This window comes from Streptomyces sp. NPDC015171, from assembly GCF_043079545.1.
Classification (GTDB): domain Bacteria; phylum Actinomycetota; class Actinomycetes; order Streptomycetales; family Streptomycetaceae; genus Streptomyces.
In genome coordinates, this window is record NZ_JBIBUO010000012.1 from 115,343 (window position 1) to 227,623 (window position 112,281).

Here is a 112,281-nt window from a genome sequence, read left to right on the forward strand (position 1 = left end):
CTATGAGCGGCGGGTTTCGGGGACCGGCTCCCCGCCGCTCAGCCGTGCTACGGCTCGCGCACACCCGTTCCGGCCGGCTGTGAGGTCGCGGGCGCGCGGTCGCGCACCGGCCAGACCCGCAGCCGTGCCGGGGCGCCGTCCGGGGTGGTGGGCTCGTCGAGGCAGCGTCCGTCACGCAGGTCGAAGACCTGCTTGTACATCGGCGACGCCACCGTCGGGGCGGCGCCCCGGCTGCCGAGGATGCCCCGCGCCATCACGTACGCGCCGCTGAAGGGGTCACGGTTGTCGACCGCGTACAGCGCGCCGGCGCGGTCCCGGAAGACCGCCACCTGCTCGCCGCCGGCGCAGAGGACGGCCACGCCCCGACCGGGGAGCAGGTCCTCGTGGGCGCAGGCACGGGACCATGCGGCGCCGTCGAAGATCTCCACGTCCCTGTTCACGCGGTACGCACCTCCAGGCGGGGGCCGGCCACCAGGGCCGGGGAGAGGATCGTCCCGTGCTCGTCCGGCCGGGCGGGGCGGACCTGGCCGCGTTCCGGTACGAAGGTCACGGCGGGGTCGGGTGTGCCGGGAGCGTTGACGAAGGAGACGAAACGACGCAGCAGCTCGGGGTCGGCCAGCACGGCGGCCCACTCGTCCTGGTAGCCGTCGACATGGCGCTCCATCAGGGCGTCCAGTTCCGCGCACAACCCCAGCGCGTCGTCCATGACGACCGCTCGCACGTGGTCGAGGCCGCCTTCGATCCGGTCGAGCCAGACGGAGGTCCGCTCCAGCCGGTCCGCGGTCCGGATGTAGAACATCAGGAACCGGTCGATGGTCCGGATCAGCGTGTCGCGGTCCAGGTCGGCGGCGAGCAGGTCGGCGTGGCGGGGTGTCATCCCGCCGTTGCCGCCGATGTACAGGTTCCAGCCGGTGGAGGTGGCGATGACGCCGAAGTCCTTGCCCTGCGCCTCCGCGCACTCGCGCGCGCATCCGGAGACGGCGGACTTGAGCTTGTGCGGCGAGCGCAGTCCGCGGTAGCGCAGCTCCAGCTCGATCGCGAGGCGGACCGAGTCCTGCACGCCGTATCGGCACCAGGTCTCGCCCACACAGGACTTCACGGTGCGCAGGGACTTGCCGTAGGCGTGCCCGGACTCGAATCCGGCGTCCACCAGCCGCCGCCAGATCACGGGGAGTTGGTCGACGCGGGCGCCGAACAGGTCGATCCGCTGGCCGCCGGTGATCTTCGTGTAGAGGCCGAAGTCGCGGGCGATCTCGCCGATGGTGATCAGGCCGTCCGGGGTGATCTCGCCGCCCGGGATCCGTGGCACGACGGAGTAGGAGCCGTTGCGCTGCAGATTGGCCAGGAAGTGGTCGTTGGTGTCCTGCAGGGCCGCCCGCTCGCCGTCAAGGACGTGGCCGCTGTCCAGGCCGGCCAGGATCGAGGCGACGGCCGGCTTGCAGATGTCGCACCCTTCGCCGCTGCCGTGCCGGTCGACCAGGGCGGAGAACGTGGTGATGCCGGTGATCCGGACGATCTCGTACAGTTCCGTGCGGGTGTGCGTGAAGTGCTCGCACAGGCTCTTGTCGACGGTGACACCGCTCGCCCGCAGTTCCTCGGTCACGAGGGTGCCGAGGAGTTTGACGCAACTGCCGCAGCCGGTGCCCGCCTTGGTGCATTTCTTGACGTCGGGGACGGTGGCGCAGCCCTGGTCGCGGACCGCGGCGCGGATCTGTCCCTTGCTCACATTGTGGCAGGAGCAGACGACGGCGTCGTCCTGGAGGGTGACCGGTCCGGCGGGGCCGAGTCCGGCGGGCAGCACCAGCTGTTCGGGGGCTGTGCGCAGCGGCTCGCCGCCGATCGCCAGGGGCCGCAGCAGTCCGTAGGAGTCGGTGTCGCCGACCAGGACGCCGCCGAGCAGTTCTCCTTCGCGGCCGATGACGAGCTTCCGGTAGACGCCGTTGCGGCTGTCGCTGTAGAGGACGTCGAGTGCCCCCTCCGTCGCGCCGTGCGCGTCGCCGAAGCTGGCGACGTCGACGCCGAGGAGCTTGAGCTGGGTCGAGGTGTCCGCGCCGGTGAACGCGTCCTCGGCGCGGTGTGCGCCGGCGACCGACCGGGCCGCGGTCTCCGCCATGGCGTATCCGGGGGCGACCAGGCCGTAGACCCTGCCGTCGGCGGCCAGCGCGCACTCCCCGATGGCGTGGACGTGCGGGTCGGCGGTGCGGCACCGCTCGTCCACGACGATGCCGCCGCGCTCTCCGACGGCGAGGCCGCTCTCCCTGGCCAGCTGGTCGCGCGGTCGCACGCCGGCCGAGAAGACGACCAGGTCGGCCGGCAGCCGGCGGCCGTCGGAGAGTTCCATGCCGCACACGCGGCCGTTCGAGCCGGTGACGACGGCCTGGGTGCCCGCTCCCGTGTGGACGGTGACGCCCAGTTCCTCGATCTTGCGTCGCAGCAGCCGTCCGCCTCCGTCGTCGATCTGGAGGGCCATGAGGCGGGGCGCGAACTCGACGACGTGGGTCTCGAGGCCCAGCGCGGTGAGCGCGCCCGCCGCCTCGAGGCCGAGCAGGCCACCGCCGACGACCACCCCTGTCGTCGCCTGCCCGGCGTCGGCGCGGATCGCCTCCAGGTCCTCGATGGTCCGGTAGACGTGGCAGCCCTCGGCGTCGTGGCCCGGTACGGGCGGCACGAAGGGGTAGGACCCGGTGGCCAGCACCAGATCGTCGTAGTGCAGTACCTGGCCGGAGGCGGTGGTGACGGTCCGCGCGGCCCGGTCGATCGCGACGGCCGGTTCGGCCAGGCGCAGGTCGATGCCGTGGTCGGCGAGGAAGCCCGGCGGGGTCAGGGACAGTCCCTCGGCGTCGGTGCCGGAGAACCAGGAGGTCAGGTGGACCCGGTCGTAGGCGGGGCGCGGCTCCTCGGCGAGTACGGTGATCCGCCGGCCCGCCGCTCCGGGCAGCCCGGTCAGCGCCTCCAGGAAACGTTGACCGACCATGCCGTGGCCGACGAGGACGAGATCCTTGAGCGGGCCGGACGACGGGGAACTCTGGCGATGGGTCATGGCGAGACTCCGTACGAGGTGAGCAGGTGCAGGGGTCGGTCGGGAATCGGCGCGTCGCGCTCGAAGGCGCGGGTGAGTTCGCCCACGGTGGCCACGTCGCCGAGCAGGATCGCGCCGACCAGCCGCTCGCCGCGCAGCACGAGCTTCTTGTAGCTGCCGCGCGTCGCGTCCGTCAGCCGCAGCACGCTCAACTCGGGATCGGCGGCCAGGTCCTCGGCGTCGAGGCGGGCTTCGCCGCAGACCGCGTACTCCAGGGGTCCCGCGCTGAGCCGGGCCAGCGGGCGTGAGCCGTGGTAGAGCGCGGCGGGGTCCGCGCCCGAGAGGCGTGCCGCGAGGACGTCGGCCTGCTCCCAGGCCGGGCCGGCCAGTCCGTACACCGTGCCGCGGTGCTGAGCGCAGTCACCGATGGCGTGTACGTGCGGCGCGGACGCGGCCAGGGTGTCGTCGACGAGGACGCCGGTGTCGACGGCCAGCCCGGCGGCGTGGGCGAGCGCGGTGCGCGGCCGGACGCCGCAGGCGAGGACGATCAGGTCGGTGCCGAGGCGGTAGCCGTTGGCCAGCTCGACGGCGCTCCGGCCGGCGCCGCTTGCGTCGGTCACCGCGCGGGCGCGGTTGTTCGGGTACACCTGCACGCCCAGTCGCCCGAGTCCGGCGCGCAGCGCGGCGGCCGCCTCGGCGTCGAGCTGGCGCTCGATCAGGTGCGGTCCCTGGTGGACGATCTCGACGTCCAGTCCGAGGGCGCCCAGCGCCCTGGCGACGCTGACGCCGAGCACTCCGCCCCCGATGATCACGGCGCGGCGTGCCCTGCCGACGTCCTCGGCCAGCCGGGCGCAGTCGGTGAGGGTGCGCAGGCAGTGAACGCCGTCGCGCAGCCCGGCGCCGTCGGGGCGGCGCAGGCCCCGGATCGGGGGGAGTACCGGGTTGGCTCCGGTCGCGAGGACGAGTTCGTCCCAGGGTTCGCCGCGGCCGCCGGCCGGCGTCAGCGTGCGCGCGGCGAGGTCGAGGGCCACGGCCTCGCTGGCGGTGCGCAGTTCGGCGGCACCGGTCGGCAGCGTCACCGCCTCCGCCGCGTAGCGTCCGGTCAGCACGTCGGCCAGCAGGACCCGGTTGTAGGGGGCGCGGGCCTCCGCCCCGTAGAGCGTGACCCGGGCCGTACCGCCGAGAGCGTCGTAGCGCTCCGCGAAGCGTGCCGCGGCCATGCCGGCTCCGACGACCGCGATGTGCGGGCCGCTCATGCGTGCGGCCCCTCGGCCGGAGTCGGTGCCGTGGCCCGTGCCGCTTCGACCCGCACCGCGCAGAGCTTGAACTCGGGCATCTTCGAGGTCGGATCCAGCGCGGGATTGGTGAGTGTGTTGGCCCGGCCCGCACCCGGCCAGTGGAACGGCATGAAGAGCGTGTCCGGCCGTATCGTGTCGGTGATCCGGGCCGGCGCGACCGCCCGGCCGCGCCGGGAGGTGACCACGAGCAACTCCCCCTCCTCGATGTCCAGTTGCCGTGCCAGCTGTGGATGAAGCTCCACGAACGGCCCGGGTGCGGCGGCGTTCAGTACGCCGACGCGCCGGGTCTGGGCCCCGCTCTGGTACTGCGAGAGCACCCGTCCCGTGGTCAGGTGGAGCGGGTACGCGGCATCGGGCTCCTCCGCTGCCGGCCGGTGGGTGACCGGGGCGAACCGGGCACGGCCGTCCGGCGTCGCGAAGGAGTCCAGGAAGAGCCTCGGTGTACCGGGGTGGTCCTCGGCCGGGCACGGCCAGAAGACGCCGTCCTCGGCGCGGATCCGGTCGTAGCTGATGCCCGCGTAGTCCGCCTGGCCGCCTGCCGAGGCACGCCGTAGTTCCTCGAAGACCGTCTCCGGGTCGTCGTCGAAGCCCTGCCCGGCCCCGAGGCGTCCGGCGAGCTCGCGCAGCAGCCAGAGGTCGCCCCGCACCCCCTCGGGCGCGTCGACCGCCCGCTGGCGCAGGATCACCCGGCCCTCCAGGTTGGTCATCGTGCCGGTCTCCTCCGCCCACTGGGCACTGGGCAGAACGACGTCGGCGAGCTGTGCCGTCTCGGAGAGCACGAGGTCACTGACGACCAGCAGGTCCAGGGAGCGCAGCCGCTCCGTCACATGGGCGGCGTGCGGGGCGGAGACCACGGGGTTCGATCCCATGAGGAACAGCCCGCGCAGGCCGTGCGGTGCCGGACCACCGAGGCTGTCCAGAAGTTCGTAGGCGGAGCGGCCGGTTCGCGGCAGGGTGGCCGGGTCGACACCCCAGACGCGGGCGACGTGCTCGCGCGCGGACGGGTCCTCGATCGAGCGGTAGCCGGGGAGCTGGTCCGCCTTCTGGCCGTGCTCGCGGCCGCCCTGCCCGTTGCCCTGACCGGTGAGGCAGCCATAGCCGGAGTACGGTCGGCCCGCCTTGCCCGACGCGAGGCAGACGTTGATCCAGGCACTCACCGTGTCGGTGCCCTTGCTCTGCTGCTCCGGCCCGCGCGCGGTCAGCACCATGCCGCTCGCGGCCTCGCCGAAGTGGTGTGCCACCTCGCGCAGTCGGGCGACGGCGACGCCGGTGAGCCGCTCGACGCGCTCCGGCCAGTGCGCCATCGCGGCCGCACGCGCCGGTCCGAACCCGACGGTGCGGGCGTCGACGAACTCCTGGTCGACCAGCCCGTCGGCGATCAGAAGGTGCAGCAGGCCCAGCGCGAGCGCCAGGTCGCTGCCGGGCAGCGGCTGCAGGTGGATGTCGGCCTGCTCGGCGGTCCTGGTGCGCCGCGGATCGACGACGATCAACCTGCCGCCGTTCTCCCGGAGTTCGCGGAAGTACCGCAGGGCGGGCGGCATCGTCTCCGCCGGGTTGCCGCCGACCAGGATCAGGCACTCGGTACGCGGGATGTCCTCCAGCGGGAAGGGCAGACCGCGGTCGAGGCCGAATGCGATACGGTTCGCCGCCGCGGCCGACGACATGCAGAAGCGCCCGTTGTAGTCGATGTTGGCGGTGCCGAGCGCCACCCGGGCGAACTTGCCCAACTGGTAGGCCTTCTCGTTGGTCAGTCCGCCGCCGCCGAAGACTCCGACGGCGTCGGCACCGTGCTCGGACCGGATCGCCGAGAGGCCCCGCGCGACCCGGTCCAGCGCGTCGTCCCAGCTCGCGGCCCGCAAGGCACCGCGCTCACGCACCAGCGGCGTGGTCAGACGGCTCGCCCTGCCGAGCAGCGCGGCGGCGGACTGTCCCTTCCCGCACAGCGCGCCCCGGTTGACGGGGAACTCCGGCCGCTCGACGACCGTCGTCCCGGCGCTCCCTGCCGTCGCCAGGCGCATGCCGCACTGCAGCGAGCAGTACGGGCAGTGGGTGTCGGTCGTGGTCGTCATGCCGTAGACAGTGACCACAGCCCGTTACGCCGGCTGGTCGGCCGTGTTGCGCCCGCGGTACACGTCGCTCACACCACGGGCCGGACGGGGTGCGCCGCAGGACATGTGCCGTAACACCGTGAAGCATTTCGCTAACCGGCGCGTGACGGCGGGGCAACCTGGCGGAAACCGCGTGCCCGGAGCCTGCGTCCATGGGCACCAACGTCAATCCCGCCCCGGCCGAGCCGGCGGGTCCGCTGACCGGGTTCACCGTCGGGGTGACCGCCGCGCGCCGTCGCGACGAACTGGTCGCGCTGCTGACCCGGCGCGGCGCACGCGTGGTCGAGGCTCCGGCCCTGCGCATCCTCCCGCTGGAGGACGACATCGCACTGCGCCGGGCCACCGAGTCGTGCCTCACCGCACCACTGGACTACGTCGTGGCGACCACGGGCGTCGGCTGGCGCGGCTGGATGAGCGCCGCCGACGGCTGGGGGCGGGGTGCCGAGCTGTCGGCCGTCTGCCGGGACGCGGTCGTCCTGACACGGGGGCCCAAGGCGACCGGCGCCGTCCGCGCCAGCGGGCTGGACGAGGCCTACTCCCCCGCGAGCGAGGCGACGGACGAACTCCTGACCTGGCTGCTGGCACAACCGCTGGCCGGCCGCCGCATCGCGGTGCAGGAACACGGCCTGCCGCTGGCCGCCTTCAGCGCGGCTCTCCGGGAGCGGGGTGCCGAGGTCGTCACGGTCCCGGTCTACCGCTGGGCTCCGCCGGAGGACCCGGGGCCGGTCCGGCGGCTGGTCGAGTCGACCGTACGCCGCGAGGTCCACGCCCTGGCCTTCACCAGCGCGCCCGCGATCACCGCCTTCCTGCAGACAGCGACCGCCGACGGCCTGCACGAGCGGGTTCTGGAGGCCATGTCCCGTGATGTCCTGCCGGTCTGCGTGGGCCCGGTGTGCGCACGGCCGCTGCTGGACGCCGGGCTGCCCGTGGTCTGGCCGGAACGCGGGCGTCTCGGCGCGCTCGTGCGGACGCTCACCGAGACGCTGCCCGCACGCGGCCGCCAGGAACTGCGTCTCGCCGGCCGTACGTTGGTGCTGCAAGGCAGTGCGCTCCTGGTCGACGAGGAGCGCTACTGGCTCTCGCCCAAAGGCGCGACGCTGCTGCGCGCACTGGCGGAACGGCCGGGCTGGGTCATCAGCCGCGCCGAACTCCTGCGCCGCGCCTGGGCGGAGTCCGACGCCGACGAGCACGCCGTGGAAGCCGCCGTCGCCCGGCTGCGCGCCGCGCTCGGCCCGCACAGCGACCTGGTCAGGACCGTGCCCAAGCGCGGCTACCGCCTGGCGGCGGGATGACCAGGACCGCTCCTCGGGCAGTCCCCGGCCGCCCGTTCCCGCCGACTCTTCTCGCCGTGGCCCACGGCACCCGGGACGCCGAGGGCGTCGCGGTCACCGACGCGCTGGTCGACCGCGTACGTGCCCTGCGGCCCGACCTGCGCGTGGAACGCTGCTTCCTCGATCTCGTCGCGCCCTCCCTGACCGAGGCCCTCGCCCGACTGCGCGGTGAGGTGGTCCTCGTGCCCCTGCTGCTCGGAGCCGGCTACCACGTCCGCGTCGACATCCCCGAGGCCCTCGCCTCGGCACCGCACCTGCGTGCCCGGGTGGCCGACGTCCTCGGCCCCCACCCCCTGCTGGCCGACGCCCTCGACGACCGTCTGGCCGAGGCCGGTTGGGGCTCGGGAGACGGGCCCGTCGTACTCGCCGCGGCCGGTTCCACCGATCCCCGCGCCAACGCCGGCGCCGCGGCCATGGCCGCACTGCTGCGCGTGCGGCTGCGGGGACGCCAGGACGTCGTCCCCGCCTACCTCTGCGCGGCCGGTCCCTCCCCCGCCGAGGCCGTCGCCGCCCTCCGCGCCGAGGGGCACTCCCGTATCGCCGTCGCCCCGTACCTGGTGAGCCCCGGCTTCTTCGCACGCCGCGCCGCCCGATCAGGCGCCCGCCTCACCTCGGCGCCGCTGGGCACGCACGCGTCACTGGCCCGCCTGGTCGCGCTCCGCTACGACCAGGCGCTCGGACGCCTGCCCCTCGGGGAGGAGGGGCGGCCGGGGGGGGCAGGGCACGGCTCGACAGGGAGGAGGGGCGGGCCGGGGCAGGGCGCGGCTTGACGCGTGACGGCTGACGTTCCGCAGCGGCCGGGACCGCCGGTCCCCCGAGGCGACGGTCCCCCGAAGCGACGGTCCGGGGAATTCGGCCGTCGGTGCGGCGGCTCTCAGCCGCCGCGGCGCATCTGGGCCGCTTTTCGGGCCTCGGCGAGCTTGCGGGCCTCGCCGGCCTTCCGCGACTTGCCGCCGGTGCCGCGGGAGGCGTCCTTGCTGGTGCCCAGGCCACGGAAGGGGGCGTTGTGGTTCTTGGGCCGAGGTGCGGCGGGGCCGCCGTCGAGCGGGGTGCCGGAGGGGGCTTTGGCGCCGGTGATCCGGCTCAGCTCCGCCTCGCCCGAGCGCACCTTGGTGATCTTCGGCTCGACTCCGGCCTCGGCCATCAGCCGGCTCAGCTCACGGCGCTGGCCCGACAGCACCAGCGTGACGACGCTGCCGGGCTCCCCCGCCCGGGCGGTGCGGCCCGCGCGGTGCACATAGTCCTTGGGGTCGGTGGGCGGGTCGACGTTGACCACGAGATCAAGGTCGTCGACGTGCAGGCCGCGCGCCGCGACGTTGGTCGCCACCAGAACGGTGACCTGGCCGTTCTTGAACTGCGCGAGGGTGCGGGTGCGCTGCGGCTGGGACTTGCCGCTGTGCAGGGCCGCCGCGTGCACCCCGCTGGCCCGCAGATGCCGGGTGAGCTGGTCGACGGCGTGCTTGGTGTCCAGGAACAGCAGCACACGACCGTCGCGGGCGGCGATCTCCGTGGTGACGGCGTACCGGTCGGGGCCGTGGACGACCAGAACGTGATGGTTCATCGTCGTGACCGCGCCCGCCGACGGATCGACCGAGTGGACGACGGGGTCGTGGAGGTATCCGCGGACCAGCTGGTCGACGTCGCGGTCCAGGGTGGCCGAGAACAGCATCCGCTGCCCGTCGGGACGCACCTGGTCGAGCACCTCGGTGACCTGCGGCAGGAAGCCCATGTCGCACATCTGGTCGGCCTCGTCGAGGACGGTGATCCGCACCCGTCCCAGACGGCAGTCCTTGCGCTCGATGAGGTCCTGCAGACGGCCCGGGGTGGCCACGACGACCTCGGCTCCGGCGCGCAGCGCGGCGGACTGCCGGCCGATCGACATACCGCCGACGACGGCGGCCATCCGCAGCCGCAGCGCCTCGGCGAACGGCGCGAGCGCGTCGGTGACCTGCTGGGCCAGCTCCCGGGTGGGCACCAGGATCAGCGCCAGGGGCTGCTTCGGTTCCGCGCGCCGCCCTGCTGTCCGTGCGAGCAGCGGAAGGCCGAAGGCGAGCGTCTTGCCCGATCCGGTGCGCCCGCGCCCCAGGACGTCACGTCCCGCGAGGGCACTGGGCACCGTGGCCGCCTGGATCGGGAAGGGCTCGCGCACACCGAGTTCGGTCAGCTTCCGCAGCACCTCGGCCGGCAGTCCCAGGTCGGCGAAGGAAGCGGCCGGCGACTCCGCGGGGGCAGCGGTCACCGGCTCGGTGAGGCCGTCGTGCGAGGTGCCGGGGCGATCGGGGTGATTCACGAAGAGCCTTCCGCAGAGGAACGTACCGAGGAAGGCCCGGCAGGAACGAGCGACCGACGAGACAAGGGCCACCGAGAGGGCAGAACCGTCAGCCGCCATGAGTGCGCAAAGAGTGGAGAGTAACACGGAGCGCCGACCGCCGCCGCAGCCCCCTTCTCCCTTGATGGCCAAAATGTGACATATACGGCATGTGTGAGAAAATGGCAAACGCAGGATCATGCGCAGGTGGGTTCGCCGGAACCCTCGACTGGAGGGGCTCAGACAGGCGAGAGGAGCGCACCATGATCGCCAAGCTGCTCGGCAAACTGTCCTTCGCCCGCCGCTACGGCGCGTACGGGGCCCACGAATGGGACGCGTACGCCGGCGAGGACTGAGTCTGACGACAATCCCTGCGGGCGCCCCCGGGCGCCCGCAGGAGTGCGGCCGCGCCGCCGACGGAATCAACCCGGACAGGCGGACGTAATCGACCCGAACAGGCGGACAAGCCGACAGGCCGACAGGTACGGATGTCGGGGGACGATCTCATGGACCGGATGAACGAGCCGCCCCGGTTGTCCGGGGGCGGCTTCGCAGCCTGGAGCCGTGACCGGCTGGCGATGGCACGCCGCGGCGCCGACGAGTGCGGGGACGTCTGGCAGCTGGAGCCGGGTGTCTACGTGGCCGCCACGGCCGGACCGTGTGGAGCGGTGCTGCACCGCGCGCAGGACTTCCCCAAGGCGCCCTCGCCCCTCTTCCCGCCGTTGAAAGGGTCGAACGGAGCACCGACGGCGGCGGAGCGTACGCACGCTCACGCCGCCCGTATGCGCGGACTGCGCGCGCAGGCGGTCGCGGCCCGGATCGGTGAGATCGCAACCGGAGCCGCGCTCTTCGCCGAGCGGTGGCCCACGGACCGGGACGTCGACGTCCTGTCCGCCGCCCGGCACACCCTGGCGGAGATCGGCGTCCGCTACCTCTTCTCCGAGGACGCTGCGACCCTGCTGCCCTTCGCCGCACAGCTCTTCCTCGCCCGGGAAGTGCTCGTACGCCCCTCGCGCTGGGAGTGGCCGCGGTGGGTCCCCACACCGGCACGGCGGTTCCGCACCCGGCAGCAGACCGCTTTCACCGACGCGTTGCGGCCCATCGTCCGCCGGCGCCTTTCATCGGGCCGGCTCGGCGACGACGTGCTCGGGCAGATGCTCCTGCCCTCCGCCCGCTACGGCCCGCTGCCGGAAGAGGCGGTTCTCGACACCCTCCCCGGCATCACCGTCGCCACCTTCGAGGCGCCTACCCGGGCGGCCGGATGGATCCTGCTCCACCTGGCCCGGCACCCCCAGGCAGCGGACCGGGTCGCTGCCGAGGCCGCCTCGCTGCCCGCGGACCCGGCAGCGACGACCAGCGCCCACGTCGACGGCCTGCGGTACACCCGGGCACTGGTACGCGAGGTGCTCCGGCTGTACCCGCCGAGCTGGCTGCTGACCCGGCGGGCCACACGGCAGACTCAGCTCGCCGACTACACCATCGACGCCGGGTCCACCGTTCTCGTCTGCCCCTACACCGCACACCGGGACGCCCGCGAACACGCCGACCCGGACCGGTTCCGGCCCGAGCGCTGGCTCACCGCCGCGGGCTCGCCGGAGGACGCCGGGGCCTTCCTCTCCTTCGGCACCGGGCCGCACGGCTGCGAGGGAACCGCGCTGGCCATGGCGATGCTGACGCTCCTGACCGCGCACACGGCCCGCTGCCACCGCTTGAGCGAGCCGCCCGGCCCGGAACCCGGCTACCAAGTCACGACCTTCGAGGGCCTCGCGACCGCCGGCTTGCGCCTGCGTGCCACCGCGCGCGGCCCGGACCGGCCCCGCTCCCCGTGACCGACTCCCGTGTTCCGCCCCTCACGGTTCGCTCACCGTGTGCTGCTGGTCGAACTCGTCGGCGAGCAGGCCCATCATGATGAGGTCATGGTGCCGGCCGGCGAAGAAGACGTGTTCCCGAAGGCGCCCCTCCTCGGTGAAGCCGAGCCGACGTGTGAGTGCCAGCGACGCCTCGTTGTGGGCGAAGATCACCGCCAGGCACTTGTGATAGCGCCGCTCGGCGAACATGAAGCGCAGCAGCAGCGCAAGGGCCTCTGTCGCGTAGCCCCTGCCCCGGTGCTCGGCGCCGATCGTGACATCGAATTCGAACCAGCCCGAGCGAGGACCGGTGCGATGCGATCCGATCGTGCCGACCAGTTCCTTCCCGGCCCGCGTCTCGACTGCCAGCCGGAAGCGGTCGGCAACGCACTCGGCGAGGGCTTGCTCCTTCGCCCAGGCACGGTGGCTCTCGGCGGAGCGAGGCAGCTCCAGCCGGCTCCCCGGCCGCGCGTCGTCGTCGGCGAGGCGTGCGAATACTGTCCAGTCGTCGGGCTCGATAGCTCGCAGGCGTACCCGTTCACCGGTCCAGGACGATGCCATGCCCGATTGGAACACGCCGCGGTGCGCGCGAGGCCGAGAGGCACGCCGGGGCGGATGCGGCCCGCTGCCCTTGCCCCGCATCCGTCAGCCGGACGGATTCTCCCCCTGGGCCACCTCTACACCGCGGTGCAGCAGGACAGCGCCCGAGAAGGCGGACGCCGCGGCGAGCGAGCACGTCAGCGCCATGGCCAGCAGTACGGGAGCGACGCGCCGCACCGGCGCCTGGAAGAGAAGGGCTTTGACCCGCGCCGGAACAGGACCGGTCACCGCGCCGGCGGCGACCACGGGCAACTGGCCCGGTCCCGGCCCTCGGGTGGCGGCCAGCGCCGCTCGGCCGACGGCCCGCGCGGTGAGCTTCCGGTCACCGGTGGCGCGCGCCGCAACCTCGTCCGCGGCTCGTTCCGCCGCGAAGGACACCTGGGGTACCACGGCGGCCAGCGCCGGATGGCACCAGCCGGCAAGCTGCACCACGGCGAGGAAGAGGTGGTGCCGCCCCGCGAGGTGCGCGCGTTCGTGGGCCAGGAGGGTCTCCCGCTCGCGCGCGTCCAGAGCGCGGAGCATGCCGGTGGTGACCACGATGCGCGCCTGGCCGCGCAGACCGCCGGGCAGCGCGAAGGCGTCAGGGCGGGGATCGTCGACGACGCACAACCCGCCGGCGTGCGGAAGGTGGGCGACGCCGCCGCGGACGGCGCCCAGCCGCCGCGACTCCGACCAGACGCGCCGGGCGACGGTGACGCACGTGATCATGAGGGTGCCGGCGGCCATCACGGACACCCCCAGCACCAGCACTCGTGGACCGGCCCGGAGCGGTTCGACGAGGTGCGCGACGGCGGCGAGCGCGGGCACGGCGAGGGCCACGGGCAGGAGCAGGGCGCCCAGGCACGCCACGACTCCGATGGCCAGGGCGGCAGCGGAGACGGTGATCGCCCACAACGCGACCTCGGGGTGCACTCGGGCGACCGCGCGCCGGGCGAGCAGCGGCAGGAACCATGGCAGCGCGAGAGGGAGGAGCAGCAGGGCGATCATCGGCCGTTCTCCTCCAGCAAGCGCCTCAGCTCTGCTTCGTCCGTCACGCTGAGCCCTTCGACGAAGCGGGCGAGGACCGTACTGCGGTCGGCGTCCTGATCGAGTTCCCGGTGCATGCGCCGAGCCGTCAGCCCGTGCGAGTCCTCCACCGGGAAGTAGAGGAAACCGCGTCCGCCGGGCCGGCGTCCGACCACGCCCTTCTCGTACAGGCGGATGAGCAGGGTCGCCACGGTCGTACGGGCCAGCGGCTGCGGCAACGCCGCCCTGACCTGGGCAGCCGACTGCGGCTGACCGGCCGCCCACAGCGCCGTCAGAACGCTGGACTCCAGCTCGCCCGCGGGCCGACGCTCACTCGCGCTGTCCGTCATGGAACCCATCCTCCCCAACGAGATCGTCTACAACGAGGTAGACCTATCTTCTCCCGTGGACACAGCCTAGGCACACAGCACCGGGTGAGGGTGCCGCCCGTCGCCGAGGACCACGGTCCACTGCGGCGAGCCCCCAGGTCCAGGCGCTCCGGTCCCTCTCAGTGGTAGAGGACGACGAGGGACGCGAGCAGAAGCGCGGCTGAAGCCGTGATCCCCGGGATCCGGTAGCGGCTCCATGCGGCCAGCGCGAGGGAGCACGACCATGCTCCGCCCGCGACGGCGGCAGTCCACCAGCCGGCAGTCGCTTGAGCGGCGAGGAGAGGGAACGGCGCCAGAAGGATCGTCGGCGGGATGACTGCGAGCCGTGGCCTGATGTCGAGTTGCTTGTAGACGGTGATCAGGACGATCAGGGCGGTCGAAAAGGTGAGGGGGATGACTGCCCAGTCCCACCAGGTCCAGCAGAGGCCGTCCGTCCCCTCGCATGCCTGGTCGCTGTGCTGCTTGACCCAGGAGAAGAAGGACACGGCACCGCCGGCCAGGACCGCGCCGGTGACAGCCGCTCCGGACAGTTGCGGTATGACGCGACGTGGTTCCGTGCGGGAGGTGTTCATGCCCGCAGCCTTCCCTGATCGAGAGCCTGGGGCCTGAGTAGGAATACTCAGGCCCCGCATCAGTCGCGACGTGGTGCGTGCTTCTGCCACAAGGACCTGAGCCGCGGAAACGCTCCTGATGGAGACCGCCTGAACCTCACAAGAGGTGATCTACGACCTGCTCAGCGTCCTCACCGCGGTCGCGCGGGGGTCCGCGGCTTGCGGCTGCACCTCCGCCCGTGTTCTCGGAGTCAGAGCGTCCGCCGGCCGGCAGCCGACCGTTCAACACCTGCCGGATTCCGCGTAGGTGTCAGGACTCCGGTGCGGTGGCGGCGTCGTAGGCGGCGCGAGCGGCGGTGATGTCGGTCCGGTGCCGTTCCGCCCAGCCGACGAGCCCGGTGAGCGTCGCGTGGAGTTCGCGGGCCATGGGCGTGAGGCTGTATTCCACCCTGGGCGGCACGGTGGGGTAGACGGTCCGGATCAGCAGGCCGTCGCGTTCCAGCTTGCGCAGGTTCAGGGTGAGCATGCGCCGGCTGATGCCCGTGATGGTGCGTTCCAACTCGGTGAACCGGACCGGCCCGTGTGCGGCGGCGACGAGGATTCCGATGCTCCACTTGCCCGCTACGTGGTCGAGCACCTCGGTGATCGGGCACGCCTCGTTGCTGACCTGGTCGGACACATCGGTGTGACTGCGTGACATGAAAGTGCCTCCTTCCGCCGCACGCCATGGTTACAGATGATGACCGCTGTAACAAATCGTGCACCATTGGAAGGGGTTCCCCGTGCGGAGCACCAACTCATCAGCACAGACATCGCGTTGGGCGGCACTTGCCGTGCTCTGCGCCGGGCAGTTGATGGTCGTCCTCGACGGGACCATCGTGAACGTGGCCCTGCCGTCCATCCAGCACAGCCTCGGCTTCTCCTCGTCCAGCCTGGCCTGGGTGGTCAACGCCTACCTGGTCCCCTTCGGCGGCCTGCTGCTGCTTGCCGGACGGCTCGGCGACCTCATCGGGCGCAAGCGCGTGTTCATGGCCGGCCTGGGCCTCTTCACGGCCGCCTCGCTGCTGTGCGGTGTGTCCGAGGACCCGGCGATGCTGCTCGCCTCCCGGTTCGTCCAGGGTCTCGGCGGCGCGGTGACCTCCGCCGTCACTCTCGGCATGGTCGTGACCCTCTTCCCGCGGCCGAAGGAGCGGGCCAAGGCCATCGGCCTCTACAGCTTCGTCCAGTCCGCCGGCGGCTCGCTGGGCCTCCTCGCCGGCGGCGCCCTGACGCAGACCATCAGCTGGCACTGGGTCTTCTTCGTCAACGTCCCGATCGGCATCGCAGCCGTGCTGGCGGCCTGGCGCGTACTCACGCCCGAGCAAGGTGGCGGCCTCGGCAAGGGGACCGACGTGGCGGGGGCGCTCATGGTCACCTCCGCGCTGATGCTCGGCGTCTACACGATCGTCGAGACCACCGATCACGGCTGGACGTCCGCGCACACCCTGGGCTTCGGCACCGCGGCACTCGCCCTGCTCCTGGCATTCGTCGCCCGCCAGGCGAAGGCGGCCCACCCGCTCCTGCCGCTGCGCGTGTTCCGCTCGCGCAACGTCGTGGGAGCCATGGGGATCCAGGCGCTCATGGTGGCCGGGATGTTCAGCTTCCAGTTCCTGTGCGTGCTCTATCTGCAGAAGGTGCTCGGCTTCGACGAGATACACACCGGCCTCGGCGTCTTCCCGGTGTCGGTCGCGATCGGCGCGCTGTCCCTCGGCCTCTCGCCCAAGCTGATCACTCGGTTCGGCCCCCGCGCCGTGCTCCTTCCGGGGCTCTCGCTGATCGCGGCAGGTCTCGCCGCACTCGGCCGCGTCCCGGCGGGCGGCAGCTATGCCGTGGACGTCCTGCCCGCGCTGCTGCCGCTCGGCATCGGCTTCGGCCTCGCGATGCCAGCACTGGCCACGCTCGCGATGTCGGCGGCCACACCCCGGGACTCGGGAATCGCCTCGGGCATGTTCAACACCATGCAGCAGATCGGCGCCGCCTTCGGCCTCGCCGTCCTCAGCACGCTCGCCACCACGCACACGGACACCCTGCTGGCCGACGGGGCGAGCACCCTCTCAGCACTCACCGCCGGCTACCGACTGGCCTTCCGCATCGGCGCCTGCCTCGTCACCCTCTCCCTCCTCCTCGCCGCCGCCCTCCTGCGATCCGCCGCCCCGGCGCAGCGCCCGGCGACAGCGGACGTGCCGGTCGCCGAGAACGCCGCCGGCTGACCGGCCGGCAACGCCCTCCGGGCGAGGGAGTCCCGCGCCTACGGGAGGACGGGGACTGCTGTGCCGCATTTGATCAGCGCCCTCCGCATGGTGTCCGGGAAGGGGTACGAACGAGTGCCGGACATGACATGCTCGGCGCCCACCCCGCGCCGGCGCCGTGGGGCGGCCTCGGCCTGGAACGGCTCGGCGCCGACGCCTGCCGAAGCAAGGCCCTGAGTGCGCCGGGAATCGCCGAGGTAGTCCCAACGCGGGAGGCCCCCATGGCGGAGTCGCTCATCCGGCTGGCCGGCCTCCCGCCGCATGATCGAGGTGACGGCGGCGCTGCTGTCCAGGCTCATCGAGTGAGCAGGCGTCCCCTGCGGGGACATGGTTCGGTTTTCTGGGAGCGATAGTGGAACAGCACGACCAGCGGTGGATCGACGAACTGGCGGGGCTCGGCTATTCGGCCGTCGAACCCCTCGCCGGGGGGATGGAGGGTGCTGTCTACCGCCTCGGGGGAGGGACGGTCGCCAAGGTATGGGGCCGCCGGGACGAGCGGGACCTCATCGGGATCAAGGAGTTCTACGACGAACTGGCGGACAAGGGACTGAGTTTCGCCACCCCCCGCATCCTGCGCATCCACGGGTCCGAGCTGGGACACTGCACCATCGAGGAGGAGCTGCCGGGCACACCCCTCGACCAGACGGCGCCTTGCGTCGACGGGGATCCCGGACCGCGGGCACGCGACCACGTGCTCGATGTGCTGGCCGAGCTGGGCGCCGTGTCCCCTTCCGGTGGGCTCGGCCGCCTGCCCGTCATGGACGAATCCGTTCCGTTCCGGGACAGCCGGTCGGACTGGGCAGGCTCCCTCACCGCCCTCATCCACCGCCGTCTGAGCCGCTTCGGCCCGCAACTCGACTCCGCCGTCACGGACCTCCCCGGGAAGGCGGAGCGGGTGAAGCGCCTTGTGCGCGCCTGGGGCCACGGTCGCGACGGGCTGGTGCACGGCGACCTGATCACGGCGAACATCCTGGTCGACGAGTCGTTGCGACCGACCGCGGTACTGGATTTCGGGTTCCTGACCACACCCGGCGATCCCGCGTTCGACGTCGCCGTCACGGCGAGCATCATCGATATGTACGGGCCGCAGCACCGGCGTATCGAGGCGGCGTTCGACGAGGCCGCGATCAAGCGCTTCGGATACCCCCGCGAGCTGCTCCTCCTCTACCGCGCGGTGTACGCACTGATCACGAGCAATGCCTACGACCCCAAGGGTGCGGACGGCCACTTCCGGTGGTGTGTGGACATGCTCGAGCGTGACGACGTGGTCGAGGTTCTGAACTCCTGACAGGGAGGTCGACCATGACAGACGCAGTGGCCTTGACGTTCTCCTGGTCGCTCGCCAAGCCGGCAGCGCCTTACCGTGCACCGGCCCCGAGGACTCCCCCCGGGTCGAACACGCACAGCATTACACCGCGGCGTCTGAGTCTGCTCGATCTGGCACCGCGGCACGATCACGCTGAGACCCGCGACTACATCGCCGAGACGACTGCGGACGGCGCCGAAGTTTGTCTGTCCTCTCTGCCCGGCCCCCGCATGGTGATCATCGACGGTCGGCCTCTGTTCATCGATAACTACGTGGTCCCGGGCATCAAGGGCAACAGCGGCTGGCACGTCTTCGACAGAGCAGCCGTCTCTGGGCCCGGGCCATCTTCCGGAACAACGCCTCACGCTGGAACGGCGCGTGCCGCACGGTCGGTGCCGGCCCGCTCAGCGAGCGTCAGTGGCGCATCCTCCGTGAGCTGGATGCCGCCCACCCCGCCCAAAAGGCCGGCCCCCGCATCGTCCTGGACACGCGGAGGGTCGATAACGAACTGGCCGCCATCCGAGAGGCACCCGGCTTAGACACGATGTACCAGGTCTCCCCCCTCCGAGGTCCACGCCTGCTACATGGACCGCAACGGGCCTCCTAGAGGCGTACGAGGGCACCGCGCTAGTGGCGTGAGCGCCGTCCAGTGGCAAGTACACCGCCCTAGACGAGGTGGCGACCCGCTCATCGTTCGCGCCGGCCACGTCGATGGTGCGGACGAAGATTACGACTTCCCCCCAGCGCCAGCCTTGTATTAGCAGCGCTTCATGCCGACCAGCTCGATGATCGAGTCGATGATGTTCCGCTTCAGGGTGCGCTCGGTCCTACCGACCATGAGGAGCGCGCCGCACAGCCCGGTGCGCACATCGTGATGGTCCGGGCCTTGTCCGTGGCAGTCCCCCTGGGCATGACGAAGGCCCGCAGAGCAGCAGGCTTCCCAGGATGCAAACAGTTCACGTCACGATTCGTTCGCGGTGGCCTTCTCCAGGGCTTTCACCAGCTGCACGCGACGGTCGTCGTCCGTGAGTTTCTGGTCCCGGGCAGTCCAGGCAAGGGCGAAGCGGCTGACCTGCCGCCAGTCGCCGGTCGTCTTCATCCCCTCGACCCAGTGCGCGGCGACGGACGGTGTCTTGAACTCGTAGATCGACACCGTGTCCGTGGTGATGAGCTGGGTGCAGTCGTTGGCGTTCGGTTCCTTACCAGCGGCTTTCTGCGAGCAGGCCGAGGTGTTGTCGGTCAGGCTGCCGAGGGTGGTGACGCCGGTGGCGTCGGCAAGCTCGGCGGCGGCCTGCTTGGCGGTGAGGTCGGCGGGCTCACCCTGGAGCTTGCTGGCGGAGGTCTTCGGGCTCGGCGCGCTCTTGGTGTTGGAGTCGCTGCTGGACGAGCAGGCAGTGAGCGTGAGGGCGGCGGCCGCGAGGAGCGCGGCTGCGGTCGTGCGGGTGTTCATGGTCCCCCCATGGACGGGCTGTAGCTGGGGGGTCATCATGCCCTGCGTGAAGGCGGGGCGAAGACACTGGGGCGGACTGGCGCGGCAAGGCGGGCGTCCGTGACGGGTAGGACGAGCTAGGCGAGACGGGGTGCATGGGGCCTGTGCAGAGAGGCGACGTCTCAACCTGGGTGGCGTCGGGGTTCGCGGGCGCGGCGGCAGAGTTCGCGTACCAGACGATCAGAGGTCAGCAACAGCAGATCGGCGAACAGCAGCAGTTCATCACCGGGCAATCGCATTTCATGACCGAGCAGACACGATTCATGGGAGTGCAGCAGCAGAACCTGGAGCTGGAGCGGGCACCCAACCCACGGAACCCACTGACCTGGGCGAGTAACTCTCCATCCCCGTTCACCTGCTAGGTGCTCGCACGACTGTCCTGTCCGCCTCACAGCGTTGGGAAAGAGCTACTGCTCACAGCAGCCGGCCTACCCTGTTCTTCACGGACGACGCTGGGCAGCGCTGGTCACTCGACTCATACGGGAAGCTGGAACCCGCGAGGGCACCAGCGTCGCGTTGTGAAGCCTCCCAGCCGATTCCTATCGTTCGATCTTAAAATAGTCGAAATTCTCTTGATTGTGCAGGAGTCCACCTGGGTGCCCTTCTATGCTTATCCCTGCTTCGCCTGCTCTTCCTCCAGTTCTCCGTCGATCTCTTCGCCGGGACCGGCGGGCGCCTTGGTGGTCAAGGTGGCAGGAGGAGAAGGAGGAGCAGTGGTGAGTTCTGACATGGGCAAACCGCGTAGGCAGTGGAGTGGCCCTGAGAAATGGTCAGTGGGGCTGGCTGCGGTCGGCGTGCTCGTGGCGATCATCGCCACCGTGGGGCAGTTCGTTCATTAGGGACGTCCACACACGACAGACGGTCGCGGCCAGGGCTGCACACGCAGCGAGCCCGGTCTCGAACAACGCGACCGGGCTCGTGAACTGCGGCGCGCGGGGGGCTCGCTCGGCCAGGAGCGGGCCCTCCGTCCTCGCACGAAAGCGATGATCAACCTTCGTGTAGCTACAAATCTACCCGCTCAAACTAATATGTGAAGCGGTTTGCGCACCAAATGCTAGGAACTAAATGTCTCCCCAATGCTGGGGCTGGCATTTGGATCTTGATCGACACCACGTGCGACAGTCGAGGTTTGGGGCGGTGAGAGCGAGCCAGCCCGGTGCACGACGTCGCGGGCGGGGCGGGGCGGCGTCATCGTCCTCGTTGCTCCGACGGCGCTGGTAACAGCGACGGCTCATCATGGCCGTCATGACGGTCCGCGCGTACCAACGATTCACGCCATTCTCGGTGTCGTCCGGCACCGGCCAGCGGCTACGGGCGAGGTCGGCGCGAATGGTCCCGGCCTTGATGCCGATGCTCGCGTCCTCCAGCTGCCGTACGCGGCACTGATGCCGGCCTCGGCGCGGGCTTGGTGGACGGTGTGCCGCCAGAAACCGACCGGACTGCGCCCGCCCAGGCGAAGGGCGGCGAGGAGTGCGACGAGTATGCGCCAGGTGACCAACGCGTCCCACAGTCGTCCCCACAGGCGAGGCGGGCGCTTCTCCTCGGCGGGAGGCGAGGACGACCTGCTGGACGTGATGGACAACGAGATAGGGACCAGAGGCGGCGCGGGCGCGCGCGGCGGAACCGTTGCGAGGGGGCGGAGGCGGGGTGCGCCACGGCGGGACCGCGCCGGACGGCGGGCCCGGGGGCAGCGTTGCGCCGGCCGGAAGGGCCCGGGTGGGCGTGATGGGCCGGTTGCTGCGCCGACTTCGGCAAGGCGTTGACGACATTGGCCATTTTGTGAACCCAGCACCTTTGGTGCCGGGCTTCGGGGAAGACTCCCGCCAGGGTCTCCAGAAGCCGAGCGCGCCGTCGCCGACAGTCAGGACCGGGGCACGCATCCCGCGCCGGGTGACTTCGCGGTAGCCGTCGGCCATCGCGATCAATCACGGTCACCGACCTGAGCTGGTGGTAGCCGTTGCGCACCACCAAACAGCGCTCGTTATCCTCACGATGATCAGCCAGCTCGGCTATATAGGACCCGTGCAAATGGAACGCTGGATCACAGCAGAGGAACACCACGAGGCGCAGCGCGCGGCCGAGGATCGGAAGCGTCGGACTGCGGACCGTCTCATCCGGCACGGCCTGAGCCGGGCGAACGTCGACTCGGTCCACGTCGGCGACTGCTGGACCGCGAGGAAGAGCGGTCGGTGCCGTCCGGCGAGCCGAGAACACGCGATGGACGCACTCCGGCAGCAGGTGCCGGCTGCCGCACTGCCGCCCGGACACCGAGCTAAGCCTTGTCCCGTAAATGATCGACGTCGTACTAGGCTGACCTGCTGACCTGCTGACCTGCTCGCCTTCTCGGCTACCCGGCTACCCGGCGAGAGCGAGGTTGTGCGGGCGGGCAATGCCGAGCATGGCATGGTGCACGCCATCGCCTTTCGAACGGCAGTCGCGGGGGATCTTCCAGGTCTTCATGCGGGCGAAGACGTGCTCGATGCGGGCGCGGACCTTGCGGTAGGAGGCCTCATGTTCCTCTTTCCAAACCCGGGAGCTCGGCCTGGCCGCGCTCGCGGCGGTGCGGGAGGACCGGGCCGGTGCCCCGGTAGCCGCCGTCCGCGATGACCGTGGCTTTGCCGACGGCGGCCTTGGCGCCAGACAGCTCCCCTACCTTGCAGTCGTTGCGGTTGCCGGGCAGCGGTCGGCCGACGGCGACGACGAGCCGGGTATCGACGTCGATGACGACTTGATGGTTGGTCGAGTACCTGTACTTCTTCGACTGCTCGGCGATCGTGTGGTCACGCACGGGCACCAGGGTCCCGTCCACGATCAGTAAGGTGTCCCTGCGCAACCGCTTGTGGGGCTGCAGCGCGAGCAATGGCGCCAGGTGGTCGACGATGCGGTCGGCGGCCGCCTTCGAGATGCCCAACAGGGGCGCGAGCTGTCGCTACGTCAGGTTCGTGCGCCACTACGCGGCCACCAGAAGAACCCGGTCCTCCAGAGGCAGGAGCCACGGTCGGCCCCTGCGGATCGGGGCCGCGCCATCGCCCCGTAGCGCGGCAATCAGCTTGCCGAACTGCCGAGGGCTCAGCCCGGTGAACGAGCCTATCCAGGACGGCTCAGACGCCGTGATCACACCAGCCACATCAAGATCAACGCAACCGTCGGCTTGCACACGCAGGCTTCCCCACGGACCTTGGTCTCCATAGATCAACAGCATGGGACGATGACTGGCATGTCGGGCCAGGTCTGGGTGTCACTCATATCGTTGGGCGGCGTTGTCCTCGGTGGCACGCTGTCCTACCTCGTCCAGCACAGGACTCGGTAGTCAGCGGAACGTGCCGAACAGCAACGCCAGCAGATCACGTTGTCGGAGACCCGCCGAGCGGAACGGCTGGCGCTGCTGGAGCGGTTCATCGAGGTAGGGGCCGAGGCTGAGCGCGCCGCCTTCAGCCGACCGGCAGAGTTCGACGACACCCACCCCTGGTACCGCACGACCCAGGACGTCATGAACAGGCTATGGGTCGCGGAGCGACTCCTTCGCATCCAATTCCCCCTGCCCGTACATGACGCAGCACGCGCCTACTTCCTCGACCTGAACCGGACCGTGTGGGAAGGCCTGCCCGACGGCGAGAGCGTGCGGGACTACCTGGAGGACAACCGGCTGGCGTTTCTCGACGCGGCCCGAGCCGTCATGGGATAGCCCACCCGCGACCCGCGAAGATCTATTGCGGGGCGGCCCTTGGGTATCGATGCAGCGTGACCGCTCGGCTGGCCTCCCGGGATGAGTACGCAAGAAGGCCCCGCAGATGATGAGCCTTGGGACGAGTTACTCGGATGTACAGCGCAAGGTCTCAAAGACTTCATCGCGATGAAAGGCTCGACAGCGTGCCCCATCAGGCAGCGCGGGGGCACACTATCACCGGTTCAGTTATTGTCCGGCAGTGGTCTGCCGAGGCGGATTGCCGTCTGGCAGGGAAGCTTCTGCTTGTACTCCCTGCCCTGCTGGTTGTACAGGAAGGAGCACCCGCCGAGGTCTCCGTGGACTGGGCCCGTCACGGTGATCTTCGCGGCGAAGTAGTAGTCACTTTCTTGCCTTCCCTTGAGATGTATCGAATTACCGGCGTAGTTGGTCAGCTTCTCGGGATCCTTCGTGCCGTACTTCCCCCCGGAGTAGGCGAGGAGATATATCCCTCCAACTTCTTCGGTGTCGAAGACTCGGTATTCACCTACCTTCAACCCCTCGGGGATTTCAGTGAAACGAGCTTTCTCGATTTCAACGGAATCGCCGGAGGTATTGTTCGGGAGGGGGAGGGCGGCCCAGAAAACCTCACCGACCTGCGCGTGCTCGGTACCGACCCTCCCTGTGGACTGCATGCCTCCGCTCAGTGCATGCCCTTGGGCCACACTCCCTGAGGAGTGGGCTGTGCAGGCAGCGGTGACCACGCCGACGAGGACGACCGTAGCCAGACCGCGCCAGGTTCTCGGAGGAGAGGACGTTGTCGGGCCTGCCGTTGAGGCTGTCATTCTTTCCCCATATGTCGTGTTCCTGGTTTCCCGCAGTGCCCCTTTGAGCATGCCGACGGTCGAGCTGGCCGGCCTCGACGTCGCCGAGATCCAACCACGTCGCCGCACGCTGCAATTGGATTGCAACCCTCCTGTTGTGAAGCAGAATCACACCCCTCTTCCCGTCTATGTCCGTTTGACGGGGGGCTGACTGTTCGCCTACTGGACCGTTTCGCAACCGAGATACCCGAATCTCGGGCCCTGACCTGGGCTTTTACGGGACCTGATCGGTGCGTGGGGTCAGGGCTCCTAGCGACGCCGCGGCCGGTCAAGTCGCGGATCGGGACATACTCTCCAGCGGTCTCCGTCGTCGGCAGCCCGCCTACTCCCGAAGGCGGGTCACCTGGCCGCATGAAGGCAGTGGCGTGCCGCTGCTCGGGCCATCCCGCCCGTCCGTGGTCGCGTCGGAAGGCCGCGACGCAGGCCGGACTCGCTGTTCTCCGATCGCGGCCACGACCACGACGCCCACCGTGACCAGGTCCGCGAGCGAGGCATCGTGCCGACGATCGCCAGCCATGGTACTCGGCACGCCACCGGGCTGGGCACCTACCGCTGCGTGGTCGAGAGGACGTTTGCCTGGTTGCCCGACTTCGAGCGCCTGCATGTCCGTTGGGAACGCAGGGCCGACATACACGAAGCATTCCTCAAACTCGCCTGCTGCCTCATCACCCACCGCCAACACCTCGTTGGTCAGCCGCTGGAGGTGTAGGCGAGCAGGCTGGAGTCGCCCAGGACGATGCCCGCCGATTCGTCGACGAGGAGCGGCGCGACCCGCGGGCCTGGCAGGTCCTTGCCCGTGCGGGCATCGAGGGCGACCGCTCCGTTGTCGGTAGTGCCGTAGACACGGCCGTGCCAGGCCGTGGTGATCTTGGGAGCGATACGGTCGGCTTGCCTGTCCGGAAGCCGCCACGCCACCTTGCCGGTGGAAGGTTTTAGGCCGTAGACGACGTAGGAGGCGGCGCCCATGCCGTAGCAGATGAGCATGCTCCGGTCGTCGTAGGTGCAGGTGGAGCCGGCGAGGTCGGCCGGGAGGGTTTGCAGAGTACGACCGGTGCGGGGGTCGGCGAGTCGGTCGTAGTGTCCGTTTTCGTAGTCCTTGCCGTGGACGCGGAGTTGTCGTGGGCCGGCCGAGTCTGCACTCGCGGAATCGCCGAGAGGGCCCTGCCAGAGTCGTTTGCCGGTGGCGAGGTCGAATCCGGCGGGTCGCTGATCAATGCCGATGTCGTCTTCCAGCAGCGCTCCCGCCACGGTTTGATCGGTGACTGCGCTCGCCTGGAACTTGTCAGCGCCCCATGCCTGGCGCGGACCGTCCAGGTCGATGCCATAGGCGGCAGCGTGGTCGTGGTGGAAGGTGGAGACACGGATGACGGCGATGCCGTTGTCCGCGCCGATGACTGAGGCCTCGGGGTCATCCTCCGTGGCCCATTCAGGCAGCCGCAGCGTGAGGTGCCAGATGGCTTTGCCGGTATCCGCGCTGGTACCAATGACCTCTACCACCGTGTTGCTTGCCTGTGTCCCGGTGCCGGTCCGCTTCACAACAAAGGGAGCGATGACAGTCGGAGTACCGTGGCCGGTGACGAGCAACGGGGCATCGGCGTGGTTGGTGTCGTTCCATCCGTTGCCTGTTTCGACGGGCGTGAGTTCAGGCGTGACCGTAGCGGTTATCCGACCTGTTGCGGTGTCCATGGCTTGCATCTGGGTTGTGGTCGCAACGAAGGCGGTTGACTTGTAGAGGGTCACCGGCAAGGGAGCGTTCAGAGTCCCTCCCGCAGTCAGCCTCCCAGCGATGGCCTGTTCCGGCAGCGAGACCGGGTGACCGGTGGCGAACGTCGCCGGCGGATCGTGGACCGGTCGCGAAGGTGCGCTCGGCTTGGCCGACTCCGATTGCATGGATTTCGGGTGCGTCCCGTGGCTGTCATTGCTGCCGCATCCTGCCAGTGCGCTGAGAACGACAAGTGCTGCGCTTGCCCAATACGCGGATGCGCGCGTCAGCCGCATGCTGCTCACCCTTCCCCGGGGTTCGAACGAATCAGACGTACCGCCGCTGATCACTCTAGAGACAGCTTCTGACAGGCGCCGACGCCCAGTTGCCTAATCAGGCCACCCAGAGGCGGCCATCACCAGGCCACCGGGCGCCGCCCCACGACTACAGTTCCAAGGCACTCGAAGCTGCGGCTGAACCGAGCGCCGAGCTGTCGAACCGTCCAGCAGGACCAGGCCAGGTGCTGAGGCCTCACTGAGTTCGGAGCCTGTGAACGGCTGCCGGACCGATCCATCTCATTGTGTTAGCCGCTGTAAGAGATGTCCGAATTCAACGGAGCGTAGTCAGCACCACATCAGCACGGGATTCAGCACCGCACCGTCTAGTCACCTCGAACCATGCGTCCCGGACAGCATTCGTTTCGCCCCCGTCGAGCCCCTGGGCCGTCCTTCCGTGGCCCAGCATGGGGGCTGCACGCATACCCGACCCCCAAACTATGGTGCCCCACCACATGTGACCCTGACCTGCAACTTCCTACCGTGTGCCGACACCCACCCGTCCCCACCGCACACGAGGAAGTGGCACCCATGGCAGCCGAAGGAACCACCGCTCCCCCACCCCCCGCCAGCCTCCCCAGAATCGTCGCCGCCAGCCTCATCGGCACCACCATCGAGTGGTACGACTTCTTCCTCTACGGTTCCGCCGCCGCGCTGGTGTTCAACAAGCTGTTCTTCCCGGACTCCGATCCGCTGGTCGGCACGCTGCTGTCGTTCCTGACGTACGCCGTCGGGTTCGCGGCACGCCCGCTGGGGGCGCTCGTGTTCGGGCACTACGGCGACCGGCTGGGGCGGAAGAAGCTGCTGGTGTTGAGCCTGGTGCTGATGGGCGGCGCGACGTTCGCCATCGGGCTGCTGCCCACGCACGCCACCGTCGGCAGCGCCGCGCCCGTGCTGCTCACCGTGCTGCGGCTGGTGCAGGGCTTCGCGCTGGGCGGGGAATGGGGCGGCGCCGTCCTGCTGGTGTCGGAGCACGGGGACGCGCGGCGGCGCGGCTTCTGGGCCTCGTGGCCGCAGACCGGCGCCCCGGCCGGCCAGCTGCTCGCGACCGGTGTGCTCTCGCTGCTCACCGCCGTACTCTCCGACGACGCCTTCGGCACCTGGGGCTGGCGGATCCCCTTCCTGCTCTCCGGCGTGCTCGTGCTCGTCGGGCTGTGGATCCGGCTGTCCGTCGACGAATCCCCCGTCTTCCAGCAGGCGTTGGAGCAGGCCGAGGCCCGGCGGGACGAGGGGCCCGAGAAGCCGCCGCTCGTCTCCGTGCTGCGACACCACTGGCGGGACGTGCTCGTGGCGATGGGCGCCCGGATGGCGGAGAACATCAGCTACTACGTGATCACGGCGTTCATCCTCGTCTACGCCACCACCTCGGCCGGCGTCTCCAAGCAGACCGCGCTCAACGCCGTACTCATCGGCTCCGCCGTGCACTTCGCCGTCATCCCGGCCTGGGGCGCGCTGTCCGACCGGATCGGGCGGCGGCCGGTGTATCTGCTGGGCGCGGCCGGTATCGGTCTGTGGATGTTCCCCTTCTTCGCACTCGTGGACACCGGGTCCTTCGGGTATCTCATCCTGGCCGTGACCGTCGGGCTCGTCCTGCACGGCGCCATGTACGCGCCCCAGGCCGCGTTCTTCGCGGAGATGTTCGCCACCCGGATGCGGTACTCGGGCGCGTCGATCGGCGCCCAGTTCGCCTCCGTGGCGGCCGGTGCGCCCGCCCCGCTCATCGCGACCGCGCTGCTCGCCGACTACGACAGCTCCACGCCGATCTCCCTCTACGTGATCGCCGCCGCCGTACTGACCCTGATCGCGGTCGCCCTGTCGCGGGAGACCCGGGACCGGGACCTCGCGCGGATCGAGGACGAGGGCAGAACGGCCTCCGAGGCGGCGCCGGCCACCCCGGCGCGGACGGTCTGACCCGCGCCGCCGACCGCGTCCCGGCACTGACCGGCCTGCGTGCGAGGCCGGTCAGTGCCGTACCGGCGCCGCCAACCGGTGCAGCCGCAGGGCCAGCTGTATCTCCAGGGCGCGGGCCGGCGTCTGCCAGTCCGCGCCGAGCAGACGGCCCACCCGCTCCAGCCGCTGCGCCACCGTGTTCACATGGACGTGCAGCGCGTCCTTGGTGCGCGCCGGGCTCATCCCGCCCTCGAAGTACGCGTCCATGGTGCGCAGCAGCTCCGTGCCGCGCCGCTCGTCGTACGTCACCACCGGACCGATGGTCCGCTCGACGAAACCGGCGATGTCCCGCTCGCCCGCGAGGAGCAGCCCGAGGAAGCCGAAGTCCTCGGCCGCCGCGCCGTCCCCGGACCGGCCCAGCAGGTGCAGCGCGTCCAGACAGCGGCGGCCCTCGGCGTAGGCGGCGGCGACCCGCTCGGGGTGCGCGGCGAGGTCGGTGACGGGGGCGGAGGCGCCGACCGTGACCGGCTGGTGGACGGCCGTGCCCAGGTGGCGGGCGGTGCGGCGGGCCGTCTCCGTGGCACTGTCGCCCGCGGCCAGCGGCAGCAGCAGGACGGTGCCGCCGTCGCGGGCCGCGGCCAGACCCTGCCGGGTGGCCGCGAGATGGGAGGCGGCCGACCCCAGCCGGCGGCGGGCCGCGGCCTCCTCGTCGGCGTCGGCCGCCGGGCCGTCGAGGCGGGCGGCGAGGACGACGTGGGTGGCGGCCAGGTCCGCGTCGAGGCGGCTGGCACGTTCGCGCAGCAGCCGCGGATCCCGGTCACGCGCGTCCAGCAGGTCGTCCAGCAGCTCACCGCGCACGCGCTGTTCGGCCTCGGCGGCGGAGCGGCGGGCGAGCAGCAGCAGTGACGTGACCATCGCCGCTCGCTCCAGGGTGCGCTGGTCGACAGGGTCCAGGCCGGGGTGGCCGCGCAGCACCAGCGCGCCGAGGAGTTCGCCGCCGGCGGCCACCGCGGCGATCCAGTCCCTGCCGTACGGCACGGCGTGCCCCTCGGCGCGGGACGCCTCCAGCGCCGCCGCGGGTGCCGCGGCGGCCTCGGCGAACTCGACGGTGCCGTCCAGGACTTGGGAGACGGCGGCGGCGACGTCGTGGACTCCGCCGCCGCGCAGCACGAGTTCGGCGAGGCGGTCGTGGACCTCGGACGCCCGCTCGATGACACCGCTGCGGTCGCGGATGATCTCGTTGGCGCGCTCCAGGCCGGCCAGCGCGGAACGGGTCTCGGTGAGCAGGTTGGCGGTGTCGATGGCCGCCGCCGCGAGCGCGGCGAAGGAGCCGAGCAGGGCGATCTGCTCGCGCTCGAAGACCCTCGCCCGCCGGTCCGCCGCGAAGAGCACGCCGATCACGTGCGGGCCGAGCGTCAGGGGGACGCCGAGGATGGCGACCAGGCCCTCGTCCTGCACGCCGGCGTCGATGGTGTGCGTGTGCTGGAAGCGGCCGTCCTCGAAGTAGTCGTCGGTGACGTACGGCCGCGCGGTCTGGGCGACGAGCCCGCCGAGCCCTTCGCCCATGCCGAGGCGCAGCTGCTGGAAGCGGGCGGCGACGGAGCCCTCGGTGACCCGCATGTAGGTGTCGCCGCGTGCCGGGTCGTTGAGGCTGAGGTAGGCGACGTCCGTGCCGAGCAGGGAGCGGGCGCGCTGCACGATCGCCTGCAGCACGGCGTCCAGATCGCGGAGGCCGGCGAGGTCGTGCGCGGTCTCGAAGAGGGCCGAGAGCTCCGCCTCGCGCCGTCGCCGGCCCTCCAGCTCGGCGCGCACGCGCAGGGCGAGCAGCCTGGCCTCTTCCAGCGCGGCTATCCGGCCGGCCGGCTCACCCTCGGCTCGGGCGAGCAGCACGGGCTGCTCGTAGGCCTCGACGGAGGCATCGCGGGCCAGCAGGTCGAGGTACGGGGCCTCGGCGCTGCCGCTGGGTGCCGGCTGAAGGTGATCGCGGGACATGGTCACAGGATTCCGTATCGGCCGCCCGGCCCGGCAGGCCTGTGGAAAACTCCCGGAGCCGGAGCCGGAGCCGGAGCCGGAGCCGGACCCGGAGCCGTCCGGCCGGTCAGTGGGCTGTCCATCCGCCGTCCAGGACGAGCGAGGTGCCGGTGACGAAGGACGCCTGGGGGCTGCACAGATAGGCCACGGCCTCGGCGACCTCCTCGGGTTCGATGAGCCGGCGCAGCGCGCTGTCCTTCAGCAGGACGTCGGACAGCACCCGCTCCTCGGGAATGCCGTGCGCCTGCGCCTGGTCGGCGATCTGCTTCTCGACCAGGGGGGTGCGCACATAGGCCGGGTTCACACAGTTGGAGGTCACTCCGTGGGCGGCGCCCTCCAGTGCCGCCGTCTTGGACAGACCTTCGAGGCCATGTTTGGCCGCCACATAGGCCGATTTGAAGGCCGAGGCGCGCAGTCCATGGACGGAGGAGACATTCACGATCCGGCCCCAGCCTTGCGCGTACATGTGCGGGAGCGCGCCGCGGATGAGGCGGAACGGTGCCTCCAGCATCACGGTGAGCACGGTGTGGAACACCTCGGGCGGGAACTCCTCGATGGGCCGCACGAGTTGCAGCCCCGCGTTGTTGACCAGCACATCCGTACCGGCGGCCGCGCGCTCGGCGGCGTCCAGGTCGGTGAGGTCCACGACCCGCGGTACGACGGTGCCCGCGAGGTCGCGGTCCCGCTCCGCCTGCTGGGCCAGCTCGGCCAGACCGGCCGCGTCGCGGTCGACGGCGCGCACCTCGGCACCGGCGGCGGCCAGCCGCAGCGCGCAGGCGCGGCCGATGCCGCCGGCGGCACCGGTGACGAGCGCGGTGCGCCCGCCGAGGTCGAGGGCGAGGGGCTGGACGCCGGGGCCGGGCAGGGGGGTGGGCGAGGTCATGTGCCGACCCTAAGTGGAACCCCCTGGTCACCACATGTGGTGATCGCCCACACTTCAGCCGAGAGTCATAGGGTCAAACCATGTGGGTGCATCAGACAGGGCCTGCTTGATCCGGAAGCGGCCGAACTCGTTCAGATCGGGCAGCGCGTCCACACTGAACCAGCCGACTTCCAGCGACTCGTCGTCGTTGACCCGGGCCTCGCCGCCCACGGCCCGGCAGCGGATGGTGATGTCCATGTACTGGCAGACGTCACCGTTGGGGTACGTGACCGGCTCAAGGCCCTGGACCAGCACGACACGCTCGGCGACGCAGTGCACCGCCGTCTCCTCGAAGACCTCCCGCATCGCACAGGCCGCGGGCTGCTCGCCCGGCTCGGGGATGCCGCCGATCACCGACCACTTGCCCGTGTCGGACCGACGGCCGAGCAGCACTCTGCCCTCGTCGTCGAAGACGATCGCGGTGACTCCGGGGAGCCACAGCAGCTGCCGGCCCGCGGAGGTCCTGAGCGTGCGGAGGAAATCGGGAATAGCCATGGTCCGACCCTAACGGGGCCGCGGCCCGGCCTCCGGCCCGGTTCCGGGGTCGTACGGCAGACGTACGGCGCCCGTACGGCTACGCGTCACCGGCACGCCGGGCGCGCAGCCCGGAGCCGATCGCCCAGCCGATCCCGCCCGCCGCGACCAGCACCAGGGCGATCTCCGGGAGGATGCCCAGGTCGGTGGCGGGGGTGCTGGAGGTGCGCAGCGGCACCTTCTGGACGAGATAGGCGGGCACGAACATGCCGGTCTTCTGGGTGATCCGCCCGTCCGGCATGATGACCGCGCTGACACCGCTGGTCACCGGCACGGTCACGGTTCGGCTGTGCTCGACGGCACGGACCCGGGACATGGCCAGCTGCTGGTACGTCATCTCGCTGCGGTCGAAGGTGGCGTTGTTGCTCGGCACGGAGATCATCTCCGCGCCGTGCGTCACCGTGTCCCGCACGGCCCAGTCGAAGGCTGCCTCGTAGCAGGTGGCCAGGCCCACCTTGGTGCCGTCGAGGTCGAACACGCCCGGCTTGCCGCCCCGGCTGAAGTCCTGGCGGACCATGTTGGTCCAGTCCTTGTTGATCGCGCCGACGAGCGAACGCAGCGGAAGGTACTCGCCGAACGGCTGGATCTGCCGCTTGTCGTAGGTCTGCGTCGGGCCCTTGACCGGGTCCCACAGGATCTGCTCGTTGAGCAGCTCGCCGCCCCTCTCCACGACACCGCCGACGGAGACGGGCACACCGATGTCCTTGGCCGCCCGCTCGATCACCTCGGCGGCGTCGGGATAGGCGAAGGGGTCGATGTCGGAGGAGTTCTCCGGCCACAGGACGAAGTCCGGCTTGGCGACCTTGCCCGCCCGGACGTCGACGGCGAGCTTGTGCGTCTCCCGCGCGTGGTAGTCGAGCACGGCCCGCCGCTGGGCGTTGAACTCCAGCCCCGAGCGCGGCACGTTGCCCTGGATGAGCGCCACGGTCGCCGTACCGCCCTCCGCCGAGTCGCTCACCAGCCCGCGGGCCGCGACAGCACCGGCGACCGGTACGGCGACGCTCAGCAGCGCGACGGCCGCGGCGGCCCGCCGCACGGCCCGGGTCCGGCGCCGCTCCGCGATCAGCCGGCCGGTCTCGTACAGGCCGAAGCCGCACAGGACGACCGCGAAGCCGAGCACCGGGGTGCCGCCCACCGCGGCGAGCGGCAGGAAGACGCCGTCGGCCTGACCGAAGGCGATCTTGCCCCAGGGGAAGCCCCCGAAGGGCATGCGCGCGCGGACCGCCTCGCCCGCTGTCCACAGGGCGGCGGCCCACACCGGCCAGGCCGGCAGCGTGGAGACGGCGGCGACGCCCACGCCGACCAGGGCGACGAAGAGCGCCTCGATGGCGGCCAGCACCAGCCAGGGCCCCGGACCGACCTCCACGCCGGTCCACACCAGCAGCGGCAGCAGGAATCCGAGACCGAAGAGGTAGCCGAGGCCGAGGGCGGCCTTCCAGCTCCGGCCGCGCAGCACCCAGGCGAAACCGGCGAAGGCGGGCAGCGCCAGCCACCACAGGGTGCGCGGCGGGAAGCTGACGTAGAGCAGTACGCCGCAGAGTACGGAGGCGGCGGCCGGGACCAGACGCAGCGAACGGGCTCGGAGCCGGCCGGCGGCGCGGCGCGGCTTCAGCTCGTCCGGCTGGTCCACGGGAGGTGCGGTGACGGTCACCCGGGGAGTGTACGGCGGTTGCCGTCGCGGCCGACAGCGCGGTCCGCCGCCGCGGCACGGTCGATCGGCGCTGGTGGGCGCGTGTTCCCGGCGTCGGCGGCCGGACGCCCGGCCCGGCACCGCCCCCTGGGGAGCCGCCCCGGCTCCCGGCCGACGGCCCGGCGGACAGGCCGCCGGTACCCGGCGGAATCGTCATGTTCTCCCGCGCCTCGTCCCCAAACCGGTCATGAGCCGTTACGGTGTGCCCAGCCTCGACAGCGCGGCCGGACCCGGCCCGCGGTCGTGGCCTGCCACTGGTCGGGGGACCGGGTACGAGGGGCGATGGGTGGGGTCGACGGGGACGGGATCCGCCGCCGGTACATACGGCGCGGACGCCTTCAGTACAAGAAGAAACGTTTCTGACGGGACGGGCATGATCCTGTTGGGGGCCTGCGCGGGATGGTCGCTGATCACCGCGGCGGCCCATGACGGGCGGCCCGAGGGCATGCTGCTCGCGGTCCTCGCGGTGGCCGCCGGCTATGCCACGGGCCGGGTCTCGGGCGCGCTGCTGCCGGTCGTCGCGCCCTGTGCCGGGGCCGCGGCGGGCATCGCCCTGGCCGCGGTGCTGCCCGGCCTCTCCCCCGGCCCCTGGTACGACGCTCCGCTCGGACACTCCGGTGCCACGGCCGCTCTGCTGGCGCTGGCCACCGGGGCCGCGTGCTGTGCCGCCTGGGCGACGACCGTACCGGCACTGCGCCTCGGGCTGAGGGCGCTGGCCTGCGCCGCCGTGCCGGCCGGGGTCCTGCTGGACTCGCCGGCCGGGTGCGCGACCGGCGCGGCCGTCCTGCTGTGCTCGCTCGCCGCGGGCTCGGCGCGCGGCCGGGGCGGGTGGCTGATGGGCCTGGCCGGGGCGGCGGCCCTGGTGACGGGCACGGTCTGGGCGATCGCGGCGGACGCGCTGCCCGGCGGCCTCGCCCGGACGCTTGAGGGCCGGCTCACCGCGCACCGGGTACTGCTGTGGCAGGACACCCTGCGGCTCGCGGGCCAAAGCGGCGGTCTGGGAGCAGGACCCGGCCGGTTCGCCGAGCTGAGCCGGTCCCCGCAGCCCCCGCTGTCCGACGGCACACCCCACTCGGCCCCGCTCCAGCAGGCCGCCGAGCAGGGCCCCGTCGGGGTGTTCCTGCTGGTCGCGGTCTTCTGCTGGGTCCTGTACGCGCTGTGGCGCACCGCCCGTCCCACGCCGGTCGCCCTCACCGCGGGCGCGGCCCTGACGGCGCTGGCCGTGATCGCCGCGGTGAGCAACGCCCTGAGCTTCACGACGGTGACGGCGGGCGCGGGGCTCCTGGCCGGCTGGGCCACGGCCCGGCCGTGGACCGGCGAGACCGCGGCGGGCGGCACCTGAGCGAGCACACCGCCGACGGCGGCGAGACGGAGAAAAGGAGAAGGAAGGGCGGGCAGGAGGCGGGCTCGGGCCGTGTCAGCCGGCCGTGCCCGGTCTGATCGTCCGCAGCCGGTCCCTGATGACCCGCACCGCGGACTCGGCGTTGTCCACGGTGATCGTGAACGTATGGCCGTCCCACAGGCGCAGCACGATGCCCTCGCCGCGGCGTACGACGACCGCGGTGCCCTTCTCGGGACGCCAGCGGTAGCCCCAGCCGCCCCAGTGCCGGGGCGTGACGAGGGCGGTGAAGTCGGCGCCGGCCACATGGGAGAGCGGGATACGGCGGCGCGGCAGCCCGATGTGCCCGCAGCGCACCTCCAGGGACTCCCGGTCGAGCTTGAGGTCGACGTGCACGAAGGCGAGCGTCCCGAACAGGACCAGCAGGCCGGCCGCGATGCAGCCCACGACGGACATCACCAGCGGGGCGACGCCGGTGGTCCAGGCCGATTCCACGGCCAGCTGGATGCCGAGCGCCATGCAGGCGGCGCCGACCAGCGCGAGCAGCCACTGGACCCGGTTGGTGGCGCGTCCCGTCCACACGTCCGGGTTCCGCTTGTCTTCGACGCGGGAGTGGTCCCTCATGTTTACGAGGTTACTCAGGTTTCGCCGCGCGGGTAGCCGCCGAAAGAGAGCGAGTACTCCGTGCCGGTACGGGCACGGGCCCGGACCGGCACGGACGGCCACCGCACGCGGAACGCCTCAGGCGCGGTCGGCGACCGGGCCGACGGCCGGCAGCAGCAGACCCTCGGCGTAGTGCAGGGCGGGCGCGGGCAGCTCGCCGGTCCGACCGCTCAGCAGTACCGTGAGCACGCCGTTCGCCGGTGCCCCGGGGGCGGGCTGCTCGCCGATCCTGCGCAGGGCCTGGGCGGCCACCGCTCCGGCGGATCCGTGCAGCACGAGCGGGGCGGCGCCGGGGCGCTGGACCGCCGCGCGGATACGGTCGGCGACCAGCTCGTAATGGGTGCAGCCCAGGACGACGGTCGTTACATCGGCGGGCGTCAGTTCGGCCGCGGCGGCGACGGCCGCCTCGATGGCCGCCTCGTCCGCGTGTTCGACCGCCTCGGCGAGCCCCCAGCACGGCACCTCGGTCACCCGCACCCCGTCGGCGAAGTCCTCGATCAGTCCGCGCTGGTAGGCGCTGCCCGTCGTGGCGGGGGTCGCCCAGATGGCGACGGGTCCGCCGCCGGCCGCGGCCGGCTTGATCGCCGGGACCGTGCCGATGACCGGGATCGCGGGCTCCAGGCGCGCGCGCAGGGCGGGCAGCGCGTGCACGGTGGCCGTGTTGCAGCCGACGACCAGCACGTCGGGCCGGTGGGCCGCGGCGGCCTCGGCGACGTCCAGCGCGCGCCGGGTGAGGTCCTCGGGGGTACGCGGGCCCCAGGGCATGCCGTCCGGGTCGAGGGAGAGCACGAGATCCGCGTCGGGCCGCAGGCGCCGTACCGCGGCGGTGGCCGCCAGCAGGCCGATTCCGGAATCCATGAGCGCGATCTTCACCCGGCCACGATAGACGATCCGCCCTTGCGAGCCGTCCGGGTGGGGCAGACTGCGGCCGTGAGCGCCTTCCTGTGGATCACCGCCGTGTCCCTGGCCGCCTGGTGCTGGCTGCTGCTGGGCCAGGGCTTCTTCTGGCGCACGGACGTCCGGCTGCCGCGGCGCCGGGAGCCGGACGCGTGGCCCTCCGTCTGCGTGGTCGTGCCGGCCCGTGACGAGGCCGCCGTGCTGCCGGCCAGTCTGCCGTCGCTGCTGGCGCAGGACTATCCGGGGCGGGCCGAGGTCGTCCTGGTGGACGACGGGAGCACGGACGGCACCGGAGAGCTGGCCCGCGCGCTGTCCCGGCGGCACGGCGGGCTGCCGCTCACGGTGGCCTCGCCCGGTGAGCCGCCGGCGGGCTGGACGGGCAAGCTGTGGGCGGTGCGCTGCGGCGTCGGGCTGGCACGCGCGCGTGATCCCGAGTATCTGCTGCTGACGGACGCGGACATCGCGCACGCGCCGGACAGCCTGCGCGAGCTGGTGGCGGCGGCCCGCACCGGGGGCTTCGACGTGGTGTCGCAGATGGCGCGGCTGCGGGTGGCGAGCGCGTGGGAGCGGCTCGTGGTCCCGGCGTTCGTGTACTTCTTCGCGCAGCTCTATCCGTTCCGGTGGATCGGCCGGAGGGGATCGCGTACGGCCGCGGCGGCGGGCGGCTGCGTCCTGCTGCGCGCGGACATGGCGGAGCTGGCGCGCGTCCCGGACGCCATCCGGCGCGCCGTCATCGACGACGTGGCGCTCGCCCGCGCGGTGAAGGGGGCGGGCGGTCACGTATGGCTGGGGCTCGCCGACCGGGTGGACAGCGTGCGCCCGTATCCGCGGCTGCACGACCTGTGGCGGATGGTCTCGCGCAGCGCCTACGCCCAGCTGCGGCACAACCCGCTGCTACTCCTCGGTACGGTCGCCGGGCTCGCCCTGGTGTACCTGGTCCCGCCCGCCGCCGTGATCGCCGGCGCGGCCGGCGGCGGTGGGGCGAGCGCGCTCGTCGGGGCGGCGGCCTGGGCGGTGATGACGGGCACGTACCTGCCGATGCTGCGTTACTACCGGCAGCCGCTGTGGCTCGCCCCGCTGCTGCCGTTCACCGCGTTCCTGTACCTGCTGATGACGGTCGACTCCGCCGTGCAGCACTACCGGGGGCGCGGGGCCGCCTGGAAGGGCCGCACGTACGCCCGCCCGGGCGCCGTGCCCGACGAGGGCTGAGCCGGGTCACTTGCGTCCCGGCGTCCAGTTCATCCCCCAGCCGTAGGCGCGGTCGACGGTCCGCTGCGGGCTCGATCCGCGCTCCGGCACCAGGTACCGGGCCTCGCGCTGGACGAGGAGGTCGCCGCCGGTGTTGGTGAGCAGCGCGAGCGCGCACACCGGGGAGGAGACGGTGCACTCGTCCAGCGAGAACTCGATGGGAGCGCCGTGCTGCGGCCGGAGGGTGACGGTGGCGTGCAGGTCGGCGAAGGAACTCGCTCCTTCGTAGATGGTGACGAAGACGAGGATGCGCCGGAAGTCCTGCCTGTGGTCGAGGTTGATGGTGAGGTTCTCGCCGCTCGCCACGGCCCCGGTGCGGTCGTCCCCGTCGAGATGGATGTACGGGGGCCTGCGGAGCGAACCGAAGGCGTTGCCGAGGGCCTGGACGACTCCCTTGCGGCCGTCGGCGAGTTCGTACAGCGCGCACAGGTCGAGATCGAGGCCGCCCCCGCCGCCCCACCGACTGCCCCAGCCCGACGGCTGTTTGCGCATCTGCCAGTTGAGGTTCACCTGCATGGCACCGGAGGTACCGCCCTGTTTGGCGAGCGAGACGGACGGCGCCGCCTTCGTGAGGGTGACCTTGGACAGCCGGACCGGCTGGGCGGCGGGTGCGGGCGGGGCAGCGGGCGGCGGGGCCGGCGTCGCGGCGGGGCGCGGTGGCGCGCTCGCCGGAGGCACGGCGGCCGGGGCCGGCGCCAGGGCCGGTGCGGCGCGCTGGGGTTCGTCCACGGTGATGCCGAAGTCCGTGGCGAGGCCTTCGAGTCCGCTGCCGTAGCCCTGGCCGACGGCACGGAACTTCCAGCCGCCCTGGCGGCGGTAGAACTCGCCGAGGACGAAGGCCGTCTCCACCGTCGCGCCCGGGCTGTCGAAGCGGGCGACGACCTGTCCCGAGGCGGCGTCGGTCACCTCGATGTAGAGGTCCGGGACCTGGCCGAACGATCCGCCGTCCGCGGAGGCCGCGAGGACGATCCGCTCGATGGCGCCCTCCACGCGCGCGAGGTCGGCCAGCAGTACGTCGGTGACGCGCCCTGCGGACGTCCGCTTGCCCTCGTGGCGTACCGCGCCGGAGGGGTGGGCGGGCTGGTTGTAGAAGACGAAGTCGCCGTCGGAGCGGACCTTTCCGGCGGCGAGCAGCAGCGCGGAGGCGTCGGCGTCCGGCACCCCCGGTCCGGAACGCCAGCCCAATTCGACGCGGAGCGCCGTGGTCGGCACCGGTGCGTTGGACCCTTTCGGCATTGTCATGTCCGCCCCCATCGCGTGTGTCGGCTTCCGGGAATCGCCCTTCGGTCCGTGTGATCTCGGGCCTGTGTGATCCCTACCCGCACAACCTATTCCGGGGTGCCGCGCACGCCCATGGGCGGCACCGAAAGATCGCCGGTCAACCCCCGGTAACCTCGCAGGAACTCGGCCTTTACACGATCCAAACGTCGACCGGCGTCCCTTTTTGCCAAGTTCGCTCGGATTGAGGATCCCAGACTACTGCCGACACAGAAAACAACCCTCTTATCGGTCTCCCCAACCAGCACATCGTGGGCTTAACTTATGTGCCATGACCTCCCCCCGCTCCACTTATGGTGGCGGCTACTACTCCGCCTCCTTCCCGGACACCCCGATCTACGACTCGCTCGTCGCCGAGCGTGGCACCCCGCAGATCGCCCCGATCCGGGTCCCCGCCGCCTACGACACGGGCAGCAGCCTCCCCGCCCTGCCGTCGGCCCTCCCCGCTCTCCCGTCGGGCCCGTCCCACCAGTCCGCCTACGGCTACCCCCAGGCGCAGCAGCCCGCACCGCTGCAGCAGGCGCCCACCGCGTACATCCCGCAGCAGGCCAGCGCGCCGCGCGGCTACCCGGGTCCGCAGGCCCAGCAGCAGCGCCCGATGGCGCAGGGCAACGGATACGAGGCCATGCGTCCGGCCGCCCCGCGGCCCGCGCCGGCTCCGTACCAGGACCCGTACAACAACCAGCAGTACCGGGGCTACTGACCGGCACACCCTGCTGTCGGTGCCGCCTGGCACGATGGGCGGCATGGGTAACGCCGCAGTGCAGTCGATCCACGTCCATCCGGTCAAGGCGTTCCGGGGCATCTCGCCCCGGCAGGCCGTGGTGGAACCCTGGGGGCTGGCCGGAGACCGACGCTGGACGCTGATCGACGACGGGGGGAAGGTCGTCACCCAGCGCGAGCAGCCGCGCCTCGCTCAGGCCGCCGCCGAGCCACTGCCCGGCGGCGGCGTCCGGCTGTCCGCGCCCGGCCGGGAGCCGTTGACGGTCGAGGTGCCGGAGCCGGCGGAGACCGTGCTGGTGGACGTGTTCCGCGCCAAGGTGGAGGGGATCCCGGCCGCGGCGGCGGCGCACCTCTGGTGCAGCGCGTACCTGGGGTCCGAGGTCCGTCTGGTCCACATGGACGACCCGGCCACCCGCCGCCCCGTCGACCCCGAGTACGCCCTGCCCGGCGAGACGGTCAGCTTCGCCGACGGCTACCCCCTGCTGGTCACCACGGTGAGTTCGCTGGACGCCCTGAACAGCCTGATCTCCGAGGGCCCGAACGCCGCCGAGGGCCCGCTGCCCATGAACCGGTTCCGGCCCAACGTCGTCGTCGCCGGCACCGATCCCTGGGCCGAGGACGGCTGGACGCGCATCTCCGTCGGCGAGGTGGAGTTCCGGGTCGCCAGGCCGTGCGGACGGTGCGTCGTGACCACCACCGACCAGGACACCGCCGTACGCGGCAAGGAGCCGCTGCTCACCCTGGCACGCCACCGCAGGATCGGCGGGAAGCTGGTGTTCGGCCAGAACGTCGTGCCCCTCTCCCCCGGCACGATCAGAATCGGCGACCCGGTGCGGGTGCTGGGCTGACGCGCGCGCGGTGGCCGGGCGATGATCCGGCGGACCGGGAACCGCAGGACGTGTCCCGGGCGTTGAGAGAACGTGAGGAATCCGTGAGACCGGGTGCGTCGCCTGCCGCGGCGGGCATGCCGTCGCTCTCTCCCGGCCAGGACCGGGGGCGAGCACCGTCCGCCGGGGGGTGTCACGGACCGGAAGGGGGTGGGGACACATGCGGGCTCTCAGTGGGCTGTGGCGCTGGCGCCACAATCCGCTGCGCCGCGCGACCGACACGGCCGAGGCGTGGTTGGCCCTCGCGGCGCTCCTGCTCATCGCCGTGGCCGCACCCGTGGCCGGCTGTCTGGCCGGATTCACGGCCCAGGACTCGCTCCAGCGGTCCGTGCGGCACCAGCAGCACGCACGCCATATCGTCACGGCCACCGTCGTGCGGGACCTGGGCGGGGCGCTGCCCGAGCCCGACCCTGAGTCCAGTTCGGCGCGTGAGGCCCGCAGCCGCGTCCTCGCGGACTGGACCGCCCCGGACGGCACCCCGCGGCGCGGCCCGGTCCTCGCGGACCTCAAGTCCCCGCACGCGGGAGACCACTTCAGGCTCTGGACCGATCCGCACGGCCGAATAGCGACCCGCCCGCTGGACTCCGCCACGGCGACGACGCACGCCGTGCTCGCCGGATTCGGCGCGGCCCTGCTCACCGCGGCCCTGGTCGAGACCGGCCGCCGCGTGGCCGTCTGGCGCCTGGTCCGCCGGCGGTACGCAGGCTGGGACCAGGCCTGGGACCGGGCGGGCCCGGACTGGGGCAAGGCGGGCACCGGCATCTGACGGCCTTCCGGCTCTGGTCAACCCGGCGTGCACGCACACGCTACGGTGGACCGGCCGAAGCGCTTTCGGCGACGACCCGCGGGTGCGTGGCCCCCGGGGCGCACAGGTTTCCGGGTGCGCGAACGCGCTCGTACCCCGGGGCCGAGCACGTCGCGGTCCCGGCGCCGGCAGGCTGGAGCGCCCGGCGGACATCGAGCCATCAGTACGACGAGGTGGGGGCACAGCAACGCCATGGCACAGGGCACGGTCCAGGTGACGCACACCGGTACTTCGCGGTGGCGGCGCCGCACGGGTGAGTACGCGTCGCTCGCCGCCGCCCTGGAGGCCGCCGCCGACGGCGACGTCCTCACGATCGCCCCCGGCACGTACCGGGAGAACCTGGTCGTCCAGCGGGCGGTGACGCTCCGTGGGCCCGACGGCTCGCCCGGCTCGGTGCGGATCGCGCCCGTGGACGGTGTGCCGCTCACCGTGCGGGCCTCGGCCGTGGTGCAGGACCTGCATGTGGAGGGCCAGGACGTGGCGGCGCCCGCGCTGCTGGTCGAGGAGGGCACACCCGAGCTGATGGACCTGCGGATCGTCACCCGGTCCGCCGCCGGCATCGAGGTGCGCGGCAGCGCCCGGCCGACCGTGCGCCGGTGCACCGTCGACAACCCGGCCGGCATCGGCATCGCCGTACTCGACGGCGGCAGCGGGGTGTTCGAGGAGTGCGAGGTCGTCGCGGCCGGGCAGGCGGGGGTGGCGGTGCGCGGCGGTGCCCATCCGCGCCTGGAGCGCTGCCGGGTGCACCACGCCTCCGGCACCGGTCTCACCGCGACCGGCGAGAACTCCGCGCTGGAGGCGGTGGGCTGCGAGATCTACGAGGTGCGCGGCTCCGGCGTGCAGATCACCCAGCGGGCCACCGCGCATCTGACCGACTGCGATGTGCACCGCACCACCGCCGACGGCATCACCCTGGACACCGACGCGGTGCTCACCCTCGCCGACTGCCGCATCCACGACATCCCGGAGAACGCGGTCGACCTGCGCTCCCGCTCGGTGCTCACGCTGACTCGCACGACGGTGCGGCAGTTCGGGCGCAACGGCCTGTCGGTGTGGGACCCGGGGACCCGGGTGGACGCCAACCAGTGCGAGATCTTCGACAGCACCGGCGACTACCCGGCGGTGTGGGTGAGCGACGGGGCCACCGCCGTGCTCGACTCCTGCCGGGTGCACGACGTGCCGGACGCGCTGTTCGTGCTCGACCGGGGCTCGCGCGCGGACGTCGTCGACAGCGATCTGTCGCAGGTGCGCAACACGGCCGTGTCGGTGAGCGACGGGGCGACCGCGCAGCTGGACGACTGCCGGATCCGGGAGGCGGCCACCGGCGCCTGGTTCCGCGACCACGGCAGCGGCGGCACGCTCAACAACTGCACCCTGGCCGGCACCCAGACCGGTGTGATCGTCACCAAGGGCGCCGACCCGACCGTGGAGCGCTGCACGGTCGACTCCCCCTCCGAGGCCGGTTTCTACGTCTCGGCGGGCGGCCGGGGCAGCTTCCTGAACTGCCGGGTCACCGGCAGCGGCGGCTACGGCTTCCATGTGATCGACGGCTGCCGTACGACGCTGCGCGCATGCCGCACGGAGCGGTGCGCGCGCGGTGGGTACGAGTTCGCCGAGGGCGGCCCGGACGCGGGCTCCGGTACCGGACCGGTCGTGGAGGACTGCACCAGCGACGAGAGCGGCGGCCTCAGGGCGCCCGCGGGCGGGGAGCCGGCCGTGCGGGCGGTGGCGCACTCCGGCGGGCTGCTGGGTGCGCTCCCCGGGCCGCGGGCGGCGGAGCCGGAGCCGGCCGTCTCCGTGCCCGGGGCCGAGCAGCCGTCGCGCACGTCGAAGGACGTGCTCGGTGCACTCGACGCGCTGGTGGGCCTGGAGAGCGTCAAGCGCGAGGTACGGGCGCTGACCGACATGATCGAGGTGGGCCGGCGCCGGCGGCAGGCCGGGCTGAAGGCGGCCTCGGTCAAGCGGCATCTGGTCTTCACCGGCTCCCCCGGCACCGGCAAGACGACGGTCGCCCGGCTCTACGGCGAGATCCTCGCCTCGCTCGACGTGCTGGAGAAGGGCCACCTCGTGGAGGTGTCCCGGGTCGACCTGGTCGGCGAGCACATCGGCTCCACGGCGATCCGCACCCAGGAGGCCTTCGAACGGGCGCGCGGCGGAGTGCTGTTCATCGACGAGGCGTACGCGCTGTCGCCGGAGGACGCCGGGCGGGACTTCGGCAAGGAGGCCATCGACACGCTGGTGAAGCTGATGGAGGACCACCGGGACGCGGTGGTGGTCATCGTCGCCGGGTACACGGCGGAGATGGAGCGCTTCCTCTCCGTCAACCCGGGTGTGGCCTCCCGTTTCTCCCGCACCATCACCTTCGGCGACTACGGCCCCGAGGAACTGCTGCGGATCGTGGAGCAGCAGGCCGACGAGCACGAGTACCGGCTGGCGCAGGGCGCGGCCGAGGCACTGCTGAAGTACTTCACGGCGATCCCCAAGGGCCCGGCGTTCGGCAACGGCCGGACCGCCCGGCAGACGTTCGAGGCGATGGTGGAGCGGCACGCGAGCCGCGTCGCCCAGCTCGCCGATCCCACCACCGACGAGCTGACCCTGCTGTACGCGGAGGACCTGCCGGAGCTGCCCTGAGCCCTGGCGCCGAGCGCCTCAGTCGTCCTGGCGCAGCCTGCGCCAGATCCGGGTGCGGTGCAGGACGTAGAGGGAACCGAACAGGACCAGCACCTGCAGGCCCACCGCGAGCAGCCAGAACTCGTCCCTGCTCTCCAGCTTGTCCGTCAGGAACGTGAAGTTCATGCCGAAGAACCCGGTCAGGAACGACAGCGGCAGAAAGACCACGGACACGATGGCCAGCCGGTTGATCACGCCGTTCTGCTCGTCGGCGACGAGCGAGGAGTAGCTGGCGGACGCCCGCCGGTTGGCCTCCTGCAGGGACTCGATGTCCGCGAGCACCAGCCGTCCGCTGGTCTGGAACTCCCGGGCGAGCCGCTGCCGCTCCACCGGAAAGGAGGCGCTCATCATCCGCCGGGTGAGGACCTCGTCGGTCACCTCGAGGAACGGCCGCAGGAAGTGGTGCAGGACGCCGGCGCGGCGCCGCAGCTGCGCCAGGCGGTAGACCTGCTCGGGCCGGCGTTCCTCGAAGATGCGGTCCTCCAGGTCCTCGGTCTCCAGCAGGGCTCGCACGGCGGCCCTGCGGAAGGTGCCCAGCGCCTCGCCGAGCAGGAGGAAGAGCACGGCGACGGTGTCGGAGGGCCGCTCGTGCAGGAGCGCCGCGGTCATGGTCCTCGCCAGGTCGGCCTGGCCCCGGTGCACGGTGGCCAGATAGCTCTCGGTCACCAGTACATGGATGTGGGCGATCTGCTCCTCGTGGACCACGGGGACGACGAAACCGGCCCTGTCCCCCAGGTACTCGGCGCGCGGGGGCTCGTCCGCTCTGCCGAACCAGTCCAGGTTCTCGGCGCCCAGGCCCAGCTGCTCGGCGACCGGCCGCGCTCCCGCCTGCGGCTGCACCGGCAGCTCGATGTCGACGAGCACGAAACGGTCCGCGGCCAGCCGGTCGCGTGCCTCCGCCACATCCGTACGGGTGACGGCCACCTCCGGCATCGACACCACCGTAACGATCATCGCCCCTCGCCATTCGTTCCGAAGCCCGCGGACTCCAGCGTCGGTGCGCTTCGGCGTCCCCGCATGCGCAGGCACTCGTGTGCGGCGCCGTGCGGCCCGAACGGATGAGGGACGCCGCGTGCCGCGAGAGCCGGATCAGTCCGCTTCGGGCCGGTGCCGGTCCTGTTCGGGGCGCTGGCCCGGCAGGTCCGGGCGCAGCCGGATCAGCAGGCGGGCTCGTTCACGGGCGAAGGCGGGGTCCGCCTGGTAGTCGGAGTGGCCGAGGATCGGGGCGGGGAGCGGGTGCTCGGGCGTACGGCCGTAGGCGAGGGGGTCCGGCAGCGGCTCGTGGTCGACTTCCGGGGCCGTGCCGCAGGGGACGCGGACGGGGCCGCCGATGGGGTCGGTGCGGCGGTAGAGGTTGCGCCAGCAGGCGATGTCGTGGTGCAGGGCGGCGAGCGCCGGCGGGCCGAAGTAGGAGGGGAACCAGCGGCCGTAGAGGCGCTCCAGCGGGGAGCCGTAGGTCAGCAGGGCGACCCGGCCGCGGACGGGCGGCGGCAGCTGCCAGGCCGCCGCGGCGGCGAGGACCGTGCCCTGGGAGTGACCGGACAGGACCAGCCGGCCGCCGGTGCGCCGGGTCCAGGTGGCCATGCGCCAGGTCAGGTCCGGCACCGCGCGCTCGGCGTAGCAGGGCGGTGCGAAGGGGTGGGCGGCGCGCGGCCAGAAGGTGCCGACGTCCCAGAGGATGCCGATGGTGCGCCGTGCCGAGGCGTCCTTGTAGGCCCGCCTGCCCCACGTGACGAACAGCAGGAAGCCGAGGCCGACCAGCCAGGAGCCCAGGGACTGCGAGGTCTCGGCCACGGCCCGGACGAGGTGCTGGGTGCCGCGGGCCGCCCCGTCGGGTGTCTTCCGGGTGGTCACGGCGCCGGCCAGCGCGACGCCGCCCAGCAGCAGGGTGGTGACGGTGAGCACGGCCACCACCAGCGGCACCCGGTCGGTGAGGGTGGCCATGGCGCGGGCCCGGGCGATGGCACGGGTGCGGGGCGGGTCCTCGGGTTCTCCGGGGTGCTCCTCGCGGACGTCCTCGCGTTCGGCGCGGGCGAGCCGGGCGGTGCGCACCGCGAGCAGGGCGGCGAGGAGAGACAGGACCACGAGCAGGGCCGGAATCACGGAGGCCTGCCAGGTCAGCAGCACGGGCGGCCCGGGGAGCAGGGCGCGGGTGCCGTCCAGCCAGTCGGCGACGCGCTGGGCGACGCCGCCGGACATCACTCCGCCGAGCGCGCACGCCAGCAGGGCGACGGCGGGGCCGCCGAGGCCCCGCATGCCGGCGCGCGGGTCGGGGCGGCGCCGGTACAGCTCCCGGGCCACGACGGCGAGGACGACGACGAGCAGGCCCTGGGCCAGCATGAGGGCGCCGAAGGCCGGGTCCCCCGGCAGCCGTCCGGCGGACTGCCAGCCGGGCCGGGACCAGCCCGCGTACAGCAGGGCGAGCAGCAGCAGGGCGAGCGCGCCGAGCGGCAGGGCGCGGACGAGCTGCCGGTCGAGCCCCTGGTCGGGCTGGTTCTCGCTGCGGCCCCTGCGGCAGACGACCACCACGGTGGCGGCGGACCAGCCGAGCAGGGCCGCGGCCAGGAGCCAGCCGAGGGCGTCCAGGGCGGCGGGGCCGCCGGGCCGGTGGTCGTGGCGGACCGCCGGGGTGAGGACGGCGGCGGCCACGGTGAGCAGGCCCGCCGCGGTGTGCGCGGCGCGCAGCCGGGCGACCAGGCGGCGCCCGTACCAGAAGCCGGGCCGGGCGAGCGCGCTGCCGTCGGTGTCCGGCCCGGTGTCGTCGTCCGGGTCGGGGCCGAGGGAGAGCGGCCGGTAGGACTCGTACGCGCTCCAGGTGCGGTGCGAGAGGTACCAGAGCAGGCCGGTCAGGGCGGCCGGCAGCAGCGCGGCGAGGGCCACCCGGCGGCCCGGCGCGCTCCACCAGCCGCCGGACCCGGCGGTCGCCTCGGGGGCGGCGGGTTCGAGGAAGCCGAGCCAGGAGTGGCGGCGGACGCAGGCGTGGGTGCCGGCGCACTGCCAGGCGACCAGGTCGAGGGCCACCTCGCAGACCGCGGCCGTCAGCAGCACGGTCAGGGTCAGGGCGGCTAACCGTACGAGGAGGCCGTAGAGCCGGACGGTGCGTGGCCGGCCGGGTGCGGCGGGGCGCATCCAGTGGGCGAGGTTCACCACCATGAACGGCAGCAGCAACAGCCACAGGGCGCGGCTGCCGTTGCCGGAGGTGAGGTTGGACCAGACGTACGCCTCCTGGACCGGGCCGCTGCCGGGCACGTTCTCCGCCGGGACGGGCCCGGCGTCCTCGGCACGCCGGAAGACGGCGGCCGTGTCGTCGCCGGTGACCCGGACCGTGCGCGGGTCGCCGAGCATCTTCTCCGGTGTGGTGCCGCCGACCCCGTGCACCAGCAGTTCCAGGTCGGTCTCCGGCTCCGCGGCCCGGGCCGCGGGGCGGTCGTCGTGGTGCCCGGCGGGGCGGTCGTCGTATTGCCCGGCGGGGCGGTTCTGCGCGCGGTCCACTGTTCTCGCACTTCCCCCGTGGCGCTCTGCCGTCTGTGTCGTGCGCGCTCCAGGATCTCCGGTTCGGAGGTCGCGTGCACCTCTCGTCACGGAATCTCCCCGATCCGTATGACACCGGGCGGGCGGCCCGTGCCGCGCGTGGCGGATACGCGGGCGCGCAGGCGGTGGCGCAACCGGGGGCGACCCGTGAAAAGATGGGACGCCCGCGGACCGCCGCACGCATGGAACTTCCAGGTCGGAGCCGGTGCGCAGGGGGTGTCGGACGGTTGGCGGCGAAAGGACCGGAGCGTACGTGAGTGAGAATCAGAACCTCCTCGCGGAGCAGCGCCGCGCCCTGATCCTGGACGAGGTCCGGCGCCGGGGCGGGGTACGGGTCAACGAGCTGACCCGCAAGCTCGGCGTCTCGGACATGACCGTGCGCCGCGACCTGGACGCGCTCGCCCGGCAGGGCGTGCTGGAGAAGGTGCACGGCGGCGCGGTGCCGGTGGTCGAGGCGAGCACGCACGAGCCGGGGTTCGAGGCGAAGTCGGGGCTCGAACTGACCGCCAAGGAGGACATCGCGCGCGCGGCGGCCGGGCTGGTCAGCCCGGGGGCGGCGATCGCCCTGTCCGGCGGTACGACGACGTACGCGCTCGCCCAGCAGCTGCTGGAGGTGCCCGAGCTGACCGTGGTCACGAACTCGGTGCGGGTCGCGGACGTCTTCCACGCGGCGCAGCGCACCTCGGGGCAGCGGCAGGCGTCGGCCACGGTGGTGCTGACCGGCGGGGTGCGCACCCCGTCGGACTCGCTGGTGGGGCCGGTGGCCGATCAGGCGATCGCCACGCTCCACTTCGATCTGCTCTTCCTCGGGGTGCACGGCATATCGGTGGAGGCCGGCCTGTCCACGCCGAACCTCGCCGAGGCGGAGACCAACCGGCGGCTCGTGCACTCCGCGCGCCGGGTCGTGGTGGTCGCCGACCACACCAAGTGGGGCACGGTGGGCCTGAGTTCCTTCGCCACGCTGGAGCAGGTGGACACGCTGGTGACCGACGCGGGCCTGCCCGCCGAGGCGCGCGCGGAGATCTCCGAGCATCTGCGGCTCGTGGTGGCGGGCGAGCCCGGGGAAGACGCCACAGACATCTGAGAAGCCGTCAGCTATGGTGACTGCGCCCGGTCGACCGCACCGCGGGAGCGGCACAAGGGGGTTGCGTCCATGGCTCGTCGTCTGCGTCCGGTGGATATCGACTTCGTCGGGACGGCGCCCGTGCGCCTGGTCTTCGCACGGGATGTCGCCGCCTCCCCCGAGCGGGTCTTCAGCGCGCTCGCCGAGGACGTGCCGGGCTGGCCGCAGTGGTTCTCGGCGGTGACGCTGGCCCGGTCCACCGACGGCGGCGCCGGGCGGGAGATACGGCTCAGGGGCGGCACGCGGTTCGACGAGACGGTGCTCGTGGCGAAGGGGCCCGAGGTGTACGCGTACCGGGTGGACGCCACCAACGCGCCGGGTGCCCGTGCGCTGGTAGAGGAGTGGCGGCTCGCTCCCCGTGGCACCGGCACCCGTGTTCAGTGGACCTTCGCCGCCGATGGGACGGCGGCGTTCCGGTGGGTTCTCGGGCTGGCCCGGGTGGGCCTCGGCCGGGCCTTCCGGGACGCGGTGACGTCCTTGGACCGGCGCCTGGCGAAGGGCTGATCAGTCGGGGCGGCGGGGCCGGGAACGGCTCAGTCCGGCCACACCCCGGTGGCCAGCAGGGTGTCGATCGCCACCGCGTACGGGGTGATGTCCAGGCCCTGCTCCGCGAGCCACGCGTCCGAGTAGTACTTGTCGAGGTACCGGTCGCCCGGGTCGCACAGCAGCGTGACCACACTGCCCGTACGGCCCTCGGCCACCATCTCGGAGACGATCTTCAGCGCGCTCCACAGACCGGTGCCCGTGGACCCGCCCGCCCTGCGGCCGATGGCCCGCTCCAGGGCCCGTACGGCGGCGACGCTCGCCGCGTCCGGCACCTTCATCATCCGGTCGATCGCACCGGGCACGAAGCTGGGCTCCATGCGCGGCCGGCCGATGCCCTCGATCCGCGAGCCGCAGTCACAGGTGACGTCCGGGTCACCGGTGGTCCAGCCCTCGAAGAAGCACGAGTTGTCGGGGTCGGCGACACAGATCCGGGTGTCGTACTGCATGTAGTGGACGTAGCGGGCGAGGGTCGCCGAGGTACCGCCGGTGCCGGCCGTGGCGACGATCCAGGCGGGCTCCGGGAACCGCTCCAGCTCCAGCTGGCGGAAGATGGACTCGGCGATGTTGTTGTTGCCACGCCAGTCCGTGGCCCGCTCGGCGTACGTGAACTGGTCCATGTAGTGGCCCCCGGTCTCCACCGCGAGGCGGGCGGACTCCTCGTACATCTTCCGGGAGTCGTCCACGAAGTGGCACTGTCCGCCGTGGAACTCGATCAGGCGGCACTTCTCGGCGCTGGTCGTGCGCGGCATGACCGCGATGAAGGGCACGCCGATCAGCTTCGCGAAGTAGGCCTCGGAGACCGCCGTCGAGCCGCTGGACGCCTCGATCACCGGGCGGCCCGGACGGATCCAGCCATTGCACAGACCGTAGAGGAACAGCGAACGGGCGAGCCGGTGCTTGAGACTGCCGGTGGGGTGGGTGGACTCGTCCTTCAGATAGAGGTCGATGCCCCACCGCTCGGGCAGCGGAAACCGCAGCAGGTGCGTGTCCGCCGAGCGGTTGGCGTCGGCCTGAACTTTTCGAACGGCCTCTTTGAGCCAGCCGCGGTACGTGGGGTCGCTGCGGTCGACATCGAGGGTGGCGCCGGTCCTGATCTGGGGAGTGGTGCTCACGGCGGTGCTCCTTACGCTGGTCGCCGACGGCGCCTCACGCGGGCCGGCAAGTCGAGCATAGGCACCTTTCACACCGCTTCCCACCTGCATAAACGCATCTTTGAGCCACCCAAAGACGTGCTGGGGCACAGACGTGCGAGTCCATCGGGGGCGCATGGGCGCGAGTGCACCGGGCGGTCGTCGCACGCGCCACGCGCGTACTGGTGCTCCTCGCCGCGCCGGGGCAGACTGCACGCGACGGGACGACCGTCCCGAACGGGGGCGCACACGGAACCACGGGAACACCGCAAGGGGGCGGCGAGACATGGCGGAGCCGGAGTTCACGGCCACAGGCGTGCGAATCGGCAAACGCATGCGTTCGCTCACCCGGGCCGGGCAGGTCCGGATAAGCGACGGCAGGCTGGAACTGCTCACCAGCTACGGCAGCGAGATCGACAGCGCGCCGGTCCAGGCGGTCCGCGCGTCCAAGCCGTGGTTCGGGCCGGACGACCGCGCCCTGGCCGACGTCAACGGCACGCGGTATTCGCTGACGCTGGGCGAGCGCGAGCCCGCGCCGGGCCAGCCCGGACCGCCCAGCGCACGCCGGTTCATCGAGGCGGTCCGCAGGGCGGCGGAGCACCGCGGCTGAGCGCCGCACCGTCGCGGCGAGTTGCGTGAGCGCAACCGCTGCGTCACTCTGGTCTCACGTCACTCTGGGTTTACCGGCGATAACGCTGCGAACCAGCCCGCCGGCCACGACAGCAGGCGGACGTTTGGACGCAAGCACCCTGCTGGATCCGTTGTTCTCCGTGTTCTTCCGGTTCCTCCGGACCTCACATCGGGGAGTCGCAGCCGTGATCAGTCACCCAAGCAGGCACTGCACGGTGGAGCTCCAAGCCCTGCCGTCGCGGATCGGACAGGTCCGCAGAATCGTATCTGCACAGTTGCGCTACTGGCATATGGACCCGTTGATAGACCACGCCGCGCTCGGTGTGACGGAGCTGCTCAGCAACGTCCACCGGCACGCAAGGCCCGACAAGTCGTGCACCGTCGAACTGGAACTGCTGTCCGACCGGCTCACGGTCTCGGTACGGGACCACGATCCGCGCCTTCCGGTGGCGGCCGACATCCCGGACCCGGCGGACGCCGCTCCGCTGCCCACCTGCGGACGCGGGCTGGCCATGGTGGCCGCGGTGAGCGAGAGCTGGGGGGCCCGCCCGGACGGCGAGAACGGCAAGATCGTGTGGTTCACGCTGCCGGCCCCGGCGACGGCCCGCAGTCATCCGGCACGGTCTCCCCGAGGGGCGGTACGGCCCACGCCCGCCCCGGCACCGGCTGGTGCGCCCGCGTCCGCGCCCTCGCCCGTCGAGGTGGGCGCGGCGGCTCCTTCGCAGGCTTCGGTCCCGGTGCGGGCCTCGGTTCCGGCGGGGGTGTCGGTTCCGGACGGCGCCCGGGTTCCCGCCGGGGTTCCGGCCGGGGTCCGCGCGGGCGAGGTCGTGGCCGCGGCGGGCGCCCCGGCACCGGCGGGCGGCGGGGCCGCGGCTCCGGACGCGGTCGGGGCCGTCACGGGTGCCAGGGCCGTCCCCGCCACGGCTTCGGCGCCGGTCCCGGCTTCCGCGGCCGCCTGCCCCACGGCGGGGCCCGCCTCGGCCGCGACCGGGACACCGGCTGCCGTGCGGTCCGCGGTCCCCGGCTGACGGGCCGTACGCCCTGGACAACCTGAACCACCCGTACCAGCTGCACTACCTGCACCACCTGCACTGCCGCTCACGACGGGCCCGCGGACACCGACCCGCGGGCCGTCGGCGCGAGGGCGAACGACGGTGGCGCTCGCGGCGTCGGATGCCGCGAGCGCCACCATCGCCACGATCGCCGCCGCCACCGCCGCCCTCGCGGTCCTCGCGGCCCTCGCGGCCCTCGCGGTCCTCGCGGCCCTCGCGGCCCTCGCGGTCCTCGCGGTCAGGCCGCACCGCCCTTGCCCAGTCGGCCGAACTGCTCCTCCAGGACGGACAGCCGGCGCCAGTACTCGTCCTCGTCGATCTCACCGGCGGCGAAACGGCGGCCGAGAACGGCGAGCGGCGAATCGCCCGCCGGGCGTCCGGCGCCCGCCTGCCGCCAGGAGCCGCCGCGCCCGCGCCAGGCGGTGCGGCGCAGGACGGTGACGGCGCCGATCACGACGGCCGCCCAGATCAGCGGGAAGAACAGGATCCACGGGCCGGGTCCGCCGTCCCAGTTCGCCAGGTTCTGCATCTCGGTTCGTCTCCCTCGTCGTACGGGTCTTCGGGTGCTGTCCCGAGGTTGCCTCCGGCAGGGGGTCCGGGTCGTCGTGCGGCCGGCGGCAGTGCGCGTACCCCGTGGGGAGTACAGGGGGGTGGTGACTGTACCTACTGGTATGTACAGTGAGCGTATGAGCACCTCGGAACGTCTGATCGAGTCCACGCGCGAACTGCTGTGGGAGCGCGGGTACGTGGGCACCAGCCCCAAGGCGATCCTGGAGCGCGCGGGCGCCGGCCAGGGCAGCATGTACCACCATTTCAAGGGCAAGCCGGATCTCGCCCTCGCTGCGATCCGGCGCACCGCCGAGGAACTCCGGGCCACCGCCGAGGCCGCGCTCGGCGGCCCGGGTACGCCGTACCAGCGCATCGAGGCGTATCTGCTGCGCGAGCGTGACGTACTGCGCGGCTGCCCGGTCGGCCGGCTGACCATGGACCCGGACGTGATCGCGAGCCCGGAGCTGCGCGCACCGGTCGACGAGACGATCGCGGCCATCCGCGAGCGGATCGCCGGGATCGTCGAAGAGGGCAAGCGGGACGGGCAGTTCGCGCCCGGCCTCGACGGCGCGGAGATCGCCGCCGCCGTCCTCGCGACCGTGCAGGGCGGCTATGTCCTCGCCCGCGCCTCCGGATCGCCCGCCGCCTTCGACGCCGGTGTGCGGGGGCTGCTCTCCCTGCTGACACCTCCGGCCCCCGCCCGGCACGACGGAAGGGACGCCTGATGCACGCCCTGCAGTACGAGTTGACCCTCCCCGCCGACTACGACATGGGCGTCATCCGCGCCCGGGTCGCCCGGCTGAGCCCCGCGCTGGAGCACTGGGAGGGCCTCGGGACCAAGGCGTACCTGATACGCGAACGGGGTGTGCACGGCTCGCCGGTGAACCAGTATGCGCCGTTCTACCTGTGGAACACGGTCGAGGGCATGAACCGCTTCCTGTGGGGCGGCCCCTTCCAGGGCCTCGTCGACGACTTCGGGCGGCCCTCCGTGCGGCAGTGGACCGGGCTCGGCTTCGCCGAGGGCGACGGGGACCGTCCCGCGTTCGCCGTCCGGCGGCGCCTTCCGGTGCCGGAAGGGGGCGAGCTGACGACGCTGATGGCGCAAGCGGTGGCCGAGACGGAGCGCCTGGCGGCCGAGGGCGGCGCGGTGCTCGCGGCGGCGGCCGTGGACCCGCACCGCTGGGAACTGGTCCACTTCTCCCTCTGGGCGCACGACACCCCCGAGGCCGAAGGGGACGTCTTCGAGGTGCTGCACCTGTCCGCACCCGGCCGGGACCTGCTGCCGCGCGGACGGCAGTGGTGACCCGCGTCCGTACGGTCCTCGGCGACATCCCGCCCGGTGAGCTGGGCGTGTGCGACGCGCACGACCACCTCTTCCTGCGCAGCCCGCGGCTGCCGGGACAGGAGCTCGACGATGTCTCCGCCGCGCGGGCCGAACTGGCGGCGTTCCGCGCGGCGGGCGGCGCGGCCGTCGTGCAGTGGACGCCGTACGGCATGGGACGGCGGGCGGCGGACCTGCCGGCACTCTCCCGGGCGACCCGGGTACGGCTCGTCTGCGCCACCGGGCTGCACCAAGCGGCACACTACGCACCGGATCTCCTCACCCGGCTGCGCGGCGCCCGGCTGGCCGAGCTGTTCGTCTCCGAGCTGACGTCGGGCATCGCGGCGACCGGGGTGCGGGCGGGGCTGATCAAGGTGGCGGGCGGATTCCACGGGCTCGACGCGCACGCCCGCTGGACCATGACGGCGGCGGCCGAGGCGCACCACGCCACCGGGGCGCCCGTCGCCGTGCACCTGGAGCTAGGCACCGGCGCGCTCGACGTACTCGACCTGCTCTGCGGTGAGCTGGGCGTGCCCGGCGAGCGGGTGATCCTGGGACATCTGAACCGCTCCCCGGACCCGGTGGTGCACCGGCGGGCCGCCGCTTCGGGCTGCTGGCTGGCCTTCGACGGGCCGTCCCGCACCCACCACGCCACCGACTGGCGGATGCCGGAGGCGGTACGGGCCCTGGCGGAGGCGGGGTTCGGGGACCGGCTGCTCCTCGGCGGGGACACGGTGACCGCCGGGGCACGCTCGGCCGCCGACGGCCCCGGCATGCCCTACCTGCTGCACGGGGTACGGCAGCGACTCGCGGAGGAGGTGGGCGCTGAGCTGGTCCACCGCGTGCTGACGGAGCATCCGGGACGGGCGTTCGGCACCGACTGGACGTGACCCGGCCGTCCCGACCCGGGGCGAGCCGCCCGTGGCCCTCCCGTGGCCCGATCGTGCGGATCCCTGTCCCGCCGGACGGTTCCGCCGTCGGCCCTGGTCCGGAGGATGGGAGCAGGAGACCGCCCCGCCTCGAAGGAACGAGACCCCATGGCCCTGGAGATGCGCGACCGCTGCGAGCGCTGCGAGACCGCCCTGCTGCCCCCGGACGGTCCGGCCCGTATCTGCTCGTACGAGTGCACGTTCTGCGAGGCGTGCGGTACGGCCCTGGGCCTGATCTGCCCCAACTGCGGCGGCGAGCTGGTGCCGAGGCCGCGCCGCGCGCGGGCCGGCGGGAGCGACGCGGCCCCCTCCGGAGACGACGCGGGCGGCACCTGAAATGAAGATGATCAGACATCGGCCCGGCGCCTAGCCTGACCGGCATGACCACCCCCGTGTATCCGCCCAAGCCCGTGCCCGGCGACCGGATCGCCGTCCTGTCGCCCTCGTCCGGTCTGCCGGCGCTGCTCCCGCTCCCCTACGAGCTGGGGCTCGAACGGCTGCGCGCGGACTTCGGTCTCGAACCGGTGGAATACCCCACCACGCGCACCATGGGCGCCACCCCCCGGCAGCGCGCCGACGACATCCACGCGGCGTTCGCCGATCCGACGGTCAAGGCGGTGATGGCCTCCATCGGCGGCGACGACCAGATCACCGTGCTGCCGTATCTGGACCGCGAGCTGATCCGCGCCAACCCCAAGCCGTACTTCGGCTCAAGCGACAACACCAACCTGCTGGTGCTCCTCGACAACCTGGGCATCGTCGGCTACCACGGCGCCTGTCTGATGACCGAGATAGGGCGCCCGTACGCACTGCACCCGCTGACCGCCGACTCGGTGCGCGCGGCCCTGTTCGCCTCGGGTCCCTACGAACTCCGCCCCGCCGAGCGCTACCGGGACACCGCCCGCGACTGGGCCGACCCGGCCACCTTCGCCGCGGAACCGGAGATGCGGCCCGCCGGTGGCTGGCTCTGGCACCGGCCCGAGGGGACGGTCGAGGGCCGTGCCTGGGGCGGCAACCTGGAGATCCTCTCGTGGCTGCTGATGGCCGACCGCGAGATCGACCGCGATCCGGCGGCCTACGAGGGCCGGGTGCTGTTCCTGGAGACGTCGGAGGAACTGCCGAGCGCGGCGGAGGTCTTCCGGATCCTGCGCAACGTGGGTGAGCGGGGCCTGCTGGCACGGTTCCCGGCCCTGCTGATGGGCCGCGCCAAGGCGTGGTCCTTCGAGCGGCCGAACGGCGCGGACGACCGGCGGCGCTATGCCGTCGAGCAGCGTGAGGCGGTGCTGCGGGCGCTGGCCGCTTATGCTCCGCACACCATGGCGGTCTTCGATGTGGACCTCGGGCACACCGATCCCCAAATGGTGATCCCGTACGGCGGAACGGTGCGTGTGGACGGCCCGGCCCGCCGGATCACGGTGACGTACTGACGGCTCCGGGCGCGGCAGGGGCGTTGTCAGTGCCGTGTCCTACGCTGGCCGGGATCGGTGAAAGTGCGGCGGGGGGCGGGAAGTGGGCGGCGACGAATGGCGGCACGTGGGGCCGTACCAGCGTGATCTGGCGGCGGCCTTCCGGCGGGAGCAGGAGATCGAGCTGGCCGGTGACGACCGCGGCTTCCCCGGCTGTACGGTCGCCCAGTTGTGGGACGCCCCGGAGTGGATGGAGTACATCTACACCGGTGGTACGGCCACGGTGCTCGACCAGGCTCTCATGGTGGAGCCCACGGACACCGAAGGCGGCCCGTACATGCGGCCGTTGACCGAGGCCGAGGTCAGATCCTGGGCCCCGGGCGGCCGGCCGACGCACGCCGCCTGGACGGACGCCCTGGATTCCGGCCGGCTCGCCTTCCCCGGCCGCGGCTGCGGCAACTGCACGGTGCTGTACGACGACGCGGGCGGTCCGGCCCAGATCGCGTACTGGGGCTGCACCTCGGACTAGGCGCCCGCGGCCAGCGCCTCCAGGGGGTCGTCCAGCACCGGCTGCCAGGCAAGTTCCGCCGCGCCGACCAGGCTGTTGTGGTCCAGGGTGCAGGGCAGGATGGGGACACCGCCGCTCTGGCCCCACAGGCTGCGGTCGGCCACCACCGCGCGCAGCCGGCCCGGGTCCGCGTCCAGCAGGGTGCGGTGGAGGCCGCCCAGGATGATGCGGTCCGGGTTCAGGATGTTGACCAGGCCGGCCAGGCCCAGGCCGAGGCGGTCGATGAGGGCCTCGCCGGCCCTGCGGACGGCCGGATCGGCGTACTGCGTGCGCAGCAGGTCGTTGGCCTGCTTGAGCAGCGACATCTCCGGGCCGGGCTCGCGGCCCGCCTCCACCAGCAGGGCGAGCGGGTCCGCCTCGACGTCCAGGCAGCCGCGGCTGCCGCAGTGGCAGGGGCGGCCCTCGGGGTTGACCGTGAGGTGGCCGACCTCCAGCGCCAGACCGGAACTTCCGGTGTGCAGACGGCCGTCCAGGACGAGCGCGCCGCCGACACCCCGGTGCCCGGTGGCCACGCACAGCAGGTCCCGGGCGCCCCGGCCGGCGCCGTGCCGGTGCTCGGCGAGCGCGGCGAGGTTGACGTCGTTGCCCGTGAACGCGGGTCCGCCGATACCGGCGGCACGCACGCGCTCCGCGAAGATCTCCCGGACGGGGGCGCCGGCGGGCCACGCCAGATGCAGCGGGTTGAGGGCGAGTCCGGCGGGTTCGGCGACGGCGGACGGCACGGCGAGCCCCGCGCCCACACAGCGCCTGCCGGTCGTGCGCAGCAGCTCGGCGCCCGCCTCGACCACGGAGCCGAGCACCTTCGCGGGATCGGCGTCGACGGTCTCGCAGCCGGGCGCGGTCGCCACGATCCGGCCGCCGAGGCCGACCAGCGCGGCCCGGAAACCGTCGGCGTGCACCTGCGCCGCGAGGACCACGGGACCGGCCTCGGCGACTTCGAGGCGGTGCGAGGGGCGCCCCTGGGAACCGGCCGCCGCGCCGGGCCGGGCATCCACCCGGATCAGGCCCAGCGCCTCCAGCTCGGCGGCCACCGCGCCGGCCGTCGCGCGGGTGACGCCGAGCTCGGCGGTGAGCACGGCACGGGTCGGCGCCCGTCCGGTGTGCACCAGTTCCAGCGCGGGCCCGAGCGCACCGCGCCCCCGGTCGAGCCGCGCTCTCGAGGTGGTCCTCTCCCCCGCTGTCCGGGGTTCCGCCTTGCCGCTCATGAGAGCGAGTCTCCCATGATCCGTACCCGGAGTGGCCTGCGCCCGCGGCTACAGGCCGCTCGCCCGCAGCGTGATGTTCAGCCGTCCGGCCAGGCCCAGCGAGGCAGGCGCCGTGCCGGGCCGGACGCTCGGCACGCCGTGGTAGGCGAGCCGGGACGGGCCGCCGAAGACGAACAGGTCGCCGCTGCGCAGCTCCACATCGGTGTACGGCCGCGTGCGCGTCTCGGTGTTCCCGAAGCGGAACACACAGGTGTCGCCGAGGCTGAGCGAGACCACCGGCGCGTCCGCCCGCTCGTCGCCGTCGCGGTGCATGCCCATGCGGGCGTCGTCGTCGTAGAAGTTGATCAGCGCGATGTCGTACGGCACGGCTGACACGGCGTCCGGGCCGAGCGCGTCGGCCACCGCCCGGCGGCCCAGTTCGCCGAGCCAGTCGGGGAACGGCTTCACGGGGCTGCCGTCGCCGTCCACGACGGTGCGGGCGTAGGCGTACGGGTACCAGTGCCAGCCCAGGCAGACCTGGCGGGCGGTCATCGTGCCGCCGCCGGGGGTGCGGACCGTGCGCAGCCCGGCGGGGGGCCGGGCCCACGTCCGGCAGACGGTGAGCAGGGCGCGCTGCCGCTCGGCGTCCAGCCAGTCCGGGACGTGCACGGCGCCCGGCGCGACCTGTGCGCGCTCCCGGGGAAACAGCTCGTCCTCCATGCCCCCCATCCTGCACCACCGCCTCTGATCTGCGGCTCCGCTAGCCTGGACGCACGATGAGCGACCGTATGACGACACCGTGGGGCGAGGTCGAGCTGACCCGTTTCCCCGAGGATCCCCGCGACCGGCTGCGCGCCTGGGACGCCGCCGACGCGTATCTGCTGCACCACCTCGCCGACGAGAAGGTGCCGCTGACGGGTGCGGTCGTGGTGGTCGGGGACCGCTGGGGGGCGCTGGCCACCGCGCTGGCGGAGCACCGTCCGGCGCAGATCACCGACTCCTTCCTCGGCCAGGAGGCGACCCGTGCGAACCTGGCGCGGGCCGGGGTGGAACCGGGAGCCGTGCGGCTGCTCACCACCCAGGACCCGCCGCCCCAGCGGGTGGACGTGCTGCTGGTGCGCGTGCCGAAGAGCCTGGCGCTGCTGGAGGACCAGTTGCTGCGGCTGGCCCCCGCCGTGCACGCGGACACGGTCGTGGTCGGCACGGGGATGGTGAAGGAGATCCACACCTCCACGCTCCAGCTGTTCGAGCGGATCATCGGACCGACCCGGACCTCGCTCGCGCGGCAGAAGGCCCGGCTGGTCTTCTGCGCCCCGGACCCGGCGCTGGAGCGGCCGGCGAACCCGTGGCCGTACGGGTACGCCCTGCCGGACGACGTCGGGGTGGTGTCGGGGCGCACGGTGGTCAATCACGCGGGCGTCTTCTGCGCGGACCGGCTGGACATCGGCACCCGCTTCTTCCTCCGGCACCTGCCGCCGCCCGGCGCCGGGCGCGTGATCGACCTCGGGTGCGGCAACGGTGTGGTCGGCACGGCGGTGGCGCTGGCCGATCCGGCGGCCGAGGTGCTGTTCGTGGACGAGTCGTTCCAGGCGGTGGCCTCGGCGGAGGCGACGTACAAGGCGAACGGGGTGCCGGGGCACGCCGAGTTCCGGGTCGGGGACGGACTGGCCGGGGTCGCGGCCGGCAGTGTGGACCTGGTGCTGAACAATCCGCCGTTCCACTCCCACCAGGCGACCACGGACGCGACGGCGTGGCGGATGTTCACCGGTGCGAAGCGCGCGCTGCGGCCGGGCGGCGAGCTGTGGGTGATCGGCAACCGGCACCTCGGCTATCACGTGAAGCTGAAGCGGCTGTTCGGGAACAGCCGGCTGATCGCCGGCGACCCGAAGTTCGTCGTACTGAAGGCGGTCAAGCAGGGCTGAAGGCCGCGCGGCAGGGCTGAAGGCCCGCGAAGGCCGTGCGGCAGGGCCGAACGCCGTGCGGCGGGGCTGAGCACCGTCGAGCGAACGCGGTGGACGGGGCCGGCGCCGGTGTCACCGGTCGCGGTCCGGCCGAATCGGACCGGACCGGACCGGACCGCGATCCGTACGCGGCGGCCACGCGCAGGGCGCCGCACCGGACGGCCCCGCGCCCCGTCCTCAGCCGGGCGGCCCGGACAGGACGCCGATGATCCGGGCCACCTCGCAGGCCATGGCCTCCCGGCCGACGCTGAGGTACTTCCGGGAGTCGACGGCCTCCGGGTGGGCGGCGAGGAACGCGCGGATCGCCGCGGTCATGGCGCTGTTGAGGGCGGTGCCGACATTGACCTTGGCGATGCCGCCGCCGACCGCCGCGACCAGGCCGTCGTCCGGCACGCCGGAGGAACCGTGCAGGACGAGCGGTACGGCCAGCGCGCCGGACAGCCGCTTGAGCAGGCCGTGGTCGAGGACGGCGGTGCGGGTGGTCATGGCGTGCACGCTGCCGACGGCGACGGCCAGGGCGTCGACTCCGGTGCCGGCGACGAAGTCGCGCGCCCGGTCCGGGTCGGTGCGGGCGCCGGGCGCGTGCGCGTCCAGCGGGGGCCGGCCGTCCTTGCCGCCGATCTGCCCCAACTCGGCCTCGATCCACAGCCCTTGGCCGTGTGCCCAGTCGGCGGCGGCCCGGGTCGCGGTGAGATTGTCGGTGTACGGCAGGCGCGCGGCGTCGTACATCACCGAGCCGAACCCGGCGCCGGGCGCCTGGCGCAGCAGGTCGTCGCTCTGCACATGGTCCAGGTGCAGCGCGACGGGTACGGCGGCTTCCTCGGCGGCGGCGACGGCGGCGCGGGCCAGCGGCAGGAGCCGTCCGTAGCGGAACTTGACGGCGTTCTCGCTGACCTGGAGGACCACGGGAGAGCCGGCCGACTCGGCGCCGGCGATGACGGCCTCGATGTGTTCCAGGGTGATGACATTGAACGCGGCGACGGCGGTGCGGGCCGCGGCGGCCTGGGTGACCAGCTCGCCGGTGGACGCGAGGGGCACGTGAGGTGTCCTTCCGGGACGGGGGCCGGCGGGTTCAGGGGGCGAGGATCACGGAGCGGGTGAGATGGCGGGGCCGGTCGGGGTCGAGCCCCCGGGCGGCGGCGACGGCGACCGCGAGCCGCTGCACCCGCACCAGTTCGGCGAGCGGGTCCAGCTCCCCCTCGATCCACAGCCCGCCGGTGGCCCGGACCTGTGCGGCGAGCCCCTCGGGCGCCGCGCCGAGCATCCAGGTGGCCGTGCCCTCGGTGGTGACGCTGATCGGGCCGTGCCGGTACTCCATCGCGGGGTAGGACTCGGTCCAGGAGAGGGCGGCCTCGCGCATCTTCAGCCCGGCCTCGTTGGCGAGTCCGACGGTCCAGCCGCGCCCGAGGAAGGTGAACTGCATGCATCCGACGAGCCCGGCGGGCAAGGGAGTGGCGAGGGCGGTGCGGGCGTCGGCGACGACGGCGTCGCCGTGCAGGCCGAGATGGGCGCGCAGGAGGGTCAGCGCGGTGGTGGCGAACCGGGTCTGGACGACGGAGCGTTCGTCGGCGAAGTCGAGCACGACGAGGTCGTCGGCGGCTGCCCTGACCGGGGTGTCGGGGTCGGCCGTGACGGCGGTGGTGCGGGTCCGGCCCGCCGACTTCGCCAGCAGGTCCAGCACTTCGGTGGTGGTGCCGGACCGGGTCAGGGCGACGATCCGGTCGTACGGCCGCCCGTGCGGGAACTCGGAGGCGGCGAACGCGTCGGTCTCCCCCTGCCCGGCGCCCTCGCGCAGCGCGGCCACCGCCTGGGCCATGAAGTACGAGGTCCCGCACCCGACGACGGCGACCCGTTCCCCGGGCTCCGGCAGTGCCCCCCGGTACCGCTCCGCCTGCTCGGCCGCCCGTATCCAGCACTCCGGCTGGCTGTTCAGCTCGTTCTCGACATGGGTCATGCCCCACACCCTCCCCTTGCTGATTGTTCCTGCAAGATATAGCGAGCTTTCGAGCACAATCAAGCATTCGTCTGCAAGGTAGGGGTGCGCTAGGGTCGCGGGAGACCGGAGGCGATCAGGAGAGGGAGGCCGCGGATGTCCCGGGACGCCCGTTGGCAGGCGCTGCTGGAACTGCTCGTCGAGCGCGGCCGGCTGGAGGTCGAGGAGGCGGCGGCCGAGCTGGAGGTGTCGGCGGCCACGATCCGCCGGGACTTCGACCAGCTCGCCGAACAGCAGATGCTGGTCCGCACCCGGGGCGGAGCGGTGGTGCACGGGGTGTCGTACGAACTCCCGCTGCGCTACAAGACGGCCCGGCGTGCCTCGGAGAAGCAGCGCATCGCCAAGGCGGTGGCCGAACTCGTTGCGCCGGGCGAGGCGGTGGGGCTGACCGGCGGTACGACCACGACGGAGGTGGCCCGCGCACTCGCCGTGCGCGGCGACCTCGCCACCGGCTCCCCGGCGCTGACCATCGTGACCAACGCCCTCAACATCGCCAACGAGCTGGCCGTACGCCCCCAGTTCAAGATCGTGGTGACGGGCGGGGTGGCGCGTGCGCAGTCGTACGAACTCATCGGCCCGCTCGCGGACGGGGTGTTGAGCCAGATCACGCTCGATGTGGCGGTGCTCGGCGTCGTCGGTTTCGACGTGGCGCACGGCGCGGCGGCACACGACGAGGCGGAGGCCGCGATCAACCGCCTGCTGTGCGAGCGCGCCGAGCGGGTGGTGGTCGCCGCCGACTCCAGCAAGCTGGGCCGCCGGGCGTTCGCCCGGATCTGCGGGGCGCAGCTGGTGGACACGCTGGTGACGGACGCGTCGGTGGAGCAGGAGACGGTGCGGCGGTTCGAGGAGGCGGGCGTGCGGGTGCTGGCGGTGTGAGCCGCCGCGCCACCGGGCCCGGCCGTCACCCCCGCCGCGCCACCTGGACCGGGCGCCGCACCGCCGGGACTCGGGCGCCGTCCGCGACGCCGGGCCGGTCCCTCACATACCGCTGAAGTCGACCTTCACGAATCCGGCGCCCCGCTGGTCGTTGCAGCCCAGCGGCGGCCGGTCGGCGGGGTCGGGCCCCGTCAGCTGGGCCTGGAGCGCCACGCTCACCAGGGTCAGCAGCAGGTCGACATCGCTGCCGGCGTCCATCCGCAGCGTCACCCACTGCGAGCCGGGAACGATCCTGATCGCACCCGAGTCTCTGAGGTCCTTGGCGAACCGCCGGATGGCCCGGTCGGTGAGCCGCAGATCGACATCACGCTCGGAGTGGAAGTGGACGATCTCACCCTGGACCGAACTCACCGCCCGTCCCAGACCACAGCTCGGGACGGTCGGTCTCAGGTCCGGCCAGTTCGCCAGTTGCGCAAGCGCACGCGAGGCCAACGTCATGGGCCCATCATGACGCGCTCACCCGCCCGCAACCAGCTCGTGAACAAGCATTAACCGACCTGTATCCGCAGCGCGTTCCGGAACCCGCACGCCCGTCCTTGCCTCGAACAGTCCCTCCCCCTCGCCCGGTTGCGGCACCGCGCTTCCGGCGCCCCGCGGAAACCGCAGGTCGGCCCGTGCGGGCGGGCCGCGGCGCCGGCGCCGCACCCCCCGGCGGGCGGGCCCGGGGCCGCCGGACGACGGCCGGCTCCGGCCGCAACCGCCCCGAAAGGAGGAAGTACGGGGGGAGCCGGTCCGGCCCCCGGTCCGCCATTGACGTCCCGCCCGTTCACCGCGGCCCCTCGGCGTCCCTTGCCCGTGCCTCCGACCGCACCTACGCTGAGTTTGTGCCGCAAATAAACAAAACCCGGACGCACAGTGTCGCGCCGGGCCGGAACCACACGTCGCTGCGTGCGGCGATCACCGCCTTCTTCGCGCTGGACGGCTTCATCTTCGCGGGGTGGGTCGTCCGCATCCCCGACATCAAGCACCAGACGCACGCGTCCGCCGGCGACCTCGGGCTCGCCCTGCTGGGCGTCTCCGCGGGGGCCGTGCTCACCATGACGCTGACCGGCCGGCTGTGCCGCCGCTACGGCAGCCATCCGGTGACCGTGGTCTGCATGGTGGTGCTCGCGCTCAGTGTCGCGCTGCCCCCGCTCACCCACTCGGCACCGGCGCTCGGCGCCGTCCTGCTGCTGTTCGGCGCGGCCTACGGCGGCGTCAACGTGGCCTTCAACAGCGCCGCCGTCGATCTGGTCGCCGCCCTGGGCAGGCCGATCATGCCCAGCTTCCACGCCGCGTTCAGCCTGGGCGGGATGATCGGCGCGGGCCTCGGCGGACTGGTCGCCGGCGCCCTCTCCCCCACCCGCCACCTCCTCGGCCTCGCCGTGACCGGGCTGCTCGTCACGGCCGTCGCCGGGCGCACCCTGCTGCGCCAGGAACCGCCGGCGCCGCCGGAGCGGATGCCTGCGGCACCGGCGGGGACGGACGGCGCTACGAGCGGCGGGCCGGCCGGACGCGGCCTCGTCGTCGTCTTCGGGCTCGTCGCGCTGTGCACGGCCTACGGCGAGGGCGCGATGGCCGACTGGGGCGCCCTCCACCTCCAGCAGGACCTCGCGGCCTCCGCCGGCACCGCGGCCGCCGGGTACGCGTGTTTCGCGCTCGCCATGACCGTCGGCCGGCTCTCCGGGAGCGCGCTGCTGGCCCGCCTAGGCCGGGCCCGTACCGTGATCGCCGGCGGCACCGTCGCGACCGCCGGCATGCTGCTCGGCTCGCTCGCGCCGACCGTGGGGGCGGCGCTGGCCGGCTTCGCGATCACCGGAATCGGGCTCGCCAACCTGTTCCCGGTCGCCGTGGAGCGGGCGGGCGCGCTGGCCGGACCGTCCGGCGTGGCCGTCGCCTCCACCTTCGGCTACGGCGGCATGCTCCTCGGGCCGCCCGCGATCGGTTTCATGGCCGACTGGTTCTCCCTGCCCGCCGCCCTCACCAGCGTGGCCGCGCTGGCCGCCGTCGCCGCCGCCATCGGGGTCATGACCCGGCGGGTACTGGGCCGTTGACCCGTCCCCGCCGTCTCGCCGGCCGTCCTGCTCCCCGGCCGTCATTGTTTGTAGCCGCCATTGTCTGAACACAACGCTTCGTGTTCCACTAATCTCCTTCCGCCACATCGATCACCGCCCCCGGGCGGGAGAGCACCCACGAGGGATCCGTGTGTGACGACCTGGGGTTCGAGAAACTCCTCAGTGAGGAAGGCTTCTTCGCTCGTCTGCTCGGACGGTCGCCGTCGGGTGGCGGGCGGGAGCCGCTGTACGGACCCGATCTGCCCGTCGTGCTGCTCACCGGCGGCCCCGGCATGGGCAAGGCGCGGCTGCTGCGGACGGTGCGGGACCGCTTCGCCCCCAAAGTGCCGGTGATCTACCTGGACTGCGGCTCACCGGTGTACGCGGACCGGGCGGAGCCGGAGCCGGGCGCCCGCTCGGCCACGACCGAGCTGCTGGTCGAGGCCGCGAGACGGCTATCCACCTGGCAGGGGACGGGCGGCTCGTTCGCCTTTCCGCGCCTCTTCGCGGGCCTCGCGATGATCGCGACCGGAGCCGCGGAGGGCACCCCGGAGGCGGTGGCGACGGAGGTCGAACGCTATGAGGAGCTGCCCCAGAAGCAGCGCCTGCGCGGCCTGGGGACCGGCGACTTCTGGCGGGGCGTGCTCCGCGGGGCCATGCGCAACCTGCTGACCACGCTGTCCGGGCAGACGCTCGACCCGTACGCGGCCTCGGTGAGCACCGCGCTGCTCGATGCCCTCTTCGCGAGCCTGGCGCCCCGGGGCAAGGCGGAACTGGCGCGGATCTACGGCGCCTACCCCGGCGCGGCCGGCCAGCCCGAGCACGGACTGCGCGACCTCGCCACCGACTTCCAGGCCGGCGGCGAGGACCGGGAACTGGCGGAGAGCTTCCTCTTCCGGGCGCTGCGCGAGGACCTGGAGGCCGCCTACGCGTCGGCGTCCGGCTGGCTGCGCCGGGTCGGCCGCCCGGCACTGCTCCTGGACCACGCCGACTCCGCGCTGGGCGAGCGGCTGGTGCGCGCCGTGCTCACCGACCGCCGGGAAGGGCAGCGCGACCGCGTGGTGATCGTGGGCACCGCGCGCCGCGCGGACGGCGGAGCCTTCCTGTACGAAGGGCTGCCTGCGACGGAGGTGCCGGCCCCGGCGCAGTTCCGGATCGCGGACCGTGTCCCGCCCGCCTGGTCCCGGCGTGCGGACTCCGGAGCGGTCCGGGCACCGCTGGCCGACGGGGTGCTCCTGCTGCGGATGCCCTTCCTCACCGTCGACCAGCTCCGGCTGGAGACCGAGCGAAGACAGCGGCGCGCACAGCCGGACGGCGGCACGAACCGCCGCCGTGTCGACGCCGCCGTGGCCCGGCTCAGCGGGGGACGGCCGCACACGGTGATCCGGCTGGCCGCCGCCGTCGCCGCCTTCCGGATGCCGGCGGACGCCAACGACCGGGACGTTCTGGACGCTCCGCTGCGGCTCCCGGGCGACGGCGCTCCCGAGCGGCCGGTGGCGGACCTGCTGCTGAGGGAGCTGGTCCTGGAGCAGTTGCCGGTGCGATTACCGGCCGAACACCAGGATCAGTGGCTCGATGTGCTCACCCATCTGTCGGTGGCGCACGACGAGGAGTGCGCGGACGTCCTGCTCCGCCACCATCAGTCGGGCCGGGTCCACCGCCTGACGGCCCACCAGGTGTCCCAGCTGCTCACGGACACCGGCTGGCCCAGCTGCGAACGGCACTTCATCGGGGACTTCGGGCTGCGCCAGCTGCTGGTGCACCGGCTGTACGGGCTGCGCCCCGACGGCGCGGCCTGGTATGCCGACCACCATCTGCTGCGGGACCACTACGCCGGGCGCGTGACGGACGAGGCGGCGGCGGACGAGGGCACGACGACTGCGGGCACGAGGCCCGCGGGCGCGACGGCTGGCGCGACGGCCGCGGGCACGACGCACGAGGGGGTACCGGACGGCCGGGCGTTCCGGTCGGTCGTGGCGCACGGGATGAACCACCACCTGGTCTCCGGAGGCGTCGACGACGTGGTCGGCCATCTGGCCGCCACGCTGCCGGGCCGGCCCCAGGAGTGGTGCGCGGAGCTGCTGGAGATCGCCCAGGCCCCGTATCCGGGCGGGGCGGACGCCCGCCGGGACCGCGCCGAGGGCCTGGTGACGGTGCACGGGCCGGCGCTGCGCCGCACGGTGGACCAGCTGCTGCACGCGGTCTGGCTGTGCGAGGAGCGGACCAGGCCGACCGGGCGGGAGACGGCCCGCACGCTGGCCAAGCTGCTGAACCTTCTCTCGATCATGGAGTTCGACGGCGCCGGGCAGCTCGGCAGGACCGCCACCCACTGGAGCGGCCTGGCGGAGAACGAGCAGCCGCTGCTGCGCTGCGCCTGCACCGAACAGCTCGGGCGAAGGAGATAGCGGGGATGCCCAGATGGAAGAAGATCCTCTACACACTGCTGGTCACGGCGGTGACCGTGGCGGCGGGCCTGTTCGGCTGGTCCCTGCTGCACACGCGGGACACCTGCGCCGAGGGGGTCGAGCGGATCGGCGGCGAGTGCGTCGGCGTCAACGGCGCGGGCTATGACTTCGGCACACCGGAGATCCGGGGCGTGGCGCGAGCCATCGCCCGCGAGAACGAGAAGGTGGACGGCCAGCCGCATGTGACGGTGGCGATGATGCTGCCGCTCCAGTCCGACCGGGCCGCCCTGCGACGCCAGATGCGCAGCGACCTCCAGGGCGCCTATCTGGGACAGCTCCAGGCCAACGGGGGCGAGGGCGAGCCGCCGAAGGTCCGGCTGGTGCTGGCCAACCCCGGCCGGGAGTACCGGCACCAGGCGAAGGTCGTGGACACCCTGCTGCGCATGGCCGACTCGTCCGAGGACCGGCTGCGTGCTGTCACCGGCTTCAATCTGAGCCTCGACGCCACCGTGGAGGCCGTCACACGGCTCACCGACCACCAGGTCCCGGTGCTCGCCTCCCGGATCAGCGGGGACCAGATAGCGAACCGGGACGGGATGGGCGAGCAGCGGTTCCCCGGCCTGGCCAGGATCATCCCGACCAACCGCGACGCCGCGCAGGCGCTGGCCGACTTCAACGGGGAGCGGGGCCGGGAGAACCGCAAGACGGTGCTGGTCTACGACAGACGCCCGGACAACTACAACGAGTCGCTGGCGAAGGCGTTCAGCGGCATCGAGGAGAAGGGCACGCCCGGTCCCGCCGCGATGCCCTTCGAGTCCCCGGCCATCGACGAGCCCGGTTCGACCGGCAACCAGTTCACCCAGATAGCCAACAACATCTGCGACTCCGAGGCCGACACCGTCTACTTCGCCGGGCGCACCCTGCATCTGCGGATCTTCGCCCTCAAGCTCGCCCAGGTGGGCTGCAAGAACCGGCACTACACCATCATCAGCGGGTCCGACGCCGCCTCGCTGCGGCTGGACATGGGAGAGCAGGACTGGGCGCAGCTGCGCGGCGCCGACGGCAAGGCGAGGGTGACGGTGCAGTACGCCGCGCCCGCGCACCCGGATGCCTGGCGCACCGAGCTGGCCGCCTGGACCGACAAGTGGCGGGCGAGCCACCACCGCGAGCCCTCCGCGGACGAACTGCCCCAGTACCTCGCCGAGCCCAAGGCGGCCCTGGACGGCTTGCGGAAGCTGATCGCGGCCACCCGCGCCCAGGGGACGGACCTCGGCTCCGCGCCGGACCTGGCGGACTCCCGGACGATGCTCGTGTACGACGGCCTGGTCACCATCGGCACGGCACTGCACCAGATGCAGAGCGGCGGCGCCAAGGCGCTGCCCAGCCTGGCGGACGTGGGCAGGGAGTGGTCCCAGCTCCAGTCCCGGCACCGGGTGCGCGGCACGAGCGGCCTGATCTGCCTGACCAGCGGCGGGAACCCGTACGACAAGCCGGTCGCGGTGGTGGAGCTGGATCCCGGTCAGGCGGGCCGGGGCAAGCTGAAGTTCGTCGGTCTCGGCTGGCCCATCGGCCGGGAGCAGCCGAGGAACTGCGTGATCCCCAGCCGCACTCCCTGACCCGTGTCCGGGGCCCGTGGAGCCGTACCGGCCGACCGCCGTGCCGGCCGGGGACAAGTAGGCGAATTCTCCGTTGACTTCGGCTGATCGGCCGTGCGACGGTGAGGACGGGTTCCGTTCGAGAGCCCGTGGGAACGGGGAGGCAGACGCGCTGTGACCTTCGGAAACGATGAACCCCGCCGGGCCATGGACCGCAGTCTGACCTCGGATCAGGTCGACTTCTTCGAGAAGGAGTTCGCCTCCCGGCCGGCGAACCAGCTGATGCAGAACGCTGTCACCCAGACGGCCGTGGACGACGTGGCCCTGGACCGGCGGGTCCTCACCGGTATCGACCACTCGGTCTCCCACCACCTGGACGACTGGAAGGCCACCAACCAGAAGCAGAGCGGGCGCTGCTGGATGTTCGCGGGGCTCAATCTGCTCCGCGTGGGCGCCGCGCGGAAGCTGGGCCTGAAGGACTTCGAGTTCTCCCAGAACTACCTGCTCTGGTGGGACAAGTTCGAGCGGGCGAACCACTTCCTGGAGGCGGTCATCGAGACCTCCGGCCGGGAGGCGGACGACCGTACGGTGGCGCGTCTGCTTGCGGATCCGATCGGTGACGGCGGGCAGTGGAACATGTTCGTGGCGCTGGTCGCCAAGCACGGTCTGGTGCCCAAGTCGGCCATGCCGGAGACCGACAGCTCCTCCTCGACCCGGGCGATGAACCGGGCCCTGAAGACCCTGCTCCGGCAGGGCGCCCGCGATCTGCGCGGTCAGGCCGCCGAGGGCGTCGAGGCGCAGCGGGAGCACAAGCGCGAGGTCCTGGCCGCCGTCCACCGGGTGCTCAGCATCCACCTCGGCACGCCTCCGCGCCGCTTCCTGTGGCAGTGGGAGGACAAGGACAAGAAGTTCCACCGCGACGGCTGGCTCACCCCGGCCGAGTTCGCCGCCTCCTACGCGCAGCTCCCGCTGGACGAGTACGTCTGCCTGGTGCACGATCCGCGCGAATCCAGCCCGGTCGGCCGTACGTTCACCGTCGAGTATCTGGGCAATGTCGTGGACGCGCCGCCGGTGGTCTATCTCAACGCGCCGATCGAGCTGCTGAAGCGGCTGGCCATGGACGCGATCGTCGGCGGCGAGCCGGTGTGGTTCGGCTGTGACGTGGCCAAGATGATGCGCGCGGACGCCGGCGTCTGGGACGCCGCGCTCTTCGACTACGCGGGTGTGTACGACGCCCCCTTCACCATGGACAAGGCCGCCCGCCTCGTGCACCACGACACGGAGATGACCCACGCGATGCTGTTCACCGGTGTCGACGTGGTGGACGGGAGCCCGCGCCGCTGGCGGGTCGAGAACAGCTGGGGCGAGGAGAAGGCCGACAAGGGCTTCTGGACCATGAACGACTCGTGGTTCGGCGAGCATGTCTTCGAGATCGCGGTCCGGCGTTCCGCGCTGCCGCCGGAGCTGGCCGCCGCGCTCGACGAACCGCCGATCGTCCTCCCCGCCTGGGACCCCATGGGCGCCCTCGCCGACTGACCACCGCGAGGCGCGGGTCGGCGGACTCCCCTGCCCCGGACGGTGGTGCGGGGGGGCTATCGTGACCCCGTGACCGGCTCGTCGGAGCGCGCCCTCCTCTTCCTCGACATCGACGGACCGCTCCTCCCGTTCGGACCGTCGGACGGATGTCCCACAGTGCGCTCCGCTGTGGCCGCCGAAGTCCCGGCCGGCCGGGGAAACCCGCTGCTGGTCCGACTCGACCCCGCCGTGGGACGACGTCTCGCGGCTCTGGGGTGCGACCTCGTGTGGGCCTCGACCTGGATGGACACCGCGAACGAGGTCGTCGCGCCGCGGATCGGGCTGCCGAATCTGCCCGTGGTGAGATGGCCGGACACGCTCCTCGACGAGGGGCCGCGCGGCCTGCACTGGAAGACCCGCCACCTGGTCGAGTGGGCCGGCGACCGCCCGTTCATCTGGGTCGACGACGAGATCAGCGCCATGGACCAGCTCTGGGTCGGCGCACAGTGCCGGGAGCCGTTCCTGCTGCACCGCGTCGACGCGGCCCAAGGTCTCACCGACGACGACTTCGCCGTGCTCACCGACTGGCTCCGCGCCAACGCGCCGTGAGGGCGGCAGCCACCTGCGCGGACCCCCGACTCCACCCGCTCTCACCAGAGACGGAGATCGACGCCGAGCTGGTCCGGGATCCGCTGCGGGCGCAGCACCCGGATCTCGCCGGCCGGCCCGGCGGCAGGGCCACCTGGGGCCCGGCCGGACACACCGCGCTGCGCCGGCTGATCGCAAACGTCCGCGGCTGACCGCGCCGGCACTCCACCCCGCGGCGAAGCGCGCCGGAACGTCACCCCGCCGACATCACACGCGTCCATCAGACTCGCCTCCATGGAGACTTCCGACTTTCTTGCGACCCTCGACCGCGAGGGCCGGCTGCTCGCGGAGGCCGCCGCCGCGGCGGGGCCCGACGCGGCGGTGCCCACGTGCCCGCAGTGGCAGGTGCGTGACCTGCTGAGGCACACCGGCACGGTGCACCGGTGGGCCACCGCCCTGGTCGCCGGCGGGCACACCTCGCCCCCGGCCATGGACGACCCGCCGGAGCTTGACGGCGCCGGCCTGGTGGACTGGTACCGGGAGAGCCACCGGCTGCTGCTGCGGGCGCTGGCCACCGCGCCCGCCGATCTGGAGTGCTGGACCCTCCATCGCGCGCCCAGCCCGTCGCCGCTGGCGTTCTGGACCCGTCGGCAGGCCCACGAGACGACCGTGCACCGCTACGACGCCGAGGCGGCGCGCGGCGGTACACCGTCCCCGATCGCGTCGGACTTCGCCGCCGACGGCATCGACGAACTGCTGCGGGGCTTCCACGCCCGCTCCCGCAGCCGCCTGCGCAGCGAGGAGCCGCGCGTGCTGCGGGTGCGCGCCCGGGCAGCGGACGGGGTGGGCACGGACGCCGTGTGGACCGTACGGATCACGGCCGGGCCACCGGTGACCGTGTGCGCGGCGGGCGGGGCGGCAGAGGCCGAACTGTCAGGGCCTGCCGATCAGTTGTACCTGGCGCTGTGGAACCGGCGGCCGGTGCCGCAGGTGGCAGGCGATCCGTCGCTCGCGGCGCTGTGGCGGGAGCGGTCCGGGGTCTGACGCCCGGTCACTCTCCGTCGGCGAGCATCCGGGCCAGCACCGCGCGCTGCACCGGCCGTACCTCGCCGTGCAGACCGCGCCCCTTCGCCGTGAGGGCGACCCGCACCCCGCGCCGGTCCTCCGCGCACATGGCCCGGTGGACGAGGCCGTCCTTCTCCAGGCGGCCGACGAGGCGGGACAGCGCGCTCTGGCTGAGATGGACCCGGTCGGAGATCTCCTGGACCCGGAAGGCGCAGCCGCCGTCCGCCGCCTCGCCCTCGGCCAGCAGGTCGAGCACCTCGAAGTCGCTCGCGCACAGGCCGTGCCCGTGCAGCACCCGGTCCAGTTCGCACTGCGTGCGGGCGTGCAGGGCGAGGATGTCCCGCCACTGCTCCACGAGCGCCTGTTCGGCCTTCTTCGCCGCCATGAGCGCACCGTAGCAGAGAACGGCTTTTGTTGCATCGTAATTAAATGCGTTTGCATCTGATGCATGTGCATGTACTGTCGGCGGCATGACCTCTCCGCTCACCCCCTCCGCGTCCCCGGCGGTTCGCTGGACCCCCCGGCTCTGGGGCACCCTCCTGGTGCTGTGCGCCGCGATGTTCCTGGACGCGCTGGACGTGTCGATGGTCGGCGTCGCCCTGCCGTCCATCGGCTCCGATCTCCACCTGTCCACGTCGGCCCTGCAGTGGGTCGTCAGCGGCTACATCCTCGGCTACGGCGGCCTGCTCCTGCTCGGCGGCCGGACCGCCGATCTGCTCGGCCGGCGCCAGGTGTTCCTGGTGGCGCTCGGCGTCTTCGCGGTCGCCTCGCTGCTCGGCGGGCTCGTGGACTCCGGCCCGCTGCTGATCGCCAGCCGTTTCGTCAAGGGCCTGAGCGCGGCCTTCACGGCCCCGGCCGGCCTGTCGATCATCACCACGACGTTCCCCGAGGGCCCGCTGCGCAACCGGGCCCTGTCGATCTACACCACCTGCGGCGCCACCGGCTACTCCATGGGCCTCGTCTTCTCCGGCCTGCTCACCGAGGCCAGCTGGCGGTTCACGATGCTGCTGCCGGCGCCGATCGCGCTGATCGCCCTGCTCGTGGGCCTGAAGCTGCTGCCGCGCAGCGAGCGCGAACGCGGCCACGGCGGCTACGACATCCCCGGCGCCTTCCTCGGTACCGCGTCGATGCTGCTGCTGGTCTTCACCCTCGTCCAGGCGTCCGAGGCGGGCTGGACCTCGGTCCGCACGATCCTGTCCTTCGTCGCCGTCGCCGTCATGCTGGCCGTCTTCGTCCGCGTCGAGCTGCGCAGCCCGAGCCCGCTGATCCGGCTCGGCGTGCTGCGCTCCGGGCCCCAGGTCAGGGCCCAGTTGGGCGCGCTGACGTTCGTCGGCAGCTACATGGGCTTCCAGTTCCTCGTCACGCTGTACATGCAGCAGGTGCTGGGCTGGTCGGCGATGCACACGGCGCTGGCGTTCCTGCCGGCCGGTGCGCTGGTGGCCCTGTCCGCGACCAAGGTCGGCGCCGTCATCGACCGGTTCGGCACGGCCCGGCTGATCGTGCTGGGCTTCGTCCTCATGGCGGCGGGATACGCGCTGTTCCTGCGCATCGACCTGAACCCGGTCTACGCGGCCGTGATCCTCCCGACCATGCTGCTCGTCGGCCTGGGCTTCGCCCTGACCTTCCCGTCCCTCAACGTCCAGGCCACCAACGGCGTGGACGAGCACGAACAGGGCATGGTCTCGGGCCTGCTCAACACCTCGGTGCAGGTCGGCGGCGCGATCTTCCTGGCCGTCGTGACGGCGGTGATCACCGCCCACGCCCCCGAGAAGGCCACTCCGCAGGCCGTCCTGGACAGTTACCGGCCCGGCCTGGCCGTGGTCACGGTCATCGCCGTCGTGGGGCTGCTGCTGTCCCTCACCGGACTGCGCCGGACCCGCCGGGCGGAGTCGGTCGTGGTCGCACGGTCCACCGTGAAGGAGGCGGAAGCGGAGCGGGTACCCGTCCGCGACTAGGGGGACCGCCTCCATGCGTGCGCCCGGCCGGAGTTGATTGCTCCGCCGGGCGCACGCGTGGGAAGCTGACGGAATGGACGGGCACGGGGGCCGCCGCACCAAGGCGGAGCAGGACGCGGCGACGGTCGAGATCGGCTACGCGCTGCTCAGCGCCGCGTTCGCGGCCGCGGTGCTGTTCGGAGCCGTGGCCGGGCCCGCGCTCCTCTTCGATCTGCCCGCGCTCCTCGGCTCGGCCCTGCTGCGACTCGGCCTGGTGGTCGCCCCGGTGGTGTTCGTGGCCAGGGTGGTGAGCGTGCTCCTGCGCTTCCACCGCCGGACCCGGCCCGGCACGGCGGGGCCCTCGCGGTAACCCCTGAGCGCGCGACGACCGGCTCGCACAGCGACGGGCGCGCGGTCCCGGGTCAGCCGAGCCAGCCGGGCCGTACCAGTCCCGACTCGTAGGCGAGGACGACGAGTTGGGCGCGGTCGCGGGCGCCGAGCTTCACCATCGTCCGGCTCACATGCGTCTTGGCCGTGAGCGGGCTGACCACCAGCCGGCGGGCGATCTCCTCGTTGGACAGGCCGATGCCGACCAGCGCCATCACCTCCCGCTCCCGCTCGGTGAGCCGGCTCAGGGCCCCGGCTGCCGCGGGCTCCTTGGAGCGGGCGGCGAACTCCGCGATCAGCCGGCGCGTGACGCCCGGGGAGAGCAGTGCGTCACCCGCGACCACGGCCCGTACCGCGCGCAGGAGCTCCTCCGGCTCGGTGTCCTTCACCAGGAAGCCCGAGGCGCCCGCGCGGATCGCCTCGAAGACGTACTCGTCCAGTTCGAACGTGGTGAGCATGACCACCTTCACCGCCGCGAGGCCGGCGTCGGAGGTGATGCCCCTGGTCGCGGCCAGACCGTCCAGCACGGGCATGCGGATGTCCATGAGGACGACGTCCGGCCGCAGTTCGCGCACCCGGCGCAGCGCCTCCTCGCCGTCCGCCGCCTCGCCGGCCACCTCGATGTCCGGCTGCGCGTCGAGCAGCGCCCTGAATCCGGCCCGGACCAGCGACTGGTCGTCGGCGAGCAGTACCCGGATCACCGGTCCTCCCTCAGGTCCGTCGGCAGGACGGCGAGCACCCGGAAGCCGCCGTCGGGGCGCGGGCCCGCCTCGATGGTGCCACCCAGCGCGGCGGCCCGCTCCCGCATGCCGGCCAGCCCGTTGCCGCCGCCCCCGGCGTCCGCTCCGGTGGCCGGTCCGTCGTCGTCGATCCGCAGCCGCAGGACACCGTCGCCGTAGCCGACGCGCACACGCGCGTGCCGCGAACCGGAGTGGCGGACCACGTTGGTGAGGGCCTCCTGCACGATACGGAAGGCGGCCAGGCCGGCGCCGGGCGGCAGCCGGGGCGGCTCGCCCTCGGTCTCCACGGTCAGACCGGCAGCCGCCGCCTGTTCCACCAGTTCCGGCAGCCGGTCGAGGCCGGGCGCGGGGGCGCGCGGCGCGGCGCCCGGTGCGCGCAGGGCGCCGAGGACCTGGCGCACCTCGCCGAGCGCCTCCTTGCTGGCGGCCTTGATGGTGGTGAGGGCGGACCGCGCCTGCTCGGGATCGCTGTCCAGCAGCGCGAGCCCCATGCTCGCCTGGACGTTGATGACCGAGATGCTGTGCGCGAGGACGTCGTGCAACTCCCGGGCGATACGCAGCCGCTCCTCGTCCGCGCGCCGCCGCGCCGCCTCGGCCCGGTCCGCGCGCTCGCGGGCCCACTGCTCGCGCCGCACCCGGGCCAGCTCGGCGAGGGCCACGACGGCCAGCACCCAGGTGGCGATGACGATCTCCTGGCCCCAGCCTGCGCCCCGGTCCCCGGCGGGCGGGAGCAGGCGGAAGAGCCAGAGCGCGACCAGGACGTGCCCGGCCCAGAGCAGCGCGACGGCCGTCCAGGCGGCCCGCCGGTGGCCGGCGACGACCGCGCTGAAGCAGCCGACCGCGACGGTCACGAAGACCGGACCGTAGGGGTAGCCCAGCGCGAGGTACGCCAGGGTCGCCGCCGCCGTGCCGAACACGACGGGCACCGGGTGCCGGTGCCGCCACAGCAGGGGTACCGAGGCGGCGAGCAGCAGCACGCGCGCGTAGCCGTCCAGCGGCACGCGGTCCTGGTGGCCGTGCGCGGCGAAGGTGGTGCCGACCAGCACGATCGCGGTGATCAGGGCGGTGGAGCGCCAGGGCAGGCCGGAGCGGTGCGCGTCGGGGCCGTCCGCGCGGTTCCACCACGGAGGCCCGTACCGCCACCAGTGCGCGGGGCCGCCTGGGTGCTGCTCTTCCATGCCGGCCACGCTAGACGCCGGCGGCCGGGGACGGCGTCGGCCGGGCGAGGTGATCACACGTACTCCCCCGGGAGTACGCGGCTCAGCTCCGGGTCAGGCCCACCCCGGCGGCGAGCCGGTCCGCGGCGTGCCGGAAGAACGTCTCCCGGTCCTCCACCACCCGGTTGAACTGCCCGAACAGTTCGAACCCGACCAGTCCGAACAGCTGGGCCCAGGCGGCGACGAGCGCGGTCGCGGCCTCGGCCGGCAGGTCGGGGGCGAGGTCGGCGGCCAGCCGCGCGGCCTCGGGGCGCAGCTCGGCCGGGAGGGGCAGGGGGGCGAGGCCGGGACCCTGGTGGGCGTCCCGGACGACGCCGATGAGCACCAGGCCGACCCGGGACGCGGCCCGCACGGTGGTCTGCGGGGCGGAGTAGCCGGGCACGGGCGAGCCGTAGATCAGCGCGTACTCGTGCGGATGCGCGAGCCCCCAGCCGCGCACCGCCTCGCACACGGTGATCCAGCGGGCCTGCGGCGGGGCGTCGGACGCGGCGTCCCGGGCCCGCTCCGCAGCCTCGCCGAGGGAGTCGTAGGCGTCGATGATCAGGGCGGTCAGCAGATCGTCCCGGCTGGGGAAGTAGCGGTACAGGGCCGAGGAGACCATGCCCAGCTCGCGGGCGACGGCCCGCAGGGAGAGCTTGGCCGCGCCCTCCGCGGCCAGCTGTCCGCGCGCGGCCTCCTTGATGGCCGCGGTGACTTCCTGCCTGGCCCGTGCGCGGGCGCCCTGTGCGGTGCTCATGCGGTCAGTCTGCCACGGAAGAGAGCAGTGCACACAGACGAGAGCGGCGAACAAAAAAGAGAGCAGTGCTCTTGCTCTGGAGCACCTGTCACCCTCACACTGGAGCCAACCGAGAGCACTGCTCTCTCCGTCTCCGCCGTGGGGGTCACCATGTCGTCGTCTGCGCCCTACTACCTCAAGGGCAGCCCGCTCACCGTCCGTCTGAACGGCGTGATCGGCTGGCTCGCCCGGCACGGTTTCAGCCTCGCGGGCACCGCCGAGTTGTCCGTGCCGGGCCGCAGGAGCGGCGCGATGCAGCGCATCCCGGTCAACCCGCACACCTACGGCGACGGGCAGTACCTGGTGTCCGCCCGGGGACACTCGCAGTGGGTGCGGAACATGCGCGCGGCGGGCGGCGGCGAACTGCGCGTCGGCCGCAAGGTGCGCGCCTTCGGCGCGGTGGAGCTTCCCGACGCCGAGAAGCTCCCGATCCTGCGGACCTATCTGGAGAAGTGGGGCTGGGAGGTCAACCAGTACTTCGCCGGGGTGACCGCCAAGTCCTCCGACGAGGAGATCATCGCCTGCGCCCAGGACCACCCCGTCTTCCGGATCACCGTCACGGGCTGACGGGGTCCTCCGCCGGGGCCGCCTGCCCCCGGTCCAGCGCGGTCAGGGCGCGCTGGGCGATCGGGTGGGCGCGGACCAGCTCGCCCAGCGAGGTCGAGCCCTGCGTGATGTCCTTGAACGCCCGCCACGCCGGACGGAACCCGGTGAGGGCCGCGTGGAAGAGGCCGGGGCGCCGCTGGAACAGGGCCAGCAGGCTCTTGCCGACGCCCATCTCGACGCCGAGTCCCGCCTTGACCGCGAACGCGTAGTTCAGCGCCTGGCGCCGCGCGTCCACGGCGTCGTGCGCCTCGGCGATGCGGACCGCCCACTCCCCCGCCAGCCGGCCCGAGCGCAGCGCGAAGGAGATGCCCTCGCGGGTCCACGGCTCCAGCAGTCCGGCCGCGTCACCGCAGACCAGCACGCGGCCCCGGGACAGCGGCGAGTCCTCGGCGCGGCACCGGGTCAGATGCCCGGAGGAGAGGGCCGGCTCGAATCCGGCGAGGCCCAGCCGGGCGATGAAGTCCTCCAAGTACCGCTTGGTCGCGGCGCCTTCGCCGCGCGCGGAGATCACGCCGACCGTCAGCGTGTCGCCCTTCGGGAACACCCAGCCGTAACTGCCCGGCATCGGCCCCCAGTCGATGAGGACCCGGCCCTTCCAGTCCTCGGCGACCGTCTCCGGCACCGGGATCTCCGCCTCCAGGCCGAGGTCCACCTGGTCGAGCTTCACACCGACGTGGGCTCCTATCCGGCTGGCGCTGCCGTCGGCGCCGACGACCGCGCGGGCCAGCACCGTCTCCCCGCCCTGGAGGACGACCGCGACCGTGCGCCGGTCCGGCACGGCCGAGCCGTGCTGCTCGACCCGCTGCACCGTGACGCCCGTACGCAGCTCGGCGCCCGCCTTCTGGGCGTGTTCGACCAGCTGCTGGTCGAACTCGGGACGGTTGATCAGCCCGAACAGCATCTGCTTGGAGCGACGCGTGCGGTGGAAGCGTCCGTTGTGGGAGAAGGTGACGGCGTGCACCCGGTCCCGGAAGGGCAGCTCGAAGCCGGGTGGCAGCGCGTCGCGCGAGGGGCCGATGATGCCGCCGCCGCACGTCTTGTAACGGGGCAGCTCGGCTTTCTCCAGCAACAGCACACGCCGTCCCGCGACCGCCGCCGCGTAGGCGGCCGAGGCGCCCGCCGGGCCCGCGCCCACCACGACGACGTCCCACACCTGCTGCACGTCGTCCGCCGAAGAATTCTCGCCGCTCACGATGGTCTACCGCTCCGATCAAGCCGCTGCCAAGTGTCCTGTCGCATCCTACGGCGGCCGTCGGTGCGAGCCGCTGTGGGAGGATCGCTGTACTCACCCTGTACAACGTCGCACCCACGAGGAGCGTGCCCATGCCGTCGAATCCGGTCGCCGAGACCGTCGCGTCGCTGCTGCCCCGGGCGAAGGCGGAGCTGACCGAACTGGTCGCCTTCAAGTCGGTGGCGGACTTCTCGCAGTTCCCGAAGAGCGAGAGCGAGGCCGCGGCCGGCTGGATAGCCGACGCGCTGCGCACCGAGGGATTCCAGGACGTGGCCCTCCTCGACACGCCGGACGGCACGCAGTCGGTGTACGGCTACCTGCCGGGCCCGGAGGGCGCCAAAACGGTTCTGCTCTACGCGCACTACGATGTGCAGCCGCCGCTCGACGAGGCCGGCTGGGCCACCCCGCCGTTCGAGCTGACCGAGCGCGACGGCCGCTGGTACGGCCGCGGGACCGCCGACTGCAAGGGCGGCTTCATCATGCACCTGCTCGCGCTGCGCGCCCTGAAGGCGAACGGCGGCGTCCCGGTGCATGTCAAGGTGATCGTCGAGGGCTCGGAGGAGCAGGGCACCGGCGGCCTCGAGCGGTACGCCGAGCAGCACCCCGAGCTGCTGGCCGCGGACACCATCGTCATCGGCGACGCGGGCAACTTCCGGGTCGGCCTGCCGACGGTGACCACCACCCTGCGCGGTATGACCCTGGTCAGGGTCGGGATCGACACGCTGGGCGGCAATCTGCACTCGGGGCAGTTCGGCGGTGCCGCCCCGGACGCGCTGGCCGCGCTGATCCGGGTCCTGGACTCGCTGCGCGCTGACGACGGCTCCACCACGGTGGACGGCCTGGACGCCACGGCGGGCTGGGACGGCCTTGAGTACACCGAGGAGCAGTTCCGCACGGACGCCAAGGTGCTGGACGGCGTCGGGCTGATCGGCCAGGGCTCGGTCGCCGACCGCATCTGGGCCCGTCCGGCGGTCACCGTCCTCGGCATCGACTGCCCGCCGGTCGTCGGCGCCACCCCGTCCGTGCAGTCCAGCGCCCGCGCGCTGATCAGCCTGCGGGTGCCGCCGGGCGTGGACGCGGCGGAGGCGAGCAAGCTGCTCCAGGCGCACATCGAGGCGCACACCCCGTGGGGCGCCCGGGTCACCACCGAGCAGATCGGCCAGGGCCAGGCGTTCCGCGCCGACCCCACCAGCCCCGCCTACCAGGCGATGGCCGACGCCATGGCGGTGGCCTACCCGGGCGAGACCATGCAGTACGCCGGCCAGGGCGGCTCCATCCCGCTGTGCAACACGCTCGCCGGGCTGTACCCGCAGGCGGAGATCCTGCTCATCGGGCTGAGCGAGCCGGAGGCGCAGATCCACGCGGTCAACGAGAGCGTGTCCCCCGAGGAGCTGGAGCGGCTGTCGGTCGCCGAGGCGCTCTTCCTGCGCAACTACGCGGCGGGCTGAACCGTTCTGCTTGCGGCAGAGGGCCCTCGTCCCCGGGCGGGGGCCCTGCCTACGGTCGGCGCATGGATGTCATCGAACTGCTGCCCCGCCTGCACCTGTTGCGCTTCCCGGTCGGCCAGGCCTACATCTGGAGCGACGACGCCGAGCTGACCCTGATCGACGCGGGCACGATCGGCTACGGCCGGGCGATCGCCGACGCGATCACCGCACTGGGCCGCGTCCCGCAGGACGTACGACGTGTGGTGCTGACCCACTTCCACGAGGACCACGTGGGCGCCGCGGGCGAGTTCGCCGCGCTGAGCGGGGCCGAGGTGCTCGCGCACTCCCTGGACGCGCCGTTCGTCCGCGGTGAACGGCGCGGTCCGCCCCCGCGGTTCGAGGAGTGGGAGCTGCCGATCCACGCGGAGGCGGCCCGGCAGCTGCCCGAGGGACCGCCGCTGCCGCCGTCCTCGGTCATCGAGGTGACGGACGGGGACGTACTCGGTTTCGGCGGCGGCGCTCGCGTGGTCCACGTCCCCGGGCACACGGACGGCAGCATCGCGCTGTTCCTGCCCGCCGAGGGCGTGCTGTTCACCGGGGACACGGTGGCGTCGGTCGACGGCGTCCCGACACCAGGCGTGTTCAACCTGGACGGGCGGCAACTCCTGGCGTCCGTGCGCCGGTTGGCGGACCTCGGCGCGGAGGTGGCCTGCTTCGGCCACGGCGATCCCGTGCTGGGCGGCGCCGCCGCCGCGCTCCGCGCGATCGCCGGGGCACCGGGTCAGCCGACCGGGACGCCCGCCTCCAAGTAGAGGGCGGAGCCTCGCTCGCGGGCGCGCAGGGCCCAGCGCAGGCGTTCGTAGCGGACCGGTGGCAGCATCGCGGCGGCCTCCTGTTCCGTGGCGAACCGCCAGGCGCGCAGCTCCGGACCCGGCAGCAGCACCCGGGACGCCTCGCGGGGCTCCAGACGGCCGCCGTCGAACAGCAGCCGCAGTCCGCCGAAGCCGGGCGGCGCGGGCCGCTCCCAGTCCACGACGAGCAGCCGCGGCACCTCGCGCAGCCGTATCCCGGTCTCCTCGGCGACCTCGCGCAGCCCGGCGCGGGCCGGGGCCTCGCCCCGCTCCACCACGCCGCCGGGGAACTCCCAGCCGGGCTTGTAGGTGGGGTCGACGAGCAGCACCCGGTCGTGCTCGTCGAAGAGGAGTACCCCGGCGGCGAGCGTCTCGGCGGTCGGCTCGGGGGTCTGCACGATGTCGCAGGCGGGCACGTTCCCGCCGCCGACGGCCTCGGCGATGCGGACGGCGGTCTCGTACGGTGTGAGGGCGCTGGTGTCGACCGGGTGGGCGTCCGCGGTGAGCCAGGAGGCGAGCGCGGCGCGGTAGGGCTCGATGTGGTCGTAGGACCACTGCCGGACCCGTATCTCGCCGTCGGGCAGCTCGGGCGGGACCTCCCGCCCGGCTATCCGCTCGCGCAGGATCGTTTCGGCCGGGGTGAGCAACAGGTGGTGCACGGGGATCCGGCGGGCGGCGAGGCCGCCGAAGATCTCGTCGCGGTACGCCTGGCGGAGCAGGGTCATGGGCACCACCAGGGTGCCGCCCAGCTCGGCGAGCATCGCGGCGGCGGTGTCGACCACCAGCCGGCGCCAGATCGGCAGGTCCTGGAAGTCGCTGACCTCGGCGAGGTGCTTGGGCGGCAGCAGGTGCGTGAGTTGGCCGCCGATGACCTCGGGGTCGAAGAGCACGCTGTTCGGGATCAGGTCGATCAGTTCACGTGCGGTCGTGGTCTTCCCCGCACCGAACGCGCCGTTGATCCAGACGACGGTCACGGACTCCCCCTTTTCTGTTGGCCCCCTGAGGCTTGCCCGCTCCACCCTGCCACGGAAACCCCTCGCCGTTGAGGGCGCCCGTCCGCGCACCCGGGAGCGCCGGCACCCCCTGCCGCGGGGCGCCGGCACGCGCGTCGCACGGCGGCGGGGCTACTTCCCGTGGAGCGGCTTCCCGTGGAGCGGCTTCCCGTGGAGCGGCTTCCCGTGGAGCGGCTTCCCGTGGAGCGGCTTCCCGTGGAGCGGGTTCTCGTGGAGCGGGTTCTCGTTGACGTTCAGGGTGCCGTCGCTGACGAGGTGGTCGACGGTGTCGAGGGTGCTCGAGACGCTGGGGTCACCCAGGGGCTCCTTGTCCGCCCCGTGCGACGGGGTGACGGCGGCCACGACGAATCCGGTGGCGAGAGTGGCGATGGCGAGCATGCTGCGCTTCTTCATGCGCTGATCAACTGCCCGGACCGCCGGGGGTCACGCGGATGACGGCGGTTCCGCCCTTCAGGTCGATCGGCGTGCAGTGCGGGGGCACCCGGTCCTCCTCGCCGCCCCCGAGCACCGGCGACGACCGCCGCTCCGTCAACTCGTGCCACTTGCACGGCGGGAAGGCGGGAGGGCGGCACGTCGGCACGTCGGGGAGCAGGATGACCGGGCGCGGCAGGGTCATGAAGCCGGCGAAGCCCATGGGTCCGGGTGTCCGGGTGTCCGGGTGTCCGGGGCGGACCGCGGAGGCGAAACCTCCTGGCCCCGGCGACCGGCCGGCGGCTAGGGTCGGCGGACCCGGTTCCCCCGGAAGCACGCGGAACCACCCGGAACCACCCGCCGAGACCGCCAGGAAGGCGACCGTCATGACCAGCCCCCGCCCCACCACCACGCTCTGGCGCCCCACGGGCCCCGTGGAGCTGGACCTGGTCCGGGAGCTGGACTGGCACGCCTGGCCGCCCCGGCTGCCGGAGCAGCCGATCTTCTACCCGGTGCTCGACGAGGACTACGCGATCCGCATCGCCCGGGACTGGAACGTACGGCACGACGGCGCCGGTTTCGTGACCCGCTTCGAGGTCGACACGGCGTTCCTCGCCCGCTACCCGGTCCGGCAGGCCGGCGGCGAGACGATCCTGGAACTGTGGGTACCGGCGGAGGAACTGGACGAGTTCAACACCCATATCGTCGGCCGTATCGAGGTCGTGCACGAGTTCCGCTGAGCGCTGAGCCCGGGGCGCGGGTGATCGACTCCGCCGGGTCCGGCGCCCTCGGCCGCACGGGGGGGGCCGAGGACGTCGTCCGCCCGGGCGACCGGCTCGTCCGCGGCGTGTCCCGCCCGGCGCTGGTCCACCGGTCGCGCACACCCGCCGCGGCCAGGGAAGCGCACACATCCGAACGTCCGATCCGGCGTTCAGGGTGAAATCGTCGGCGGGGCACGGCTTCTGGCGGGGTGTCGGTCATCGCGGACGCACCTCTTCCAACATTCTCCGACACGTCCTACCGTAAGCGCGCACAGATGACGCGTACATGCCGTCGCGGCGTCGACCGGGCCGCCGCATGCCGTCATCCCGTCTTTCGCGAGTCGGAGGAACGTCAACGATGCGTCACCCTCACACCCGCACCACCGTCCGCCGAAGAGTGGCCGGAGCACTTACCGCCGGGCTGCTGTGCGCGGCGGGCCTCGCCACGCCCGCCCTCGCGGCGCCCGCCCCGCCGGCCGCACCGGCCGCCCCGGCCGACGGCCTCGCCCTCACCCCGCCGATGGGTTTCAACAACTGGAACTCCACGCACTGCCGCGCCGAGTTCGACGAGAACATGGTCAAGGGCATCGCGGACCTCTTCGTACAGAAGGGCCTGAAGGACGCGGGCTACCAGTACGTCAACCTGGACGACTGCTGGGCCCTGCCGAGCCGCGACGCCGACGGCAAGCTGGTGCCCGACCCCGCGCGCTTCCCGAACGGGATCAAGGCGGTCGCGGACTACGTCCACGCCAAGGGACTCAAGCTCGGCATCTACACCAGCGCCGGCACCAAGACCTGCGACGTGGCGGGCTTCCCCGGCGGTCTCGGCCACGAGGCGAGCGACGCCCGCCAGTTCGCCGACTGGGGCGTGGACTATCTGAAGTACGACAACTGCAACAACCAGGGCGTCGACGCCAAGCAGCGCTACCGGACGATGCGCGACGCGCTCAGGGCGACCGGCCGCCCCATCGTCCTCAGCATCTGCGAATGGGGCGAGAACAAACCCTGGGAGTGGGCAGCGGACGTCGGCCAGCTGTGGCGCACCACCGGTGACATCAGCGACAACTGGGGCTCGATGCTGTCGATCCTGAAGCAGAACCTGCCGCTCGCGCCGTACGCGGGACCCGGGCACTGGAACGACCCCGACATGCTGGAGGTCGGCAACGGCGGCATGACGGACACCGAGTACCGCTCGCACTTCTCCCTCTGGTCGGTCATGGCCGCGCCGCTGCTGATCGGCACCGATCTGCGCAAGGCCTCCCAGGCGACCTTCGACATCCTGGACAACAAGGACGTCATCGCCGTCGACCAGGACCCGCTGGGCAGGCAGGGCTCGGTCGTCTCCTCCGCGGGCGGACGCTGGGTCATCGCCAAGGAGATGAAGGACGGCAGCCGCGCGGTGGCCCTCTTCAACGAGACCGGCACCGCCCAGCGGATCGCCACCGGCGCGAACGCCGTCGGCCTGCCGGACGCCCCCGCCTACACCCTGCGCGACCTGTGGCAGCACCGGACCTACAACACCGCGGGCACCATCGCGGCCACCGTCCCGGCGCACGGCACGGTCCTGCTGCGCGTCTCCGCCGACCCCGACTGGGCCGAGCACCCGCCCGCCGTCGAACTCGGCCTGGACGGCAGCCCGTTGCTGGAGGCGGCCACCCCGGTCACCCTGACCGGCACCGCCACCGACCTCGGGCGCACGCCGGCCCGGCGGGTGTCGGTGACCCTGACCGGACCCGCCGGCTGGACCGTACGGCCCGTGTCGGCGACCTCGGTCCCCGCCCTGCCCACCGGCAGGACGCTGCGCACCGGCTGGCGGGTGACCGCCCCGGCGGGGACACCGGCCGGGGCGTACGGCCTGACGCTGCGGACGCGTTACCTCGCCCCGTCCGGGACGCCGGTCACCGGCACGCTCCCGCTGACCGCGTCCGTCGTCGTCCCGCCGCCCTCCGGGACCTCGTACCTCGGCGATCTGCCCTGGCTCTCGGCGACCAGCGGCTGGGGCCCCGTGGAGCGTGACACCAGCAACGGGGAGAGCGAGGCGGGCGACGGCCGCCCGCTGACCATCGGCGGGGCGGTGTACGCCAAGGGACTCGGCGTCCACGCGCTCAGCGACCTCGCCTTCTACACCGGCAAGGTCTGCGAGAAGGTCACCGCGGACGTCGGCGTGGACGACGAGAAGGGCGCGAAGGGCACCGTCGCCTTCGAGATCTGGGCGGACGGCACCAAGGTCGCCGCCACCGGTGTCCTCACCAACGCGATGCCCGCCCAACCGCTCACCGCCGACGTCACCGGCGCCCAGGTGGTCCGGCTCGTCGTCACCGACGGCGGCGACGGCCTCGACTCGGACCACGCGGACTGGGCGGACGCCCGCCTGAGCTGCTGAGGCGCCCGACGCCGTCCGGAACGGGGCGGTGGAGGCCGACGGCGGCGCCGCCGGGTCCGTCCGGCGGCGCCGCCGGACGGACCCGAGCGGTCCCGGTGCGCGCCGCCGCACGACGCCGGTCGCGCGCCCCCGCCGGGCGAGCCCGCTAGCGGCTCACCCCGGTCGGGGCCGGCCGGTGGGCCAGCGCCGCCGCCGCGGCACCGACCAGGCCCGCGTCGGTGCCCATCTGCGCGGGTACGACGGTGAGCCGCTGCACGAAGGAGAGGGTCGCGTAGTCGGTGAGCGCCTTGCGCAGGGGCGTGAACAGGACCTCGCCCGCGTTGCCGACGCCACCGCCGACCACCGCGATGTCGATCTCGACCAGGGTGGCGGTGGCCGCGATCCCGGCGGCCAGAGCCTGCGCGGCCCGCTCGAAGGAGGCCACGGCGACCGGATCGCCCGCACGGGCGGCGGCGGCCACCGCGGCGGCGGAGGCGTCGCCGTCGGGGCCCGGGCGCCAGCCCCGCTCAAGGGCCCGGCGCGCGATGTTCGGCCCGCTGGCGATGCGCTCCACACAGCCGCGCGAGCCGCACGGACAGGGGTCGCCGTCGAGGTCGACGCTGATGTGGCCGATGTGCCCGGCGTTGCCGGTCGGCCCCGGGTGCAGCCGTCCGCCGAGCACCAGGCCGCCGCCGACGCCGGTGGAGACCACCATGCACAGCGCGTTGTCATGGCCGCGCGCGGCGCCCTGCCAGTGCTCGGCCGCCGTGATCGCGACACCGTCGCCGATCAGCTCGACCGGCAGGCCGCCGGTGGCCTCGCGCACCCGGTCGACCAGCGGGAAGTCACGCCAGCCGGGCACGTTCACCGGACTCACGGTGCCCGCCGAGGCGTCCACCGGACCGGCGCTGCCGATGCCGACCGAGGCGGCGCGTCCCCACAGCGGTGACTCGGCGAGGTCGCCCAGCACCTCCGCCACGGCCCGCATGACCGTTTCTCCGTCCTGCCGGGCGGGCGTGGCGCGCTGGGCGCGGGACAGGATCCGTCCGTCGCCGTCCACCAGCGCGCCGGCGATCTTGGTGCCGCCGATGTCCAGGGCCGCCACGAGGTCGGTGTGCATCAGAGTCAGATCTCCCCGTTGAAGCTTGAAAACCAGAAAGAGGCAAGCCGGTCAAGCGGTGGGGGCGCAGGCCGGAGACAGCGGTGGACAGTCTCTCTCGCATCTGACAACGTTGTCCAGGCTCTATGCTCGACGCCACATCCTCATACAAGCCCATGGATCGCGCCGCACCCCCCTGGGAGTCGGACGAGAGACAGGACAGACGCATCGTGCCCGAGACCACCCGCCGCGCAGACCGCCTTCCCGGGAACCGGTACGGCAACCGTCCGACCATGAAGGACGTGGCGGCGCGCGCCGGGGTCGGACTGAAGACCGTCTCCCGGGTGGTCAACGGCGAGCCCGGGGTCACGCCGGACACCGAGCGCCGGGTGCAGGAGGCGATCGACGCGCTCGGTTTCCGCCGCAACGACAGCGCCCGGGTGCTGCGCAAGGGCCGTACGGCGAGCATCGGCCTGGTCCTGGAGGATCTCGCGGACCCGTTCTACGGCCCGCTGAGCCGCGCCGTCGAAGAGGTGGCCCGCGCCCACGGCGCCCTGCTGATCAACGGTTCCAGCGCCGAGGATCCCGAGCGCGAGCAGGAGCTGGCACTCGCCCTGTGCGCGCGCCGGGTGGACGGTCTCGTGGTGATCCCGGCCGGGGACGACCACCGCTATCTGGAGCCGGAGATCAGGGCCGGGGTGGCGACCGTGTTCGTGGACCGCCCGGCCGGCCGGATCGACGCCGACGTGGTGCTGTCCGACAACTACGGCGGAGCCCGCGACGGTGTCGCCCACCTCATCGCGCACGGCCACCACCGCATCGGGTTCATCGGCGACATGCCCCGTATCCACACCGCGGCCGAGCGGCTGCGCGGCTACCGGTCGGCGATGGCGGACGCCGGGATAACCGTCGAGGACCGCTGGATGTCCCTCGGGGCGACGAATCCGGAGCGGGTGCGCCGGGCGGCGCAGGAGATGCTGTCCGGCCCCGACCCGGTCACCGCGATCTTCACCGGGAACAACCGGGTGACGGTCACCGTGGTCCGGGTCCTCGCCGAGCAGGCCCACCGGGTGGCGCTCGTCGGCTTCGACGACATCGAGCTGGCCGATCTGCTCCAGCCGGGCGTGACCGTCGTCGCCCAGGACGCGGCGGCTCTGGGACGCACCGCCGCCGAGCGCCTCTTCCGTCAGCTCGACGGCACCCTGATCGCACCCGAGCGGATCGAACTGCCGACCCGGCTGATCACCCGCGGCTCGGGCGAACTGCCGCCGGCGGCCTGAATCCCGCCCCGGCAGGGGAGCGGACGGGGCCGGCGGCAGGCCGGCGGCGGACGGCCGACCGGCCTCCGCCCCTCATCCTGGCCCTCGCCCTCATCTGAGAGTCCGGCCGCTGCGGCGTCGATGGCGGCGCACGGCTCCTCGACCGGCGACCCGACGAGCGGAGCAGGTCCTCGACCGGCAGCCCTCCCCCCGACCCCCCTCTCTCCCCGGTCTCCTCTCCCAAGGACACACCGCCGCCCCGCTCCTGCGGCGCCTGCGCCTGTCGATGCGCGGCGTCCGGAGTACGGGGCGGGGATGCGGGGCCGGACCGCCGGCCGGAGCCGAGGGGCCCGGCTAGTGGGCGGAGGCCGTCAGGTCGCCGCGCCTGGGTGCCGCGAAGCCCTCCAGGTCGGCGCGGGTCAGGCCGCTGAGGCGGGCGACCTCGGCGATGTCCAGGGCGCCGCAGTCCAGGCCGCGCAGCAGATATCCGCTGAGCGCCTTGGCGGTGGCGGGCTCGTCCATGACGTCGCCGCCGGCCCGGTTGGCGTACCGGGCGAGGCGGGCCGCCGCCTGCTCGAAGCCCTCGCGGTAGAAGGCGAAGACGGCCGCGTACCGGGTCGGGATGTGGCCGGGGTGCATGTCCCAGCCCTGGTAGTAGGCGCGGCCGAGGGCGCGGCGGGTGAGGCCGTAGTGGAGGCGCCAGGCGTCGTGGACCTTGGCGGTCGGGCCGACGGGGAGGACGTTGGTCGAGCCGTCGGAGACGCGGACGCCGGTGCCGGCCGCCGCGACCTGCATGATCGCCTTGGCGTGGTCGGCGGCCGGGTGGTCGCTGGCCTGGTAGGCGGCGGAGACGCCCAGGCAGGCGCTGTAGTCGAAGGTGCCGTAGTGCAGCCCGGTGGCGCGGCCGTCGGCGGCCTGGATCATACGGGCGACGGTGGCGGTGCCGTCGGTGGCCAGGATGGACTGGCTGGTCTCGATCTGGATCTCGAAGCCGAGGCGGCCGGCGTCCAGGCCGTGCACCTTCTCGAACGCCTCCAGGAGCCGGACGAAGGCGCTGACCTGCTCGGCATACGTCACCTTCGGCAGCGTGAGGACCAGGCCGTCGGGCAGGCCGCCGGCCTCCATCAGACCGGTGAGGAAGACGTCGAGGGTGCGGATGCCGCGGTCGCGTACGGCGGCCTCCATGCACTTCATGCGGATGCCCATGTACGGCGCGGCGGTGCCGTTCGCGTACGCCTCGGCGATCAGGCGGGCGGCGCGGGCGGCCGCCTCGTCCTCCTCGGCGTCGGGGCGGGGGCCGTAGCCGTCCTCGAAGTCGACGCGCAGGTCCTCGACGGGCTCGCGCTCCAGCTTGGCGCGCACCCGGGAGTGGACCGGCTCGGCGAGGTCGTCGGCGAGGCCGAGGACGGCGGCGAAGGAGGCGGCGTCCGGGGCGTGTTCGTCGAGCAGGGCGAGGGCCTGGTCGCCCCAGGTGCGCAGGGTGTCGGCGGCGAAGGCGTCACCGGGGACGTAGACGGTGTGGACGGGCTGCCGGGAGCCGGGGTCCCCGGGGTAGCGGCGCTCCAGCTCCGCGTCGACCGGTGCGAGGGAGGCGCTGATCTCCTCGCTGACGGCGCCCGCGAGACTCGTCGCCACCTTCTCCTGCTGACCCATCCCACACCCTCCAAGCTTTCCGCTTTACGGAATCAACAATCCGTATGGTGAAGTTATCTGCCAACCTTCCCGCTGGTCAACACCGCATTCCGTGCGCTCCACTCCGCCATCTCGGCAAGTTCACGTCCGTCTGGCACCATCCAGGCCGCACACTCCTCACGCACAGCGCCTCAGCACCGACTCCCCCGGAAGCCGTCGCAGAAGGAGCCCCCGTGCCGATCCGCAGCCGACTCAGCCGCCGTTCGGGCCTGAAGACCGCGTTGGCGGCCGCCGCCTCCGTACCCCTGTCCAGTACAGCACTCTCCGCCGGCCCCGCCGCGGCGGGCGGGGCGCACCGCCGCCCCCTGCACGTCATGTCGTTCAACCTGCGTTACGCGAGCACCGCCGAGCCCCACAGCTGGGCCGCCCGCAGGCCCGTGACGCGCGCCCTGCTGCGGCGCGAGCACCTCGCCGTCATCGGCACGCAGGAGGGCCTCTACCAGCAGCTGCGCGACATCGAGGCCGACCTCGGCGGCTGCTACGACTGGATCGGCACCGGTCGCGCGGGCGGCAGCCGCGACGAGTTCATGGCGGTCTTCTACGACACCCGCCGGCTCGCCCCGCAGGAGTACGACCACTTCTGGCTCTCCGACACGCCGGACGTGATCGGATCCAACACCTGGGGCGGCGGCTCCGTCCGGATGGTCACCTGGGTCCGGTTCCGGGACCTGCGCGACGGCGACCGGGAGTTCTACGTCCTGAACACGCACCTCGACAACCGCCGCCAGGACGCACGCGCGCGTGCCGCCGTGCTGATCTCCCAGCGCATCGCCGGACTCGACCGCTCGCTGCCGCTCCTGGTCACCGGCGACTTCAATGTCGCCGCCCACGGGAACCCGGTCTACGACACGATGCTGGGCGCCGGACTGACCGACACCTGGGACACCGCCGCCGAGCGCGGCCTGCTGTACGCGACCTTCCACGGCTACAAGCCGCTGACCCCGGACGGCGACCGCATCGACTGGATCCTCGCCACCCCCGGTGTCACCGTGCACCGGGCCTCGATCGACACCTTCTCGCTGCACGGCCGGTTCCCCAGCGATCACCTGCCGGTGCGGGCTTGCCTGACACTGGGATGACACGAGGCCCCCGCGACCGTGCGCGGTCGCGGGGGCCTCGTACGGCGGAGCCGGAGCTCAGCCCTTGCGGGTCTTGATCTCGTCGGTCAGCTGCGGGACGACGTCGAAGAGGTCGCCGACCACACCGAAGTCGACCAGCTCGAAGATCGGGGCCTCGGCGTCCTTGTTGACGGCCACGATGGTCTTCGAGGTCTGCATGCCGGCGCGGTGCTGGATGGCGCCGGAGATGCCGTTGGCGATGTAGAGCTGCGGCGAGACCGACTTGCCGGTCTGGCCGACCTGGTTGGTGTGCGGGTACCAGCCGGCGTCGACGGCGGCACGCGAGGCGCCGACGGCGGCACCGAGCTGGTCGGCGAGCGCCTCGATGATCGAGAAGTTGTCGGCGCCGTTGACACCGCGGCCGCCGGACACCACGATCGCGGCCTCGGTCAGCTCCGGGCGGCCCGTCGACTCACGCGGCGTGCGGCCGGTGACCTTGGTGCCGGTGGCCTTGTCGGAGAAGGTCACGGACAGGGCCTCGACGCTGCCCGCGGCCGGGGCGGCCTCGACGGCGGCCGAGTTCGGCTTGACCGTGATGACCGGGGTGCCCTTGATGACACGGGACTTGGTGGTGAAGGACGCGGCGAACACCGACTGGGTGGCGACCGGACCCTCGTCACCGGCCTCCAGGTCGATGGCGTCGGTGATGACGCCGGCGCCGATGCGCAGCGCCAGGCGGGCGGCGATCTCCTTGCCCTCGGCGGAGGACGGGACCAGCACGGCGGCCGGGGAGACGGCCTCGTGGGCGGCCTGCAGGGCGTCCACCTTCGGCACGACCAGGTAGTCGGCGTACTCGGACGCCTCGTGGGTGAGGACCTTCACCGCGCCGTGCTCGGCGAGCGTGGCGGCGGTGTCGGCGGCGCCGTTGCCCAGCGCGACGGCGACCGGCTCGCCGATGCGGCGGGCCAGGGTCAGCAGCTCCAGGGTGGGCTTGCGGACGGCACCGTCCACGTGGTCGACATAGACGAGGACTTCAGCCATGGGATTGCTCTCCTGCGTAACGAAGTTGAGGGGCGGTCAGCGGGGGCGAGCCCTTAGATGAACTTCTGGCTCGCGAGGAACTCAGCGAGCTGCTTGCCGCCCTCGCCCTCGTCCTTGACGACGGTGCCGGCCGTGCGCTCCGGGCGCTTGGCCGCGTCCTCGACCTTGGTGAACGCACCCTCGAGACCGACCTCCTCGGCCTCGATGTCCAGGTCGGACAGGTCCCAGGACTCCACCGGCTTCTTCTTGGCCGCCATGATGCCCTTGAAGGACGGGTAGCGGGCCTCGCCGGACTGGTCGGTCACGGAGACGACCGCCGGAAGCGCGGCCTCCAGCTGCTCCGACGCGGCGTCGCCGTCACGCCGGCCCTTGACCACGCCGTCCTCGACGGAGACCTCGGAGAGCAGGGTGACCTGCGGGACACCGAGACGCTCGGCGACCAGCGCCGGGACGACTCCCATGGTGCCGTCGGTGGAGGCCATACCGGAGACGACCAGGTCGAAGCCGGCCTTCTCGATCGCCTTGGCCAGCACCAGCGAGGTGCCGATGGCGTCGGTGCCGTGCAGGTCGTCGTCCTCGACGTGGATGGCCTTGTCGGCACCCATCGAGAGCGCCTTGCGGAGCGCGTCCTTGGCGTCCTCGGGGCCGATGGTCAGCACGGTGACCTCGGCGTCGTCGTCCGAGTTCTCCGAGATCTGCAGGGCCTGCTCGACCGCGTACTCGTCCAGCTCGGAGAGCAGACCGTCCACGTCGTCCCGGTCGACGGTCAGGTCATCGGCGAAGTGCCGGTCGCCAGTGGCGTCGGGCACGTACTTCACAGTGACAACGATCCTCAAGCTCACGCCGGCTCTCCTACTGCATCGACATTTCCTGGCTGCCTCTTGCAGGCAGCATAGGCGCCTCAAGCGGCCGATCCCGATCGGGGCGACCGAGCGCTCCGAACGAAATATTACTCGTCAGTACACCCAGTTCATGCCCGCTAAGCAAGCGCTTTGAACTGTGACCTTCGCAACGCAGCGTAACCGGTACTCGACCGCCTCGCAGGAAGGGGCCGCGTGATCAATCCCGCAGACCGTTGAAGCGGCCCTGGTGGTACAGGAGCGGGCGGCCGGCACCCGAGGGATCGCCGAGGACGACCTGGGCCAGCACGATCCGGTGATCTCCCGCCGGGACCCGCCCGACGATCCGGCACACCAGCCAGGCCAGCACGTCGTCGAGGACGGGTACGCCCTCCGGGCCCGGCCGCCAGACGGTGGGCGCACCGAAGCGGTCGGCGCCGCTGCGCGCGAAGGTGGCGGCCAGCTCGCTCTGGTGCTCGCCGAGTATGTGCACCCCGACATGGTCGGCCTCGGAGATCGCGGGCCAGCTGGAGGCGCCCGTGCCGATGCCGAAGGAGACCATCGGCGGCTCGGCGGAGACGGAGGAGAGGGAGGTGGCGGTGAAGCCGACCGGTCCCGATGCGCCACGCGCGGTGATCACCGCGACACCGGCGGCATGCCGGCGGAAGGTGGAGCGCAGCAGGTCGGGCGAGGCGAGCTGAGGGGTACCGAGGCCGGGCGTAACCGTCATGGAGTTGTCCTTCTGCGAGGGATGAGGGCGGGTCCGCGACTGCTCAGCAGCCGGGACAGCGCGCGCTCGCGGTGCGGGCGAGGTCGACGTGGACCCGCCCGTAGAGAAGGAGTTCGATCGGCATACGGTCAGGCTGACGAGAGGTGGTCCGGGCAGTCAAGCACCTTCCGGGATCTGAAAGATCTCTCACGCTTCCCTGAAGAACGCTCACACCGCCTCCCCCAGAGCCGCGATGACGTCGGCCTTGCGGGGCTGCCCCGCGGCACGCCGCACCACCCGTCCGCCGGCGTCCAGGACCAGCACGGTGGGCGTCTTGTGGATCTCCAGCGCCCGCATGAGGTCGAGCCGGGCCTCGGCGTCGACCTCCACATGGGTCACGCCCGGGACCATCCCGGCGATCTCGCCGAGAATCCGCCGGGTGGCCCGGCAGGGCGCGCAGAATGCGCTGGAGAACTGCACGAGCGTGGCACGCGTGCCCAGTTCACCCCCCAGTTCGGCCGCCCCGAGCCGCCCGCTGTCGTCGCCTGAGCGCACGCCCGCTCCCCCGTTCCACCGCTCCGGTCCGGTCATCCTCGGTACAAGCGTTCACGGGACCGTAAAGATTCCCCTCTCACCGGCAAGTTCTCCGGCGGATCCCGATGCCGGCCGGGGCGCGGGATATTCCCGCTCCGGCGATAAGGGGGACCCGAGTGGAGTAAAGGAGGCTTAAAGATCCAGGTGAGATGTAGGCCGACGTGACGAGGATCTCGCCCGCGCCGGGCACCAGGGCTGGCTACCCGTCCGTTCTTCGGGCACGATCTGCACGATGCCGTAGACCTACGGCTGCGTAACTTTCCCGCCGGGAGCCCCTTCCCCGAGCAGAGCAGAAAGGGTCCACCCCGCCCATGGCAGAGCTGGTCTACCGTCCCGTCATCGGATTCGCCAAGACGCTGTTCAAGGTCTGGGATCTGAAGATCGACTGTCAGGGTTCGGAGAACATCCCGCGCGCGGGCGGCGCCGTGCTGGTGAGCAATCACATCAGCTATCTGGACTTCGTCTTCAACGGCCTGGCCGCCCTTCCGCAGAAGCGCCTGGTGCGTTTCATGGCGAAGGATTCCGTCTTCCGCCACAAGGTCTCCGGGCCGCTGATGCGCGGAATGAAGCACATCCCGGTGGACCGCAAGCAGGGCGAGGCGGCGTACGCGCACGCACTGGACTCGCTGCGCTCCGGCGAGGTCATCGGGGTCTTCCCGGAGGCGACGATCTCGCAGTCCTTCACGCTGAAGAGCTTCAAGTCGGGCGCCGCCCGGCTGGCCCAGGACGCGGGCGTCCCGCTGGTCCCGATGGCCGTGTGGGGCACGCAGCGACTGTGGACCAAGGGGCAGCCGCGCAACTTCAAGCGCAGCCACACGCCCGTCACCATCCGGGTCGGCGAGGCCGTGGAGGCCCCCCGCGACCAGTACGCCGGCGCCATCACCCGCCGGCTGCGCGAGCGCGTCCAGGAACTCCTGGAGGCCGCCCAGCGCTCCTACCCGGCCCGCCCCAAGGGCACGGAGGACTCCTGGTGGCTGCCCGCGCACCTGGGCGGTACGGCACCGACGGCGGAGCAGCTGCGGACGGCCGAGGCCCACTGAGGCCCGCCGCGCACGCCTGAGCCCGGCCGGACCGGCTCAGAGCGCGCCGGGGAGCGTCTCCCACAGGGACGGTCGGTCGGGGGCGGCCCGTAGCGCGGCGAGGACGGCCGGATGCGAGGCGGCGTAGAGGAACGGGTAGTCCCTCTCCCCCGCCGCGGGGTCCGGGACCCAGGCCAGTCGCTCGCCGTCCAGGGAGAACCGGGCGTCGACGCCCGGCTTGTTGCCGCGCGGGTCCTGCCGGTGCCAGGCGCCGGCGAAGCGCACGGCGACCAGTCCGTGCACCGCGTGGCCGCCCTCGCCGTCGGCGAGGCGCTGGTAGCACAGGGCGGCCGGGATGTCCTCGGCCCGCAGCAGCGCGGCCAGGGCGTGGGCCTTGGCGTAGCAGATGCCGGTGCCCAGGGCCAGCACGTCGGAGGCCCGCCAGGTGACGCGGAGATCGCCGGAGTCCTGCGAGTGCGGAATGGCGTCCCGTACGTACTCATAGGCGAGCCGCGCATACTCATACGAGTCGGCTGCCCTTGCGGCCAGCCGTGCCGCGTGCTGCCCGACCACCCGATGATGGTGGTCGATGACCTCGTCGGCCGCCAGGTAGGCGGAGAGGTCGGTGGTGTTCTGGATCAGCTCCATGCCCGCAGAGCATAGGAATGCGCCCACCCGAGGGTCAATGAAATTTCGGGTGAGCGCATATCCATGCAGTCCTGCGGAGGCTAGCGGGCCATCTCCTCCTTGAGGGCCGCCACGAACGCGTCGACGTCCTCCTCGCTGGTGTCGAAGGAGCACATCCAGCGCACCACTCCGGCGGCCTCGTCCCAGAAGTAGAAGCGGAACCGCTTCTGCAGCCGTTCGCTCACGTCGTTCGGGAGCTTGGCGAAGACGCCGTTGGCCTGGACCGGGTAGAGGATCTCCACACCGTGCACGGCGCGGACGCCCTCGGCGAGCCGCTGGGCCATCTCGTTGGCGTGGCGGGCGTTGCGCAGCCACAGATCCTTGGCGAGGAGCGCCTCCAGCTGCACGGAGACGAAGCGCATCTTGGACGCCAGCTGCATCGACATCTTGCGCAGGTGCTTCATCTGCCGCACCGCGTCCTGGTTGATGACGACGACCGCCTCGCCGAACACGGCGCCGTTCTTCGTCCCGCCCAGCGAGAGGATGTCGACACCGACCGCGTTGGTGAACGTCCGCATGGGTACGTCCAGGGAGGCGGCGGCATTGGCTATCCGGGAGCCGTCCAGGTGCACCCGCATCCCGCGCGCGTGGGCGTGCTCGCAGATCGCGCGGATCTCCTCGGGCGTGTAGAGCGTGCCCAGCTCGGTGCTCTGGGTGATCGAGACGACCTGCGGCATCGCGCGGTGCTCGTCCTCCCAGCCCCAGGCCTGCCGGTCGATCAGCTCGGGCGTGAGCTTGCCGTCGGGCGTGGGCACGGTGAGCAGCTTCAGGCCGCCCATGCGCTCGGGGGCGCCGCCCTCGTCGACGTTGATGTGCGCGCTCTCGGCGCAGATCACCGCGCCCCAGCGGTCGGTGACCGCCTGGAGCGCGACCACGTTGGCGCCGGTGCCGTTGAAGACCGGGAAGGCCTCGGCGGTGGCCCCGAAGTGGCCGCGGACGATCCGCTGGAGGTTCTCGGTGTACTCGTCCTCGCCGTACGCCACCTGATGGCCGCCGTTGGCCAGGGCCAGGGCGGCCAGCACCTCCGGGTGGGCTCCGGCGTAGTTGTCACTGGCGAAACCGCGGACCTGCGGGTCGTGGTGGCGACGCGCGTCGGTCTTGGGAGGGTTCACGGCTTCTCGGTCAGCCACAGACGGTTTCCGTTCGCTTCGGCGGCGGTCTTGCTCCAGACGCCCTCGACGGCCTCGGCCAGGTCCTTGACGTCCGTGAAGCCCGCGAACTTCGCGTTGGGGCGTTCGGCGCGCATCGCGTCGTGCACCAGCGCCTTCACCACCAGGATCGCAGCCGCCGAACGCGGGCCCGCCTCGCCCCCCGCCTTGCGGAAGCCGTCCGCCATCGCGAGCGTCCAGGCCTCGGCCGCGGCCTTGGCCGCGGAGTACGCCGCGTTGCCCGCCGTCGGCTTCGACGCGCCGGCGGCGCTGATGAGCACGTACCGGCCGCGGTCACTGCGCTGCAGGCCCTCGAAGAAGGCGAGCGAGGTGTGCTGGACGGTGCGGACGAGCAGCTTCTCCAGCAGGTCCCAGTCGGCCAGGTCGGTGTCGGCGAAGTTCGCGCCGCCGCGCCAGCCGCCGACGAGGTGGACCAGGCCGTCGATGCGGCCGTGGTCCTTCTCGATCCGCGCGGCCCAGTCCCGGGTGGACTGCAGGTCGAGCAGGTCCACGGTCTCGCCGGTGACCGTGGCGCCGCCCCGTGCGTAGCGGGCCGCGTCCACCGCCTCCGCCAGGCGCTCGGCGTTGTTGTCGGCGCCGACGACGACGGCGCCCGCCTCCGCGAGCCGGACCAGCGTCGCGTGCCCGGCCGGTCCGCCCGCGCCCGCCACCGCGATCACCGCACCGCTGAGTGACCCGTTCCCCACCATGTTCTTCCCCTCTTGAGCAGTGTTCTGAAGGCGGTCGCTCACGCGGCGATCCGCTCGGCGCCGTCCGCCGTGATGCCCTTGGTGGAGGCGATCACGTTCTTCAGCTTCTTGGACAGCGCCTCATAGAACATGCTCAGCGGAAACTCGTCCGGCAGCACGTCGTCCACCAGCTTGCGCGGCGGCAGGGAGAGGTCGAGGGCGTCCGGGCCCTTGGCCCACTTGGAGCCGGGGTGCGGGGCGAGATACGTGGCGACCAGCTCGTAGCCGGCGAACCAGTGCACCAGCTTCGGGCGGTCGATGCCGTCCTTGTAGAGCTTCTCGATCTCGGCGCACAGCTGGTTGGTGACCTGCGGGGCGCGCTCCCAGTCGATGGCGAGCTTGTTGTCGGTCCAGCGGACGACATCGTGCTTGTGCAGGTAGGCGAAGAGCAGCTGGCCGCCGAGGCCGTCGTAGTTGCGGACGCGGTCGCCGGTGACCGGGAAGCGGAACATGCGGTCGAAGAGCACCGCGTACTGCACGTCACGGGCCTGCGGGACGCCGTCCGTCTCCAGCTTCACGGCCTCCTTGAAGGCGGTGAGGTCACAGCGCAGCTCCTCCAGCCCGTACATCCAGAACGGCTGGCGCTGCTTGATCATGAACGGGTCGAACGGCAGGTCGCCGTGGCTGTGGGTGCGGTCGTGGACCATGTCCCAGAGCACGAACGCCTCTTCGCAGCGCTTCTGGTCGTGGACCATCGCGGCGATGTCCTCGGGCAGCTGGAGACCCAGGATGCCGACGGCGGCGTCGGTCACGCGGCGGAAGCGCGCGGCCTCGCGGTCACAGAAGATGCCACCCCAGGAGAAACGTTCCGGCGCTTCGCGGACGGCGATCGTCTCCGGGAAGAGCACCGCGGAGTTGGTGTCGTAGCCCGAGGTGAAGTCCTCGAAGGTGATGCCGCAGAAGAGCGGGTTGTCGTACCGGGTGCGCTCCAGCTCGGCCAGCCAGTCCGGCCAGACCATACGCAGCACGACCGCCTCCAGATTGCGGTCCGGGTTGCCGTTCTGCGTGTACATCGGGAAGACGACCAGGTGCTGCAGACCGTCGGCGCGGTTCGCCGCGGGCTGGAAGGCCAGCAGGGAGTCGAGGAAGTCCGGCACCTGGAAGCCGCCCTCGGCCCACCGGCGCAGGTCCTTCACCAGGGCCTGGTGGTAGGCGGCGTCGTGCGGCAGGAGCGGGGAGAGCCGCTCGACGGCGTCGGCGACCCGCTCGACGGCCGCCAGGGCCTCGGCCCGCTGCGGCGCGCCCTCGGCGTCGAAGTCGATCGACCCGTCCTTCGACTGCCATGGCCGAATCTGCTCCACGGCATCCTTGAGTACGCGCCAAGCCGGATGCTCGACCGCCCTGGTCTGCGAAGGAAGCTGACCCTCCGCACCCGCCTGCACAAGAATTTCCGTCATGTCCCACCCTCCACAGGAGAACCTCGCGTATGGACACCGTATGCGTACCCCCTTTCGCTCAGCAAGACCGCGATCGGGAAATTGTTCTGTGCACTCGCTTGGTCACCGACATTTTTCCTGCCGCCCATCGTGACGACGCTCACTTCCGTCGGACCGTGGGCGGTGTCGGCCGGACGGTGACCCGGTCGGTCAATGGGTGCGGGGACGCGCCCACGAGAGGGTGACGGCCGGGGCGCATACCGGCCAACCCGCGCCTGCGCCGGAGCCCGAATGCCCCGCGCAGCCGCGGGTTCAACGCACGGCCCGGCCGTTAGGCTGCGACCTTGCCGCGCGGACGACGACGTCCGGATCGGGGGCATCGGTCCGCGCGCCGCCGAGCCGCCGTCGACGGAAGCGAGTTGAGCCTTGAACTTCCTTACCATCGGTCATCGCGGGGTCATGGGCGTCGAGCCCGAGAACACCCTCCGTTCCTTCGTCGCCGCGCAGCACGCCGGCCTCGACCTGATCGAACTCGATCTGCATCTCAGCAAGGACGGCGCCCTCGTCGTCATGCACGACGCGGACGTGGACCGTACGACCGACGGCTCAGGGGCGATCGCCGACAAGACCCTCGCGGAACTGCGCGCCCTGGACGCGGGCCGCGGGGAGCGGGTACCGGTCTTCGAGGAGGTCCTGGAGGCGGTGTGCGCGCCGCTGCAGGCCGAGATCAAGGACGTGGCGGCGGCGCGGGCGCTGGCCGAGGTGATGCGGGCACGGGACCTGACCGCCCGGGTGGAGGTGTCCTCGTTCCACGACGACGCGGTCGCCGAGATCGCGCGGCTGGTGCCGGGCGTGCGGACCGCGCTGATCGCGAGCCGGTACGGCACCGACGTGGTGGACCGCGCCGTGGCCGTGGGCGCGGCGACGGTGTGTCTGAACATCCGCCGGCTCACGCTGGAGATCGTCGAGCACGCGCGCGCGTCGGGGCTGCGGATCATCGGCTGGGTGGTCAACACCCAGGAGCAGCTGCGGCTGGTGCGCGCCCTGGAGCTGGACGGCGCGACGACCGACTATCCGGAGATCAAGCGCACGGGCCGCTTCACCGCGTGACCCGGCGGGCGGCCCGCGCGCGACCATCACACCAGCGGCTTGACCAGCAGCTCGAACTGCAGGTCGGGCCGCTGCGGGATGCCGAAGCGCTCGTCGCCGTACGGGAACGGGGACATCTGTCCCGTACGGCGGTAGCCGCGGCGTTCGTACCAGGCGATCAGGTCGTCACGCACGGAGATCACCGTCATGTGCATCTCGGTGACGCCCCAGGTCTCGCGCGACCGGCGTTCCGCCTCCGCGATGACGGCCTTGCCCAGACCGGCGCCCTGCAGGACAGGGCTCACCGCGAACATGCCGAAGTAGGCGTGGGCACCGCGGTGTTCCAGCTGGCAGCAGGCGACGATCCGGCCGTTCCGCTCGACGACCAGCAGCCGGCTCTCGGACGACTTGATCACCTGGAGCACGCCCTCGGGGTCGGTCCGCTGCCCCTCCAGGATGTCCGCCTCGGTGGTCCACCCCGCCCGGCTGCTGTCCCCGCGGTACGCCGACTCGATCAGGGCGACGAGGGCGTCGACATCGGTGTCGGCGGCATCGCGGAAGGTGAGTTCGCTGTCCGGGCTTGCGGGCCTGTCCATGGTGGCGGTCTCCGATCTCGGGTGGGCGGGGCCACCGCTGAGGGTAACGGTGCCGCTAGGCTCCTCGTGCATGGTGCATGTACTCAGCAGCCGGACCCTGCTCCGGCCCACCGATCCCGAGCGTTCGCGCACCTTCTACGGCGAGCGGCTCGGCCTGTCCGTCTACCGCGAGTTCGGTACCGGCCCCGAGCGCGGCACGGTCTACTTCCTCGGCGGCGGCTTCCTTGAGGTCTCCGGCCGCTCCGGGACCCCGGCCTCGCCCGCGGTCCAGCTGTGGCTGCAGGTCGAGGACGTGACGGCCGCCGCCGGGGAGCTGCGGGCGCGGGGCGTCGAGATCGTCCGGCCCCCGGTGCGGGAGCCGTGGGGTCTGATCGAGATGTGGATCACCGATCCGGACGGCGTCCGCATCGTTCTCGTGGAGATCCCGGCGGACCATCCGCTGCGGTACCGGCCCGGGGTCTAGGGCGACCGGGGGATGCAGGGTCCGTGTACGGGGCGGGGGCCCGGTGCGCCGGGTCCGCGCCGTCCGCCGGGGCCGTCCGCCGGGGCCGTCCGCCGGGGCCGTCCGCCAAAAGGGCGCCGGGATAACTTCCGTGCCCCGGTGCCCGTGGGCGCGGCGGCCCGGCCCTCGGGCCGGCCGGTTCCGGATGGCCGGGGCCCGGATCGGCGGCTAGCGTGCGGAGACATGAAGTTCGACAAACCGGTACTCGGCGGACCGTGCTGGACCGAGCTGGGGACCAGTGACCTGGACGGGGCGAAGCGCTTCTACACCGAGCTGTTCGGCTGGCGGCCGGAGACCGACCCGCGCCCGGAGGCGGGCGGCTACACGATGGCGCGGCTGGGGGACGCCGCGGTGGCCGCGCTCAGTCCCCTATACCAGGAGTCCCAGCCCGTGGCGTGGAACGTCTCCTTCGCGGTGGCCGACGCGGACGCGGCGGCACGGCGGGTGGAGGAGGCCGGCGGTGTGGTGCTCCTCGGCCCGATGGACGTGCTGGACGCGGGCCGGTTCGCGGTGGCCGCCGACGCGACGGGCGCGGTCTTCCAGCTCTGGCAGGCGCGGTCCTTCCCGGGTGCCGGGCTGTTCAACGCGCCCGGCGCGCTCGGCTGGGTGGAGCTGGCGACCCGGCACACCGTCCGGGCCCGGGAGTTCTACACCGTGCTGTTCGGCTGGAGCGCGGACGCCTCGGAGTGGTACACGCAGTGGGGCATCGACGGGGCGGACTTCGGCGGCATGGCCGACATGGCCGACCGGTTCCCGCCCGAGGTGCCCCCGCACTGGCTGCCGTACTTCGCGGTGGACGACGTGGACGCGACGGCGCAGGTCGCGCGGCGGGCGGGCGGTGCCGTCCTGCTGGCGCCCACGACGGTTCCGGACGGCCCGCGCATCGCGGTGCTGCGGGATCCGCAGGGGGCGGCGTTCGGCGTGCACCGGGCGGGCGCGGAGGGCTGAGCGGCGGCTCGCCCGCGGGCGAGCTCCGGCCCCGGTGCCGTACGCGCCCGGCGGCTACGCCCGCAGTGCGCCCATCCGCCCCTCCAGACGGCCGAGCAACTCGGCCAGCAGACCCGCGAGTTCATGCCGGCCCTGGTCGGGCAGCACCGACAGCACGGCCGTCTCGTAGGTGAGTTGCTCGGGGAGGATGCCGTCGACCAGGTCGCGGCCCGCTTCGGTGAGGCGGAGGTGGGCGACGCGGCGGTCGCGGGTGTCGCCGCGCCGCTCGACCAGGCCGCGCTCCGTCAGCTGCTTCACCCGCTTGGTGACGGCGGCCCCCGAGGAGAAGGTCTCCCGGGCCAGCTCGCCGGGGGTCAGCTCATGGCCGGTGCGGCGCAGCGCGCCGAGCAGGTCGAACTCGGGGCGGCTCAGGCCTGCCCGGCGCAGCGGCGCGTCCTCGGCCTGCTGGAGCAGGGCGGCGCAGCGGTTGATCCGGCCGATGATCTCCATGGGTCCCGTGTCCAGCCCCGGGTGGACGGCCTGCCACTGGCCGACGACGGCGGAGACGGTGTCGCCGCGCACGGGATCGGTGCCGGCCCCGGTCGCTTCGCTGCCGCGCGTCGGTCCGCCGTTCGTCGCCGTCATGGCCGTATGTCCTCCGTCGTCCTGCCCGGGTCCTGGTCACGGTCCCGGTCCCGCGGTACGAGTCCCTGCCGCCGTACCGTCGCCGCGAGCGTACGGTGTCCGGACTGCTCGGTGAGCACGACCCGCTCCTCGGGCAGGGCGCGCTGCCACCACTCGCCGGCGGCGGCGTCGGCCGTGGCGCGCAGGTCGACCAGCGCGGCGGCGAGGGTGCGGTGGGCGGACTCCAGGGCGCGGGGCGCCGGGTGCGGCTCGGCGAGCAGCCGGGCGGCGCTCTCGCGGGCGCGCTCCGCCGCGGTCAGCGCGTGGTCGAGCCGGTCGCCCGCGCGCCGGTTGGTGACGGCGACCGCGGCGGCGAAACCGACCAGTGCGCCGACGAGGGTGTCCGCGACCCGGTCCGTGATCAGCCCGGCCGGGTCCTGGGTACGGGCGAACTCGGTGACGAGCAGGGCCATCGGGGTGACGCAGACACTGCCCAGCCAGTAGTTCCGGCCGATCAGCGCCTCCGCGCCGAAGGTCAGCGCGAGGCAGCTCAGGACCAGCGCGGCCGGATGCGGATGGGTGAGCGGGGCGAGCACGGCGAAGACGAGGACGCCGACGAGGTTGCCGACGACCCGCTGGACGCCTCGGCTCCAGGTGAGGGTGACATTGGCCTGGTAGAGGGAGGCCGCCGTGACCAGCGCCCAGTAGGGGCGGCCGACGCCGAGCGCGAGGGCGGCGTATCCGGCGAGGGAGCAGCCCAGCGCGGTGCGTGCGGCGAGGGGCGCGAGGGGGGCGAGCCGGTGCCACGGCGAGCGGGGCGGCAGGGCGCGCTCGGCGGCCACGCCGAGGAGTTCGTCGGCGGTCTCGCGCGGCTGCTCGACGCGCGGGACCCGGCCGGTGCCGCGCAGTTCGCGGGCCCAGCGGCGCAGCCGGGCCGGCTCGGTGCCGGCGGGCGCGGCGAGGGCGACCTCGGCGCGGACGAGCAGCTGTTCGAGGGCGTGCCGGGTGCGGTCGGGGCGGGCTCCGGCGGCGAGCAGCGACTGCCAGGCGGCGTGGATCGCGGCGGCGCTCGCGGCGCGGGCCCGGGCGTGGCCGTCGGCGGTGCCGCGGGTGTCGGCGTAGGCGGCGGTGGCGTTCAGGGCCTGGGCGGTGGCGCGGCGCTCGGGGCCGTGCGGGCGGAGCAGGCCGGGCGCCATGCCGATCAGCCAGGCCCAGGCGCCGGCGGCCAGGGCGAGTCCGACGTGCCCGGGAACCTGCCCGAGGGTCTGCGGGGCGAACAGCGAGGCGGAGCTGATGAAGGTGAGGACCACATTGCCGGGCGGTCCGACCCGGGTGGCGTCGCACACCGTCTTCTGCACCGCCGCGAGGACGGCGCCGACGGTGACGAGCACGACGGCGTTCGTGGTGAGCGCGGCGGCGGTCAGGGCGACGGCGAGACCGCCGACCATGCCGAGCACCACCCAGGCCAGGGCGCGGGCCCGGGCGGCGTAGGGCCGGTTGTGGGCGTAGAGCGCGCACAGGGATCCGGCCATCGTGTACATGGCCAGGTCGAGCCGGCCGAGTGCGAGCAGGGTGAGGTTGGGCGGGGCGAGCGCGGCGACGGCGCTCAGCGCGGGCTTGAACCAGATGTCGGAGGGGCGCCCGAGGCGGAGCACGCCGGCGAGGGGAAGACGGTGGGGGGTCGCACTGCTCATACCATCAATTTAGCATGTGTTTTACCTGTAAATTATTTATCTCCGGAACCGTGCCCCGCCCCTGGTGGGCCGCCGCCGGTCACCCTCCGCGCTCCCCCGCATGCTCCCCGCGTACACCCTTGCGCGTGCGTGCGCTCCGTCGGTACGGGGCATCGCACCCTCGACCGACCGTCGAGCGGGGAGGTTGCGCGTGCACGGACCGGTGTCGACAGCCTGGTTGCTGGTCGCGCTCTGCGCGGCGACCGGGGCCTACTGCCTGCTGCGGATGCGCAGCGGGGTCGTGGAGCAGCGGTGGGCCGCCGGCGGCGAGGCGCTGATGGGCTTCGGCATGGCCGCGATGGCCGTGCCGGCGGCGGTGTTCACACCGCCGCGATGGGCGTGGCCGGTGTACGCGGCCGTGTTCGGCGCGGCGGCCCTGCGCGCGCTGTGGGCCGTGCGCGGCGGCCCCCATCATCTGCACCACCTGGTGGGCAGCGCCGCGATGGTCTACATGGCGGTGGCGATGGCCGACGCCCCGCCCGCCGCCCACCATGTGCACGGCGGCACGGGCGTACCCCTGCTCACCGGCACGCTCCTGCTCTACTTCACGGGCTATGTGCTGCTCTCCGGCGCCCGTCTGGTGCCCGCCGCGGCATCGGCGGGCGCGACCGGGCCGGTCCCCTGGGGAGACCGCCCGGAGCTGGCGCGAGCATGTCGGCTGTCGATGGGGATCGGCATGGTGGCGATGCTGCTGGCGATGTGAGCGCCGGACCCCGCGACGCCCGCGTCGACTGCGTCACTTCGGCGCCGTGGACCGTACCGCCGAACGGCCCCGCACTCGTAGGGTGCTGACCATGATGGTCCCCGTCGCCCTGCTGCTGCTCGGCGCCCTGACCGCCGCCGTCGCCCCCCGTCTGCTGGCCCGGTCCTGCTGGCCGGACCGCGAGCCGGTCGTCGCCCTCTGGGCGTGGCAGTGCGTCGTGGCGGGCGTCCTGCTGTGCTGCGCCCTGTCGATGACGCTCAGCGCGGCCGCGGCCTGGCAGGCGGTGCGGGGGCAGGTGTTCGCCAGCGCGCCGCGCGCGGTCGTGGACGCGTACGCGCTCGGCACGGCCGGCCCCTGGGCGGCACCCACCGCGGTGCTGCTCGCCTGCGGCGGACTGTGGAGTCTGGCCATGCTGGTCCGCGAGGTCGTACGGGCCCGGGCCCGGCGGCGCGGGCGGCGGGCCGACCTGCTGGTCCGCGCGCCGCTGCTGCCGGGCGAGAAGCCGGCGAGCGGCCGGCTGGTGGTGCTGGAGGGCGAGCGCCCCGACGCCTGGTGGCTGTCCGGCGCCGCGCCCCGGCTGGTCATCACCACGGCCGCGCTGCGCCGGCTGAAGGGGCGCCGGCTGGACGCGCTCCTCGCGCACGAACAGGGGCACGCGCAGGCCAGGCACGACTGGCTGCTGAACTGCTCGGCCGCGCTGGCGGTCGGGTTCCCGCAGGTCCCGGTGTTCGCCGCGTTCCGTGACGAGATGCACCGGCTGGTCGAGCTGGCCGCCGACGACACGGCGTCCCGGCGTTTCGGCCGCCTCACGACGGCCCTCGCCCTGGTCGACCTGAACGAGGAGCGGGGCGTGTTCGGCCCCACTCCGGCTCCGCTGGCGCATGTGCCGCAGCGGGTGCGCCGGCTGCTGGCCGCTCCGGACCGGCTCCCCGCCCTGCGCCGGCTGGGGCTGACGGCGACCGCCGCACTGGTGCCGGCGGTCCCGGTCCTGGTGGCACTGGTGCCGGGGCTGCGCGCACTGGGCTGAGCGCACCGTCCCGCACACCTCGCGCCGCGGGGACGCCACCCCGGCCCTCGGGGCGGTTTGGTCCCGGCCACCTCATCGACAAGGATCGCGGCATGCACCGTCACCCCGCCGCTCCCCCACCGCCCCGGCCCCCCGGTCCGCCCGGGGCGCACCGCAGGGCCGCCGCCCGGGTGGCCGCCGTTCTCGGTGTCTGTTCGGTGCTGCTGCTGGTCCTCGTCGCGGTGCGCTGGCACCCGCTGCTCGCCCTGGACGCCCGCGTCTCCCGCACCACCCACCACTGGGCGGTCGACGAACGCGCCGTGACCCGGGTCTTCCGGGTGCTGTCGGACTGGGTGTGGGACCCGCTCACCATGCGCCTGGTGGCCGCCGCGGTGGTGCTGTGGCTGGTGTGGCGCCGCGCGGCCTGGTGGACGGCGCTGTGGCTCGCCATCACCTGCGCGGTGGGCACGATCGTGCAGCAGGCGGTGAAGGCGGCCGTCGGCCGCCCCCGCCCGGTCTGGCCGGACCCGGTCGACTCCGCGCACTACGCGGCCTTTCCGTCCGGTCACGCGCTGACCGCCACCGTGGTCTGCGGCCTGCTGCTGTGGCTGCTGCGCCGCCACCGTCCGGGCCGCGTCCTGTGGTGGACGGCCGTGGCGGCGGCGCTCGTCTCCGTGATCGGGGTCGGGGTGACCCGGATCTGGCTGGGCGTGCACTGGCCGTCGGACGTGTTCGGCGGGTGGCTGTTCGGGGCTCTGCTGGTGGCACTCGCCGTACTGGTCCACGAGCGGCGGCGCAGCCGTCCGACGGGGCTCGCGGAGCCTCCTCGCCGGTAGAGTCCCGCGCATGGACGCCGTGTTGTTCGACTTCTCCGGGACGCTGTTCCGCGTCGAGACCACCGAATCCTGGCTGCGTGCGGTCCTGGCCGGGAGCGGACACACCCTGCCCGAGCCCGAACTGGCCGGTGCCGCACGGGCCCTGGAGGCGGCCGGCGCGCTCGCGGGCGGTGCGGCCCCGCTGGAACTGCCTGCGGACCTCGCGGACGCCTGGGCGGTCCGGGACGAGAGCGCGGAGCTGCACCGGGCCGCGTACACCGGCCTGTCCCGCCGGGTGCCGCTGCCGGACCCCGGGCTGTACGACGCCCTGTACGAACGGCACATGACACCCGCCGCCTGGTCCCCGTATCCCGACGCCGCCGAGGTGCTGCGCACCCTGCGCGACCGTGGCATCGGCGTCGCGGTGGTCAGCAACATCGGCTGGGACCTGCGCCCGGTCTTCCGTGCGCACGGGCTCGACGCGTATGTGGACGCGTACGTGCTGTCGTACGAGCACGGGGTGCAGAAGCCGGACCCGCGCCTCTTCTCGGTCGCCTGCGAGGCGCTCGGCGCTGATCCACGGCAGGTGCTGATGGTGGGAGACAACAAGGAGGCGGACGGCGGGGCCGCCGCGCTCGGCTGCCGGGTGCACTTCGTGGACCATCTGCCGGTGACCGAGCGCCCCGACGGCCTGTTGCCGGTGCTGGACCTGATGAGCTGACCGGGCCCGGACCGGACCGGCCCCAGGTTCGCCGCGGAGCCCCGCAGGGCTCCTACGGGTCCTACGGGTCCTACGGGTCCACGGTGCCGACGGGTGCGGACCGGTCGTCGACGACGATCCGGACGGGGGTTCCCTCGCCGTCGCGGGCCGGGGTGTCGATGACGGCCCGCACCGCTCCGGTGATCTTCAGCCGGATGTGGTCGGCGATCGCCCGGGTCACGGGGTTGCCCGTGGTGCCGGCGATGTGGGCGAGGCTGATGAGCGCGGCCACGAGGCTGGGGCCGGAGAACCGGACGCTGACGAATCCCTCGTGGTCCTCGACCCTTCCGGGGATGTGGAAGTGCTGTTCGCTGCCGGCTACCTGGACGAGGAAGGCCCAGGTGTCGCGGTGGGCCTCCAAGGTGGCGTGGGCTACGCCCGCGGCGGCCCGCAGGACGGCCTCGTCGGGTTCGCCCTGGCCTGCGGTCCCGGCTCCGTCCGGGCGCCGCGGCTCGGACCCGGCCTGCCGGGGTGGCACCTGCGGCTCGGGTTCCGGGTGCTCCGGCCCCGGCGCGGGGTCCGACGGGGGATGTGTGTCCGTCACCGGCGGAGCGACCGTCTGCGTCCTGCCGAGCGTGTCGTCGAGCCGGCCTACGGCGCCGCGGAGGGCGGCGAGTTCGCCGCCCATGCCGGCGAGCGGCACCGCGGTGCTCTCGTGGGCGCGGACCAGGGCATCGCGGGCGTCGGCCCGGATCTCGCCGAGCCCTGTACGGAGGGCGGCCGTGGTGTCCTGCCGTATCTGGTCCATGGCGTGCTGCTGGTCGGCGACCTGTTGCTGCACCGCGGCGAGGTCGGCGGCGAGCTTGCCGAGTTGTTCGGTGATCCGCTGCAGCTGGGCGCGGTCCGCACTGCCGAAAGGCACGTTCCCCCCTCTTGCTCACCAGTGGCCTTGAACAGGGTGGAGTCGGGGCAACTCATCGACAAGGACGCGAATGAGCCATGACCGGCAGGTTCCGGGCGACAGGGCCCGCCGGCGGTAAAGCCGTGGGGCTGGGGATCGCACCGCGGATCGGCGCCGTTCCGACGCGGACCCGGCGTGGATGGCGGGCCCGGCGTGGATGACGCGGACACGGCGTCGATGGTGCACTGCCGTCCGTCTGAGGCGCTCCCCCGCGTCGCCCCAGACGGACAGCAGCTCCGGGCGGCCCCAAGCACAGGGGTGCCCTTCCGCGTTGAGTATAGTTGGCTGGCAGCCAGTCAACGCAGGAGTTACAGGATGTCCCCGCGCAGCGCCTCGGTCAATGAAGAATTGCGGCGGCGTTCCCGAGAGCGGCTGCTGCAGGCCGCCGTGGAGCTGGTCGGCGAGCACGGGTTCGAGGCGACGACGCTGGCAGACATCGCTGACCGGGCCGGTTCGGCGCGTGGACTGGTGTCGTACTACTTCCCCGGCAAACGCCAGTTGGTGCAGTCGGCGGTACACCGGCTGATGCACCGCACGCTGGAGGAGGCGCTGGAGCGGGAACCGCGTACCGAGGACGGCCGGGAGCGGCTGGCCCGGGCCGTCGACGCGATTCTGGGCCTGGCCCGGGACCGGCCCGTGCTGATGCGCCAGCACATGGCGGGCCTGCTGCAGGCCGAGGGTTTCGTGCAGTGCCCCGAGCAGCGGCGGCTGGCGGAGCTGCTCAGCGACACCGTCGCCCGCTACGGCGCGCAGAACGTGACGGCCGACTACCCGATGCTGCGGGCCCTGCTGATGGGTGCGGTGTACTCGGCGCTGGTGCCGGGCGTGCCGATGCCGGTCCCGGTGCTGCGCGCCGAACTGTTCCGGCGCTACGGGCTCGACTGGGAGATGGGCGTGCCTCCGGAGAGCGAGCCGGCAGCGGGGGCACGGAACGGGGACCTGTCCCGGTTCTTCGCCACGGACGAGCGCCCGAGCAGTCCCTGACAGGGGCAAGTCGGCGCGTCAGCGCCGGATGTGGCGGGGGGTCAGCGCCGGATGTGGCGGGGGGTCAGCGCCGGATGTGGCGGGGGGTCAGGAAGCCCGCGTCCCGCGCCTGGGCGATGAGCCGCAGGGCGCGTCGGCGGCTGTGCCCGGTCGCGTTCATCACGGCGAGCACCGGATCGGCGCCCTCCCCCTGCGCCGCGCGGTACTCCCGCGCCACGAGCCGGCTCCCCTCGACTCCACGCGGCCAGGACGACCGGCCGTGACCCGGAACCGGAGGGCCGGGGTCGGGCTCGGCACCGACGCCGGTCCGGCGGTCACCGCCACCGGCACCACTCCCCTCGCCACTCCCGTCCGCACCACCCGCACCGCCGGTATCGCTCTCACCACCCGCACCGCCGGTAACGCTCTCACCACCCGTATCCGTCTCCGCATCCGCAGGTACGACCGGATCGACATTCGCATCCGCAACAGGTTCCTCGCGGGCGCCGCCCCCGGCACCCGCACCGCTCCCCGCACACCCCTCCCCCGCAGGCACGCCGCACGCCTCGGACAGCGGTCCCTGGATCCAGTCGGAGAGCACCGTCAGATCGGCGAGGGACAGGGCGGGCTGGGCCGTGACGTCCTCGATGGACACACGGCCCTCGTTCACCACGGCAAGGGCGTCGACCCGGGCCCCGTCGGGGAAGGCCAGCAGGACATGGAACCAGGAGGTCGTGCCGCTGGCGCCGCCGGACTCCCGCACCTTCCACGCGGGCCACACGGAGACCGCGCCGTCCTCCGCTTCCCGATCGGAAAGATGAAGAAAGGATGCTTCTAGCACACGCGCAACGTAACCGCATGATCACATGCGTCGCGGCCAGGCGCGGACGGAGGGGCGTCCGGATCACCCCACCGGCCCCTGCCGTCCGGCATCGCGCGGTGGGACCCTGGAAGAGTCCGCACGCCCCTCCTTCCGGCAAGGAGTACCGCTGTGCTGCGTGTCGCCGTCGTCGGTTCCGGACCGAGCGGGTGTTACACCGCCCAGAGCCTGGTTCAGCGTGATCCCGGGGTCCAGGTGGACGTCCTGGACCGGCTGCCGTGCCCGTACGGCCTGGTCCGCTACGGCGTCGCGCCCGACCACGAGAAGATCAAGTCCCTGCAGGGCAGTCTGCGGACGGTCCTGGAGGACGAGCGGGTGCGGTTCCTCGGCGGGGTCCGGGTGGGCGGCCCCGGCGGCCTGCCGGTGGAGCGGCTGCGGAGCCTCTACCACGCGGTGGTGTACTGCGTGGGCGCCGCCACCGACCGGCGGTTGGGGATCCCAGGCGAGGACCTGCCGGGCAGTTGGTCGGCGACCGAGTTCGTGTCCTGGTACAGCGCCCACCCGGACGCGGCCGACGCGGGCTTCCTGCGCGGGGTGCGGTCGGCCGTGGTCATCGGGGTGGGCAATGTCGCGGTCGACGTCGCCCGGATGCTGGTCCGGGGCGCGGCCGAGCTGCGGCCCACGGACATCCCGCAGGCCGCGCTGGACACGCTGTCGGCGAGCGGGCTGACCGATGTGCACATGGTGGGCCGGCGCGGCCCCGCACAGGCCCGTTTCACCACCAAGGAGCTGCGCGAACTGGGCGCCCTGCCCGGCACCGAGGTGACCGTGGACAAGGCCGATCTGGCCCTCGACCTGGGCGATCCCGGCGCGCTGCCCGCCGTGCAGCGGCGCAATGTGGAGGTGCTGCACGGTTGGGCGGCACAGCCCTCGGCGGCGGCCGAGCGGCGGATCCGGCTGCGGTTCTTCCTGCGCCCGGTGGAGCTGCTCGGCGACGGTGACCGGGTGGGTGCCGTCCGCTTCGAGCGGACGGTGCCGGACGGCGAGGGCGGCGTGACCGGCACCGGACGGTACGAGGACGTGCCCGCGCAGCTGGTGCTGCGCTCGGTGGGCTACCGCGGTGTGCCGCTGGAGGGGCTGCCGTTCGACGCGGCGAGCGGCACCGTCCCGCACCGGGAGGGCCGCGTCCTGCGCGACGGAGCGCCCTCCGCCGGGGAGTACGTCGCCGGGTGGATCAAGCGCGGCCCGACCGGGGTCATCGGCACCAACCGGTCCTGCGCCAAGGAGACGGTGACCTCCCTGCTCGCGGACGCGCCCACGCTGGCCCGGGCGGACCTCCCGGCGGATCCGGTCGTGGAGCTGCGGGCGGCCGGCGTCGACCCCGTGCCCTGGAGCGGCTGGCTGGCGATCGAGCGGGCCGAGGCGGAGCTGGGGGCACGGCTGGGGCGGAGCGTGGTCAAGCTCTCCGACTGGGACACGCTGATCTCGACGGCGCGGGTGGCGTAGCCCGCGGGGGCCTCCGGCGGCCCGGCGACCAGGACACACACCGGCAACAGTCCGGAAATCAACAAACTGTTCAAGACCCTTACGGTCTCGTCCTGTTCGGACACCCCCGCCGCTCTGGAGTCCCCATGGCCACGACCGCTGACGTGCACCCCGTCGACGAGATCCCACCGGCACGGCAGCTGGCCGCCCTCGGGCTCCAGCACGTACTGGCGATGTACGCGGGGGCGGTCGCGGTGCCGCTGATCGTGGGCGGCGCGCTGAAGCTGTCGCGCCCGCCGACCTGGCGTACCTGATCACCGCGGATCTGCTGGTGTGCGGGATCGCCACGCTGGTCCAGTGCGTCGGGCTGTGGCGGTTCGGCGTCCGGCTGCCGGTCATGCAGGGATGCGCGTTCGCGGCCGTGCCGCCGATGGTGCTCATCGGGACGACACAGGGCGGGCTGCCCGCGATCTACGGCTCGGTGATCGCCGCCGGGCTGGCCATCATGCTGCTGGCGCCGGTCTTCAGCAGGCTGCTGCGCTTCTTCCCGCCCCTGGTGACCGGCACGGTGATTCTGATCATCGGGATCTCGCTGCTGCCGGTCGCGGGCG

Annotated in this window: 104 protein-coding genes and 6 pseudogenes (1 of these 110 running past the window's edge); 56 read left to right on the plus strand and 54 right to left on the minus strand. The window is 72.7% G+C overall.

The genetic code is table 11. The features are described from left to right. Positions 1-47 precede the first annotated feature (47 nt). Genes ACF073_RS28925 through ACF073_RS28940 form a run of 4 tightly spaced genes read right to left on the minus strand, consistent with a single transcriptional unit; the run spans position 48 to position 6,386 of the window. A complete protein-coding gene (locus tag ACF073_RS28925; RefSeq protein ID WP_392074517.1) occupies positions 48-428 on the minus strand; it encodes a nitrite reductase (NAD(P)H) small subunit in 381 nt (126 codons plus the stop codon). Between the two features lie 8 nt (positions 429-436). Continuing rightward, entirely contained in the window at positions 437-3,040 is a 2,604-nt protein-coding gene (nirB, locus tag ACF073_RS28930) for a nitrite reductase large subunit NirB (RefSeq protein ID WP_392074338.1), read from the minus strand. Next, a complete protein-coding gene (locus ACF073_RS28935) occupies positions 3,037-4,275 on the minus strand; it encodes an NAD(P)/FAD-dependent oxidoreductase (RefSeq protein ID WP_392074339.1) in 1,239 nt (412 codons plus the stop codon). Before ACF073_RS28935 ends, nirB begins: the two co-directional genes overlap by 4 nt. After that, positions 4,272-6,386 (minus strand): molybdopterin oxidoreductase family protein, encoded by a 2,115-nt coding sequence (locus ACF073_RS28940; RefSeq protein WP_392074340.1) that lies wholly within the window; start codon positions 6,384-6,386, stop codon positions 4,272-4,274. The genes ACF073_RS28935 and ACF073_RS28940 overlap by 4 nt, the downstream gene beginning before the upstream one ends. Positions 6,387-6,577: 191 nt before the next feature. Between ACF073_RS28940 and ACF073_RS28945 the strand changes: the two genes are divergently transcribed. After that, entirely contained in the window at positions 6,578-7,717 is a 1,140-nt protein-coding gene (locus ACF073_RS28945) for a uroporphyrinogen-III synthase (protein ID WP_392074341.1), read from the plus strand. 56 nt (positions 7,718-7,773) lie between these two features. Then, complete coding sequence (locus tag ACF073_RS28950) at positions 7,774-8,526, plus strand: sirohydrochlorin chelatase (RefSeq protein ID WP_392074342.1); 753 nt, start codon at positions 7,774-7,776, stop codon at positions 8,524-8,526. Positions 8,527-8,630: 104 nt separating this feature from the next. On the opposite strand, the gene ACF073_RS28955 is transcribed toward ACF073_RS28950, so the two are convergent. Further along, the gene (locus ACF073_RS28955) at positions 8,631-10,046 is read right to left on the minus strand and encodes a DEAD/DEAH box helicase (protein ID WP_392074343.1); all 1,416 of its coding nucleotides are present in this window, start codon (positions 10,044-10,046) and stop codon (positions 8,631-8,633) included. A 524-nt stretch (positions 10,047-10,570) separates the two neighbouring features. Between ACF073_RS28955 and ACF073_RS28960 the strand changes: the two genes are divergently transcribed. Beyond that, positions 10,571-11,893 (plus strand): cytochrome P450, encoded by a 1,323-nt coding sequence (locus ACF073_RS28960; protein WP_392074344.1) that lies wholly within the window; start codon positions 10,571-10,573, stop codon positions 11,891-11,893. Between the two features lie 21 nt (positions 11,894-11,914). Here the strand turns inward: ACF073_RS28960 and ACF073_RS28965 are convergent, their stop codons facing one another. From ACF073_RS28965 to ACF073_RS28985, 5 genes are all read right to left on the minus strand, one after another. Then, positions 11,915-12,472: a GNAT family N-acetyltransferase gene (locus tag ACF073_RS28965; protein WP_392074345.1), complete on the minus strand. Its 558-nt coding sequence runs from the start codon at positions 12,470-12,472 to the stop codon at positions 11,915-11,917. 84 nt (positions 12,473-12,556) lie between these two features. Beyond that, complete coding sequence (locus ACF073_RS28970) at positions 12,557-13,498, minus strand: M56 family metallopeptidase (RefSeq protein WP_392074346.1); 942 nt, start codon at positions 13,496-13,498, stop codon at positions 12,557-12,559. Next, positions 13,495-13,866, minus strand: coding sequence for a BlaI/MecI/CopY family transcriptional regulator (locus tag ACF073_RS28975; protein ID WP_392074347.1), 372 nt, complete (start codon positions 13,864-13,866; stop codon positions 13,495-13,497). The genes ACF073_RS28970 and ACF073_RS28975 overlap by 4 nt, the downstream gene beginning before the upstream one ends. A gap of 158 nt (positions 13,867-14,024) precedes the next feature. Next, positions 14,025-14,477, minus strand: a complete 453-nt coding sequence (locus ACF073_RS28980) for a hypothetical protein (protein ID WP_392074348.1) — start codon at positions 14,475-14,477, stop codon at positions 14,025-14,027. A 289-nt stretch (positions 14,478-14,766) separates the two neighbouring features. After that, positions 14,767-15,156, minus strand: coding sequence for a winged helix-turn-helix transcriptional regulator (locus ACF073_RS28985; RefSeq protein WP_392074349.1), 390 nt, complete (start codon positions 15,154-15,156; stop codon positions 14,767-14,769). 154 nt (positions 15,157-15,310) lie between these two features. On the opposite strand from ACF073_RS28985, the gene ACF073_RS28990 reads away from it, so the two are divergent. Both ACF073_RS28990 and ACF073_RS28995 read left to right on the plus strand, forming a co-directional pair. Further along, entirely contained in the window at positions 15,311-16,705 is a 1,395-nt protein-coding gene (locus tag ACF073_RS28990; RefSeq protein WP_392074518.1) for an MFS transporter, read from the plus strand. Positions 16,706-17,096: 391 nt separating this feature from the next. Beyond that, complete coding sequence (locus ACF073_RS28995) at positions 17,097-18,032, plus strand: phosphotransferase family protein (RefSeq protein WP_392074350.1); 936 nt, start codon at positions 17,097-17,099, stop codon at positions 18,030-18,032. 979 nt (positions 18,033-19,011) lie between these two features. Here the strand turns inward: ACF073_RS28995 and ACF073_RS29000 are convergent. Next, positions 19,012-19,500: a hypothetical protein gene (locus tag ACF073_RS29000; protein WP_392074351.1), complete on the minus strand. Its 489-nt coding sequence runs from the start codon at positions 19,498-19,500 to the stop codon at positions 19,012-19,014. 134 nt (positions 19,501-19,634) lie between these two features. On the opposite strand from ACF073_RS29000, the gene ACF073_RS29005 reads away from it, so the two are divergent. Beyond that, positions 19,635-19,901 (plus strand): hypothetical protein, encoded by a 267-nt coding sequence (locus tag ACF073_RS29005; protein ID WP_392074352.1) that lies wholly within the window; start codon positions 19,635-19,637, stop codon positions 19,899-19,901. A gap of 1,357 nt (positions 19,902-21,258) precedes the next feature. Here the strand turns inward: ACF073_RS29005 and ACF073_RS29010 are convergent. After that, a pseudogene (locus ACF073_RS29010) lies at positions 21,259-21,464 on the minus strand (transposase); the annotation flags it as partial. A 103-nt stretch (positions 21,465-21,567) separates the two neighbouring features. Here ACF073_RS29010 and ACF073_RS29015 point away from each other — a divergent pair. Continuing rightward, positions 21,568-21,861: a DUF6233 domain-containing protein gene (locus ACF073_RS29015; RefSeq protein WP_392074519.1), complete on the plus strand. Its 294-nt coding sequence runs from the start codon at positions 21,568-21,570 to the stop codon at positions 21,859-21,861. A gap of 33 nt (positions 21,862-21,894) precedes the next feature. Here ACF073_RS29015 and ACF073_RS29020 read toward each other — a convergent pair. Beyond that, a pseudogene (locus ACF073_RS29020) lies at positions 21,895-22,666 on the minus strand (transposase). Positions 22,667-22,747: 81 nt separating this feature from the next. On the opposite strand from ACF073_RS29020, the pseudogene ACF073_RS29025 reads away from it, so the two are divergent. Then, positions 22,748-23,224: pseudogene (locus ACF073_RS29025) on the plus strand (hypothetical protein). 224 nt (positions 23,225-23,448) lie between these two features. Here the strand turns inward: ACF073_RS29025 and ACF073_RS29030 are convergent. After that, a complete protein-coding gene (locus ACF073_RS29030) occupies positions 23,449-23,898 on the minus strand; it encodes a hypothetical protein (RefSeq protein WP_392074353.1) in 450 nt (149 codons plus the stop codon). Between the two features lie 49 nt (positions 23,899-23,947). Between ACF073_RS29030 and ACF073_RS29035 the strand changes: the two genes are divergently transcribed. Continuing rightward, positions 23,948-24,238 (plus strand): hypothetical protein, encoded by a 291-nt coding sequence (locus tag ACF073_RS29035; protein ID WP_392074354.1) that lies wholly within the window; start codon positions 23,948-23,950, stop codon positions 24,236-24,238. Between the two features lie 228 nt (positions 24,239-24,466). Next, positions 24,467-24,796 (plus strand): annotated as a pseudogene (locus tag ACF073_RS29040) (transposase); the annotation flags it as partial. Here the strand turns inward: ACF073_RS29040 and ACF073_RS29045 are convergent. Further along, positions 24,778-26,085, minus strand: a complete 1,308-nt coding sequence (locus ACF073_RS29045) for a PQQ-binding-like beta-propeller repeat protein (protein ID WP_392074355.1) — start codon at positions 26,083-26,085, stop codon at positions 24,778-24,780. The pseudogene ACF073_RS29040 and the gene ACF073_RS29045 overlap by 19 nt on opposite strands. 570 nt (positions 26,086-26,655) lie before the next feature. Here ACF073_RS29045 and ACF073_RS29050 point away from each other — a divergent pair. After that, positions 26,656-28,035 carry an MFS transporter gene (locus ACF073_RS29050; RefSeq protein ID WP_392074356.1) on the plus strand — a complete coding sequence of 460 codons (1,380 nt, stop codon included), beginning with the start codon at positions 26,656-26,658 and terminating at the stop codon, positions 28,033-28,035. A gap of 51 nt (positions 28,036-28,086) precedes the next feature. Here the strand turns inward: ACF073_RS29050 and ACF073_RS29055 are convergent, their stop codons facing one another. The 4 genes from ACF073_RS29055 to lnt form a co-directional block, all read right to left on the minus strand. After that, a complete protein-coding gene (locus ACF073_RS29055; RefSeq protein ID WP_392074357.1) occupies positions 28,087-30,006 on the minus strand; it encodes a helix-turn-helix domain-containing protein in 1,920 nt (639 codons plus the stop codon). A 106-nt stretch (positions 30,007-30,112) separates the two neighbouring features. Continuing rightward, complete coding sequence (locus ACF073_RS29060) at positions 30,113-30,928, minus strand: 3-hydroxybutyrate dehydrogenase (RefSeq protein ID WP_392074358.1); 816 nt, start codon at positions 30,926-30,928, stop codon at positions 30,113-30,115. A gap of 54 nt (positions 30,929-30,982) precedes the next feature. Further along, a complete protein-coding gene (locus ACF073_RS29065; protein WP_392074359.1) occupies positions 30,983-31,462 on the minus strand; it encodes an NUDIX domain-containing protein in 480 nt (159 codons plus the stop codon). Positions 31,463-31,541: 79 nt separating this feature from the next. Further along, positions 31,542-33,152: an apolipoprotein N-acyltransferase gene (gene lnt / locus ACF073_RS29070; RefSeq protein WP_392074360.1), complete on the minus strand. Its 1,611-nt coding sequence runs from the start codon at positions 33,150-33,152 to the stop codon at positions 31,542-31,544. Between the two features lie 412 nt (positions 33,153-33,564). Here lnt and ACF073_RS29075 point away from each other — a divergent pair, with 412 nt between their 5' ends. Next, positions 33,565-34,533 (plus strand): O-antigen ligase family protein, encoded by a 969-nt coding sequence (locus tag ACF073_RS29075; RefSeq protein WP_392074361.1) that lies wholly within the window; start codon positions 33,565-33,567, stop codon positions 34,531-34,533. Between the two features lie 75 nt (positions 34,534-34,608). Here the strand turns inward: ACF073_RS29075 and ACF073_RS29080 are convergent, their stop codons facing one another. Then, a complete protein-coding gene (locus ACF073_RS29080) occupies positions 34,609-35,154 on the minus strand; it encodes a hypothetical protein (RefSeq protein ID WP_392074362.1) in 546 nt (181 codons plus the stop codon). Between the two features lie 117 nt (positions 35,155-35,271). After that, on the minus strand, positions 35,272-36,066 hold the full coding sequence (locus ACF073_RS29085; RefSeq protein WP_392074363.1) for a glutamate racemase: 795 nt from the start codon (positions 36,064-36,066) through the stop codon (positions 35,272-35,274). 69 nt (positions 36,067-36,135) lie between these two features. Between ACF073_RS29085 and ACF073_RS29090 the strand changes: the two genes are divergently transcribed. Next, positions 36,136-37,299 (plus strand): glycosyltransferase, encoded by a 1,164-nt coding sequence (locus ACF073_RS29090; RefSeq protein ID WP_392074520.1) that lies wholly within the window; start codon positions 36,136-36,138, stop codon positions 37,297-37,299. Positions 37,300-37,305: 6 nt separating this feature from the next. Here ACF073_RS29090 and ACF073_RS29095 read toward each other — a convergent pair whose 3' ends face one another. After that, positions 37,306-38,574, minus strand: a complete 1,269-nt coding sequence (locus ACF073_RS29095; RefSeq protein ID WP_392074521.1) for a TerD family protein — start codon at positions 38,572-38,574, stop codon at positions 37,306-37,308. 313 nt (positions 38,575-38,887) lie between these two features. On the opposite strand from ACF073_RS29095, the gene ACF073_RS29100 reads away from it, so the two are divergent. From ACF073_RS29100 to ACF073_RS29115, 4 genes are all read left to right on the plus strand, one after another. Then, complete coding sequence (locus ACF073_RS29100) at positions 38,888-39,319, plus strand: DUF6643 family protein (RefSeq protein ID WP_392074364.1); 432 nt, start codon at positions 38,888-38,890, stop codon at positions 39,317-39,319. A 43-nt stretch (positions 39,320-39,362) separates the two neighbouring features. Then, on the plus strand, positions 39,363-40,187 hold the full coding sequence (locus ACF073_RS29105; RefSeq protein WP_392074365.1) for an MOSC domain-containing protein: 825 nt from the start codon (positions 39,363-39,365) through the stop codon (positions 40,185-40,187). A gap of 199 nt (positions 40,188-40,386) precedes the next feature. Next, positions 40,387-40,992 carry a hypothetical protein gene (locus ACF073_RS29110; protein WP_392074366.1) on the plus strand — a complete coding sequence of 202 codons (606 nt, stop codon included), beginning with the start codon at positions 40,387-40,389 and terminating at the stop codon, positions 40,990-40,992. 231 nt (positions 40,993-41,223) lie between these two features. Further along, entirely contained in the window at positions 41,224-43,662 is a 2,439-nt protein-coding gene (locus tag ACF073_RS29115) for a right-handed parallel beta-helix repeat-containing protein (RefSeq protein ID WP_392074367.1), read from the plus strand. A gap of 18 nt (positions 43,663-43,680) precedes the next feature. Here ACF073_RS29115 and ACF073_RS29120 read toward each other — a convergent pair whose 3' ends face one another. Both ACF073_RS29120 and ACF073_RS29125 read right to left on the minus strand, forming a co-directional pair. Next, complete coding sequence (locus tag ACF073_RS29120; RefSeq protein WP_392074368.1) at positions 43,681-44,655, minus strand: CorA family divalent cation transporter; 975 nt, start codon at positions 44,653-44,655, stop codon at positions 43,681-43,683. A gap of 135 nt (positions 44,656-44,790) precedes the next feature. Then, entirely contained in the window at positions 44,791-47,193 is a 2,403-nt protein-coding gene (locus ACF073_RS29125) for a hypothetical protein (protein ID WP_392074369.1), read from the minus strand. 292 nt (positions 47,194-47,485) lie between these two features. Between ACF073_RS29125 and ACF073_RS29130 the strand changes: the two genes are divergently transcribed. Both ACF073_RS29130 and ACF073_RS29135 read left to right on the plus strand, forming a co-directional pair. Beyond that, positions 47,486-48,316, plus strand: coding sequence for a DeoR/GlpR family DNA-binding transcription regulator (locus ACF073_RS29130; protein WP_392074370.1), 831 nt, complete (start codon positions 47,486-47,488; stop codon positions 48,314-48,316). Between the two features lie 69 nt (positions 48,317-48,385). Beyond that, on the plus strand, positions 48,386-48,859 hold the full coding sequence (locus ACF073_RS29135) for an SRPBCC family protein (protein WP_392074371.1): 474 nt from the start codon (positions 48,386-48,388) through the stop codon (positions 48,857-48,859). 29 nt (positions 48,860-48,888) lie between these two features. Here the strand turns inward: ACF073_RS29135 and ACF073_RS29140 are convergent, their stop codons facing one another. Beyond that, complete coding sequence (locus ACF073_RS29140) at positions 48,889-50,013, minus strand: PLP-dependent cysteine synthase family protein (RefSeq protein ID WP_392074372.1); 1,125 nt, start codon at positions 50,011-50,013, stop codon at positions 48,889-48,891. 304 nt (positions 50,014-50,317) lie between these two features. On the opposite strand from ACF073_RS29140, the gene ACF073_RS29145 reads away from it, so the two are divergent. Then, positions 50,318-50,641: a hypothetical protein gene (locus tag ACF073_RS29145; protein ID WP_392074373.1), complete on the plus strand. Its 324-nt coding sequence runs from the start codon at positions 50,318-50,320 to the stop codon at positions 50,639-50,641. A gap of 205 nt (positions 50,642-50,846) precedes the next feature. Continuing rightward, positions 50,847-51,293, plus strand: a pseudogene (locus ACF073_RS29150) (ATP-binding protein); the annotation flags it as partial. A 658-nt stretch (positions 51,294-51,951) separates the two neighbouring features. Here the strand turns inward: ACF073_RS29150 and ACF073_RS29155 are convergent. Next, positions 51,952-52,242: an SHOCT domain-containing protein gene (locus ACF073_RS29155; protein ID WP_392074374.1), complete on the minus strand. Its 291-nt coding sequence runs from the start codon at positions 52,240-52,242 to the stop codon at positions 51,952-51,954. A 142-nt stretch (positions 52,243-52,384) separates the two neighbouring features. Between ACF073_RS29155 and ACF073_RS29160 the strand changes: the two genes are divergently transcribed. The 6 genes from ACF073_RS29160 to ACF073_RS29185 all read left to right on the plus strand — a co-directional run bounded on the left by ACF073_RS29160 (position 52,385) and on the right by ACF073_RS29185 (position 56,447). Then, positions 52,385-52,987, plus strand: coding sequence for a TetR/AcrR family transcriptional regulator (locus tag ACF073_RS29160; protein WP_392074375.1), 603 nt, complete (start codon positions 52,385-52,387; stop codon positions 52,985-52,987). Further along, positions 52,987-53,565, plus strand: coding sequence for a DUF4865 family protein (locus tag ACF073_RS29165; RefSeq protein WP_392074376.1), 579 nt, complete (start codon positions 52,987-52,989; stop codon positions 53,563-53,565). The genes ACF073_RS29160 and ACF073_RS29165 overlap by 1 nt, the downstream gene beginning before the upstream one ends. Then, positions 53,562-54,473: a phosphotriesterase gene (locus ACF073_RS29170; RefSeq protein WP_392074377.1), complete on the plus strand. Its 912-nt coding sequence runs from the start codon at positions 53,562-53,564 to the stop codon at positions 54,471-54,473. Before ACF073_RS29165 ends, ACF073_RS29170 begins: the two co-directional genes overlap by 4 nt. Before the next feature lie 147 nt (positions 54,474-54,620). Then, positions 54,621-54,848, plus strand: a complete 228-nt coding sequence (locus ACF073_RS29175) for a DUF1272 domain-containing protein (protein ID WP_392074378.1) — start codon at positions 54,621-54,623, stop codon at positions 54,846-54,848. Between the two features lie 44 nt (positions 54,849-54,892). Continuing rightward, complete coding sequence (locus ACF073_RS29180) at positions 54,893-55,939, plus strand: S66 peptidase family protein (RefSeq protein WP_392074379.1); 1,047 nt, start codon at positions 54,893-54,895, stop codon at positions 55,937-55,939. Positions 55,940-56,021: 82 nt separating this feature from the next. Continuing rightward, positions 56,022-56,447, plus strand: a complete 426-nt coding sequence (locus tag ACF073_RS29185) for a hypothetical protein (RefSeq protein ID WP_392074380.1) — start codon at positions 56,022-56,024, stop codon at positions 56,445-56,447. On the opposite strand, the gene ACF073_RS29190 is transcribed toward ACF073_RS29185, so the two are convergent. Together ACF073_RS29190 and ACF073_RS29195 are read right to left on the minus strand one after the other, a co-directional pair. After that, the gene (locus tag ACF073_RS29190; protein ID WP_392074381.1) at positions 56,444-57,691 is read right to left on the minus strand and encodes an ROK family protein; all 1,248 of its coding nucleotides are present in this window, start codon (positions 57,689-57,691) and stop codon (positions 56,444-56,446) included. The genes ACF073_RS29185 and ACF073_RS29190 overlap by 4 nt on opposite strands. A gap of 48 nt (positions 57,692-57,739) precedes the next feature. Then, positions 57,740-58,390 (minus strand): alpha-ketoglutarate-dependent dioxygenase AlkB family protein, encoded by a 651-nt coding sequence (locus tag ACF073_RS29195; protein WP_392074382.1) that lies wholly within the window; start codon positions 58,388-58,390, stop codon positions 57,740-57,742. A 68-nt stretch (positions 58,391-58,458) separates the two neighbouring features. Here ACF073_RS29195 and ACF073_RS29200 point away from each other — a divergent pair, with 68 nt between their 5' ends. Beyond that, a complete protein-coding gene (locus ACF073_RS29200) occupies positions 58,459-59,592 on the plus strand; it encodes a methyltransferase (protein WP_392074383.1) in 1,134 nt (377 codons plus the stop codon). A gap of 216 nt (positions 59,593-59,808) precedes the next feature. On the opposite strand, the gene ACF073_RS29205 is transcribed toward ACF073_RS29200, so the two are convergent. After that, positions 59,809-60,669, minus strand: a complete 861-nt coding sequence (locus tag ACF073_RS29205; protein WP_392074384.1) for a class II fructose-bisphosphate aldolase — start codon at positions 60,667-60,669, stop codon at positions 59,809-59,811. Positions 60,670-60,703: 34 nt separating this feature from the next. Continuing rightward, a complete protein-coding gene (locus tag ACF073_RS29210) occupies positions 60,704-61,585 on the minus strand; it encodes an SIS domain-containing protein (protein WP_392074385.1) in 882 nt (293 codons plus the stop codon). 135 nt (positions 61,586-61,720) lie between these two features. Between ACF073_RS29210 and ACF073_RS29215 the strand changes: the two genes are divergently transcribed. Continuing rightward, complete coding sequence (locus ACF073_RS29215) at positions 61,721-62,500, plus strand: DeoR/GlpR family DNA-binding transcription regulator (RefSeq protein WP_392074386.1); 780 nt, start codon at positions 61,721-61,723, stop codon at positions 62,498-62,500. Positions 62,501-62,602: 102 nt separating this feature from the next. Here the strand turns inward: ACF073_RS29215 and ACF073_RS29220 are convergent, their stop codons facing one another. After that, complete coding sequence (locus tag ACF073_RS29220; RefSeq protein WP_392074387.1) at positions 62,603-62,998, minus strand: luciferase family protein; 396 nt, start codon at positions 62,996-62,998, stop codon at positions 62,603-62,605. A gap of 386 nt (positions 62,999-63,384) precedes the next feature. On the opposite strand from ACF073_RS29220, the gene ACF073_RS29225 reads away from it, so the two are divergent. From ACF073_RS29225 to ACF073_RS29255, 7 genes are all read left to right on the plus strand, one after another. After that, positions 63,385-64,593: an MFS transporter gene (locus ACF073_RS29225; RefSeq protein WP_392074388.1), complete on the plus strand. Its 1,209-nt coding sequence runs from the start codon at positions 63,385-63,387 to the stop codon at positions 64,591-64,593. Positions 64,594-64,742: 149 nt separating this feature from the next. Further along, the gene (locus ACF073_RS29230; protein WP_392074389.1) at positions 64,743-66,998 is read left to right on the plus strand and encodes a hypothetical protein; all 2,256 of its coding nucleotides are present in this window, start codon (positions 64,743-64,745) and stop codon (positions 66,996-66,998) included. Positions 66,999-67,003: 5 nt separating this feature from the next. After that, positions 67,004-68,614 (plus strand): ABC transporter substrate-binding protein, encoded by a 1,611-nt coding sequence (locus ACF073_RS29235; protein WP_392074390.1) that lies wholly within the window; start codon positions 67,004-67,006, stop codon positions 68,612-68,614. Between the two features lie 186 nt (positions 68,615-68,800). Further along, positions 68,801-70,129 (plus strand): aminopeptidase C, encoded by a 1,329-nt coding sequence (locus ACF073_RS29240; protein ID WP_392074391.1) that lies wholly within the window; start codon positions 68,801-68,803, stop codon positions 70,127-70,129. Positions 70,130-70,198: 69 nt separating this feature from the next. Continuing rightward, positions 70,199-70,717, plus strand: a complete 519-nt coding sequence (locus ACF073_RS29245; protein ID WP_392074392.1) for an HAD domain-containing protein — start codon at positions 70,199-70,201, stop codon at positions 70,715-70,717. Continuing rightward, the gene (locus ACF073_RS29250; protein ID WP_392074393.1) at positions 70,714-70,908 is read left to right on the plus strand and encodes a hypothetical protein; all 195 of its coding nucleotides are present in this window, start codon (positions 70,714-70,716) and stop codon (positions 70,906-70,908) included. The genes ACF073_RS29245 and ACF073_RS29250 overlap by 4 nt, the downstream gene beginning before the upstream one ends. Positions 70,909-70,990: 82 nt before the next feature. Further along, complete coding sequence (locus ACF073_RS29255) at positions 70,991-71,740, plus strand: maleylpyruvate isomerase family mycothiol-dependent enzyme (protein ID WP_392074394.1); 750 nt, start codon at positions 70,991-70,993, stop codon at positions 71,738-71,740. A gap of 7 nt (positions 71,741-71,747) precedes the next feature. Here the strand turns inward: ACF073_RS29255 and ACF073_RS29260 are convergent, their stop codons facing one another. Continuing rightward, a complete protein-coding gene (locus tag ACF073_RS29260) occupies positions 71,748-72,146 on the minus strand; it encodes a MarR family winged helix-turn-helix transcriptional regulator (RefSeq protein WP_392074395.1) in 399 nt (132 codons plus the stop codon). Positions 72,147-72,231: 85 nt separating this feature from the next. Between ACF073_RS29260 and ACF073_RS29265 the strand changes: the two genes are divergently transcribed. Continuing rightward, positions 72,232-73,716 carry an MFS transporter gene (locus tag ACF073_RS29265; RefSeq protein ID WP_392074396.1) on the plus strand — a complete coding sequence of 495 codons (1,485 nt, stop codon included), beginning with the start codon at positions 72,232-72,234 and terminating at the stop codon, positions 73,714-73,716. Positions 73,717-73,789: 73 nt separating this feature from the next. Beyond that, positions 73,790-74,065, plus strand: a complete 276-nt coding sequence (locus tag ACF073_RS29270; RefSeq protein WP_392074397.1) for a DUF6332 family protein — start codon at positions 73,790-73,792, stop codon at positions 74,063-74,065. A 52-nt stretch (positions 74,066-74,117) separates the two neighbouring features. Here the strand turns inward: ACF073_RS29270 and ACF073_RS29275 are convergent, their stop codons facing one another. The 3 genes from ACF073_RS29275 to ACF073_RS29285 form a co-directional block, all read right to left on the minus strand. Continuing rightward, on the minus strand, positions 74,118-74,783 hold the full coding sequence (locus ACF073_RS29275) for a response regulator (protein WP_392074398.1): 666 nt from the start codon (positions 74,781-74,783) through the stop codon (positions 74,118-74,120). Continuing rightward, positions 74,780-76,000 carry a sensor histidine kinase gene (locus tag ACF073_RS29280; protein WP_392074399.1) on the minus strand — a complete coding sequence of 407 codons (1,221 nt, stop codon included), beginning with the start codon at positions 75,998-76,000 and terminating at the stop codon, positions 74,780-74,782. The genes ACF073_RS29275 and ACF073_RS29280 overlap by 4 nt, the downstream gene beginning before the upstream one ends. Positions 76,001-76,082: 82 nt before the next feature. Further along, a complete protein-coding gene (locus ACF073_RS29285; RefSeq protein WP_392074400.1) occupies positions 76,083-76,775 on the minus strand; it encodes a TetR/AcrR family transcriptional regulator in 693 nt (230 codons plus the stop codon). 150 nt (positions 76,776-76,925) lie between these two features. On the opposite strand from ACF073_RS29285, the gene ACF073_RS29290 reads away from it, so the two are divergent. Next, a complete protein-coding gene (locus ACF073_RS29290) occupies positions 76,926-77,381 on the plus strand; it encodes a nitroreductase/quinone reductase family protein (protein ID WP_392074401.1) in 456 nt (151 codons plus the stop codon). Here ACF073_RS29290 and ACF073_RS29295 read toward each other — a convergent pair. Further along, on the minus strand, positions 77,371-78,612 hold the full coding sequence (locus ACF073_RS29295; protein ID WP_392074402.1) for a geranylgeranyl reductase family protein: 1,242 nt from the start codon (positions 78,610-78,612) through the stop codon (positions 77,371-77,373). The two genes, ACF073_RS29290 and ACF073_RS29295, sit on opposite strands and share 11 nt — an antisense overlap. A gap of 131 nt (positions 78,613-78,743) precedes the next feature. Between ACF073_RS29295 and ACF073_RS29300 the strand changes: the two genes are divergently transcribed. Both ACF073_RS29300 and ACF073_RS29305 read left to right on the plus strand, forming a co-directional pair. Beyond that, positions 78,744-80,099, plus strand: coding sequence for a dipeptidase (locus tag ACF073_RS29300; RefSeq protein ID WP_392074403.1), 1,356 nt, complete (start codon positions 78,744-78,746; stop codon positions 80,097-80,099). Positions 80,100-80,161: 62 nt separating this feature from the next. Next, on the plus strand, positions 80,162-80,890 hold the full coding sequence (locus ACF073_RS29305; RefSeq protein ID WP_392074404.1) for an MBL fold metallo-hydrolase: 729 nt from the start codon (positions 80,162-80,164) through the stop codon (positions 80,888-80,890). Here the strand turns inward: ACF073_RS29305 and ACF073_RS29310 are convergent. The 3 genes from ACF073_RS29310 to ACF073_RS29320 all read right to left on the minus strand — a co-directional run bounded on the left by ACF073_RS29310 (position 80,860) and on the right by ACF073_RS29320 (position 82,576). Then, positions 80,860-81,903 carry an NUDIX domain-containing protein gene (locus ACF073_RS29310; RefSeq protein ID WP_392074405.1) on the minus strand — a complete coding sequence of 348 codons (1,044 nt, stop codon included), beginning with the start codon at positions 81,901-81,903 and terminating at the stop codon, positions 80,860-80,862. The genes ACF073_RS29305 and ACF073_RS29310 overlap by 31 nt on opposite strands. A gap of 150 nt (positions 81,904-82,053) precedes the next feature. Beyond that, positions 82,054-82,335 carry a hypothetical protein gene (locus tag ACF073_RS29315; protein ID WP_392074406.1) on the minus strand — a complete coding sequence of 94 codons (282 nt, stop codon included), beginning with the start codon at positions 82,333-82,335 and terminating at the stop codon, positions 82,054-82,056. A 7-nt stretch (positions 82,336-82,342) separates the two neighbouring features. Continuing rightward, positions 82,343-82,576: a DUF6191 domain-containing protein gene (locus ACF073_RS29320; RefSeq protein ID WP_392074407.1), complete on the minus strand. Its 234-nt coding sequence runs from the start codon at positions 82,574-82,576 to the stop codon at positions 82,343-82,345. A 163-nt stretch (positions 82,577-82,739) separates the two neighbouring features. Between ACF073_RS29320 and ACF073_RS29325 the strand changes: the two genes are divergently transcribed. Both ACF073_RS29325 and ACF073_RS29330 read left to right on the plus strand, forming a co-directional pair. Next, complete coding sequence (locus tag ACF073_RS29325) at positions 82,740-83,093, plus strand: hypothetical protein (RefSeq protein ID WP_392074408.1); 354 nt, start codon at positions 82,740-82,742, stop codon at positions 83,091-83,093. A gap of 379 nt (positions 83,094-83,472) precedes the next feature. Then, complete coding sequence (locus ACF073_RS29330; RefSeq protein ID WP_392074409.1) at positions 83,473-85,497, plus strand: NPCBM/NEW2 domain-containing protein; 2,025 nt, start codon at positions 83,473-83,475, stop codon at positions 85,495-85,497. A 145-nt stretch (positions 85,498-85,642) separates the two neighbouring features. Here ACF073_RS29330 and ACF073_RS29335 read toward each other — a convergent pair whose 3' ends face one another. Beyond that, on the minus strand, positions 85,643-86,596 hold the full coding sequence (locus ACF073_RS29335; protein WP_392074410.1) for an ROK family protein: 954 nt from the start codon (positions 86,594-86,596) through the stop codon (positions 85,643-85,645). A 209-nt stretch (positions 86,597-86,805) separates the two neighbouring features. Between ACF073_RS29335 and ACF073_RS29340 the strand changes: the two genes are divergently transcribed. After that, the gene (locus tag ACF073_RS29340; protein ID WP_392074411.1) at positions 86,806-87,855 is read left to right on the plus strand and encodes a LacI family DNA-binding transcriptional regulator; all 1,050 of its coding nucleotides are present in this window, start codon (positions 86,806-86,808) and stop codon (positions 87,853-87,855) included. Between the two features lie 333 nt (positions 87,856-88,188). Here ACF073_RS29340 and ACF073_RS29345 read toward each other — a convergent pair whose 3' ends face one another. Continuing rightward, positions 88,189-89,487, minus strand: a complete 1,299-nt coding sequence (locus ACF073_RS29345; RefSeq protein ID WP_392074412.1) for a DUF6986 family protein — start codon at positions 89,485-89,487, stop codon at positions 88,189-88,191. Between the two features lie 212 nt (positions 89,488-89,699). Here ACF073_RS29345 and ACF073_RS29350 point away from each other — a divergent pair, with 212 nt between their 5' ends. Then, the gene (locus ACF073_RS29350) at positions 89,700-90,605 is read left to right on the plus strand and encodes an endonuclease/exonuclease/phosphatase family protein (RefSeq protein WP_392074413.1); all 906 of its coding nucleotides are present in this window, start codon (positions 89,700-89,702) and stop codon (positions 90,603-90,605) included. 57 nt (positions 90,606-90,662) lie between these two features. On the opposite strand, the gene ACF073_RS29355 is transcribed toward ACF073_RS29350, so the two are convergent. From ACF073_RS29355 to ACF073_RS29370, 4 genes are all read right to left on the minus strand, one after another. Next, positions 90,663-91,625, minus strand: a complete 963-nt coding sequence (locus ACF073_RS29355) for an electron transfer flavoprotein subunit alpha/FixB family protein (RefSeq protein ID WP_392074414.1) — start codon at positions 91,623-91,625, stop codon at positions 90,663-90,665. Positions 91,626-91,678: 53 nt separating this feature from the next. After that, the gene (locus ACF073_RS29360; RefSeq protein WP_392074415.1) at positions 91,679-92,467 is read right to left on the minus strand and encodes an electron transfer flavoprotein subunit beta/FixA family protein; all 789 of its coding nucleotides are present in this window, start codon (positions 92,465-92,467) and stop codon (positions 91,679-91,681) included. Between the two features lie 217 nt (positions 92,468-92,684). Further along, entirely contained in the window at positions 92,685-93,194 is a 510-nt protein-coding gene (locus tag ACF073_RS29365) for a flavin reductase family protein (RefSeq protein ID WP_392074416.1), read from the minus strand. Positions 93,195-93,401: 207 nt separating this feature from the next. Continuing rightward, a complete protein-coding gene (locus ACF073_RS29370) occupies positions 93,402-93,764 on the minus strand; it encodes a TlpA family protein disulfide reductase (protein WP_392074417.1) in 363 nt (120 codons plus the stop codon). Between the two features lie 314 nt (positions 93,765-94,078). On the opposite strand from ACF073_RS29370, the gene ACF073_RS29375 reads away from it, so the two are divergent. Beyond that, positions 94,079-94,807, plus strand: a complete 729-nt coding sequence (locus tag ACF073_RS29375) for a lysophospholipid acyltransferase family protein (protein ID WP_392074418.1) — start codon at positions 94,079-94,081, stop codon at positions 94,805-94,807. Positions 94,808-94,843: 36 nt separating this feature from the next. Here the strand turns inward: ACF073_RS29375 and ACF073_RS29380 are convergent, their stop codons facing one another. The 4 genes from ACF073_RS29380 to ACF073_RS29395 form a co-directional block, all read right to left on the minus strand. Continuing rightward, positions 94,844-95,434, minus strand: a complete 591-nt coding sequence (locus ACF073_RS29380; RefSeq protein WP_392074419.1) for a transglutaminase domain-containing protein — start codon at positions 95,432-95,434, stop codon at positions 94,844-94,846. Positions 95,435-95,514: 80 nt separating this feature from the next. Then, positions 95,515-96,585: a threonine aldolase family protein gene (locus tag ACF073_RS29385; RefSeq protein WP_392074420.1), complete on the minus strand. Its 1,071-nt coding sequence runs from the start codon at positions 96,583-96,585 to the stop codon at positions 95,515-95,517. After that, positions 96,582-97,328, minus strand: a complete 747-nt coding sequence (locus ACF073_RS29390) for an SDR family NAD(P)-dependent oxidoreductase (RefSeq protein ID WP_392074522.1) — start codon at positions 97,326-97,328, stop codon at positions 96,582-96,584. Before ACF073_RS29390 ends, ACF073_RS29385 begins: the two co-directional genes overlap by 4 nt. A gap of 41 nt (positions 97,329-97,369) precedes the next feature. Continuing rightward, complete coding sequence (locus ACF073_RS29395) at positions 97,370-98,767, minus strand: DUF6421 family protein (protein ID WP_392074421.1); 1,398 nt, start codon at positions 98,765-98,767, stop codon at positions 97,370-97,372. A gap of 405 nt (positions 98,768-99,172) precedes the next feature. Between ACF073_RS29395 and ACF073_RS29400 the strand changes: the two genes are divergently transcribed. After that, the gene (locus ACF073_RS29400; protein ID WP_392074422.1) at positions 99,173-99,856 is read left to right on the plus strand and encodes a glycerophosphodiester phosphodiesterase; all 684 of its coding nucleotides are present in this window, start codon (positions 99,173-99,175) and stop codon (positions 99,854-99,856) included. 26 nt (positions 99,857-99,882) lie between these two features. On the opposite strand, the gene ACF073_RS29405 is transcribed toward ACF073_RS29400, so the two are convergent. Then, positions 99,883-100,431 carry a GNAT family N-acetyltransferase gene (locus ACF073_RS29405; protein ID WP_392074423.1) on the minus strand — a complete coding sequence of 183 codons (549 nt, stop codon included), beginning with the start codon at positions 100,429-100,431 and terminating at the stop codon, positions 99,883-99,885. A gap of 70 nt (positions 100,432-100,501) precedes the next feature. Between ACF073_RS29405 and ACF073_RS29410 the strand changes: the two genes are divergently transcribed. Continuing rightward, the gene (locus ACF073_RS29410) at positions 100,502-100,894 is read left to right on the plus strand and encodes a VOC family protein (RefSeq protein ID WP_392074424.1); all 393 of its coding nucleotides are present in this window, start codon (positions 100,502-100,504) and stop codon (positions 100,892-100,894) included. 222 nt (positions 100,895-101,116) lie between these two features. Continuing rightward, the gene (locus ACF073_RS29415; protein ID WP_392074425.1) at positions 101,117-101,881 is read left to right on the plus strand and encodes a VOC family protein; all 765 of its coding nucleotides are present in this window, start codon (positions 101,117-101,119) and stop codon (positions 101,879-101,881) included. Between the two features lie 54 nt (positions 101,882-101,935). Here the strand turns inward: ACF073_RS29415 and ACF073_RS29420 are convergent, their stop codons facing one another. After that, a complete protein-coding gene (locus tag ACF073_RS29420) occupies positions 101,936-102,505 on the minus strand; it encodes a MarR family winged helix-turn-helix transcriptional regulator (RefSeq protein ID WP_392074426.1) in 570 nt (189 codons plus the stop codon). Then, the gene (locus ACF073_RS29425; RefSeq protein ID WP_392074427.1) at positions 102,502-104,178 is read right to left on the minus strand and encodes an FUSC family protein; all 1,677 of its coding nucleotides are present in this window, start codon (positions 104,176-104,178) and stop codon (positions 102,502-102,504) included. Before ACF073_RS29425 ends, ACF073_RS29420 begins: the two co-directional genes overlap by 4 nt. 190 nt (positions 104,179-104,368) lie before the next feature. On the opposite strand from ACF073_RS29425, the gene ACF073_RS29430 reads away from it, so the two are divergent. The 4 genes from ACF073_RS29430 to ACF073_RS29445 all read left to right on the plus strand — a co-directional run bounded on the left by ACF073_RS29430 (position 104,369) and on the right by ACF073_RS29445 (position 107,462). Beyond that, positions 104,369-104,920: a DUF5134 domain-containing protein gene (locus tag ACF073_RS29430; RefSeq protein WP_392074428.1), complete on the plus strand. Its 552-nt coding sequence runs from the start codon at positions 104,369-104,371 to the stop codon at positions 104,918-104,920. Between the two features lie 91 nt (positions 104,921-105,011). Next, a complete protein-coding gene (locus ACF073_RS29435) occupies positions 105,012-105,947 on the plus strand; it encodes a M56 family metallopeptidase (protein ID WP_392074429.1) in 936 nt (311 codons plus the stop codon). A 92-nt stretch (positions 105,948-106,039) separates the two neighbouring features. Beyond that, positions 106,040-106,762, plus strand: coding sequence for a phosphatase PAP2 family protein (locus ACF073_RS29440; protein ID WP_392074430.1), 723 nt, complete (start codon positions 106,040-106,042; stop codon positions 106,760-106,762). A 10-nt stretch (positions 106,763-106,772) separates the two neighbouring features. Continuing rightward, positions 106,773-107,462, plus strand: coding sequence for an HAD family hydrolase (locus ACF073_RS29445; RefSeq protein WP_392074431.1), 690 nt, complete (start codon positions 106,773-106,775; stop codon positions 107,460-107,462). A 70-nt stretch (positions 107,463-107,532) separates the two neighbouring features. Here the strand turns inward: ACF073_RS29445 and ACF073_RS29450 are convergent, their stop codons facing one another. Continuing rightward, a complete protein-coding gene (locus ACF073_RS29450; RefSeq protein ID WP_392074432.1) occupies positions 107,533-108,363 on the minus strand; it encodes a hypothetical protein in 831 nt (276 codons plus the stop codon). Positions 108,364-108,717: 354 nt separating this feature from the next. Between ACF073_RS29450 and ACF073_RS29455 the strand changes: the two genes are divergently transcribed. Continuing rightward, complete coding sequence (locus tag ACF073_RS29455; protein ID WP_392074433.1) at positions 108,718-109,386, plus strand: TetR/AcrR family transcriptional regulator; 669 nt, start codon at positions 108,718-108,720, stop codon at positions 109,384-109,386. 64 nt (positions 109,387-109,450) lie between these two features. Here the strand turns inward: ACF073_RS29455 and ACF073_RS29460 are convergent, their stop codons facing one another. Further along, positions 109,451-110,146, minus strand: coding sequence for a DUF6214 family protein (locus tag ACF073_RS29460; protein WP_392074434.1), 696 nt, complete (start codon positions 110,144-110,146; stop codon positions 109,451-109,453). A 210-nt stretch (positions 110,147-110,356) separates the two neighbouring features. On the opposite strand from ACF073_RS29460, the gene ACF073_RS29465 reads away from it, so the two are divergent. Both ACF073_RS29465 and ACF073_RS29470 read left to right on the plus strand, forming a co-directional pair. Then, positions 110,357-111,691, plus strand: a complete 1,335-nt coding sequence (locus ACF073_RS29465) for an FAD-dependent oxidoreductase (RefSeq protein ID WP_392074435.1) — start codon at positions 110,357-110,359, stop codon at positions 111,689-111,691. 125 nt (positions 111,692-111,816) lie between these two features. Beyond that, positions 111,817-112,281 (plus strand): annotated as a pseudogene (locus ACF073_RS29470) (nucleobase:cation symporter-2 family protein); its annotated part runs 920 nt beyond the window's last position; the annotation flags it as partial.

Coding starts and splice junctions, on each gene's coding strand:
- nirB (WP_392074338.1), bottom strand. CDS start 3,040: ATGACCCATCGCCAGAGTTCCCCGTCGTCCGGCCCGCTCAAGGATCTC.
- ACF073_RS28935 (WP_392074339.1), bottom strand. CDS start 4,275: ATGAGCGGCCCGCACATCGCGGTCGTCGGAGCCGGCATGGCCGCGGCA.
- ACF073_RS28940 (WP_392074340.1), bottom strand. CDS start 6,386: ATGACGACCACGACCGACACCCACTGCCCGTACTGCTCGCTGCAGTGC.
- ACF073_RS28945 (WP_392074341.1), top strand. CDS start 6,578: ATGGGCACCAACGTCAATCCCGCCCCGGCCGAGCCGGCGGGTCCGCTG.
- ACF073_RS28960 (WP_392074344.1), top strand. CDS start 10,571: ATGGACCGGATGAACGAGCCGCCCCGGTTGTCCGGGGGCGGCTTCGCA.
- ACF073_RS28965 (WP_392074345.1), bottom strand. CDS start 12,472: ATGGCATCGTCCTGGACCGGTGAACGGGTACGCCTGCGAGCTATCGAG.
- ACF073_RS28970 (WP_392074346.1), bottom strand. CDS start 13,498: ATGATCGCCCTGCTGCTCCTCCCTCTCGCGCTGCCATGGTTCCTGCCG.
- ACF073_RS28975 (WP_392074347.1), bottom strand. CDS start 13,866: ATGACGGACAGCGCGAGTGAGCGTCGGCCCGCGGGCGAGCTGGAGTCC.
- ACF073_RS28980 (WP_392074348.1), bottom strand. CDS start 14,477: ATGAACACCTCCCGCACGGAACCACGTCGCGTCATACCGCAACTGTCC.
- ACF073_RS28985 (WP_392074349.1), bottom strand. CDS start 15,156: ATGTCACGCAGTCACACCGATGTGTCCGACCAGGTCAGCAACGAGGCG.
- ACF073_RS28990 (WP_392074518.1), top strand. CDS start 15,311: ATGGTCGTCCTCGACGGGACCATCGTGAACGTGGCCCTGCCGTCCATC.
- ACF073_RS29000 (WP_392074351.1), bottom strand. CDS start 19,500: ATGAACACCCGCACGACCGCAGCCGCGCTCCTCGCGGCCGCCGCCCTC.
- ACF073_RS29005 (WP_392074352.1), top strand. CDS start 19,635: ATGGGGCCTGTGCAGAGAGGCGACGTCTCAACCTGGGTGGCGTCGGGG.
- ACF073_RS29015 (WP_392074519.1), top strand. CDS start 21,568: ATGGAACGCTGGATCACAGCAGAGGAACACCACGAGGCGCAGCGCGCG.
- ACF073_RS29030 (WP_392074353.1), bottom strand. CDS start 23,898: ATGCAGTCCACAGGGAGGGTCGGTACCGAGCACGCGCAGGTCGGTGAG.
- ACF073_RS29045 (WP_392074355.1), bottom strand. CDS start 26,085: ATGCGGCTGACGCGCGCATCCGCGTATTGGGCAAGCGCAGCACTTGTC.
- ACF073_RS29050 (WP_392074356.1), top strand. CDS start 26,656: ATGGCAGCCGAAGGAACCACCGCTCCCCCACCCCCCGCCAGCCTCCCC.
- ACF073_RS29055 (WP_392074357.1), bottom strand. CDS start 30,006: ATGTCCCGCGATCACCTTCAGCCGGCACCCAGCGGCAGCGCCGAGGCC.
- ACF073_RS29060 (WP_392074358.1), bottom strand. CDS start 30,928: ATGACCTCGCCCACCCCCCTGCCCGGCCCCGGCGTCCAGCCCCTCGCC.
- ACF073_RS29065 (WP_392074359.1), bottom strand. CDS start 31,462: ATGGCTATTCCCGATTTCCTCCGCACGCTCAGGACCTCCGCGGGCCGG.
- ACF073_RS29075 (WP_392074361.1), top strand. CDS start 33,565: ATGATCCTGTTGGGGGCCTGCGCGGGATGGTCGCTGATCACCGCGGCG.
- ACF073_RS29080 (WP_392074362.1), bottom strand. CDS start 35,154: ATGAGGGACCACTCCCGCGTCGAAGACAAGCGGAACCCGGACGTGTGG.
- ACF073_RS29095 (WP_392074521.1), bottom strand. CDS start 38,574: ATGCCGAAAGGGTCCAACGCACCGGTGCCGACCACGGCGCTCCGCGTC.
- ACF073_RS29100 (WP_392074364.1), top strand. CDS start 38,888: ATGACCTCCCCCCGCTCCACTTATGGTGGCGGCTACTACTCCGCCTCC.
- ACF073_RS29105 (WP_392074365.1), top strand. CDS start 39,363: ATGGGTAACGCCGCAGTGCAGTCGATCCACGTCCATCCGGTCAAGGCG.
- ACF073_RS29110 (WP_392074366.1), top strand. CDS start 40,387: ATGCGGGCTCTCAGTGGGCTGTGGCGCTGGCGCCACAATCCGCTGCGC.
- ACF073_RS29115 (WP_392074367.1), top strand. CDS start 41,224: ATGGCACAGGGCACGGTCCAGGTGACGCACACCGGTACTTCGCGGTGG.
- ACF073_RS29120 (WP_392074368.1), bottom strand. CDS start 44,655: ATGATCGTTACGGTGGTGTCGATGCCGGAGGTGGCCGTCACCCGTACG.
- ACF073_RS29135 (WP_392074371.1), top strand. CDS start 48,386: ATGGCTCGTCGTCTGCGTCCGGTGGATATCGACTTCGTCGGGACGGCG.
- ACF073_RS29145 (WP_392074373.1), top strand. CDS start 50,318: ATGGCGGAGCCGGAGTTCACGGCCACAGGCGTGCGAATCGGCAAACGC.
- ACF073_RS29155 (WP_392074374.1), bottom strand. CDS start 52,242: ATGCAGAACCTGGCGAACTGGGACGGCGGACCCGGCCCGTGGATCCTG.
- ACF073_RS29160 (WP_392074375.1), top strand. CDS start 52,385: ATGTACAGTGAGCGTATGAGCACCTCGGAACGTCTGATCGAGTCCACG.
- ACF073_RS29165 (WP_392074376.1), top strand. CDS start 52,987: ATGCACGCCCTGCAGTACGAGTTGACCCTCCCCGCCGACTACGACATG.
- ACF073_RS29175 (WP_392074378.1), top strand. CDS start 54,621: ATGGCCCTGGAGATGCGCGACCGCTGCGAGCGCTGCGAGACCGCCCTG.
- ACF073_RS29180 (WP_392074379.1), top strand. CDS start 54,893: ATGACCACCCCCGTGTATCCGCCCAAGCCCGTGCCCGGCGACCGGATC.
- ACF073_RS29190 (WP_392074381.1), bottom strand. CDS start 57,691: ATGAGCGGCAAGGCGGAACCCCGGACAGCGGGGGAGAGGACCACCTCG.
- ACF073_RS29195 (WP_392074382.1), bottom strand. CDS start 58,390: ATGGAGGACGAGCTGTTTCCCCGGGAGCGCGCACAGGTCGCGCCGGGC.
- ACF073_RS29200 (WP_392074383.1), top strand. CDS start 58,459: ATGACGACACCGTGGGGCGAGGTCGAGCTGACCCGTTTCCCCGAGGAT.
- ACF073_RS29210 (WP_392074385.1), bottom strand. CDS start 61,585: ATGACCCATGTCGAGAACGAGCTGAACAGCCAGCCGGAGTGCTGGATA.
- ACF073_RS29215 (WP_392074386.1), top strand. CDS start 61,721: ATGTCCCGGGACGCCCGTTGGCAGGCGCTGCTGGAACTGCTCGTCGAG.
- ACF073_RS29220 (WP_392074387.1), bottom strand. CDS start 62,998: ATGACGTTGGCCTCGCGTGCGCTTGCGCAACTGGCGAACTGGCCGGAC.
- ACF073_RS29235 (WP_392074390.1), top strand. CDS start 67,004: ATGCCCAGATGGAAGAAGATCCTCTACACACTGCTGGTCACGGCGGTG.
- ACF073_RS29240 (WP_392074391.1), top strand. CDS start 68,801: ATGGACCGCAGTCTGACCTCGGATCAGGTCGACTTCTTCGAGAAGGAG.
- ACF073_RS29255 (WP_392074394.1), top strand. CDS start 70,991: ATGGAGACTTCCGACTTTCTTGCGACCCTCGACCGCGAGGGCCGGCTG.
- ACF073_RS29260 (WP_392074395.1), bottom strand. CDS start 72,146: ATGGCGGCGAAGAAGGCCGAACAGGCGCTCGTGGAGCAGTGGCGGGAC.
- ACF073_RS29265 (WP_392074396.1), top strand. CDS start 72,232: ATGACCTCTCCGCTCACCCCCTCCGCGTCCCCGGCGGTTCGCTGGACC.
- ACF073_RS29270 (WP_392074397.1), top strand. CDS start 73,790: ATGGACGGGCACGGGGGCCGCCGCACCAAGGCGGAGCAGGACGCGGCG.
- ACF073_RS29280 (WP_392074399.1), bottom strand. CDS start 76,000: ATGGAAGAGCAGCACCCAGGCGGCCCCGCGCACTGGTGGCGGTACGGG.
- ACF073_RS29285 (WP_392074400.1), bottom strand. CDS start 76,775: ATGAGCACCGCACAGGGCGCCCGCGCACGGGCCAGGCAGGAAGTCACC.
- ACF073_RS29290 (WP_392074401.1), top strand. CDS start 76,926: ATGTCGTCGTCTGCGCCCTACTACCTCAAGGGCAGCCCGCTCACCGTC.
- ACF073_RS29300 (WP_392074403.1), top strand. CDS start 78,744: ATGCCGTCGAATCCGGTCGCCGAGACCGTCGCGTCGCTGCTGCCCCGG.
- ACF073_RS29305 (WP_392074404.1), top strand. CDS start 80,162: ATGGATGTCATCGAACTGCTGCCCCGCCTGCACCTGTTGCGCTTCCCG.
- ACF073_RS29315 (WP_392074406.1), bottom strand. CDS start 82,335: ATGAAGAAGCGCAGCATGCTCGCCATCGCCACTCTCGCCACCGGATTC.
- ACF073_RS29320 (WP_392074407.1), bottom strand. CDS start 82,576: ATGGGCTTCGCCGGCTTCATGACCCTGCCGCGCCCGGTCATCCTGCTC.
- ACF073_RS29325 (WP_392074408.1), top strand. CDS start 82,740: ATGACCAGCCCCCGCCCCACCACCACGCTCTGGCGCCCCACGGGCCCC.
- ACF073_RS29330 (WP_392074409.1), top strand. CDS start 83,473: ATGCGTCACCCTCACACCCGCACCACCGTCCGCCGAAGAGTGGCCGGA.
- ACF073_RS29335 (WP_392074410.1), bottom strand. CDS start 86,596: ATGCACACCGACCTCGTGGCGGCCCTGGACATCGGCGGCACCAAGATC.
- ACF073_RS29345 (WP_392074412.1), bottom strand. CDS start 89,487: ATGGGTCAGCAGGAGAAGGTGGCGACGAGTCTCGCGGGCGCCGTCAGC.
- ACF073_RS29355 (WP_392074414.1), bottom strand. CDS start 91,625: ATGGCTGAAGTCCTCGTCTATGTCGACCACGTGGACGGTGCCGTCCGC.
- ACF073_RS29365 (WP_392074416.1), bottom strand. CDS start 93,194: ATGACGGTTACGCCCGGCCTCGGTACCCCTCAGCTCGCCTCGCCCGAC.
- ACF073_RS29370 (WP_392074417.1), bottom strand. CDS start 93,764: ATGACCGGACCGGAGCGGTGGAACGGGGGAGCGGGCGTGCGCTCAGGC.
- ACF073_RS29375 (WP_392074418.1), top strand. CDS start 94,079: ATGGCAGAGCTGGTCTACCGTCCCGTCATCGGATTCGCCAAGACGCTG.
- ACF073_RS29380 (WP_392074419.1), bottom strand. CDS start 95,434: ATGGAGCTGATCCAGAACACCACCGACCTCTCCGCCTACCTGGCGGCC.
- ACF073_RS29395 (WP_392074421.1), bottom strand. CDS start 98,767: ATGACGGAAATTCTTGTGCAGGCGGGTGCGGAGGGTCAGCTTCCTTCG.
- ACF073_RS29405 (WP_392074423.1), bottom strand. CDS start 100,431: ATGGACAGGCCCGCAAGCCCGGACAGCGAACTCACCTTCCGCGATGCC.
- ACF073_RS29410 (WP_392074424.1), top strand. CDS start 100,502: ATGGTGCATGTACTCAGCAGCCGGACCCTGCTCCGGCCCACCGATCCC.
- ACF073_RS29415 (WP_392074425.1), top strand. CDS start 101,117: ATGAAGTTCGACAAACCGGTACTCGGCGGACCGTGCTGGACCGAGCTG.
- ACF073_RS29420 (WP_392074426.1), bottom strand. CDS start 102,505: ATGACGGCGACGAACGGCGGACCGACGCGCGGCAGCGAAGCGACCGGG.
- ACF073_RS29425 (WP_392074427.1), bottom strand. CDS start 104,178: ATGAGCAGTGCGACCCCCCACCGTCTTCCCCTCGCCGGCGTGCTCCGC.
- ACF073_RS29435 (WP_392074429.1), top strand. CDS start 105,012: ATGATGGTCCCCGTCGCCCTGCTGCTGCTCGGCGCCCTGACCGCCGCC.
- ACF073_RS29440 (WP_392074430.1), top strand. CDS start 106,040: ATGCACCGTCACCCCGCCGCTCCCCCACCGCCCCGGCCCCCCGGTCCG.
- ACF073_RS29445 (WP_392074431.1), top strand. CDS start 106,773: ATGGACGCCGTGTTGTTCGACTTCTCCGGGACGCTGTTCCGCGTCGAG.
- ACF073_RS29455 (WP_392074433.1), top strand. CDS start 108,718: ATGTCCCCGCGCAGCGCCTCGGTCAATGAAGAATTGCGGCGGCGTTCC.